Source organism: Rhizobium leucaenae USDA 9039 (genome assembly GCF_000426285.1).
Classification (GTDB): Bacteria; Pseudomonadota; Alphaproteobacteria; order Rhizobiales; family Rhizobiaceae; genus Rhizobium; species Rhizobium leucaenae.
In genome coordinates this window covers 54291-169633 of sequence record NZ_AUFB01000010.1, presented here as the reverse complement: position 1 = coordinate 169633, position 115343 = coordinate 54291, and the positions used below count along the sequence as shown (strand labels likewise).

At 59.4% G+C, this 115343-nt stretch carries 102 protein-coding genes and 2 pseudogenes (1 of these 104 only partly in view); 41 read left to right on the top strand and 63 right to left on the bottom strand.

Going from position 1 to position 115343, the window contains the following annotated elements; all coding sequences use genetic code 11:
- Window positions 1-125: 125 nt before the first annotated feature.
- Window positions 126-938, bottom strand: coding sequence for a DUF2189 domain-containing protein (locus K290_RS0117165; protein WP_028753075.1), 813 nt, complete (start codon window positions 936-938; stop codon window positions 126-128).
- A 176-nt stretch (window positions 939-1114) separates the two neighbouring features.
- On the opposite strand from K290_RS0117165, the gene K290_RS0117160 reads away from it, so the two are divergent.
- From K290_RS0117160 to K290_RS38370, 6 genes and pseudogenes are all read left to right on the top strand, one after another.
- Window positions 1115-1669 carry an RBBP9/YdeN family alpha/beta hydrolase gene (locus K290_RS0117160; protein WP_028753074.1) on the top strand — a complete coding sequence of 185 codons (555 nt, stop codon included), beginning with the start codon at window positions 1115-1117 and terminating at the stop codon, window positions 1667-1669.
- Between the two features lie 263 nt (window positions 1670-1932).
- Complete coding sequence (gene purC / locus K290_RS0117155) at window positions 1933-2697, top strand: phosphoribosylaminoimidazolesuccinocarboxamide synthase (RefSeq protein ID WP_015340039.1); 765 nt, start codon at window positions 1933-1935, stop codon at window positions 2695-2697.
- A gap of 17 nt (window positions 2698-2714) precedes the next feature.
- Window positions 2715-2957 (top strand): phosphoribosylformylglycinamidine synthase subunit PurS, encoded by a 243-nt coding sequence (purS, locus tag K290_RS0117150; protein ID WP_028753073.1) that lies wholly within the window; start codon window positions 2715-2717, stop codon window positions 2955-2957.
- A 103-nt stretch (window positions 2958-3060) separates the two neighbouring features.
- Window positions 3061-3732, top strand: a complete 672-nt coding sequence (purQ, locus tag K290_RS0117145) for a phosphoribosylformylglycinamidine synthase subunit PurQ (protein WP_028753072.1) — start codon at window positions 3061-3063, stop codon at window positions 3730-3732.
- 139 nt (window positions 3733-3871) lie between these two features.
- The gene (locus K290_RS0117140; protein WP_028753071.1) at window positions 3872-4276 is read left to right on the top strand and encodes a hypothetical protein; all 405 of its coding nucleotides are present in this window, start codon (window positions 3872-3874) and stop codon (window positions 4274-4276) included.
- 62 nt (window positions 4277-4338) lie between these two features.
- A pseudogene (locus K290_RS38370) lies at window positions 4339-4517 on the top strand (AAA family ATPase); the annotation flags it as partial.
- Window positions 4518-4535: 18 nt separating this feature from the next.
- Here K290_RS38370 and K290_RS0117135 read toward each other — a convergent pair.
- Window positions 4536-4802 carry a DUF1127 domain-containing protein gene (locus tag K290_RS0117135; RefSeq protein WP_245276568.1) on the bottom strand — a complete coding sequence of 89 codons (267 nt, stop codon included), beginning with the start codon at window positions 4800-4802 and terminating at the stop codon, window positions 4536-4538.
- Between the two features lie 79 nt (window positions 4803-4881).
- On the opposite strand from K290_RS0117135, the gene K290_RS0117130 reads away from it, so the two are divergent.
- From K290_RS0117130 to K290_RS0117115, 4 genes are all read left to right on the top strand, one after another.
- Window positions 4882-6300, top strand: coding sequence for an aminotransferase-like domain-containing protein (locus K290_RS0117130; RefSeq protein ID WP_028753069.1), 1419 nt, complete (start codon window positions 4882-4884; stop codon window positions 6298-6300).
- A gap of 197 nt (window positions 6301-6497) precedes the next feature.
- Window positions 6498-7070 (top strand): acyloxyacyl hydrolase, encoded by a 573-nt coding sequence (locus tag K290_RS0117125; RefSeq protein WP_028753068.1) that lies wholly within the window; start codon window positions 6498-6500, stop codon window positions 7068-7070.
- Between the two features lie 154 nt (window positions 7071-7224).
- Entirely contained in the window at window positions 7225-9456 is a 2232-nt protein-coding gene (gene purL / locus K290_RS0117120; RefSeq protein ID WP_028753067.1) for a phosphoribosylformylglycinamidine synthase subunit PurL, read from the top strand.
- A gap of 17 nt (window positions 9457-9473) precedes the next feature.
- Window positions 9474-9707, top strand: coding sequence for a BolA family protein (locus K290_RS0117115; protein WP_004108912.1), 234 nt, complete (start codon window positions 9474-9476; stop codon window positions 9705-9707).
- Here K290_RS0117115 and K290_RS0117110 read toward each other — a convergent pair.
- Window positions 9693-10898 carry a membrane protein gene (locus K290_RS0117110; protein ID WP_028753066.1) on the bottom strand — a complete coding sequence of 402 codons (1206 nt, stop codon included), beginning with the start codon at window positions 10896-10898 and terminating at the stop codon, window positions 9693-9695. The genes K290_RS0117115 and K290_RS0117110 overlap by 15 nt on opposite strands.
- 141 nt (window positions 10899-11039) lie before the next feature.
- The gene (locus tag K290_RS0117105; RefSeq protein ID WP_028753065.1) at window positions 11040-11339 is read right to left on the bottom strand and encodes a hypothetical protein; all 300 of its coding nucleotides are present in this window, start codon (window positions 11337-11339) and stop codon (window positions 11040-11042) included.
- Window positions 11340-11713: 374 nt separating this feature from the next.
- Between K290_RS0117105 and grxD the strand changes: the two genes are divergently transcribed.
- The 3 genes from grxD (at window position 11714) to K290_RS0117090 (ending at window position 14716) form a co-directional block, all read left to right on the top strand.
- On the top strand, window positions 11714-12049 hold the full coding sequence (grxD, locus tag K290_RS0117100) for a Grx4 family monothiol glutaredoxin (RefSeq protein ID WP_028753064.1): 336 nt from the start codon (window positions 11714-11716) through the stop codon (window positions 12047-12049).
- Window positions 12050-12190: 141 nt separating this feature from the next.
- Window positions 12191-13423, top strand: a complete 1233-nt coding sequence (locus K290_RS0117095; protein WP_028753063.1) for a multidrug effflux MFS transporter — start codon at window positions 12191-12193, stop codon at window positions 13421-13423.
- Between the two features lie 12 nt (window positions 13424-13435).
- Window positions 13436-14716: a multidrug effflux MFS transporter gene (locus tag K290_RS0117090; protein WP_028753062.1), complete on the top strand. Its 1281-nt coding sequence runs from the start codon at window positions 13436-13438 to the stop codon at window positions 14714-14716.
- Between the two features lie 22 nt (window positions 14717-14738).
- On the opposite strand, the gene K290_RS0117085 is transcribed toward K290_RS0117090, so the two are convergent.
- The 16 genes from K290_RS0117085 to K290_RS34440 form a co-directional block, all read right to left on the bottom strand.
- Window positions 14739-15659: an adenylate/guanylate cyclase domain-containing protein gene (locus tag K290_RS0117085; protein WP_028753061.1), complete on the bottom strand. Its 921-nt coding sequence runs from the start codon at window positions 15657-15659 to the stop codon at window positions 14739-14741.
- A gap of 99 nt (window positions 15660-15758) precedes the next feature.
- Window positions 15759-16583 carry an inositol monophosphatase family protein gene (locus K290_RS0117080; protein ID WP_028753060.1) on the bottom strand — a complete coding sequence of 275 codons (825 nt, stop codon included), beginning with the start codon at window positions 16581-16583 and terminating at the stop codon, window positions 15759-15761.
- A gap of 17 nt (window positions 16584-16600) precedes the next feature.
- Complete coding sequence (locus tag K290_RS0117075; protein WP_028753059.1) at window positions 16601-17425, bottom strand: inositol monophosphatase family protein; 825 nt, start codon at window positions 17423-17425, stop codon at window positions 16601-16603.
- Between the two features lie 66 nt (window positions 17426-17491).
- The gene (locus K290_RS0117070; RefSeq protein WP_028753058.1) at window positions 17492-18262 is read right to left on the bottom strand and encodes a Fic family protein; all 771 of its coding nucleotides are present in this window, start codon (window positions 18260-18262) and stop codon (window positions 17492-17494) included.
- Between the two features lie 75 nt (window positions 18263-18337).
- Window positions 18338-19213, bottom strand: a complete 876-nt coding sequence (gene ttcA / locus K290_RS0117065) for a tRNA 2-thiocytidine(32) synthetase TtcA (protein WP_028753057.1) — start codon at window positions 19211-19213, stop codon at window positions 18338-18340.
- 60 nt (window positions 19214-19273) lie between these two features.
- Window positions 19274-20203, bottom strand: a complete 930-nt coding sequence (locus K290_RS0117060) for a glutaminase (RefSeq protein ID WP_028753056.1) — start codon at window positions 20201-20203, stop codon at window positions 19274-19276.
- Between the two features lie 70 nt (window positions 20204-20273).
- Window positions 20274-20891, bottom strand: coding sequence for a 30S ribosomal protein S4 (gene rpsD, locus K290_RS0117055; RefSeq protein ID WP_028753055.1), 618 nt, complete (start codon window positions 20889-20891; stop codon window positions 20274-20276).
- Between the two features lie 225 nt (window positions 20892-21116).
- Window positions 21117-21410 (bottom strand): hypothetical protein, encoded by a 294-nt coding sequence (locus K290_RS38365; RefSeq protein WP_028753054.1) that lies wholly within the window; start codon window positions 21408-21410, stop codon window positions 21117-21119.
- A 16-nt stretch (window positions 21411-21426) separates the two neighbouring features.
- Window positions 21427-21597, bottom strand: coding sequence for a hypothetical protein (locus K290_RS38360; RefSeq protein ID WP_245276567.1), 171 nt, complete (start codon window positions 21595-21597; stop codon window positions 21427-21429).
- A gap of 3 nt (window positions 21598-21600) precedes the next feature.
- Window positions 21601-21936 carry a hypothetical protein gene (locus K290_RS0117040; RefSeq protein ID WP_028753053.1) on the bottom strand — a complete coding sequence of 112 codons (336 nt, stop codon included), beginning with the start codon at window positions 21934-21936 and terminating at the stop codon, window positions 21601-21603.
- 68 nt (window positions 21937-22004) lie between these two features.
- Window positions 22005-23522 (bottom strand): helicase HerA domain-containing protein, encoded by a 1518-nt coding sequence (locus K290_RS0117035; protein ID WP_028753052.1) that lies wholly within the window; start codon window positions 23520-23522, stop codon window positions 22005-22007.
- 127 nt (window positions 23523-23649) lie between these two features.
- Complete coding sequence (locus K290_RS0117030) at window positions 23650-24795, bottom strand: alpha-hydroxy acid oxidase (protein WP_028753051.1); 1146 nt, start codon at window positions 24793-24795, stop codon at window positions 23650-23652.
- A gap of 87 nt (window positions 24796-24882) precedes the next feature.
- Window positions 24883-25347 (bottom strand): GNAT family N-acetyltransferase, encoded by a 465-nt coding sequence (locus K290_RS0117025; protein ID WP_028753050.1) that lies wholly within the window; start codon window positions 25345-25347, stop codon window positions 24883-24885.
- A gap of 2 nt (window positions 25348-25349) precedes the next feature.
- A complete protein-coding gene (gene murI / locus K290_RS0117020; RefSeq protein ID WP_028753049.1) occupies window positions 25350-26150 on the bottom strand; it encodes a glutamate racemase in 801 nt (266 codons plus the stop codon).
- The gene (locus tag K290_RS0117015) at window positions 26131-26973 is read right to left on the bottom strand and encodes an RNA methyltransferase (RefSeq protein WP_028753048.1); all 843 of its coding nucleotides are present in this window, start codon (window positions 26971-26973) and stop codon (window positions 26131-26133) included. Before K290_RS0117015 ends, murI begins: the two co-directional genes overlap by 20 nt.
- A gap of 162 nt (window positions 26974-27135) precedes the next feature.
- Window positions 27136-27723, bottom strand: coding sequence for a hypothetical protein (locus K290_RS34440; protein WP_037135613.1), 588 nt, complete (start codon window positions 27721-27723; stop codon window positions 27136-27138).
- A 232-nt stretch (window positions 27724-27955) separates the two neighbouring features.
- Between K290_RS34440 and K290_RS0117005 the strand changes: the two genes are divergently transcribed.
- Together K290_RS0117005 and K290_RS0117000 are read left to right on the top strand one after the other, a co-directional pair.
- A complete protein-coding gene (locus tag K290_RS0117005) occupies window positions 27956-29170 on the top strand; it encodes an NADP-dependent isocitrate dehydrogenase (protein ID WP_004108975.1) in 1215 nt (404 codons plus the stop codon).
- Window positions 29171-29288: 118 nt separating this feature from the next.
- On the top strand, window positions 29289-29915 hold the full coding sequence (locus K290_RS0117000) for a glutathione S-transferase family protein (RefSeq protein ID WP_028753047.1): 627 nt from the start codon (window positions 29289-29291) through the stop codon (window positions 29913-29915).
- A gap of 46 nt (window positions 29916-29961) precedes the next feature.
- On the opposite strand, the gene K290_RS0116995 is transcribed toward K290_RS0117000, so the two are convergent.
- The 3 genes from K290_RS0116995 to recA form a co-directional block, all read right to left on the bottom strand.
- Window positions 29962-30813, bottom strand: coding sequence for an AraC family transcriptional regulator (locus tag K290_RS0116995; RefSeq protein WP_028753046.1), 852 nt, complete (start codon window positions 30811-30813; stop codon window positions 29962-29964).
- A gap of 138 nt (window positions 30814-30951) precedes the next feature.
- Window positions 30952-33612 carry an alanine--tRNA ligase gene (gene alaS / locus K290_RS0116990; protein WP_028753045.1) on the bottom strand — a complete coding sequence of 887 codons (2661 nt, stop codon included), beginning with the start codon at window positions 33610-33612 and terminating at the stop codon, window positions 30952-30954.
- Between the two features lie 253 nt (window positions 33613-33865).
- A complete protein-coding gene (recA, locus tag K290_RS0116985; protein ID WP_028753044.1) occupies window positions 33866-34951 on the bottom strand; it encodes a recombinase RecA in 1086 nt (361 codons plus the stop codon).
- Window positions 34952-35190: 239 nt separating this feature from the next.
- Between recA and K290_RS0116980 the strand changes: the two genes are divergently transcribed.
- Window positions 35191-36135 carry a carbohydrate kinase family protein gene (locus tag K290_RS0116980; protein WP_028753043.1) on the top strand — a complete coding sequence of 315 codons (945 nt, stop codon included), beginning with the start codon at window positions 35191-35193 and terminating at the stop codon, window positions 36133-36135.
- A gap of 46 nt (window positions 36136-36181) precedes the next feature.
- A complete protein-coding gene (locus K290_RS0116975) occupies window positions 36182-37108 on the top strand; it encodes a pseudouridine-5'-phosphate glycosidase (protein WP_028753042.1) in 927 nt (308 codons plus the stop codon).
- Window positions 37109-37180: 72 nt separating this feature from the next.
- On the opposite strand, the gene K290_RS0116970 is transcribed toward K290_RS0116975, so the two are convergent.
- On the bottom strand, window positions 37181-37708 hold the full coding sequence (locus K290_RS0116970) for a metal-dependent hydrolase (RefSeq protein WP_028753041.1): 528 nt from the start codon (window positions 37706-37708) through the stop codon (window positions 37181-37183).
- 95 nt (window positions 37709-37803) lie between these two features.
- A complete protein-coding gene (gene cckA, locus K290_RS0116965; protein ID WP_028753040.1) occupies window positions 37804-40422 on the bottom strand; it encodes a cell cycle histidine kinase CckA in 2619 nt (872 codons plus the stop codon).
- A 286-nt stretch (window positions 40423-40708) separates the two neighbouring features.
- On the opposite strand from cckA, the gene K290_RS0116960 reads away from it, so the two are divergent.
- The gene (locus K290_RS0116960; RefSeq protein WP_028753039.1) at window positions 40709-41650 is read left to right on the top strand and encodes a flagellar biosynthetic protein FliO; all 942 of its coding nucleotides are present in this window, start codon (window positions 40709-40711) and stop codon (window positions 41648-41650) included.
- Window positions 41651-41741: 91 nt separating this feature from the next.
- On the opposite strand, the gene dksA is transcribed toward K290_RS0116960, so the two are convergent.
- On the bottom strand, window positions 41742-42161 hold the full coding sequence (dksA, locus tag K290_RS0116955; protein WP_028753038.1) for an RNA polymerase-binding protein DksA: 420 nt from the start codon (window positions 42159-42161) through the stop codon (window positions 41742-41744).
- A gap of 278 nt (window positions 42162-42439) precedes the next feature.
- Here dksA and K290_RS0116950 point away from each other — a divergent pair, with 278 nt between their 5' ends.
- The 4 genes from K290_RS0116950 (at window position 42440) to K290_RS0116935 (ending at window position 46287) form a co-directional block, all read left to right on the top strand.
- The gene (locus K290_RS0116950) at window positions 42440-42931 is read left to right on the top strand and encodes a SixA phosphatase family protein (protein ID WP_028753037.1); all 492 of its coding nucleotides are present in this window, start codon (window positions 42440-42442) and stop codon (window positions 42929-42931) included.
- Between the two features lie 125 nt (window positions 42932-43056).
- Complete coding sequence (locus K290_RS0116945; RefSeq protein ID WP_028753036.1) at window positions 43057-44532, top strand: YcjX family GTP-binding protein; 1476 nt, start codon at window positions 43057-43059, stop codon at window positions 44530-44532.
- Window positions 44529-45620 carry a YcjF family protein gene (locus tag K290_RS0116940; RefSeq protein WP_028753035.1) on the top strand — a complete coding sequence of 364 codons (1092 nt, stop codon included), beginning with the start codon at window positions 44529-44531 and terminating at the stop codon, window positions 45618-45620. Before K290_RS0116945 ends, K290_RS0116940 begins: the two co-directional genes overlap by 4 nt.
- A 112-nt stretch (window positions 45621-45732) precedes the next feature.
- The gene (locus K290_RS0116935) at window positions 45733-46287 is read left to right on the top strand and encodes a hypothetical protein (RefSeq protein ID WP_028753034.1); all 555 of its coding nucleotides are present in this window, start codon (window positions 45733-45735) and stop codon (window positions 46285-46287) included.
- An 88-nt stretch (window positions 46288-46375) separates the two neighbouring features.
- On the opposite strand, the gene folK is transcribed toward K290_RS0116935, so the two are convergent.
- From folK to folP, 3 genes are read right to left on the bottom strand one after another with little or no spacing between them, the layout of a single operon-like run.
- Complete coding sequence (gene folK / locus K290_RS0116930) at window positions 46376-46894, bottom strand: 2-amino-4-hydroxy-6-hydroxymethyldihydropteridine diphosphokinase (RefSeq protein WP_028753033.1); 519 nt, start codon at window positions 46892-46894, stop codon at window positions 46376-46378.
- The gene (gene folB / locus K290_RS0116925) at window positions 46887-47249 is read right to left on the bottom strand and encodes a dihydroneopterin aldolase (protein ID WP_037135633.1); all 363 of its coding nucleotides are present in this window, start codon (window positions 47247-47249) and stop codon (window positions 46887-46889) included. The genes folK and folB overlap by 8 nt, the downstream gene beginning before the upstream one ends.
- 5 nt (window positions 47250-47254) lie before the next feature.
- Complete coding sequence (folP, locus tag K290_RS0116920) at window positions 47255-48118, bottom strand: dihydropteroate synthase (RefSeq protein ID WP_028753031.1); 864 nt, start codon at window positions 48116-48118, stop codon at window positions 47255-47257.
- A 103-nt stretch (window positions 48119-48221) separates the two neighbouring features.
- Here folP and K290_RS0116915 point away from each other — a divergent pair, with 103 nt between their 5' ends.
- Window positions 48222-48842 (top strand): DUF922 domain-containing Zn-dependent protease, encoded by a 621-nt coding sequence (locus K290_RS0116915; RefSeq protein WP_028753030.1) that lies wholly within the window; start codon window positions 48222-48224, stop codon window positions 48840-48842.
- Between the two features lie 429 nt (window positions 48843-49271).
- On the opposite strand, the gene K290_RS0116910 is transcribed toward K290_RS0116915, so the two are convergent.
- Together K290_RS0116910 and K290_RS0116905 are read right to left on the bottom strand one after the other, a co-directional pair.
- The gene (locus K290_RS0116910) at window positions 49272-49592 is read right to left on the bottom strand and encodes a 2Fe-2S iron-sulfur cluster-binding protein (RefSeq protein WP_028753029.1); all 321 of its coding nucleotides are present in this window, start codon (window positions 49590-49592) and stop codon (window positions 49272-49274) included.
- A gap of 149 nt (window positions 49593-49741) precedes the next feature.
- Entirely contained in the window at window positions 49742-50110 is a 369-nt protein-coding gene (locus tag K290_RS0116905) for an Hpt domain-containing protein (RefSeq protein ID WP_028753028.1), read from the bottom strand.
- A 491-nt stretch (window positions 50111-50601) separates the two neighbouring features.
- Here K290_RS0116905 and K290_RS0116900 point away from each other — a divergent pair, with 491 nt between their 5' ends.
- Window positions 50602-57837 (top strand): apolipoprotein A-IV repeat region-like domain-containing protein, encoded by a 7236-nt coding sequence (locus tag K290_RS0116900; RefSeq protein ID WP_028753027.1) that lies wholly within the window; start codon window positions 50602-50604, stop codon window positions 57835-57837.
- A 136-nt stretch (window positions 57838-57973) separates the two neighbouring features.
- Here the strand turns inward: K290_RS0116900 and K290_RS0116895 are convergent, their stop codons facing one another.
- The 10 genes from K290_RS0116895 to K290_RS0116850 all read right to left on the bottom strand — a co-directional run bounded on the left by K290_RS0116895 (window position 57974) and on the right by K290_RS0116850 (window position 70261).
- Entirely contained in the window at window positions 57974-58303 is a 330-nt protein-coding gene (locus K290_RS0116895) for an RcnB family protein (protein WP_028753026.1), read from the bottom strand.
- 228 nt (window positions 58304-58531) lie between these two features.
- A complete protein-coding gene (locus K290_RS0116890; protein ID WP_028753025.1) occupies window positions 58532-60142 on the bottom strand; it encodes a glycoside hydrolase family 43 protein in 1611 nt (536 codons plus the stop codon).
- Window positions 60143-60261: 119 nt separating this feature from the next.
- Entirely contained in the window at window positions 60262-61293 is a 1032-nt protein-coding gene (gene mgrA, locus K290_RS0116885; RefSeq protein WP_028753024.1) for an L-glyceraldehyde 3-phosphate reductase, read from the bottom strand.
- 69 nt (window positions 61294-61362) lie between these two features.
- Window positions 61363-62496 (bottom strand): Gfo/Idh/MocA family protein, encoded by a 1134-nt coding sequence (locus K290_RS0116880; RefSeq protein WP_028753023.1) that lies wholly within the window; start codon window positions 62494-62496, stop codon window positions 61363-61365.
- Window positions 62497-62506: 10 nt separating this feature from the next.
- Window positions 62507-63268 (bottom strand): sugar phosphate isomerase/epimerase family protein, encoded by a 762-nt coding sequence (locus K290_RS0116875; protein WP_028753022.1) that lies wholly within the window; start codon window positions 63266-63268, stop codon window positions 62507-62509.
- Between the two features lie 81 nt (window positions 63269-63349).
- Entirely contained in the window at window positions 63350-65827 is a 2478-nt protein-coding gene (locus K290_RS0116870; RefSeq protein WP_028753021.1) for a beta-mannosidase, read from the bottom strand.
- Between the two features lie 55 nt (window positions 65828-65882).
- On the bottom strand, window positions 65883-66974 hold the full coding sequence (locus tag K290_RS0116865) for an ABC transporter ATP-binding protein (RefSeq protein ID WP_028753020.1): 1092 nt from the start codon (window positions 66972-66974) through the stop codon (window positions 65883-65885).
- A gap of 3 nt (window positions 66975-66977) precedes the next feature.
- Window positions 66978-67913: a carbohydrate ABC transporter permease gene (locus K290_RS0116860; protein WP_028753019.1), complete on the bottom strand. Its 936-nt coding sequence runs from the start codon at window positions 67911-67913 to the stop codon at window positions 66978-66980.
- Window positions 67906-68811, bottom strand: coding sequence for a carbohydrate ABC transporter permease (locus K290_RS0116855; RefSeq protein WP_028753018.1), 906 nt, complete (start codon window positions 68809-68811; stop codon window positions 67906-67908). Before K290_RS0116855 ends, K290_RS0116860 begins: the two co-directional genes overlap by 8 nt.
- A 214-nt stretch (window positions 68812-69025) precedes the next feature.
- Window positions 69026-70261, bottom strand: coding sequence for an ABC transporter substrate-binding protein (locus K290_RS0116850; RefSeq protein WP_028753017.1), 1236 nt, complete (start codon window positions 70259-70261; stop codon window positions 69026-69028).
- Window positions 70262-70709: 448 nt separating this feature from the next.
- Here K290_RS0116850 and K290_RS0116845 point away from each other — a divergent pair, with 448 nt between their 5' ends.
- Window positions 70710-71744, top strand: coding sequence for a LacI family transcriptional regulator (locus K290_RS0116845; RefSeq protein ID WP_028753016.1), 1035 nt, complete (start codon window positions 70710-70712; stop codon window positions 71742-71744).
- Window positions 71745-71811: 67 nt separating this feature from the next.
- Here K290_RS0116845 and gndA read toward each other — a convergent pair whose 3' ends face one another.
- The gene (gene gndA / locus K290_RS0116840; protein ID WP_028753015.1) at window positions 71812-73239 is read right to left on the bottom strand and encodes an NADP-dependent phosphogluconate dehydrogenase; all 1428 of its coding nucleotides are present in this window, start codon (window positions 73237-73239) and stop codon (window positions 71812-71814) included.
- 288 nt (window positions 73240-73527) lie between these two features.
- Here gndA and K290_RS0116835 point away from each other — a divergent pair, with 288 nt between their 5' ends.
- Window positions 73528-73926 (top strand): SRPBCC family protein, encoded by a 399-nt coding sequence (locus tag K290_RS0116835; protein WP_028753014.1) that lies wholly within the window; start codon window positions 73528-73530, stop codon window positions 73924-73926.
- A 7-nt stretch (window positions 73927-73933) separates the two neighbouring features.
- Here the strand turns inward: K290_RS0116835 and K290_RS0116830 are convergent, their stop codons facing one another.
- From K290_RS0116830 to K290_RS0116800, 7 genes are all read right to left on the bottom strand, one after another.
- On the bottom strand, window positions 73934-74545 hold the full coding sequence (locus tag K290_RS0116830; protein WP_051264117.1) for an ABC-type transport auxiliary lipoprotein family protein: 612 nt from the start codon (window positions 74543-74545) through the stop codon (window positions 73934-73936).
- Window positions 74546-74583: 38 nt separating this feature from the next.
- Window positions 74584-75954 (bottom strand): MlaD family protein, encoded by a 1371-nt coding sequence (locus K290_RS0116825; protein ID WP_028753012.1) that lies wholly within the window; start codon window positions 75952-75954, stop codon window positions 74584-74586.
- A gap of 9 nt (window positions 75955-75963) precedes the next feature.
- Complete coding sequence (locus tag K290_RS0116820) at window positions 75964-76827, bottom strand: ABC transporter ATP-binding protein (protein WP_028753011.1); 864 nt, start codon at window positions 76825-76827, stop codon at window positions 75964-75966.
- A 12-nt stretch (window positions 76828-76839) separates the two neighbouring features.
- Window positions 76840-78000, bottom strand: coding sequence for an ABC transporter permease (locus K290_RS0116815; protein WP_028753010.1), 1161 nt, complete (start codon window positions 77998-78000; stop codon window positions 76840-76842).
- A gap of 152 nt (window positions 78001-78152) precedes the next feature.
- Window positions 78153-79373, bottom strand: coding sequence for an MFS transporter (locus K290_RS0116810; RefSeq protein ID WP_028753009.1), 1221 nt, complete (start codon window positions 79371-79373; stop codon window positions 78153-78155).
- Between the two features lie 167 nt (window positions 79374-79540).
- Window positions 79541-80347 carry a UDP-2,3-diacylglucosamine diphosphatase gene (locus K290_RS0116805; RefSeq protein ID WP_028753008.1) on the bottom strand — a complete coding sequence of 269 codons (807 nt, stop codon included), beginning with the start codon at window positions 80345-80347 and terminating at the stop codon, window positions 79541-79543.
- Between the two features lie 112 nt (window positions 80348-80459).
- A complete protein-coding gene (locus K290_RS0116800) occupies window positions 80460-81215 on the bottom strand; it encodes a glycerophosphodiester phosphodiesterase (protein ID WP_028753007.1) in 756 nt (251 codons plus the stop codon).
- A gap of 228 nt (window positions 81216-81443) precedes the next feature.
- On the opposite strand from K290_RS0116800, the gene K290_RS0116795 reads away from it, so the two are divergent.
- Window positions 81444-83756, top strand: coding sequence for an NADP-dependent malic enzyme (locus K290_RS0116795; protein WP_028753006.1), 2313 nt, complete (start codon window positions 81444-81446; stop codon window positions 83754-83756).
- Window positions 83757-84064: 308 nt separating this feature from the next.
- Complete coding sequence (locus K290_RS0116790) at window positions 84065-84760, top strand: hypothetical protein (protein WP_245276565.1); 696 nt, start codon at window positions 84065-84067, stop codon at window positions 84758-84760.
- Here K290_RS0116790 and K290_RS0116785 read toward each other — a convergent pair.
- From K290_RS0116785 to K290_RS0116775, 3 genes are all read right to left on the bottom strand, one after another.
- On the bottom strand, window positions 84720-86465 hold the full coding sequence (locus tag K290_RS0116785) for an ankyrin repeat domain-containing protein (protein WP_028753004.1): 1746 nt from the start codon (window positions 86463-86465) through the stop codon (window positions 84720-84722). The two genes, K290_RS0116790 and K290_RS0116785, sit on opposite strands and share 41 nt — an antisense overlap.
- 166 nt (window positions 86466-86631) lie before the next feature.
- Window positions 86632-87459, bottom strand: a complete 828-nt coding sequence (locus K290_RS0116780; RefSeq protein WP_028753003.1) for a TolB family protein — start codon at window positions 87457-87459, stop codon at window positions 86632-86634.
- A 30-nt stretch (window positions 87460-87489) separates the two neighbouring features.
- On the bottom strand, window positions 87490-89169 hold the full coding sequence (locus K290_RS0116775) for an NAD+ synthase (protein WP_028753002.1): 1680 nt from the start codon (window positions 89167-89169) through the stop codon (window positions 87490-87492).
- A gap of 189 nt (window positions 89170-89358) precedes the next feature.
- On the opposite strand from K290_RS0116775, the gene K290_RS0116770 reads away from it, so the two are divergent.
- The 3 genes and pseudogenes from K290_RS0116770 (at window position 89359) to K290_RS34435 (ending at window position 92246) form a co-directional block, all read left to right on the top strand.
- The gene (locus K290_RS0116770; RefSeq protein ID WP_028753001.1) at window positions 89359-91287 is read left to right on the top strand and encodes an LTA synthase family protein; all 1929 of its coding nucleotides are present in this window, start codon (window positions 89359-89361) and stop codon (window positions 91285-91287) included.
- 80 nt (window positions 91288-91367) lie between these two features.
- Entirely contained in the window at window positions 91368-91904 is a 537-nt protein-coding gene (locus tag K290_RS0116765; RefSeq protein WP_028753000.1) for a DUF1003 domain-containing protein, read from the top strand.
- A 78-nt stretch (window positions 91905-91982) separates the two neighbouring features.
- Window positions 91983-92246, top strand: a pseudogene (locus tag K290_RS34435) (CopG family ribbon-helix-helix protein).
- A 343-nt stretch (window positions 92247-92589) separates the two neighbouring features.
- On the opposite strand, the gene K290_RS0116750 reads toward K290_RS34435, so the two are convergent.
- The 5 genes from K290_RS0116750 to rpiA form a co-directional block, all read right to left on the bottom strand.
- The gene (locus K290_RS0116750; protein WP_028752999.1) at window positions 92590-93015 is read right to left on the bottom strand and encodes a GFA family protein; all 426 of its coding nucleotides are present in this window, start codon (window positions 93013-93015) and stop codon (window positions 92590-92592) included.
- A 150-nt stretch (window positions 93016-93165) separates the two neighbouring features.
- Window positions 93166-94539: a class II 3-deoxy-7-phosphoheptulonate synthase gene (locus K290_RS0116745; RefSeq protein ID WP_028752998.1), complete on the bottom strand. Its 1374-nt coding sequence runs from the start codon at window positions 94537-94539 to the stop codon at window positions 93166-93168.
- Window positions 94540-94687: 148 nt separating this feature from the next.
- Window positions 94688-96073 carry a glutathione-disulfide reductase gene (gene gor / locus K290_RS0116740; protein ID WP_028752997.1) on the bottom strand — a complete coding sequence of 462 codons (1386 nt, stop codon included), beginning with the start codon at window positions 96071-96073 and terminating at the stop codon, window positions 94688-94690.
- Window positions 96074-96243: 170 nt separating this feature from the next.
- On the bottom strand, window positions 96244-96837 hold the full coding sequence (locus tag K290_RS0116735; RefSeq protein ID WP_028752996.1) for a DUF2059 domain-containing protein: 594 nt from the start codon (window positions 96835-96837) through the stop codon (window positions 96244-96246).
- 13 nt (window positions 96838-96850) lie between these two features.
- Window positions 96851-97552 (bottom strand): ribose-5-phosphate isomerase RpiA, encoded by a 702-nt coding sequence (gene rpiA, locus K290_RS0116730; protein ID WP_028752995.1) that lies wholly within the window; start codon window positions 97550-97552, stop codon window positions 96851-96853.
- A gap of 195 nt (window positions 97553-97747) precedes the next feature.
- Here rpiA and K290_RS0116725 point away from each other — a divergent pair, with 195 nt between their 5' ends.
- The 3 genes from K290_RS0116725 (at window position 97748) to K290_RS37360 (ending at window position 99082) form a co-directional block, all read left to right on the top strand.
- Window positions 97748-98422, top strand: coding sequence for an HAD family hydrolase (locus K290_RS0116725; RefSeq protein ID WP_028752994.1), 675 nt, complete (start codon window positions 97748-97750; stop codon window positions 98420-98422).
- Window positions 98423-98509: 87 nt separating this feature from the next.
- Window positions 98510-98896, top strand: a complete 387-nt coding sequence (locus tag K290_RS0116720) for a retropepsin-like aspartic protease (RefSeq protein WP_161631246.1) — start codon at window positions 98510-98512, stop codon at window positions 98894-98896.
- 24 nt (window positions 98897-98920) lie between these two features.
- Window positions 98921-99082, top strand: a complete 162-nt coding sequence (locus K290_RS37360) for a pepsin/retropepsin-like aspartic protease family protein (protein ID WP_154668625.1) — start codon at window positions 98921-98923, stop codon at window positions 99080-99082.
- A 126-nt stretch (window positions 99083-99208) separates the two neighbouring features.
- Here K290_RS37360 and K290_RS0116710 read toward each other — a convergent pair whose 3' ends face one another.
- Window positions 99209-101110, bottom strand: coding sequence for a L,D-transpeptidase family protein (locus tag K290_RS0116710; RefSeq protein WP_028752992.1), 1902 nt, complete (start codon window positions 101108-101110; stop codon window positions 99209-99211).
- Window positions 101111-101526: 416 nt separating this feature from the next.
- Between K290_RS0116710 and fumC the strand changes: the two genes are divergently transcribed.
- The 3 genes from fumC to K290_RS0116695 all read left to right on the top strand — a co-directional run bounded on the left by fumC (window position 101527) and on the right by K290_RS0116695 (window position 106057).
- Window positions 101527-102918 (top strand): class II fumarate hydratase, encoded by a 1392-nt coding sequence (gene fumC, locus K290_RS0116705; protein ID WP_028752991.1) that lies wholly within the window; start codon window positions 101527-101529, stop codon window positions 102916-102918.
- A gap of 276 nt (window positions 102919-103194) precedes the next feature.
- A complete protein-coding gene (locus K290_RS0116700; RefSeq protein ID WP_028752990.1) occupies window positions 103195-104802 on the top strand; it encodes a fumarate hydratase in 1608 nt (535 codons plus the stop codon).
- A 187-nt stretch (window positions 104803-104989) separates the two neighbouring features.
- Window positions 104990-106057 carry a GGDEF domain-containing protein gene (locus tag K290_RS0116695; RefSeq protein ID WP_028752989.1) on the top strand — a complete coding sequence of 356 codons (1068 nt, stop codon included), beginning with the start codon at window positions 104990-104992 and terminating at the stop codon, window positions 106055-106057.
- Between the two features lie 65 nt (window positions 106058-106122).
- Here the strand turns inward: K290_RS0116695 and K290_RS0116690 are convergent, their stop codons facing one another.
- Both K290_RS0116690 and K290_RS0116685 read right to left on the bottom strand, forming a co-directional pair.
- Entirely contained in the window at window positions 106123-106731 is a 609-nt protein-coding gene (locus K290_RS0116690; protein WP_028752988.1) for a pyridoxamine 5'-phosphate oxidase family protein, read from the bottom strand.
- Between the two features lie 58 nt (window positions 106732-106789).
- Entirely contained in the window at window positions 106790-107764 is a 975-nt protein-coding gene (locus tag K290_RS0116685) for an alpha/beta hydrolase (RefSeq protein WP_028752987.1), read from the bottom strand.
- 45 nt (window positions 107765-107809) lie between these two features.
- Here K290_RS0116685 and K290_RS0116680 point away from each other — a divergent pair, with 45 nt between their 5' ends.
- A complete protein-coding gene (locus tag K290_RS0116680) occupies window positions 107810-108289 on the top strand; it encodes a MarR family winged helix-turn-helix transcriptional regulator (RefSeq protein ID WP_028752986.1) in 480 nt (159 codons plus the stop codon).
- Here K290_RS0116680 and K290_RS0116675 read toward each other — a convergent pair.
- Both K290_RS0116675 and K290_RS0116670 read right to left on the bottom strand, forming a co-directional pair.
- Complete coding sequence (locus K290_RS0116675; protein WP_028752985.1) at window positions 108283-109482, bottom strand: low temperature requirement protein A; 1200 nt, start codon at window positions 109480-109482, stop codon at window positions 108283-108285. The two genes, K290_RS0116680 and K290_RS0116675, sit on opposite strands and share 7 nt — an antisense overlap.
- Window positions 109483-109507: 25 nt before the next feature.
- Window positions 109508-109882: a gamma-butyrobetaine hydroxylase family protein gene (locus tag K290_RS0116670; RefSeq protein ID WP_028752984.1), complete on the bottom strand. Its 375-nt coding sequence runs from the start codon at window positions 109880-109882 to the stop codon at window positions 109508-109510.
- A gap of 135 nt (window positions 109883-110017) precedes the next feature.
- Between K290_RS0116670 and moaA the strand changes: the two genes are divergently transcribed.
- A complete protein-coding gene (gene moaA, locus K290_RS0116665; protein WP_028752983.1) occupies window positions 110018-111067 on the top strand; it encodes a GTP 3',8-cyclase MoaA in 1050 nt (349 codons plus the stop codon).
- Window positions 111068-111149: 82 nt separating this feature from the next.
- On the opposite strand, the gene K290_RS0116660 is transcribed toward moaA, so the two are convergent.
- Window positions 111150-113699, bottom strand: a complete 2550-nt coding sequence (locus K290_RS0116660; protein WP_028752982.1) for a methyl-accepting chemotaxis protein — start codon at window positions 113697-113699, stop codon at window positions 111150-111152.
- A gap of 332 nt (window positions 113700-114031) precedes the next feature.
- Between K290_RS0116660 and K290_RS0116650 the strand changes: the two genes are divergently transcribed.
- Both K290_RS0116650 and mobA read left to right on the top strand, forming a co-directional pair.
- A complete protein-coding gene (locus K290_RS0116650; protein WP_028752980.1) occupies window positions 114032-114943 on the top strand; it encodes a DMT family transporter in 912 nt (303 codons plus the stop codon).
- Between the two features lie 11 nt (window positions 114944-114954).
- A protein-coding gene (gene mobA / locus K290_RS0116645; RefSeq protein WP_037135612.1) for a molybdenum cofactor guanylyltransferase MobA crosses the window boundary here: on the top strand, window positions 114955-115343 show its 5' portion. The gene runs 262 nt beyond the window's last position; 389 of the gene's 651 nt are visible here — the first part of the coding sequence; the start codon lies at window positions 114955-114957; the stop codon falls past the right edge of the window.

Here is a 115343-nt window from a genome sequence, read left to right as displayed (position 1 = left end):
TCTAAGCCTGGTTCACACGCTTCTCCCGAATTCGTTAGATTCGGAAGAGGCGTGCGAGTTTGATGCGGATCAACGTTGCAAAGTCATTAGCGGTTCCATTCGATCCGGCTGGAACCAGGACACGGTTAAATTGCGCCCACGCCAACCGGCGTCACGAGTTTGCGATAGAGATGCCAGGTGGCATGTCCAAGGATAGGCATGACCACGGCAAGCCCTGCAAAGATCGGGATCGTACCGACGACAAGGAGCCCGGCCACGATCAGGCCCCAGATCGCCACCGGCACCGGATTGATGAGTGTCGCGCGAATGCTGGCGTCGATCGCCGCCACAGCACCGACGTCGCGGTCGAGCAGTAGCGGGAAGGTAACGACGGTTGTCGCCAGTACGACGAGCGCAAAGACGAAGCCGACGAGGTTGCCCCAGAACATCATGCTCATGCCTTGCGGCGTCGTCAGCACGTTCGATATGAAGGAAGACAGCGTTGCAGGCACACTATCGCCGAAATAAGCGGTATAGATCGTCTGCGCCACGACCAACCACACGATGAAGAAGCCAAACAGCATGAGGCCGACCGCAATGATGGACGGCAATGCCGGAGAGAAACGGACATCGAAAGCATGTCGCCAGGACGTATCCAGCCCCTTCTCCCGCCGTCGGCTGATCTCATAGAGGCCGATCGCTGCCAGCGGTCCAAGCAGCGCGAAGCCGGACATCAGCGGAAACAGCAACGGCAGCAGATTGTCGCCGGAACTCCAGATCGCCAGCGCTATGCCCGCGATCGGATACATGAGACATAGAAATACGTAATGCGATGGTTTTTCGCTGAAGTCGTCCAGCCCCAGTTTCAGGGCATCGATGAGATCGGCAATGCCGATCTTGCGGATGGCCGGACGCGTAAAGGTGTGGTTTGCGCCAGCCATGACATGAAATGCCGTCATAGTATTCCTCCTCCTCATCAGCCTATATGAGTTTAGCTGGCGGCACGAAAACGTCGGGCAATAAGAGGCGCCGACATCATCAATCGCTACCGGCAGGCGCGATCCTAGCAAATTTTGCCGCAATTGTCGCCTTTTCCCTTGACACCTCGATCTTCCTTTTCCACATCGGCGCCATCATGAAAGCCTCCGACGCAGATATCCTCATCATCCCCGGATACACCAATTCCGGTCCGGACCACTGGCAGACGCGCTGGGAGCAGAAGCTCTCGACGGCGCGGCGGGTGGAGCAGGCCGAATGGTCGAAGCCCGTGCGCGAGGATTGGGTCGCCCGCATCGCCGAAGAGGTAAATGCCTCGAGCCGGCCGGTCGTGCTGGTGGCGCATTCGCTTGGCGTGCCCTCGGTGATCCACGCGATCCCGCATTTCCGCAACAAGGTGGCCGGCGCCTTCTTCGTTGCACCGCCCGACGTCGCCAATCCGAATATCCGGCCGAAGCATCTGATGACCTTCGGTCCTTACCCGCGCGATCCCCTGCCTTTTCCGTCTATTACCATCGCCAGCCGCAACGATCCTTTCGGCAGCTACGAGCACGCCGACGAGATCGCGGATAGCTGGGGCTCGCTGTTGATCGACGCCGGCGAGGCCGGCCATATCAACGCCGATTCCGGCCATGGTCCCTGGCCGGAAGGCACGATGGTCTTTGCCAAATTTCTCAGTCAGCTCAAGCCGTGATTGCGGCCGAGCCGTGCTACAATGGCGCCGGCAGGCACACTAGCCTGTGAAGTAGAGGGCGGCTTCATTCCATCGTCAAATAAAAGCCTGTAGAACATGAGAGGACAGGATCGCTATTCTCGCATTGATATAGAACCAAAAGCTGGAATTCCGAGGAAGGAGGCGCTGGCGGATTGTGAATTCGCTTCTTATCCGATATGGGGACGCCCACAGATCGATCCACTTGCGCTATTTCAGAGCGCTAACGACAGAGAACAATACCGATGAACCGTCGCCGCCGTATTTACGAGGGCAAGGCCAAGATCCTTTACGAAGGGCCTGAGCCGGGCACGCTGATCCAGTTTTTCAAGGACGACGCCACCGCCTTCAACAAAAAGAAACACGAAGTCATCGATGGCAAAGGCGTTCTGAACAATCGTATTTGCGAATATATTTTCAGCCATCTGAACAAGATCGGTATTCCCACGCACTTTATCCGCCGTCTCAACATGCGCGAGCAGTTGATCAAGGAAGTGGAGATGATTCCGCTCGAGATCGTCGTGCGCAACGTCGCCGCCGGCTCGCTCGCCAAGCGCCTCGGTATCGAAGAAGGCGTCGTGCTGCCGCGCTCGATCATCGAGTTCTATTACAAGTCCGACGCACTTGAAGATCCGATGGTCTCGGAGGAGCATATCACCGCGTTCGGCTGGGCCAATCCGGCCGAACTCGACGATATCATGGCGCTTGCCATCCGCGTCAACGACTTCATGACCGGCCTCTTCCTCGGCGTCGGCATCCAACTCGTCGATTTCAAGATCGAGTGCGGCCGCCTGTTCGAAGGCGACATGATGCGCATCATCCTTGCCGACGAAATTTCGCCGGACTCCTGCCGTCTCTGGGATATCGAAACCCACGAGAAGATGGACAAGGATCGCTTCCGCCGCGACATGGGCGGTTTGCTGGAAGCCTATTCCGAAGTCGCCCGCCGGCTCGGCATCATCAATGAAAACGAACCCGTGCGCGGCACGGGCCCGGTTCTCGTCAAGTAAGCGCAGGAAGGACAATCGTGATCAAGGCTCGTGTAACCGTCACGCTGAAAAACGGCGTTCTCGATCCCCAAGGCAAGGCAATCGAAGGCGCTCTCGGCGCACTCGGCTTTGACGGCGTTCATCAGGTCCGCCAGGGCAAGGTTTTCGACCTGGAGCTCGATGGCGCCGACAAGGGCAAGGTCGAGGCCGAGCTGAAAGCCATGTGTGAAAAGCTCCTCGCCAACACGGTGATCGAGAACTTCAGCATTTCGATCGACTGATTGTCCTCTTTCGTGAGCCATCCTTTCTTTGCCTGAGGCAATGGAGTATGGCTCACGGAGCACATTCCAGCGATTACTCTTCGCCTATTGCGGGAACAGCATCATGAAATCAGCAGTCGTCCAACTCCCCGGCCTCAATCGCGATCGCGACATGATTGCGGCACTGACCAAGATTTCCGGTCATGCGCCGGTAACGGTCTGGCAGACCGAGACGGAAATCCCGGATGTCGACCTGATCGTCATACCCGGCGGCTTTTCCTATGGCGATTATCTGCGCTGCGGCGCGATCGCGGCGCGCATGCCGGTTATGCAGGCGATCAAGGAGAAGGCCGACAAGGGCGTCAAGGTTCTGGGCGTCTGCAACGGCTTCCAGATCCTTTTGGAAGCCGGCATGTTGCCCGGCGCGCTGATGCGCAATGCCTCGCTGAAATTTGTCTGCCGCGAGATCAAGCTCGAGGTCGTCAATGCGGAGACGGATTTCAGCCGCGCCTATGCCAAGGGTCAGGTGATCCGCTGCCCGGTTGCCCATCATGACGGCAATTATTTTGCCGACGCGGAAACGTTGGCGGCGATCGAAGGTAATGGTCAGGTGGTGTTCCGCTACGCAGACGACACCAATCCGAACGGCTCCATCAACGATATCGCCGGCATCATCAACACCAAGGGCAATGTGCTTGGCATGATGCCCCATCCGGAGAACCTGATCGAAGCGGCTCATGGCGGCGCCGACGGTCGCGGCCTCTTTGCTTCCGCCCTCGACGTGATCGCTGCCTAATTGGTGGCCGGTATCGAAACCATAAAATCGGCGTCTTTGCATAAAACAGCAGGGCGCCGGAATGCAATTTGGCAACCTTCGGCAGAGCAGCAGCCCTAGCTGCTCTATTGGCCCTAACTGCTTCATTGGAAAGAGATTGATGCGCCCTCGCCTCCTGACAGGACTTTATTCCGCCGCTGCCATCGCGACGCTTGGGCTGCTGGTGACCTCATGCGGCCCGCGCCCACCGAGCATCAGCGCAACCGATCACAGCGCTCTATCGACGATGGAACGCGTCATGCTCAACGCCAATGCCTGCTGGTTCAAATCGGCCGATCCGGCCTTTGCGGGTTACCAACTCGCCCCCGAACTCAATTCGTACACCGGACGCCCGCGCATTCTCGTGGTCGACAAGAAGCATCCGGCCGGCCGGCCATCTCTCGTCGTTCAGGCGGAAGGCAATCCGGCGCAGCTGCAGGCCTTCGGCCCGATGATGTCGGGCGCTTCCGGCGGCCGTATCACGGGCGACGTCAACCGCTGGGCCGCAGGCACAAAGGGCTGCTGAGGCGGAGCCTAGTCGCTATATCCTGATAAACGCGTCGGCCGGCAATTTCGGGGATCGCCGTCTTGGATCGATTTGTCGTCATTTCCGGCTGCTCGGGTGGAGGCAAGTCGACGCTGCTTGAGGAGTTTCGATGGCGCGGCCACCAAGTCATGGAAGAGCCGGACGCTGGATCGTCATCGAGGAATTGCAGCGCGGCGGTTCGGCTCTGCCTTGGGTGGGTGCGCCCGCGTCTGCCCGGCAGGGGCATGGAGATGCGCCCTCAACCCCAGAAAAACGATTTGCTCACCTCGGCCCTCGCTTCCCGGCGAGTCAGCCCGATGTCGTGCAACTCGTCATCCGTCAGATAGCGCAAAGTCCAGCGGCTTTCCCGCTTCTGCAGCCAAACTGCAAAAGCATCAAAAAGGCGACGCGGCAAACGCAATATCGGCATAAAGGCGCTCGGCGCCTTCAGACGAACAACTATGGCGGCCTTGTCGACGTGAATTGTCTCTATTGTATCCATTTCTTGCTCGCTTGATCGTGACAATCGGAATGTATCGAGCCAAACGACACAAATTGACTCATAATATTGACTCCGTTGGCGAGGCAATTTAAGAATTGTCATTATGACAAATTGGCTGCCTGACATATCCAGTGGGACCGGCCCGGTTTACATCCGCGTCGCCGACAGCATCGAGAATGCGATCACCCATGGCGTGTTGCCGCCGGGTACGAAGCTGCCGCCGCAACGCAATCTCGCCTATGATATCGGTGTGACGATCGGCACGGTCAGCCGCGCCTATGCGCTGGTTCATGAGCGCGGGCTGGTGGCAGGCGAGGTCGGGCGTGGCACCTATGTACTCGAGCGCGCCAACGGCAAGCAGATCGAGCCTGTGGACCCTATTACGCAGGCGCTCGCCGGCACCCGGGGTCTCGATATTCCGGGCGACAAAATTCGTTTCGATACGACGGCAGCGCCCGATATTGGTCAGGGAGAGATCATCGGCCAGCTCTTCGCCGATATCAGCCGCGACCATCGGACAGAGATTTCCTCCTATTCGCGGACTTTCCCGGCGAACTGGTTTCGCGCCGGCCAGGTCTGGCTTGCTCGTAACGGCTGGCAGCCGGCCATCGAGACGATCGTGCCGACACTCGGCGCTCACGCCGCCGCCATAGCCATCATCTCCGCGGTCACCTCACCGGGCGACAAGATCGTTTTCGAGAACCTGACCTACACGCAGGTTAGCCGCGCCACCCGCCTTCTCGGCCGCCGCTCCATCCTGGTGGACTCCGACGAGCATGGCATTATCCCTGACGATTTCGAACGGCTCTGCCAGCAGCAGCATCCGCGCCTCGCCTTCCTGATGCCGACGGCGCACAATCCGACATTGACGACCATGCCGGAGGCGCGTCGCCGGGCAATTGCCGCCATAGCGCGCCGCCACAGCGTCTGGCTGATCGAAGACGATCTCTATGGAGGCATGACCGAAGATCCGAATCCGCTGATGGCGGAAATTGCCCCGGAGCGCACGTTTCTCGTCAGCGGTCTTTCAAAATCGGTAACCGCAGGCGTACGCGGCGGCTGGGTTGCCTGTCCGCAGCATTTCGCCCAACGCATCAAGGTCACCCATAAGATGACGACCGGCGGCTTGCCGTTCATCCTGGCTGAAACCTGTGCCCGGCTGGTGCTTAGCGGCCATGCGCTGGCGCTGCGGCGCCGGGCCGTGGAGGAAATCCGCGCCCGTGAGCAATTGGCTCGGGAAGCGCTGTCGGGCTTCGAATTCACTTCGCATCCGCACGTGCCGTTCCTATGGCTGAAACTGCCTGAACCCTGGCTTTCGGGTACATTCAAGAATGCCGCCATTGCCGAGGGCGTCCTGGTCGACGATGAGGACGAGTTCAAGGCTGCCCGCACGGACAAGGCCTATCATCGCATTCGCGTTGCTTTTTCCTCGCCGCAGCGGCGTGATGATGTCGCGAGCGGGTTGATGACGCTGCGTCACCTTTTGGAAAATGGCTCGGCAGGTTACGACAGCCATATATGAGCCTGACGGCCATTTATGACGACACTGTTGCACTTTCGCTTCAGTTTTCGTGAAATGCACTGTCATATAATCAGCCCTACTTTACCTCCATCTTAAGGATGCTACCACTTGGTTAACGACTGCGAATCGCTTGCCATCTGGGGGTTGGGTGCATGGCTTTTGACGCTATTTCTGGTGGCCGTTTTTGGACGAGTACGATGACCGCTTTGGTAATGATTGGTTCGGTTATTGTCGCTGAATCCGCTGCTGCCGCGGACATTGCGGACACAAAGGCAGCCCCGGATACCAAAATATTCGATGAACTTCGCTTCGGCGCCAGCGGCTCCATCCAGACTGGGCATGATCACGAAGCCGGCGTCTTTCCGGAAGTCGAAGTGCTGTTCAATCCTTTTGGCTACAATCCGACCGACAATTGGAAAGATCAGCTTTTGCGTCCCCGCATTCATCTGGGCACCTCGATCGGCACCACTGATACGGCAGCGACCCAAGTCTTTACCGGCCTGTCCTGGACGCTCACCCACAGCAACGGCATCTTCACGGAAGCCGGTTTCGGTGGCACCGTGCATACCGGCAATCTCGACGATTGGACCAAGGACGGTCCAATGCTCGGCTGCCGCCTGCTTTTCCACGAATATGCAGGGGTGGGCTATAATTTCGACAATCATTGGAGCCTGATGGCGCAGGTGGCGCATTCATCGCATGCCAATCTCTGCGACGGACCGAATGCCGGCATGACGCGCGCCGGGCTGCTGGTGGGCTACAAGTTCTGATCGCCAAGCGGTAACTGAAAATAGCCAGGGCCGCCCTTCACCCATTGTGAATGGCGGTCATTTTCCTGTCGCACGACAGGTTCACATGCGCTAAAGAGACCTCGATCCCCTGACCGGCCTTCAACCCTTTACAGGCAAGGACCCTCGAGCGCCCATGACCATTTCCAATTCGATCCAGATCACCCCCGAACTGATTGCCGCCCACGGCCTGAAGCCGGATGAGTATCAGCGCATTCTGGATCTGATCGGCCGCGAGCCTTCCTTTACCGAACTCGGCATTTTCTCGGCGATGTGGAACGAGCATTGCTCGTATAAGTCCTCGAAGAAGTGGCTTCGCACCCTGCCGACCAAGGGGCCGCGCGTCATTCAAGGCCCTGGCGAAAATGCCGGCGTGGTCGACATCGATGACGGCGATTGCGTCGTCTTCAAGATGGAGAGCCACAACCACCCCTCCTACATCGAGCCCTACCAGGGTGCTGCGACCGGCGTCGGCGGCATCCTGCGCGACGTATTCACCATGGGTGCGCGCCCGATTGCGGCCATGAACGCCCTGCGCTTCGGCGAGCCGGATCATCCGAAGACCCGCCACCTGGTTTCAGGTGTCGTCGCGGGCGTTGGCGGCTATGGCAACTCCTTCGGCGTTCCGACCGTCGGCGGCGAAGTCGAATTCGATGCGCGCTACAATGGCAATATCCTGGTCAACGCCTTTGCTGCCGGGCTTGCGAAATCCAACGCCATCTTCCTGTCGGAAGCCAAGGGCGTCGGCCTGCCGGTCGTCTATCTCGGCGCCAAGACCGGCCGCGACGGCGTCGGCGGCGCAACCATGGCTTCGGCCGAATTCGACGAGTCGATCGAGGAAAAGCGCCCGACCGTTCAGGTTGGCGACCCCTTCACCGAAAAGTGCCTGCTGGAAGCCTGCCTGGAACTGATGCAGACAGGCGCTGTTATTGCCATTCAGGACATGGGTGCCGCCGGCCTCACTTGCTCGGCCGTCGAAATGGGCGCTAAGGGCGACCTTGGCATTGAGCTCGATCTCGACAAGGTGCCTGTGCGCGAAGAGCAGATGACGGCCTATGAAATGATGCTCTCGGAAAGCCAGGAGCGCATGCTCATGGTGCTGCAGCCGGAAAAGGAAGCCGTTGCCAAGGCGATCTTCGTCAAGTGGGGCCTGGATTTCGCCATCGTCGGCAAGACGACGGACGATCTGCGCTTCCGGGTCATCCATCAGGGCGAGGAAGTCGCCAATTTGCCGATCAAGGATCTCGGCGACCAGGCGCCGGAATATGATCGTCCGTGGCGCGAATCCGACAAGCGCGCCGAGCTGCCCGCCAATCTCGTCGCCGCCCCTGAGGACTACGGGCAGGCACTCTTGACGCTGGTCGGTTCGCCCAATCAGTCCAGCCGCCGCTGGGTTTACGAACAATACGACACGCTGATTCAGGGCAATTCCCTGCAGATTCCAGGTGGTGATGCCGGCGTCGTCCGTGTCGAAGGTCATCCCACCAAGGCGCTAGCGTTCTCCTCGGACGTGACGCCGCGTTACGTCGAAGCCGATCCGTTCGAAGGCGGCAAGCAAGCGGTCGCCGAATGCTGGCGCAACATCACGGCAACCGGCGCCGAGCCGCTGGCTGCGACCGACAACCTGAATTTCGGCAATCCGGAAAAGCCCGAGATCATGGGCCAGTTCGTCGGCGCGATCAAAGGCATCGGCGAAGCCTGCCAGGCGCTCGATTTTCCGATCGTCTCCGGCAATGTCTCGCTTTATAACGAGACCAACGGCGTCGCGATCCTGCCGACGCCGACGATCGCCGGTGTCGGGCTGCTGCCAGACTGGAAGGCGATGGCCCGCATTGGCTCGGCCTCAGAGGGCGATCGCATCATCATGTTCGGCGTCGACGGCAGCCATCTCGGCTCCTCGGTCTATCTGCGCGATATCCTCGGCTCGACGGAGGGCCCGGCCCCGGAGGTCGACCTCTTTGCAGAGCGTCGTAACGGCGATTTCGTCCGTTCGGCCATCCGCAACGGTCAAGTCACCGCCTGCCATGACATTTCCTCGGGTGGCCTTGCTGTGGCCCTGGCCGAAATGGCGATGGCGTCCGGCAAGGGACTGCGCATCGATCTTTCTGAATGCAAGACGCTGGCGCATGCAGCGCTCTTCGGCGAGGATCAGGCACGTTACGTCGTAGCCGTGCCGGCCGATGTCGCCGATTTCGTCTGCATCAATGCGGAAAGCGCCGGCGTTCCCTTCCGTCGCCTCGGCGCGGTCGGCGGCGATGCGCTTGCCATCGAGGGACTGCTGTCCGTTTCCGTTCGGCAGTTGCGCGAGGCGCATGAATCGTGGTTTCCTGCCTTCATGGATGGCAGTGCACTCGCCGCTGCCGAATGAAGTGAGGTAAATCACTAATGCCAATGAATCCCGGCGATATTGAAGACATGATCAAGGCCGGCATTCCCGGCGCCAAGGTGACAATTCGCGACCTGGCCGGGGATGGCGACCACTATGCGGCCGAAGTCGTGGCCGAAGCCTTCCGCGGCAAGAGCCGCGTACAGCAACACCAGATGGTCTATGACGCGCTTAAGGGAAATATGGGGGGCGTACTGCACGCCCTGGCGCTACAGACCTCAGCGCCCGACTGAGGAAAGCCGGGCGTTCTCGTCGTCATTGCCGGCCCCGAACGTCAGGTCCGGCATATTGGCCTGGTTGAATGTTGCAAAGCTGGAAGCCGACAGTGGGCTGGCCGTCAAAAGTGTGAAGTCGAAGGGAGCGCGGACATCCGGTCCGAGCACATATTGCCTGTGTACGCGCAGGAAATCCCGCCTGATCTTGGCATAATGCTGCGACGTCAGCATCTTCTTGAAGCGAACGAATATGATTGTGGGCTGCGCTCCCTCCGCATGGCCGCAGACGGCGGCGACCTTCGCCTTGTAGAAATGAATCGCATCGGTCAGGCAATGGACATCGAGCCAAAAGATGTCCTGGCAGCGGGCCAACAGGCCAACACGCGAACGCAGCATGGCGGCCGGCCGCATCAATGCGCATTGCAGGATGGCGCTGCCTAGCGTCGTGAACACCACGCGCCTGCCTTGAAACAGCGCAGGCTCCCGTTCGAGCAGCAGGCCGATCACATGGGCGGCGACGCTTGAGCCCATGCTGTGGGATGAAATCACATATTCGTCGGCCGGTTCGTCAAGCGCCTGGCGGGCGCTGATGGCGCAGGCTTCAATCCACTGCTCGGCGCCGATACCGTTCAATCCCGCCATCGCGACTGCCATTTCCCAGTCCGCAAAGAGGTGCAGCGTATGCAGCCTCTCGGCCTGCGGCAGGAAGACATAGATGAAGAAGGCCACCGCCAAGGCGATGCTGCCGATATGGCTCCAGGAGGGAAGCCCGAATGCAAAGGGTGAGAGAGCGATGGACAGGCTGAGCATCAGCCCGACCAGTATCAGCAGGAACGGAAAAATGAAGAACAGACCGAACCGCCAGGCATGCCGGAAATAGCCCATCAGACCGCCTGACAACGCGACCTTGGCAGCAGCGAGATAACCCTGCCCCAGCCGCACGGAAAAAGGTCTGCCATTCAGCTTGGCAACGAGATCGTCATGGTCGAGGACATGAATGCGGCTTTTGGTTTCCCAGTCCGCTCCCTTGGTATTGACGTCGAAATACGGCGCCCTGCCGAAATTTCGAAGCGTATCGACGGCCACCGAAAAGTTCCATACGGCGGCGCTTTGTTTGGCGGATCGCTCGTAACGCGCCCTATGCGCCGGAGCGTCCAAGGGTTCAAAGCCGGGGAAGTGAAGGACTACCCTCTTCTTTACGCTATTCATAATATTCTTAATCCCGGCAGGTTGGCGGCGTCACATGGACATAGGATGCTGTCAACATCATCACCTGTCGGCTTTTTCATGGCAGCCTATGGTGAAAGCTGATCGATAGGCTCCCACCATATGGTTAAGGAATTTCCGACATTAGCAATCGCTGCCGGCATAGGGCGAAAGCTCGGCACAGGAATCGCTCGACGGAGCAATCATGATCTTCTGAACGGTCGCAGATTGCACCTGCGGCGCTGGGATTGTGGAGGCGCGATAGCCGAACGCGATACTGAGAACTAAAACAATGATGCTGACTGTGATGGCGCTGTTCAGCATTGATGCTCTGGGGGTGCGAACATGTTCGTAATATTCCCTTTCGCCTTCACTCGTCTCGTCGGCGCTATAAAATTCGCGCTCTTCGCCGACTTGGCCGTCGGAATAGTGATGATGGCTCATGGTGTCCACTCCCTGAAAATGCATGTAAAAAAAGGGACTGACACCCGCCATGTGGCCTTCGCCGCCATGCCTCGACAATTTCCCGCTACCGGCAAAATAGGCCGGCGGCACGATACTAAGCGTCCCTTGTTTATCCTGTATGTGTGTTGTTCAGCTTCCACGTTGAAGAAGCGATTTCAAAACGCACTGTTCAAAAAAAGATGCTAATTCCAATGCGGCGCCATCATTCGGAACCATTGTTGCCCGAAAACCCATTCATGCGATGAAAAACATATCGGGTGCATGATTGCGGCTGGAAATCGAACCTTCACCTTGCTATTTAAGGATAAGATTTGAAGCTGCGGACCTTGAACCCGCATGTGAAAGGACGAAATATGAGCGGCATTAACGAATTCATCGACAACGAAGTGAAGACCAACGACGTTGTTCTCTTCATGAAGGGTACGCCGCAGTTCCCGCAGTGTGGTTTCTCGGGCCAGGTGGTTCAGATCCTCGACTATATCGGTGTCGACTATAAGGGCATCAATGTTCTGGCCGATTCGGAAATTCGCCAGGGCATCAAGGACTATTCCAATTGGCCCACCATTCCCCAGCTCTATGTGAAGGGCGAGTTTGTCGGCGGGTGTGACATCGTGCGCGAAATGTTCCAGGCGGGCGAGTTGCAGCAGCACTTCCAGGAACATGGTATCGCCGTCCGCGGCGCCGCCTGACCGGTCACCGGGCTCTTCCGTCCGGTTTCCATAGTCCAATTCAGTTGATGAGGCGCTGCCGCCGGGCGGCGCCTTGATATGTTTATGGGAAAAAAAACCGTGACGACTACATCCCAGGCTACGTCCCAGGGGCAATTGCCCATGGGCAAACGCGAGTTCATTGTGCTCGCCGCCTTCCTGATGGCGGTCAATTCGCTGGCCATCGACATCATGATCCCCGCCCTGCAGCAGATCGGCTCCAGCCTCGGCGTGGAAAACGAAAATCATCGGCAATATGTCGTAACCGCTTATCTGATCGGTTTCGGCTCGGCGCAGCTTTTCTACGGCCCGCTGTCTGACCGCTTCGGCCGCCGCGTGCCGCTGCTGATCGGCCTTTCCGTCTATATCGTCTCCGCCTTCGGCATTGCGCTGATCCCGTCCTTTGCCGGCCTGCTTGCCCTGCGCTTCATCCAGGGCCTGGGATCTGCGGCAACGCGCGTCATCACCATCTCGATCGTCCGCGACGTTTTCGGCGGCCGTCAAATGGCCGAGGTCATGTCGCTGATCATGATGGTTTTCATGATCGTTCCAGTCATCGCGCCGGGAAGCGGGCAGGTCATCATGCTGGTCAGCACCTGGCACATGATCTTCGTCTTCATCGGCACTATGGCAACGCTTGTCGGCATCTGGATGTATTTCCGGCTGCCGGAAACGCTCAGGTCGGAGAACGTCCGCCCCCTCACCGTAAAATCCGTCATTTCCGGCTTCGGCATGGTTCTGACGAACCGCGTCGCCCTGTGTTACACGATTGCCAACACCTTCCTGTTCGGAGCGCTGTTCGGCTTCATCAATTCGGCGCAGCAGGTCTATAACGACATATACGGGCTCGGCGTCTACACACCTCTTGCCTTTGGCGGCGTCGCGCTGTTCATGGCGCTCTCCTCCTTTATAAATTCGCAGCTCGTCGGGCGCTTCGGCATGCGTCGGCTGTCGCATGCGGCCCTGTTCGGCTTCGCAACCATCACCTTCCTGTGGCTGATGGTGCAGCTCTATGGTCCGGCACCAATGCCCTTCCCGCTGTTCATGATCCTCTTCGCGCTCGCCATGTTCCAGTTCGGATGGATCGGCTCGAACTTCAATTCGCTCGCCATGGAGCCATTGGGCCATGTCGCCGGCACGGCGTCTTCGGTGCTCGGCTTCATGAGCACGGTCGGCGGTGCCTCGATCGGCGCGGTGATCGGTCAGCTCTACGACGGGACGGCAACGCCGATGATCGTCGGCTACTTTACGGTCTCGCTGATCGGCATCGGCTTCGTGCTCATTGCCGAGAAAGGGCGGCTTTTCAGGCCACAGAATGCGCCGCCGCCCTCCGATCAGTCTCTGGCCCTTCACTGACAGGCATATGATATGAATCCGACCCAAACAAAACTCGCGGAGCAATCCGGCTCCGCCCGCATCGGCCTCGGCATCGCCGAATTCATCATCATCATCGCGCTGATGACGGCGAGCATCTCGATGGGCATAGACAGCATGTTGCCGGCCCTACCGAATATCGGGCAGTCGCTGGCGGTCGCCAATCCCAATGACACGCAATTGGTCATCGGTGTCTATTTCCTCGGCTTCGGTATCTGCCAGCTATTTTTCGGCAGCCTGTCCGACGCCTATGGCCGGCGGAACATCCTCCTCGGCGGCCTTATCTTCTACACGGTAACGCTTTTCGCAGCCGCTTGGAGCGGCAGCCTCACCACACTGCTGGTATTGCGCTTCATTCAGGGCGTCGGTGCCGCCGCTGTTCGTATCACGACCTTGGCGATCGTCCGCGATTGCTTCGGTGGCCGTGAAATGGCGCGGGTCATGTCCTATGTCACCATCGTTTTCATGATCATGCCGATGGTCGCACCTTTCGTCGGGCAAATGATCGTTGCCCATTCGAACTGGCAATGGATATTCATCGCACTGGGTATCGCAAGTGCCGTTCTCTTTCTCATCGCGTTCCTTCGCATGAAGGAGACGTTGCCTGACAATGAGCGCCTGCCGTTGTCCGTCAGTTCGGTCGTTTCCGGCTTCAAAACGGTGCTGACCAACCGTGTTACCTGCGGCTACATGATCGGCTTGACTCTTTTTACCGGCGTCATCTGCGCCTACGTGGTCTCGGTTCAGCAGGTTTTCGGTGAAGTCTATGGCCTCGGCGAATGGTTTCCCATCGCTTTTGCCGCGACGGCGGCGGGCACTGCGGTTGCGCAATTCGCCAACGGCTATTTCGTTCGCAGCTATGGCATGCGGCGCATCTCGCACGTCGCGATGATCATCTTCACCGTTCTCGGCGCTTTCGGCTATGTCGCCGGTACGACTGGTCTGCCGAGCTTCTTGTTCACCTATGTACTGATCTCGGTGATGCTGATGATGTTTGCGGTCATCACCACCAATTTCATGGCCATCAGCCTGGAGCCGATGGGGCATCTGGCGGGCACGGCTGCCGCAATTACCAGCTCCATCTCCACCACCGGCGGCGTATTGCTCGGAGGCATCGTCGGCCAGATGTTCGATGGAACCGTCCAGCCGCTGATCGCCGGCTTCACGATCTTCGGTGCCTTGACGATCATTGCGACACTATGGGCGGAAAAGGGCAGGCTCTTCACCCATCCGGGCGACGACCCGCAGCTTGAACCCGGCATGGGTCATGTCTGAATGGCAGTCCTTCGACGCGGCGTCAGACATCGCCGCGTTGGCGCCTGACCCAGCGAATGCCGGCAAGAACCGCTAGGCCCAATAGCGGCCAGATCGCCCAGGGTGTGCCGTGCCATGACAGAAGATTGATCCCGACGATGCCCGCGCCGACCACGGCGAAAGTGGCGAGGCGGCGATCAAACTGGGTGTTCGTTCGCGCCCAGCGAAGCCCGGCCACCATCGCGAGACCAAGCACAGGCCAGGCGGCCCAAAACTCGCCGTGCCATGCGAGAATATTCAGCACCACCAAACCTACAGCGATCACCGCAAGCACGCCGTAACTCCGCTCACCGCGTGTGGCAGTTTCTACAATCGTCTTAGGCGCACTGGGAACGTGCTCTCGGACGGTGCGGGGATTGGTGGGTGGCGAATCAGTTTGAGGCGCGCCGATCCGTACCGCATAGCTCGGCACGCCGCCGACTATATTCTTGACCTCCAATTGGCCGAGAAAATCGAAGCCGACGGCGACCTTGTTGCGGACCTGGTCGTAGACCGTATTCGAAATGACAATACCGCCGGCGACCGCACAGGCCTGAAGGCGCGCGGCGATGTTGACGCCGTCGCCATAGATATCGTTGCCTTCGGCGATGACGTCGCCAAGGTTGAGACCGATGCGGAAGAGCATCTGCGTATCGGAGTCGCTGCTGGCATTGTAACCGGCAAGTTCGTTTTGAACGTCGATTGCCGCGCGCAAGGCCTCGACAACGCTGGGGAACTCAGCAAATACGCCGTCACCCCAGGTGTTGATCACCCGGCCACCATGCGCTTCGATCAGTCGCGCCATGGCGTCTCGATAGCGCTTCAGCGTAGCGAGTGTGCCTTCCTCGTCGTTCCGCATCAGGCGCGTATAATCTTGAACGTCGGCGGAGAAGATGGTCGTCAGCTTGCGGCTCGTTTCGGTCATCTCGCTTGTCCCAGCCGGAGGTCCCGCCGAATGGCGGTTGCATAGCGTGAGTGAACATAATGTTCCGTCCACGACTTTCCAAGTGGGAACACCGCTATCTCAAACGGTGAAAACCTCTCGCCGCAACACTTCCCATGATGTCTTGTCCGGCGTAACCAACAGGCCGCCGTCAACATGATGCGGCAGATAGGGCGAGCCGTCGAGGCGCCTCGCATAGGCTCCCGCCTCCTCGGAAATCAGAGCGCCGGCTAAGTGATCCCACGGCATCAGCTTATTATACATGAGATAATGGACATGCCCGGCGGCGAAGGTGCGGTATTCATGGGCAGCGCACCGGTAGTTGGTGAGAAAGCGTACCTTGGCGAGATTGCCCATGATCTCAGCGCGTTTTTCCTTCGGCAGGTAGCCGGTGGAGGCCATGCCGACCATGTCTTCCAGCGCAACCGGCGTCGCCACGGAGAGGCGCTGTGCCTCACCATCCGGCCGTCGGAGCCAAGCTCCTCCACCCTTTTCCGCCAGCACCCAATCGTCGCCCATCGGATCAAAGATAATGCCGGCCACCGTCTCACCCTTGGAGATCACAGAGGCCATGACGCCGAATGCGGGGATGCCGGAGGCAAAATTGAAGGTGCCGTCGATGGGATCGACGATGATGGCCAGCTCCGCGCCGGATATCTTGCTAAGTAGCGCCGGTTCTGCGGCAACCGACTCTTCGCCGATGAAAAGCGCACCCGGCCAAAGCTGTTCGACCTCCGCCTTGATCATCCGTTCGGCCTGCTCATCCGCTTCGGTCACGAGATCGGTCGCCTCGCTCTTGGCGCGGACATCGTCACTGCCGAGTCTGCGAAAACGTGGCAGAATTTCCGCCTGCGCTGTACGGCGCAAAAGCTCGGCTAGTGTCGTAACGTCGACGGGCGATGTCATGAAACAATCCTTTCCAATCAACCAATGATCTCGCGGCGGATCATCCGCCAGCTTTCCTCATCAGGTGCCAAAATAATGCCGCCCGTCGTTTCGGCGGGGAGATAAGGCGTACTGTCGAATTTTGCGGCAAAGCCGCCGGCCTCCTGATGAATGAGCACGCCTGCGAGATGATCCCACGGCATCAGCCTCGCGTGGCCAATGAAGTGGATCCTGCCTGACGCAATCAACCAATATTCATAGGCCGAACAATTCAGCGAAAAAGGCATGCGGATCTTCGCCATATTGGTGCTGATGCGCGAGCGATCCGGCTCGTCCAAATAGAGCCAGGAGATCAAGCCGGCCATCTCGCTCAAGGGTACGGCCGGGGCAACTGCCAGCCGAGTCACCTGCCCTGCCCGTCGCCGCAAATAGGCGCCGGAATCGCGTATGGCGGTGACGGTATCCCCGAGCACCGAATCATGGATGATACCGGCAATCGTCTCGCCCTTGGCGACAACGGCAAGGATCGTTCCGAAGAGGGGTGAACCGGATGCGAAATTGAAGGTGCCGTCAACGGGATCGATGACAAAGGCGAGCTCCGCATCCGCCAACGCCGGCACGACCGACCTGTCGGCCTCGTAGGCTTCCTCTCCCACGGTGAGCGCGTCGGGAAAGCGCGCCTTCAGCGCCGCCGTGATATGCCTCTCCGCCAGCAGATCAGCTTCCGTCACCACGTCGATAGCCGACGTCTTTTCGGAAACGCCATCAACGCCAAGATTACGAAAGCGCGGCAGGATTTCACGCGCCGCAGCCTCAGCTACTATTGCCATCAAATATTCGAAGTCTGGATCGGAGAGCGTCATCGGTGACCTTTGCCTGAAGAGAGGCCCCTCTTATGCCCGATTCGATGACGCGGTTGTGGCAAAAGCTCAGCTTTTGGAAACAGGCTGAGCCCGCGCTTGCCGTGCTGCGTCTATATAAAGATCTAAGGTCTGATCCAGTCGCCGATACATCATTTTGTCAAAGGCTTCATGTCCACCGCCCCGTTGCTCCTCTTCCAGAGCGGCAATGTAGGCGGGGCGATCTTCCGGTCGGATGGCTATAGGTGGATACCCTGCTCTCAGCAGTACCAAATTCATCAGCAGCCGTGCCGTGCGGCCATTGCCATCGTTGAAGGGATGAATGCGGACCAATTGCCGATGGGCTCTGAACGCTGTTTCCGGCGAATTCTTCGCTTGTCCGAGCCAACGGCAGAAATCACCCATCAAAGCGACAACTTCAGCCGGTGATGGAAAATGATGCGCACCGGCGTCGGTGTTGACATAACGAGCACGATCCGCATAGCGGCCTGCGATCTCGGGCTTTGATTGTGCGACCACCAAATGGTGGAGGTTGCGTATGTCCGCTTCCGTGATCGGTCCGCTGCCATCAGCGGAAATCTCGACCACCCAATCCAATGCCCGCGCGTGGTCGATGGCCTCCAGATGATCCTTGAGCGGCTTGCCGCCGACGGTGATTCCTTTTTCAATGACCAGAGCCGTCTCGCCCGCAGTCAGTGTGTTTCCTTCGATCGCATTCGACGTGTAGGTGATGTCGATCCGCTGCGCATGTTCCAGACCATCCAGTCCGCCCGCGACCATGTTTCGCTTGAGCTGGTCAAGCTCATTCTTTTTGACGAAAAGTTGCTCGGGCGAGGTCATGCCGGACGGCTTTCAAAAATTCGACGATCCGATTGTAGGTTAGACGGAAAAAACGCCGAGAACCATCGCCCTTCTTTATTCCGGCTTTGCGGTAATCAGCGCCGCAAAATCAAACAGCTTCGGGTCGAGCAGGTGCGACGGGTTCACATGCGCCAGTGCCCGCAGCATCGTGTCCTTGCGGCCAGGCATGCGACGTTCGATATCGGCGAGCATGTCCTTCATCGCATTGCGTTGCAGACCATCCTGCGAACCGCAGAGATCGCACGGAATAATCGGGAATTGCATGGCAGCGGCAAACTTGGCGAGATCGTCCTCGGCAGAATAGGCGAGCGGACGCAGCACCATAAGGTCGCCCTCGTCGTTCAGGAGCTTCGCCGGCATCGAAGCCAGCCGGCCACCATGGAAGAAATTCATGAAGAAGGTTTCGAGGATATCCTCACGATGATGACCGAGCACCAGGGCGTCACAGCCCTCTTCACGGGCGATGCGGTAGAGGTTGCCGCGGCGCAGACGTGAGCAGAGGGAGCAATAGGTGGCGCCGTCCGGCACCTTTTCCTTCACGATCGAATAGGTGTCGCGATATTCGATCCGGTGTTCGACACCGATCTTCGTCAGATACTCCGGCAGTACATGCTTGGGGAAATTCGGCTGCCCCTGATCGAGATTGCAGGCGATCAACTCAACCGGCAGCAGGCCGCGCCATTTGAGATCAAGCAGGATCGAGAGCAACCCGTAGGAATCCTTGCCGCCGGAGAGACCGACAAGCCAACGCTTCTGGCCCTTCAGCATCTGGAAATCTTCGAGCGCCTGACGCACCTGACGCAGCAGGCGCTTGCGTAGCTTGTTGAAGGAGACCGACCGCGGCGCGTCGGCAAACAGCGGATGGACGGCACCATGACCATCCTCGGCATCGATATCGAACTCATCCGCTACCGTCGTTGCGATATTCATCTTGTCATACCTCGGGCTTCGCCACGCTGATACCAGAAAGCGCAGCGGGAAGACACCATATCAATCACCGAAGACCGACCATCCGGTCCGAGCGGCAAGCATTTCCAGCGCCACCGCGCCAAGCTGCGAATTGCCGACCTTGTTCAGCCCCGGCGACCAGACCGCAATTGAGCCGATACCCGGCGCCACCGCGAGAATGCCGCCACCGACGCCGCTCTTGCCAGGCAAGCCCACATGATAGGCGAAATCGCCGGAACCGTCATAATGGCCGCATGTCAGCATCAACGCATTGATTCGTCGCGCCCGCTTCGGCGAAACGACGGAATGGCCGGTGATCGGATTGGTACCCCGAGCCGCGAGATAAAGCCCAGCCTTGGCCAATTGCTCGCAAGTCATCGACAGCGCGCATTGATGGAAATAGACGCCGAGCACATGCTCGACGGGGTGATCGAGATTGCCATAGGCGCGCATGAAATTGGCGAGCGCGATATTGCGGAAACCGGTCTGCGTCTCCGAGCGCGCCACCTTGTCGTCAATGGTGATGGACTCATCGTCGGCGACGTAGCGCACGAAGCGCAACAACTCGCCGATCGCCTCTCGCGGCGCATGGCCGGAAAGCACGATGTCGCTGACGGCGATCGCCCCGGCATTGATGAACGGATTGCGCGGAATCCCCTCCTCGCGCTCGAGTTGGACGATGGAATTGAAGGCAGTGCCGGAAGGCTCGCGCCCGACGCGCTTCCACAGGCTTTCGCCCACCTTGCCAAGCGCCAAGGTCAGCATGAAGACCTTGGAAATGCTTTGAATGGAAAAGGGAATATCGGCGTCGCCGACGCTGCGGACATTGCCGTCCACCGTCGCGATCGCCATGCCGAACTGGTTCGGATCGACCTTGGCGAGCTCTGGAATATAGTCGGCGACCTTGCCTTCGCCGAGGCGCGGCAAAAGCTCGGTGTGGATGCTGTCGAGAATTGCCTGCAAATCACTCATCGAACGCTCCAAAGACAAAAAAGCCGCTCGAAAAGAGCGGCTTTTGCATTCGTAAGAAGATATCCGCCTATTAACGCGAATAGAATTCGACGACCAGATGCGGTTCCATGACGACCGGGTACGGTACGTCGCCGAGGGCCGGAACGCGGGCGAAGGTCGCAACCATCTTGTTATGGTCGGCTTCGACGTAATCCGGAACGTCGCGTTCAGCGAGGCTAACCGATTCCAGAACGGTGACGAGCTGCTTGGACTTTTCGCGAACTTCGATAACGTCGCCGGCCTTGCAGCGGTACGAACCGATGTTGACGCGAACGCCGTTAACGGTGACGTGGCCATGGTTGACGAACTGACGGGCAGCGAAAACGGTCGGAACGAACTTGGCGCGATAGACGATCGCGTCGAGGCGCGATTCGAGCAGGCCGATCAGGTTTTCCGAAGTGTCGCCCTTGCGGCGGTTGGCTTCGTCGAAGATGGCGCGGAACTGCTTTTCACGCAGGTCGCCGTAGTAGCCCTTCAGCTTCTGCTTTGCGCGGAGCTGCACGCCGAAGTCGGAGAGCTTGCCCTTGCGACGCTGGCCGTGCTGGCCCGGGCCGTATTCGCGGCGGTTGACCGGGGACTTCGGACGGCCCCAGATGTTTTCGCCCATACGGCGGTCAATTTTGTATTTGGACGATTCGCGCTTGCTCATCGCATTTCCTTTCAAAGTGTTATAGCGGCCCGTTGCCGAACCGCGAAGGAAACACGCCCTCCTCTGAACCCCTTTTTCGAGCTCTGACAGGCTTCTCACGTTAGCGAACGGAGGAAACCACGGGACATGTTAAATGAAACACCGGACATTTCTGCCCGGCGTTGGCGGGGTCTGTAAGGGGTCGTCATGAAAATGTCAACAGCAAGATCAACAAGGCAGGTGGTTTCACTCCACATGACCTATTCCACGCCATTCCTCCGGCACGTCCGGCAACGACGGCATCAACTCGCGCTCGGAAGTCGCCTTTCGAAATTGCACGCCGCTTTCGTTCAAACTCGATATCTGAGCGGGCCTGCCGTTGACATCGACCGCCAGCAGGCCAACTATATCCGCTGGTGCCGATCGAACGTAGTGATCCGCCTTGTCCAATGCTTCGACAAGCCTGTCTCGGATGACACTAGCCGTAAGATCGGCCGGAAGACCTTTCACGGAATTATAGTCTTCGGTCGAAACCGACAACCCTCTGCGCCGGATTTCATCGATGGTCCTGACTGGAGAATAATGCGGCGGTTTTCCCGCGGCTCCCATGATCACAGAGACGCGGCCAGTTCATGTTCAGACCAAGCCCGCCTGCAACATAGCTGGTTTCCGAGCGATTTTTCGCGATGGAAGCCATAACCTCTTTTTGCAATTTCGTCAGCGCCATCGATTATTGCCCGATCTCGTCAAGCATGCGACGCCCCATGGCGAAAGCACGTGCATCGCCGCGTTCCATCAAGGCGTTTGCTATCACCTTCGCCTTCTGAGCCAAATCCGGCAATCGATCCAAATCAATATTGTCAAGAAGGCGGAGGCCGTAATGGTGAAGCGCCAATTCGACATCTTCCCGAAGGCGTTCTTTTTTCTGCCGATATTCGGCACGCATCTCCGCCGCTTGCGACAAGATATCGTCGCGGCGTGCAGCCGGAACCAGAACTTCCACCCTTACCAGATCGGATGCTCCACCACTTTCCCTATATCGCTGTATCCTGTCACGCACGGTCATGAAACCATCTCCCATAGAGATGACTATAGGCGTATCCCGGATACGGATCAACAGTGCCGTATTCCCGGCTATTCCGCCGCCGCCTGCTCCCCCCCATGGGAATCAGGCGCATTGGCATCACCCGGCGCGGTTTGGCAACCGATGTCCGGGAATGCGACGATGCGCTTGCCGGAAAAATCCGTATGGACGACAACGCTGCCCTGTTCTTCGAAATAGCTGAGCAGACGCCTGGCACGGCGGGCGGAGTGGGTGCCGTAGGCACGGGCTATGCGGGCATCGGAAGGGCATGGCTCGCTACAGACGGCCGCCTTGGCGAGCAGCAGGAACACGCCTTGCAGATCGTCGGTGACACCGGAAGAGAGCGACAGAGCCGTCGCCCAGGCGTCCGTCGCCATGGTCGCCTCATCGGCGCCGGAGCGTATGATCGCGACGCGGCGACGAAACTCCGGAAGCGATATCGGCACACCCGGCATGCGACGCATGCGGAGCCGCACGAGGAACTCCTGATAAAGCACCGAATCTGTGCGAAAGGCCGAGGCTGGATCATCGAGGATTTCCGAGAGTACGGCACTCAACCTCGCCTCGCGGTCCTCAGCCGACAATTCCGGCTGGCTCGCCTTCGGCTCAGCCGGCGCGGCGTTGGCAGCAGGCGCGGAGCGGGAAAGCTCCGCCAGGATATCCGTCGTCGGACGCGGCGCAGGCGTTGCACGACGGACAACGGGCCGCGAGAATTCCTCCGGATCCGGTGTGAAGATCAAATCCTCCACATCCTGCGGAGCATCCGGCAGCGGCATCAGCTTGGGGCTGGAGGAGCGCGCCGAAGTCTCGACCGCGCCGATGGTGATCGGCAGCGGCCGGCGCGACAGAGCCGGACCGAGTGCTACGAAATTGCCCCGCTTCAGGTCGCGGAACATTTCCGCTTGCCTGCGGTCCATGCCGAGCAGGTCGGCGGCACGGGCCATATCGATGTCGAGAAAGGTGCGGCCCATCAGGAAGTTGGAGGCCTCGGCGGCGACGTTCTTCGCAAGCTTGGCAAGGCGTTGTGTGGCAATCACGCCGGCAAGGCCGCGCTTACGGCCGCGGCACATCAGGTTGGTCATGGCACCGAGCGACATCTTGCGCGCATCTTCCGAGACGTCGCCGCCGACCGAGGGGGCAAACATCTGCGCCTCGTCGACGACGACGAGCACCGGATACCAATATTCGCGATCGGCATCGAACATGCCGTTGAGAAAGGCGGCGGCGGCCCGCATCTGTTGCTCGATATCGAGTCCTTCCAGCGTCAGGACACAGGAGACACGATGCTGGCGGATGCGGTTGGCGATCCCGGCAAGTTCAGCCTCCGTGCGCTCGCCATCTACCACAACATGGCCGAATTTGTCGGCGAGCGTGACGAAATCCCCCTCGGGATCGATGATGACCTGCTGCACCCATTGCGCCGATTGTTCGAGCAGCCTCCGCAGCAAATGCGATTTTCCGGAACCGGAATTGCCCTGCACGAGGAGACGCGTTGCCAGCAGTTCCTCGATATCGAGTTGGGCGCTGGTCCCGCCGGACGCCGTTCCCATGTCGATGCCGACCTGCAATGCACTACCCCTTTGACGAGACTCAGATGTGAAGGCGCCCATCTTTCAGAAACGGGCCGCCCTCGTCTATCAAAGATTTCCCGGCTTCGCGCCCGTGGATTGAAAAAACCCACAGGCGATTGCCATATCAGCGGAACCGCAGATTAGCCCGCGACAGCTCGCTGACCGAGGTACATCCCATCAGCTTCATATCGCGCTCAACCTCGGTGCGCAGATGCCGCAGCGCGCGCTCCACGCCTGCCTGACCGGCAGCGGCCAGTGGATAGAGATAGAAGCGGCCGAGACCAACAGCCTTGGCGCCGAGCGACAGAGCCTTCAGGACATGCGTGCCGCGTTGAATACCGCCGTCCATCATTACATCGATACGGTCACCGACGGCATCGGCGATTTCAGCCAGTTGATCGAATGCGGAGCGCGAGCCGTCCAATTGCCGGCCGCCATGGTTCGAAAGCACGATGCCTGTGCATCCGATGTCGACCGCACGCTTGGCATCCTCGACCGACATGATGCCCTTCAGGCAAAACTGCCCGTTCCAGTGCTTCACCATTTCGGCGACATCGTTCCAGTTCATCGATGGATCAAGCATCTCGGTGAAATACTTGCCAATCGACATGGCGCCGCCACTCATGTCCACATGCTCATCGAGCTGCGGCAGGCGGAATTTCTCGTGCGTCAGATAGTTCAGCGCCCACGCGGGCTTGATGGCGAACTGGGTGACACCGGCCAGATTGAGCTTGAACGGAATGGAGAATCCGGTGCGAAGATCGCGTTCCCGATTGCCGCCTGTGATGCTGTCCACCGTTAGCATCATCACATTGACGCCGGCATCCTTTGCCCGCTGCATCATTGCCCGGTTAAGACCGCGATCCTTGTGAAAATAAAACTGGTAGACCTGCGGACCCGGATACTTCTTGCGGATTTCCTCGAGGCTCACGGTACCGAGCGAGGAGACGCCGAACATGGTGCCGAGCGAGGAAGCTGCGGCTGCAACCGCATTCTCGCCCTGATGATGGAAGAGCCGTTGCAACGCCGTCGGCGAGCAATAGAAGGGGGTGGCGAGCTTTTGTCCCATGACGGTGACAGACATGTCGATCTCGCTGACGCCGCGCAGGACATTGGGAACGAGATCGCAGCTTTCGAAGCTCGACGTGTTTCGCCGCAGCGTCACTTCGTCGTCGGCTGCGCCGTCGATATAGTTGAAGATCGGGCCGGGAAGACGCTTTTGCGCCAGAAGGCGAAAATCATGGAAATTGTGGCATTCACGCAGACGCATGGCTGGCCTCGACAACGACACCGCAATCATTCTCAAAAGACATCAAATATCGACCTCCAATATTCCGCCGCGCAGTCCGATCGTGAATCACATCCGGTGCAAGCGTGCTTCCCACTTGTAAAGCACATCCGGCTCCTTTTCCTCATTGCCTGCCCCATCAGACTCGTCAACCGCGAAGAAGCCGTGTTTCTCATAAAAGCGGCGTGCCGGCTCATTTCTCTGGAATGTCCAGAGCGAGAGCACCGGATAGGCCGACTTGGCGATATCGAGCAGCCGGCTGCCGATGCCGCGCCGTTGCGCCTCGGGCAGAACGTAGAGCTGATCGATCCAATCCTCGAGAAAGGCGATGACGCCGACCAGGCGGCTGCCCTCCTCCGCGCCCCAGATCTGGCAATCTTTGAAAACTACGGCGCTCCAGAAACCGACATCCTCTTCCGGCGTATGAAGTCCGGCAAGCGTCGGCAGCCGCTCGTTGAACGAAGCGCGATGCACGGCCGCAGCCGCCGGCATGTCCGCGAGATCGAGTTTACGCAACGAAACCTTGTCAGTCATCATCAAGCCTTGAGCCCAAAGCCCTGCATTAGCCGGCGGGTGGGAAAATCCGGCGTCCCGGAAGTGAAGACGGCGAAATCGAAATTGTCGGGATGCACGGCATCGGCCACCTGTTGCACCAGGTTGCGGGCGCGGCGCGCGATCGCTTCCGCGGGATCGAGCCAATCGACCGGCCATGGCGCCAGCCGGCGGAAGATGTTGGCCATGAAAGGATAATGCGTGCAGGCCAGCACGACGATATCAGTCCGGCGGCCATCCATCTCGACAAAGCACTGATCGATCTCCGCCATGACAGCCTCGTCGCCAATAACATCGCCGCGAATATAGGCCTCCGCCAGACGCGCCAGGTTCTGCGATCCGACAAGCCGCACATGACACTGGGTGGCGAAAGACTGGATCAGGTCACGCGTATAAGCGCGCTTGACCGTGCCCGGCGTTGCGAGCACCGAGACCAGGCCGGAGCGCGTCCGCTCCGCAGCCGGCTTAATCGCCGGCACGGTGCCGACGAACGTCATCTGTGGAAAGGCGGCGCGCAGGTCGGCGCCGGCAAGTGTGAAGGCCGTGTTGCAAGCGATGATGCAGACTTCCGGATCATATTGCGCGAGCAGCTTTGCGAAGAGATCGACTATGCGCTCCTTCAGCGCCGGCTCCTCCCAATTGCCATAGGGAAAGCCGGCATCATCGGCCACATAGATGAAACCGCGCTCCGGCATCAGCACACGTGCTTCTCGCAGCACGGTCAGCCCGCCGATGCCCGAGTCGAAGACCAGAATGGGTTTCAGCTCATTCGCCGTTGCTGTCATCGCTGGTGGTTTCCTTGCGGGCGGCAGGGGTTCGGGGATGCGAGCCGCTGCCGCGCGGTGACTTGCGTGAGAAGCGGTCGAGAGACGAGATCACTCCGCGCAGAACGCTGATTTCCTGTTCCGTAAACGCCCGGCGCGAGAGGACTGCGCGCAGATTGTCGACCATTTTCGGCTTTTTCCCGGCGGGATGGAAATAGTTGCGTGCATCCAATGCTTCTTCGAGCTGATCGAACAGGCCAAAGAGCTGCTCCTTGGTGGAAGGCCGCTGCTCGACCGCCTGGAAAGGCACGGCTCCCAGATCCTCCATGCCGGATTTCATCCACTCATAAGACATCAGCAGCACGGCCTGAGCTATGTTCAATGAGGCGAAAGCGGGGTTGACGGGAAAAGTCACGATCTCGTCGGCGAGCGCCACTTCTTCGTTGGTCAGCCCCCAGCGTTCGCGGCCGAAAAGAATGCCGGTGGCCTCGCCGGCTACGAACCTCGCCCGCAGCGTTTCGGCGGCGGCGACCGGAGAGCGCACAGGCTTATAACCGTCACGTTCACGCGCGGTCGTGGCATAGACGAAATTGAGATCGGCGATCGCCTGCTCCAGCGTGTCGTAGACCTTCGTTGCCTCGATGATGTGATCGGCCTTGGAGGCGGTCGCTTGCGCCCTCTCGTTCGGCCAGCCATCGCGCGGATTGACGAGGCGCAGCTCCGCTAGGCCGAAATTTGCCATGGCGCGGGCCACCATGCCGATATTCTCCCCCATCTGCGGCTCGACCAGGATAATGGCCGGCCCTTCGGCCAGAAGTTGACGCTCGCTATTGGTACCTGCCATGAACTCAAATCCCCAGGCGGTAAGCATACCGCGCAATAAGGGTCGGAATAGCGGCGCAGGCCTTAATCGGCAAGGGAGAAGTCTGTTATCGGCATCGATTGGGCTCTAGCGGCAGCCGACAATCCCAGGATCGTCCGACGAGCTAAACGGCCGCCGGCCTGATCACTGCGGCTGGTCCTGTTGCGGTGTCTGATCCGATGGCTGTTGTTGCTGCTGTTTGACGATGTCTTGCATAGCCGATTTCAACGAATTGGACTGGCCGCCATCATCGACCGTGATGATGTCATCGATCACGGGCTTTCCGGCCTCCTGGATAACCTCGAAGCGCACAGTGGTCGCTTTCTGATAGTCGGCGTCGGTGCCCATGCAAGTGGATTTCTTGAAAGTCGCGACGACCTCCGTCGTGTCGCCTTTCGGCGCCTGCGGAGCGATATTCAGCTCCTGCAACGGGCATGCATCCTGCCCGCCGACGATGACATCGTAGTCGAAGGGCGAAATGCCGTCTTCGTCGGCAGCCGGGAACTGCGCCGCCGCCTGGTATTTCGCAACGAAATCCTTGCTGTAGAGGTCCTTCAGCTTGCTGTCGTCGAAAATATCCTGCCAGTCGCTATCACCGCCCGCCCAATTGGAAACGGTCGCGTCCATCACCGTCTTGACCGGCGCCATTACGTCGGCTGCCGCGGCCGAATTGGCGCCGAGTGAGAGCGGAAGGAAAACGGTAAAAAGCGCGGCGGCGGCAATTTTCTGCATGATAAAATCCGTGATGATCGGCGAAGCGTTCGCGCGACATTAGTCGCATCCATTGCTTTGGCAATGGTCCCAGGTTGAAAAGCATGCGCCGCGATGAAATGGACCTCACGGCCAAAAACGCCGTTCGGCGCCTCTATCGGCTTTGCGTTCGAGACTTGCAGTGCTATAGCCCTCGGGACTTCATATCACTCACAGGGACATCCGGTCCCATCAGCTTAAACGAGGCAGAAGCATGAAGAAGATCAAGGTCGCTAACCCTGTTGCCGATCTCGATGGCGACGAAATGACTCGCATCATCTGGCAGCTTATCAAAGAAAAACTGATCTTCCCCTACCTCGATATCGATATCGATTATTACGACCTCTCGGTCGAAAACCGCGACGCCACCAACGACCAGGTAACCGTCGACGCCGCCAACGCCATCAAGAAGTACGGCGTCGGCATCAAGTGCGCGACGATCACGCCGGATGAAGCCCGCGTGAAGGAATTCAACCTCAAGGAAATGTGGAAGAGCCCGAACGGCACGATCCGCAACATCCTCGGCGGAGTCATCTTCCGCGAGCCGATCATCTGCAAGAACGTTCCGCGTCTGGTTCCTGGCTGGACGCAACCGATCGTCGTCGGCCGTCACGCTTTCGGCGACCAGTATCGCGCCACCGACTTCAAATTCCCCGGCAAGGGCAAGCTGACCATCAAGTTCGTCGGCGAAGATGGCACGGTCATCGAGAAGGAAGTCTTCAACGCTCCGGGCGCCGGCGTTGCCATGGCCATGTACAACCTCGACGAATCGATCCGCGAATTCGCCCGCGCCTCGATGATGTACGGCTTGATGCGCAAGTGGCCGGTCTACCTGTCGACCAAGAACACCATCCTCAAGGCCTATGACGGCCGCTTCAAGGACATCTTCGAAGAAGTCTATCAGAACGAGTTCAAGGCTCAGTTCGACGAAGCCGGCATCACCTACGAGCACCGCCTGATCGACGACATGGTCGCCTCCGCGCTGAAGTGGTCCGGCGGCTACGTCTGGGCTTGCAAGAACTACGATGGCGACGTGCAGTCCGACACGGTTGCCCAGGGCTTCGGCTCGCTTGGCCTGATGACCTCGGTTCTCCTGACGCCGGACGGCAAGACGGTCGAAGCCGAAGCCGCACACGGCACGGTGACCCGTCACTACCGCCAGCACCAGAAGGGCCAGGAAACCTCGACGAACTCGATCGCCTCGATCTTCGCCTGGACCCGCGGCCTCGCGCACCGCGCCAAGCTCGACGACAATGCCGAACTTGCCAAGTTCGCTTCCACGCTCGAAAAGGTCTGCGTCGATACCGTCGAAGCCGGCTACATGACCAAGGATCTGGCGCTACTGATCGGCCCCGATCAGCCGTGGCTCTCCACCACCGCCTTCCTCGACAAGATCGATGAAAACCTCAAGAAGGCCATGGCTGCCTAAGCCGCGCCGACATCGGAACCTACGAGAACCCGGCCTCAGCGCCGGGTTTTCTTTTGTCCGAAATCTTGCCGCCGTGGCCGCCTGGTGGCTAGAATGCGCCCAACAAAGGGAGAGACAGATGGCTGAAGAACTCGTTTTCTATACCAACCCGATGTCGCGCGGACGTATAGTCCGCTGGATGCTCGAGGAGATCGGCCAGCCCTACCGCACCGAATATCTCGACTTCGGCACCACGATGAAGGCGCCCGACTATCTCTCGGTCAATCCCATGGGGAAAGTGCCGACCGTAAAGCACGGTAACACCATTGTCACCGAATGCGCCGCAATCTGTGCTTATCTGGCCGAGGCCTTTCCTCAAGCCGGTCTTGCGCCGACAGCAGCCGAGCGCGGCCGCTATTTCCGCTGGATGTTCTTTGCCGCCGGCCCGATGGAAATGGCGGTGACCAACCGCGCGCTGGGCTTCGAAATCCCTCCGGAACGCCTGCGCATGGCCGGTTGTGGCAGTTTGGAGCATGTCTTCGATACTCTGGAACAGGCTGTCAGCGCCTCGCCGTTCATCGCCGGCGATCGTTTCACGGCCGCCGACGTCTATGTCGGTTCGCATGTCGGCTGGGGCCTGAATTTTGGCACCATCGAAAAGCGTCAGGCTTTTATCGATTATTGGGGCCGCGTCAGCGATCGCGACGCCTATCGCCGCGGCAACGAGCTGGATAACGCCGCGATGCCTAAGCAACCGAACTCCTGATAAGACAATCAGCTATAGCCAAAACATCAAGCGATGTATCATGCCGCTATTGCAGCGGCATGTGAATTTCCGTCAGCAATTCCGTCGGCGGCACATCGCGAGGATTGTTGAGATATTCCTCGAACATCACGGCATCGCGCAGTTGCCGGCCGGAAGCGGGCAACCATTCCGCATAGAGCCATTGATAGGCCTTGTACATATCGGAATATGGCCCCTTGTGTCGCAGCACAGCATATTCGCCGCCATCGATTGTCCGCCGCTCCAACGGTGCATCGGCGGCAATCTCGTTGCCCGCATTGACGCAGGCATAGGAGCGCAGCTTATCTACATCCACCACATCAGGGTCGTCCATATAGACGCCGATCATGCGCATATCCGGCTTGGCAAGGCCACGGGCATAGATTGCGCCGAAGAGTGTTTCGAAAGCCTTGCCGATCTGCATATAGGAGCCGCGATGGGCGACACCGATCAGTGACATCGGAGAAATGGTGCGAAGCGTAACGTCGAACATGACCGTGATCCTTCCTTGGGTGCTGGATTCGAAGATCGTGTGGCTTCCCTCATTCCGATATCGCGCCGGCGGCATGTCGTAGATGGATTTGAAGATGCGGTTGAACGACTGGAGATTGGGATAGCCCGACCGCTTTGCAACGTCGCTGACGGATAGACGGGTATTGACGAGATCGCCGGCGGCACGATGCAGCCGCAGCCGCTTGACTGTGGTCGCCGCCGTCTCGCCATAGATCGCCCGATAGATCCTGTGCCAGTGATAGCTGGACATACAGGCGATCTCGGCAAGTCTTTCCATGTCGAGCTCTTCATCCAGATGCTCGTGGATATAGGCAGAAACCCGCCGCAGACGGGTTTCATAAAGCGCCCATGCCGTTTCGCCGTTCATGTCAACTCCCTTGCAAATCGATCGGCCTCAAGGAACCGTATCTCGATTTGACAAATCCTGCTGACTTCCGTGCACAAACGAAAACGGCAGGAGCTATCAGTCCCCGCCGGTTCTAAATGTGTCTATGAAAACCGGCTGTTAGCCGGCGAGTGCCGCAGCAACTGCCTCAATCGCGTCATCGGCTTTGGCGCCATCCGGACCGCCGGCCTGGGCCATGTCGGGACGTCCGCCGCCACCCTTGCCGCCGAGAGCAGCCGAGGCGATGCGCACGAGATCGACGGCGCTGAAGCGACCAGTCAGGTCTTCGGTCACCGCAACGACAGCACTGGCCTTGCCGTCTTCGGAGACACCGATCAGCGTCACGACGCCGGAGCCGAGGCTGGTCTTGCCCTCATCGGCAAGCCCCTTGAGATCCTTCGGATCAACGCCGGAAATGGCCTTGCCAAGGAACTTGACGCCGCCGATTTCCCGCACGGCATCCGCCGCGCCGTTCTGACCGCCGCCCATGGCGAGCTTGCGCTTGGCGTCAGCCAGTTCGCGCTCCAGCTTTCGACGCTCATCCATCAGCGCCTCGACGCGCGACACGACATCGGCAGGCTGCACCTTCAATGTCGAGGCCAGCGTCTTCACGCGCTCATCCTGCTCGGCGAGATAGTCGCGCGCGGATTCACCCGTCACCGCTTCGATGCGGCGCACGCCGGCGCCGACGGCACTTTCGCCGAGGACGCGGATAAGACCGATCTGGCCGGTGGCCGAGACATGTGTGCCGCCGCACAGTTCGACGGAATAGGGTTTACCGACTTTGGCGCCGCGCACGCCCTGCCCCATACCGACGACGCGTACCTCATCGCCATATTTTTCGCCGAACAGCGCCATCGCGCCTTCGGCAATGGCGTCGTCGACGCTCATCAGGCGGGTGGTGACCGGCGAATTCTGCAGCACGATTTCATTCGCCATATCCTCGACGACCTTCAATTCTTCGGCCGACATCGGCTTCGGATGCGAAACGTCGAAACGCAGGCGCTCAGGCGCCACCAGCGAGCCCTTCTGCGCCACATGGGTGCCAAGCACCTCGCGCAGCGCTTCATGCAGCAGGTGAGTCGCCGAGTGATTGGCGCGCAGGCGCGAGCGCCTGTTGTGATCGACCGTCAGCACAACGGCGTCGCCGACCTTGATCTTGCCTTCGGACACTTCCGAGCTGTGAACGAAAAGGCCCTCGCCCTTCTTCTGGGTATCGCTGACGGTGAGCTCGCCGTGGTCGCTCGAAATCACGCCGGTGTCGCCCATTTGGCCGCCGGATTCACCGTAGAAAGGCGTCTGATTGACGACAATCTGCACCTTGTCGCCGGCCGAAGCGCTGTCGACGGCAACGCCATCCTTGACGATCGCCTGGATCACGCCTTCAGCCGCTTCGGTGTCGTAGCCGAGGAATTCGGTCGCGCCGAACTTTTCCTTGAGCTCGAACCAGATGGTTTCGGTCGCTTTGTCGCCGGAGCCTGCCCAATGCGAGCGTGCCTCGGCCTTCTGCCGCTCCATTGCATCGGTGAAGCTCGAAATATCGACGCCGATGCCGCGGGCGCGCAAGGCATCCTGGGTCAGATCGAGCGGGAACCCATAGGTGTCGTAGAGCTTGAAAGCGGTCTCGCCGTCGAGGCTGTCGCCCTTGTGCAGCGTGGAAGTCGCATCGGAAAGCAGCGACAGACCGCGCTCCAGCGTTTTACGGAAACGGGTCTCTTCCAGCTTCAGCGTCTCGGAGATCAGCGCTTCGGCGCGCACCAGTTCGGGATAGGCACGGCCCATCTGCTGAACCAGCGTCGGCAACAGCTTCCAGACCAATGGGTCCTTGGCGCCGAGCAACTGCGCATGGCGCATGGCGCGGCGCATGATGCGGCGAAGGACATAGCCGCGGCCTTCATTCGACGGCAGCACACCGTCGGCAATCAGGAAAGCAGACGAGCGCAGGTGATCGGCGATGACGCGATGGCTGGCGCGGCGCTCACCCTCGGCCTTGACGCCGGTTGCCTCCTCGGAAGCTTCGATCAGCGCCCGGAAGAGGTCGATATCGTAATTGTCATGCTTGCCCTGCAGCACGGCAGCCACGCGTTCGAGGCCCATGCCGGTGTCGATCGACGGACGCGGCAGGTCGACCCGCTGTTCCTTGGTGATCTGCTCGAACTGCATGAAGACGAGATTCCAGATCTCGATGAAACGGTCGCCATCCTCTTCCGGCGAGCCGGGAGGGCCGCCCCAGATATGCTCGCCGTGATCGTAGAAGATTTCGGAGCATGGGCCGCAGGGACCGGTATCGCCCATCGCCCAGAAATTGTCGCTGGTGGCGATGCGGATGATTTTGTCGTCCGAGAGACCGGCAATCTTCTTCCAAAGGTCGTAGGCAGCGTCATCGGTGTGATAGACCGTCACCAGCAGGCGCTTGGCGTCGAGGCCGAATTCCTTGGTGATCAGGTTCCAGGCAAGCTCGATGGCGCGCTCCTTGAAATAGTCGCCGAACGAGAAATTGCCGAGCATTTCGAAGAAGGTATGGTGACGGGCAGTATAACCGACATTGTCGAGGTCGTTATGCTTGCCGCCGGCGCGCACGCACTTTTGCGCCGTCGATGCGGTCTTGTAGGGACGCTGCTCCAGGCCGGTGAAGACGTTCTTGAACTGCACCATGCCGGCATTGGTGAACATCAGCGTCGGATCGTTGCGCGGAACAAGCGGGCTCGACGGCACGATTTCGTGGCCGTTCTTCTTAAAATAGTCGAGAAAGGTCGACCGGATTTCGTTCACACCGCTCATATTGGGCCCTTCAGTCCTTGCCTTGAGCGAGATTTCATCTCGCTCATGTTCCTTCACCTAGCATGGTTCTGTCCAAAAACCGCTTCGCACTTTTTCGGGATCAGGCGCTGGCAAAATTTAATAAATCCAGTGGCTTTTATCGTCCGCTCCCGGCCCTGTCCAGCCGCACAAGCAAAACCGGCCGCACATCCCTTGGACAATACGGCCGGTTTTGAATTTTAGTCTTGCTTAGTCCTGAAATCGGTCGCGTAAATTACGCGTCCGCGGCGTCGCCATCATCGGCCTCAGGCCCGCCATTCTGCAGGAAGCGATCGGCGATCAGACCGGCATTCTGGCGCAGCGACAGTTCGATCTCGCGGGCAAGATCCGGATTGTCGCGCAGGAAGAGCTTTGCGTTTTCGCGACCCTGACCGAGACGCTGGCTGTTGTACGAGAACCAGGCACCGGACTTCTCGACAATGCCGGCCTTGACGCCCAGGTCGATCAGCTCGCCGGTCTTGGAAACGCCCTCCCCATACATGATGTCGAATTCCACCTGCTTGAAGGGCGGCGCCATCTTGTTCTTGACAACCTTGACGCGGGTCTGGTTGCCGACCACTTCTTCACGCTCCTTGACGGAGCCGATACGGCGAATGTCGAGACGGACGGAGGCATAGAACTTCAGCGCATTACCGCCGGTCGTCGTTTCCGGCGAGCCAAACATGACGCCGATCTTCATGCGGATCTGGTTGATGAAGATCACCATTGTGTTGGACTTCGAGATCGAAGCGGTGAGCTTGCGTAGCGCCTGGCTCATCAGGCGCGCCTGCAGGCCCGGCAGGCTGTCGCCCATTTCGCCTTCGATTTCGGCGCGCGGCGTCAGCGCAGCAACGGAGTCAACGACGAGAACGTCGACGGCGCCGGAGCGTACCAGTGTATCGGTGATTTCAAGCGCCTGTTCACCGGTATCCGGCTGCGAAATCAGAAGGTTCTGCAGGTCGACGCCGAGCTTGCGGGCATAGACCGGATCGAGCGCATGTTCGGCGTCGACGAAGGCGCAGATGCCGCCCTTCTTCTGGGCTTCTGCAATGGTCTGCAACGCCAGCGTCGTCTTACCCGAGCTTTCCGGTCCGTAGATCTCGATGATGCGCCCCTTCGGCAAACCGCCGATGCCGAGCGCGATATCGAGGCTCAGAGAGCCGGTGGAAACTGTTTCGATTTCGACCACGTTCTCGTTCGAGCCAAGCTTCATGATCGAGCCCTTGCCGAACGACCGCTCAATTTGAGAGAGTGCCGCTTCAAGTGCCTTGCTTTTATCCACCGATTTGTCCTCTACAAGCCGCAAAGAATTCTGAGACATCCGATCCACCTTTAGGTTATTGAAGCCGCTCAAGCAATGTCGCCGCTGATGAGAATTGTGTACTCTATTTGTTCTCATGTCGCAAGAGCACAACAAGCAATTGAAAGAAAAAGGTAAAATGAATTCCGTTCTACATTTGTTTTCTTCTTTCATAGCAAGCACTTACGTGCCCTTATCCGGCATTCTGCGTGAAAAATTCGCCGGTTCGATTCGCCTCTGGAACCGCTGAGGAGATCGGGATGGCAAAGAAGATTCTTGTTCTGGGTGGTGCCCATATCGACCGGCGCGGCCGCATCTTCGGCGAGACGGCGCCCGGCGCCAGCAACCCGGGCGCCTGGTTCGAGGAGCCGGGCGGCGGCGGCTTCAATGCGGCGCGCAATCTGGCTCGCCTCGGCTTCGATGTGCGGCTGATTTCACCGCGCGGCGGCGATGCGGCTGGCGAGATGGTGGCGGAAGCGGCGCTCCATGCCGGCGTCGACGATAAGCCCTTCGTTTTTCTCGATCGCAAGACGCCAAGCTACACGGCGATCCTGGAGCGCGATGGCAATCTGGTGATCGCCCTTGCCGACATGGAACTCTATAAGCTCTTCGTGCCGCGCCGGCTGATGATCCGCGCCATCCGCGATGCCTTCGAAACCGCCGATCTGATCCTTTGCGATGCCAATCTGCCGGAAGAGACATTGGCTGCCATCGCCACGCGCGCAGCCGATTGCGGCAAACCATTGGCCGCGATCGCGATTTCGCCGGCCAAGGTGATACGCCTGAAACCCTGCCTTGCTCGCATCGATCACCTTTTTCTGAACGAGGCCGAAGCGGCGGCGCTGACGGAGAGCCGTCCGGACGATCCGCGCTATTGGGTTTCCGGGTTGCGCGCACTCGGCCTCAAAGGCGGTGTCATCACCCGGGGGCAGCGCGAGTTGATAGCATTCTCCGGTGACAATGCCATCAGCCTGCAGCCGCCCGTTGTCGATGAGGTCGCCGATGTCACCGGCGCCGGCGATTCGCTTGCCGCTGGCGTTCTCGCCGCCCTGCTTACCGGTCGCGATCTCAGCGAGGCCGTGCGCTACGGGGCAGCGGCAGCCGCGATCACCGTGCGATCGCCTTTCGCCACGGCGGATGAACTTTCGCCCGAGCTTCTGAACGCAATGCTGGCTCTTGTTCCCGAAGCCGCTATCTTGTCATGAAGCCCATGAATTTCGCATCTCCCATCTCAGCCAATCGGATACAACCATGAGCAAGCCTATTTCTCCCCTACTGCCGATCTCCTATTCGAAGGAGGTTGCTGCAGCAAAATTGCGTGGAGCGCCATTGGTGGCATTGGAATCGACCATCATCACCCACGGCATGCCCTATCCCGGCAATATCGATATGGCGCGCAGCGTCGAAGCCATTATCCGGCAGGAAGGCGCCGTGCCGGCAACGATCGCCGTCATTCACGGCGTGCTGCATATCGGCTTGGAGCCGGAAGAGCTGGAGGCGCTTGCCCAGACCAGCGGCGCGATGAAGGTGTCGCGTGCCGACCTCGCCTTCGCCATCGCCGAGCGCCGCACGGGCGCCACCACGGTTGCCGCGACGATGATCGCCGCGGCCCGCGCCGGCATCAAGGTTTTTGCGACCGGCGGCATTGGCGGCGTGCATCGCGGCGCCGAAGAAAGCTTCGATATCTCGGCCGACCTGGAAGAGCTCGCGCGCACCGATGTAATCGTGGTCTGCGCCGGCGCCAAGGCGATTCTCGATATACCGAAAACGCTGGAAGTACTCGAAACCCGCGGCGTGCCCGTCGTTACCTACGACAGCGACGAATTCCCCGCCTTCTGGTCGCGTTCCTCAGGCCTTGCAAGCCCGCTGACCTTAAACAGCCCCGCCGCGATCGCAAATTTCCAGATGACTCGCGAACAGCTCGGCATCAACGGCGGCATGCTGATCGCCAATCCAGTGCCGGAAGCCGATGAAATCCCGCGCGAAGAGATGGAAATCTATATCGAGCGCGCTCTGGACAGCGCCGAGCGCGACGAGATCGCGGGCAAGGCGGTCACCCCTTATCTGCTCAGCACCATCTTCGACATCACAGACGGCCGCAGCCTGAAGACCAATGTTGCCTTGGTCGAAAACAATGCTCGTCTGGCCGCTGAAATCGCGGTTGCTCTGGCGGATTGACGGAGTGGTGGGCGGCGACAGCCGCCACCCATATTCAGATAGGAGTACCCGGCTGCCCGACGTTTCGGCAGCTTACTCCACCGGCTGCGCCGAATGTTTCCACTGCAGCCTCTTCTGGAATCTGTCTCTTGTAAACAAGACTATTGCCAACAGGCAGATTGCCAGCTCGATCCACGACGTCCAGTGAAAGACGAAGTTGAGATACCAGGGCTGATAAACTGCTGGCACCTGAACGAGATTAACGCCGCGATCACTGAACGGATATAGCCAGCGGATATCGGCAGCGACCGTGTCCAGGGCAAGGTGCAGCAATATGCTAAGCAGGCCTATTCCGACAAAGATCAGCCTTGCAGTCTTGCGACAAGCGACGAGCCCCACAGTCAAAAGCCCAGCCATCACAAGCCAAAATATCGGTGTGTGCGTAACATAGTCGTGGTGAGCATGTCTTCGCAGGTCGACAAGATAAAAATAGGCAAGATCTACATCCGGCAAAACCGAGCACACCAATGCCACGCCTAAGAGCGATCTTTTATAAATGGCATCTCGCTGAATCACGAGCTTTGAGAGAATATAGCCTGCGGGAATATGGGCAATGAACATCCCATAGTTGTTGCCAGTCGATTGTGGCCGGCTTTTGTTCGCCTTCTGTCGGCGGAATGAATTCCGCAAATACATTTATGGTGGCAGAAATATACCTAACGATCCAACGTCTCTCTGACGACAACGGCAAGCTGCTTCAGCGAAAATGGCTTGGGCAGGAAACCGAACTTGGCGTCGGCCGGCAGGTTGCGGGCAAAGGCATCTTCAGCGTAGCCGGACACGAAGATGAACTTCATGTCGGGATATTTCTTGCGCAGTTCACGCAGCAGCGACGGCCCGTCCATCTCCGGCATGACGACGTCGGAGACGACGACATCCACCTGCCCGTCGAGTTCATCCATGATGTCGAGGGCTTCGACGCCGGACCCCGCCTCATAGACGGTATAGCCGCGTGTCTCGAGCATGCGTTTGCCACCCCGACGCACCGCTTCCTCGTCCTCGACGAGCAGAACGACGGCCGATTTGCCGGTGAGGTCGGCAGGCTCTTCCGGTGGCGGCACGACGGCGGCAACGCTCTGGTCCATCGCCGAGACGTCGCGGCTCTCGGAGGCATGGCCTTCAATTACCGTGGGGATTTCGACGATATGGCGCGGCAGGAAGATGCGGAAGGTCGTGCCCTTGCCGACTTCGGATTCCGGGTGAATGTAGCCGCCCGATTGCTTGATGATGCCGTAGACCATCGCAAGGCCAAGCCCGGTGCCCTTACCCACTTCCTTTGTCGTGAAGAAGGGCTCGAAAATCTTATCCATGATGTCGGGGGCAATGCCCGTGCCGGTGTCGCTGACCTCGACCAGCACCATCTCTTCGTGCGGCAGATAGGCGTAGTTGAAGGCGGTCACATCTGCGGCCGACAAATTGCGCGTGCGCAGCGTCAGCGTGCCGCCATCCGGCATGGCGTCGCGGGCGTTGACGCAGAGGTTGATCAACACCTGCTCGAACTGCGACAGATCGGTCTTCACCGGCCAGAGATCGCGGCCATAGTCGACATCCAGCTTGACATTGGTGCCGGACAGCAGCCGGTCTACCAGCATGCGCAGGTCGCCGATGACATCAGTCAGATTGAGGATCGTCGGCCGCATCGTCTGCTTGCGGGAGAAGGCCAGCAACTGCCGCACCAGCACGGCAGCACGGTTGGCATTACGTTTGATCTCCATCAGATCGGCGAAGCTCGCGTCTGATGGCCGTGCCTGCAGCAGCAGATGGTCCGATGACAGCAGGATCGCGGTCAGCACGTTGTTGAAATCGTGTGCGATGCCGCCGGCAAGCGTGCCGACTGCATTCAGCTTCTGCGTCTGCGCCATCTGCGTTTCCAGCGCCTTCTGCTCGGTCACTTCGACGGCGTAGACGATCGCCGCTTCTTCGGGCGCTTCGTCGGTCTGATCGATGACGGCATTGATATAGAAGCGGAAATGCCGAGTATCGTCCTTCGGATTGCGCGAATCGATCGGCGGGATATCGCCCTGCCGATCCTTGGCGGCGGCAAGCGCCTGTTCCAGCCGCGACCGGTCAGTTTCGTAGACGATGTTCTCAAGAGCGGCGCCACGCTCGATGTCGTCACGCGAAACGAGATCGGAGAAGAGCTTGAGGAAAGGGGCGTTGGTGCGCAGAATGCGACCTGCGCCATCGACCGAGGCGATCGCCATCGGCGTGTTGTTGAAAAAGCGGCTGAAGCGCATCGCCGCGACGGAGGCGGACTGATCGTTGTCGCCGCCGTTCTGCCGGGTCAGCACGATGGTGCGGCTTTCGCCCGGGGCGCCATCGCGCATCGACGTGACACTGTGGACGATCTGTACCGGCAGGCTCTGGCCGTTGGAGCGACGAAGGTCGAGATCGAGCGTTACCGTCTTCTTCAGGCCGGGTTCGGCTTGGACGGACTGTATCAATGTCAGGCCCTCGCCGGCGACGAGATCGCCGATGGTCATCGAGCCCGGCGTGAATTTGGTCAGATCGAAGCCCAGCCATTCGGCAAGCGTTGCGTTCAGATAGAAAATCTCGCCCTTGCGGCCGGCCGAAAAGAAGCCCGCCGGAGCATGATCAAGATAGTCGATGGCGTTCTGCAGTTCCTTAAAGAACCGTTCCTGATCGTCTCGTTCCGAAGTGATGTCGGTGATCTGCCAGATGTGCAACGCTTTGCCGCGCCCCTGCTCCGGCGGCAGCACACGCGCCTTCAGGCGATACCAATGCGCGCCGTTACCATTGCCCTCTCCTGGACCGAGCGGCTTCAGGAGCCGGAACTCCTCCGAACCCTCCTTGCCCTCGCGCAGCCCGTTGGCAAGGCGATAGAGCGCTTCGTTGGATTCGCGATTGCGTGACAGCAGCGTTTCAAGCGACTGCACCTCAGTCGCCTTGGTCGCGCCCGTCAACTGACCATAGGCGCCGTTGGCATAGATGATGCGGCCCTTTTCGTCCGTGATCAGCGTGCCGTCCGGATGGCTGTTCAGAAATGAGCGCGCCAGGCTGTCGGACTGCGTTTGCGGCATCACCTCGACGAAACCGATGATGGAGGAGACGAGAAAGAAGATGCCGACCATGGCAAGGATGCCGAGGCCACCAAGCACGGTTTCATTGTCGAGCTCGTCTTTGAAAACGACGAAGGCCGCAGCGGCGGCCACCAGCACTAGGGCAAGCAGAATGATGCGCAGCACGGTGCCCGAACGAACCCCGCGATCCACCAGCGGCACGCTATACTCGTCGGACTGACGTTGCTTCGTCATAAACCCCTCGTCTCCGCCCTCTTCCTCCTCACGTCATGCACTTGACGGATCGCCGGATTCGGACCTTTCGAATCTTCTTTAGCAATTTGCCGCACCAGCAAAAAGCTTTGCGGGGCTAGAAAGGCCTGTATTCACAAGGAAGAGCACTGGACAAAGAGCGATCCATCTTGTTTCCGGAGGGGACCTATCCATATGATCGCCTCATATCGAGACAAAGGTGAAGACGCGGGGCCGGTCGTTTTGCGGCAAGGCTGCGACATCGGGGACAATTACGGAGTATCTCGAAATGTGGGACGAAATCGCCGGGGCCTATGGCAGTCGCTTCTTCCTTGCAGCCGGTGGGGTCGGCATTGCCCTTCTCCTGTTGATCTGCATCCTCTGGATCTTCCGCAATCGAGCGCCCTCGCCTTTCGTGCGCGGTGGCAAGAACCGTCAGCCTCGCCTGCAGGTACTGGACGCCGCCGCCGTCGACGCACGCCGCCGTCTGGTGCTGGTGCGGCGCGATGGTATCGAACATCTTATCATGATCGGCGGCCCAACCGATATCGTCATCGAGTCCGGGATTTCCGATGCCGCCAAGGCGGGCCTGCCGGCGCCGACGCCCATCGGAACACCGCTGGCTCACCAACACCGGTTTGAGCCGACGCAGGAAGCGCCGCGCCTTGACCATCTTCCGCCAGCAGCTTCCGAGCCGCCCATCCCTCAGGAAGCTGCAGTCGAAGCCTATATGCCGCCTGAGCCAATCGCTGCCGTTGAACCGGTTCCTCTTCGCGTCGCGCTGGCAACCGAGCGCCCGCAACCCGCAGTCCCGCAGCAGCAGCGCACGCCACAGCCGGCGACGATGCTGGGCGAAGCGGAAGTAGCCGATATTCTCGATGCGGCTCGTCAACACGTATTGCCGCCGCAGCCGGCACGTGTCGCCGCTGCACAGCCCGTCCGCCAGCCCATGGCTCCCGCCGCCGTTTCGGCGGCGCCGGCGGTGACGCCACCGCCCGTCCACGAACCCGGCGCCGATTTCCAGCGCATATTGGAAGCGGAAATGTCAAACAATCTCACCGCAGAGCGGATCATCCCGAATGTGCCGCCGCAACCGCAGATTCAGCAGCCGGCAGTGTCCCCGGCACAACGCCGCGACCCGGAACTTCCGCCGATGACGGGAGCGGATACCGCGCTTCAGAAAGAGGTCGCTCGCATTTTCGGCGAAATGAGCGTCAACCGCGACAAATAAGGCGCGGCCAACCACTCACGCGGACATGAAAAAGGCACGACGGATACGCCGCCGTGCCTTAATTCTACGCTCCAATCGGAGTGTCCGAGACCTATTCGTCGCGATAAACCTTTTCGCGGCGCTCGTGGCGTTCCTGCGCTTCGATCGACAGGGTTGCGATCGGCCGGGCGTCCAGACGCTTGAGACCGATCGGTTCGCCGGTTTCCTCGCAATAACCGTAGGTACCGTCTTCGATGCGCTGCAGTGCGGCGTCGATTTTTGAGATAAGCTTGCGCTGACGGTCGCGAGCCCGAAGTTCGATGGCTCTGTCGGTTTCGGAAGAAGCCCGATCAGCGAGATCGGGATGGTTTGCGCTTTCTTCGGCGAGGTGGTCGAGCGTTTCGCGCGCTTCTCTTAAGATATCATTTTTCCAGGCGACTAACTTTGCTCGAAAATAGGCACGCTGGTTTCCATTCATGAACTCCTCGTCTTCCGAGGGCACATAATTGCTAAGATCGATCTTCTCACTCAACGCGATTCTCCTGAAGAACATCTCATATGGCGCGCTGTATAGCCCAACCGGTAGTATCGATTCAAGCCAAATAGACGTGGTAAATGGATTTTTAAATTTGTCATAAAAACTGGCTAAAGGTTTATTTTTTCATTATATATTGGCGATCCCGAAAATGTGATAGAACCGTAACCTTCGCGTGAATGACCGCAAACTGCCCGTATCGCCGATGGCTCCGCAGTTGACGGCCTATAGGATCAGGCGATACGCCAAGGACAAACGAGCACGGGAATTCCGCCATGACCAGCATCACGCCTCCACCGTCCCGGATTTACCTGTTCCGTCATGCCGCGGCTCAAAAAGCCTCCTCCGGTCAGAAGGATTTCGACCGGCCACTCAGCGACGACGGCTATGCTGCAGCCGAGATCGTCGCCGAAAAAGCCATCGAAAAGAATTACAGGCCGGATCTCGTCATCTCCTCGACGGCTTTGCGCTGCCGCCAGACCGCCGACGCCATCCGCCGTGCCGTGAGCCCCTCCACCGAGTTTCGTTATATCGATGAGTTGTACAACGCCACGACGGATACTTATCTCGAAATCATTTCGTCGCAGGTGACCGAGGACTCGGTCATGCTGGTCGGCCACAATCCCGTCATCGAACATGCGCTGGAAGCGCTGATCGGCCATAAAGCATTGGTCTTAGCGCTGCCCAACGGTTTTCCCACCGCCGGTCTCGCCGTCATCGACTCGACATCGTCGGGCTGGGTGCTTGCGGATTTCGTCACGCAATAGGGTCGCCAGCAGAATATCGAGGTGAGCGACGACTTTTGCGGCTTCGACCCGCAAGGTCCGGTCTCTTTTCCGGCCTCGCATTGCTTCCTATATTGACGATCACGCTGTCATTTTGGGATCCCGCCTTGCCGCCAAGCCTGACCTCTTTCAGAGACGACGCACTGATCGCCTTCGATAATCTCGTCGACCGCACGACAGGCCTCGTCAATCCAACGATCAGGCTCGGCGTGACCGGCCTTTCCCGTTCCGGCAAGACCGTTTTCATTTCCTCTTTGGTGCACAATCTGCTGAACGGCGGCCGCTTGCCGCTATTCGAGCCGGTGCAGTCCGGCCGAGTCTCTGCCGTTCGCCTCGAACCGCAGCCGGACGATGCGGTGCCGCGCTTTCAATACGAGGATCACATCCGCGCATTGGTGAACGAGCGCATCTGGCCAGATTCGACGCGGGCGATCTCCGAACTGCGCATCACGCTGGATTATCAGAGTGCCAGTGGCTGGAACCGCCTGTTTTCGCCCGGGCGCCTTTCCATCGACATTGTCGACTATCCCGGCGAATGGCTGCTCGACCTGCCATTGCTCGGCAAGGATTTTCGTGCCTTCAGCGAGGAGACGCTGACGCTCGCGAAAACGGGCATTCGAGCGGAGCTGTCGCGTGCATGGCTGGCGATGACGCAAGCGACCGATGCTTCGGCATCCGCTGACGAGACGATCGCCCGCGAACTCGCCACCGCTTTCTCCAGCTACCTCAAAGCCTGCAAATCCGACGAACGTTCGCTTTCGACCTTGCCGCCCGGCCGTTTCCTGTTGCCCGGCGATCTCGACGGTTCGCCGGCATTGACCTTCGCGCCGCTGGTGCCTCCGCCCGAAGGCAAAGCGCAGAAGGGCTCGCTATGGGCGATGATGGAACGCCGCTACGAGGCCTATAAGTCCGTCGTGGTGAAACCCTTCTTCCGCGAGCATTTCGCCCGCCTAGACCGGCAGATCGTCCTCATCGATGCGCTGCAGGCAATCAATCGCGGCCCGGAAGCAGTTCAGGATCTGGAACGCGCGCTGACGGATGTGCTTGCCTGCTTCCGTCCCGGCGCCAATTCCTTCTTCTCTTCACTGCTCGGCCGGCGCATCGACCGCGTTCTGGTCGCTGCGACCAAGGCCGATCATCTGCACCACGAAAGTCACGACCGGCTCGAAGCTTTGACCCGCCGCCTAGTGGAACGCGCCATCGAACGGATCGGCATGGCCGGGGCCGGTATCGAGGTCATGGCCATCGCTTCGGTCCGCGCCACGCGCGAAGCGACGGTAAAGCGCGAGGGTCATACGCTTCCCGTCATCGTCGGCACCCCGATGGATCGCGAAGCGATCGGTGGCGAGACGTTCGACGGCAACCGCAAAACCGCGGTCTTCCCTGGTGACCTGCCGGAAAATCCGCAACGACTGTTCGATGCGCTTGAATCCGGCGCGGCAAACGTCCATCTGCCCGAGGTGAGCGTCGTCCGCTTCCGTCCGCCGGAGCTGGACGAGACCGGTGCTGGTATCAAACTCTCCGTGCCGCATATCCGCCTCGACCGCGCCATGCAGTTTCTGTTCGGAGACCGGCTCGCATGACGAAACCGACCGCAGACGATCCCACGGGCCTTTCACGCCGTCCCGCCGCCTTTTCGATCGAGCCGGAAATGTCGAAAGACGATGCGGCTGCCGAAAAGGCTGCGGAAGCACCGCCGCGCCGCAAGCCACAGAGTTTCGATACCGAAATCGTGTTGACGCCGGATGAGGAAGATCCATTCCTCAACCCCGCTCTCGTCGCCCCCGATCCAGAAACTCTGGTAGCAGCGCCGCGCCGCCGCAGTTTTTCCTTCGGCAAGGTTGCCGCCGGCGCCTTCGGCATTCTCGTGTCTCTTGCCTTCGGTCTGTGGACCGACCAGTTGATTCGCGATCTCTTCAGTCGCGCCGACTGGCTTGGCTATGCCGCCCTTGCGGTGCTCGGCATCGGCATCCTCGCAGTTCTCGCCATCGTCATTCGCGAGACGGCGGGCATGCTGCGGCTTGCGGCCGTGCAGACAATCAAAGCGGAGGCAGAAGCCGCCATTGTGGAGCCGCGACCCGCGCGTGCAAAAGCGCTCGTCCAGCGCCTCTGCACCCTTTTGGAGGCTAATCCGGAAACGGCGAAGGGCCGCGCAACCTTGAAAGCGGCCGAAAGCGATATCATCGACGCGCCGCAATTGATCGACCTTGCCGAACGAGAACTGCTCGGTCCGCTCGATCGCCGCGCCCGGACGCTGATTCTCGGCGCGTCCAAACGAGTTTCGGTCGTCACGGCGGTTAGCCCGCGTGCGCTGGTGGACATTCTCTACGTGCTCTACGAATCGGCTAAGCTGGTGCGCGCCATGGCGGAGCTTTACGGCGGCAGACCCGGCACGCTCGGCATGATCAGGCTGATGCGCGACGTGCTCGCTCACCTTGCGGTGACGGGCTCCATTGCCGTCGGCGATAGCATCGTGCAGCAGTTGATCGGCCACGGTTTGGCCTCGAAACTCTCGGCTCGGCTCGGTGAAGGCGTCGTCAATGGCATGATGACGGCACGCATCGGCATCGCGGCGATGGATCTCTGCCGGCCACTGTCGTTTAAGGCGTTGAAGCGGCCGGGGATCGGCGATTTCGTCGGTGATCTGGCGCCGAACATCACCGGCCGCTGAGCGTGGCAAACGCCTGCGAATGCGGCTTTCGCCTTCATAAGAAACCAAGCATTAACCATTCTAAGGCAAAAGTGGACATCAGTTTCCAGTTCCTCTTCGTTAGGGAATGTCCATGTTTTCGCGCCAGTTTCTTCTTGTTTGCGGCCTTGCCGCCGCGGCCCTCTCCGCAGGTGCCTGGGTGCATTCAGCCGATGCGGCATCCCGTGACAAGGCTTTCTTCCAGTCCGTTGCCGGCTCATGGCGGGGCCCGGGCGAGATCGTTGCCGGCAAGTACAAAGGCACGAAATTCACCTGTAACCTGACGGGTCAGCCTCTCAACGGCAGCAATGCCGGCGTCAAACTCGACGGAACCTGCCGCGTCGGCGTCTTCCAGCAGCCGATGACCGCGGAAATCACCCAGAACGGCGGCAGCTATACCGGCAAATTCCTGGATGGCGCGGCCGGCAAGGGCCTGGATGTCACATCGGGCACCGTCAACGACGGCACCGTGGTCCTTGGCCTCAATCGGCAGAAGCTCAACGGCGCCATGATTGCCCGCGTCGCGGACAACAAGACGATGAATGTAACGATTTCCGTCAAGGTCAATGATCAGATGGTGCCCGTCATCGGTGTGACACTGCAGCGTGCCACTGATCTCGATCAGATGGCTGTCGGGTCAATCCAGTAACGTTTATGCACTGACAGTAAATGACGCCTCCGCCTGAAATTAAGGTCGGAGGCGTCTATTTTTGCGTGGTGACTGATGTGGACGGGCGTTACGTCGCTCTCCACCAATCGCGATTTTCGTCCGCCACCTCTATCCCCTGCACATCCGCTTCACCCAGCCAATCCGTCACCTTGCGTCCACTGACCAAAAGATCGGCCGCAAAATCGGCGAGGGGCATCAGCACGAAGCCACGTTCGGTCATGCGCGGATGCGGGATCGTCAACAGCGGTTCGACCCGCTCCATATCGCCATAAGTCAGGATGTCGATATCGATCGTGCGTGGCCCCCAGCGTTCGATGCGCACCCGCTTCATGTCACGCTCTATGCCCAGGCAAACATCGAGTAGCGCCTCCGGCGAGAGCGTCGTATCGACCGCCGCACAGGAATTGTAGAAGAAGGACTGGTCCGTCTTGCCCCAGGGCGGCGTGCGGTAAAGGCGGGAAACCACAGCGACGCGGCAGTCCGCGTGCGCGTCGAGCGCGCGCAAGGCAAGCGCCATGGCCCGAACGGGATTGTCGAGGTTGCCGCCAAGCCCAAGCGTGGCGCGCGTCAGTGCAATCTCAGGCAAAATGCTCAACGCTCACCTGCACATAATCGAGAACGCCCGGAACCGGCGCGTTGGGTTTGCGCACCGCGATCTTTGCCCGTCGCACGCTTGGAAAGCGCCGGCACAATTCCTTCGCGACATCGAGTGCCAGCGCCTCGATCAGGTAGCGACGGCGCCCGGTGACGATCTCTTCGATGACGCTGAAGGCGATGCCGTAGTTGACCGTGTGGTCGATCGAATCGTGCTCCAACGCATCGCCCGCATCGACATCGAGCTCGGCATCGACGAAGAAGCGCTGGCCGAGGAATTCTTCTTCGTCGTGGACGCCGTGGCGAGCGAAGAAAGCGCAGTTCTGAAGGGTGATGGTGTAAATCATATCGCTCATGGCGTCCTGCCGCCTAATTTCGCCCGTGTCTGGAGGATAGCATCGGCAATCGCCAGCGCATCCCTGTTGATTGCGACATTGTGTACCCGAAAAATCGCCGCACCCTGCAGACGCAATATAGCACTGGTTGCTGCGGTTCCCACATCCCGGTCGGGCGGTTCCCGACCGGTAACGGCACCGATGAACCGTTTGCGCGAAGTGCCGGCCAGCAAAGGCAATTCGAAGCGCAACAGCGCCGTGAAGCGTGCTATCAGCGCCAGATTCTCCTCAACATCCTTGGCGAAGCCGAAACCCGGGTCGAGAACGATATTCTGCCTGTCCACCCCGGCTGCTGCCGCGATATCAAGCGATCGGCTGAGAAACAGCACCTGGTCGTCGACGACATCGGGAAGTTTTGTCCGCTCGCGGCCGGTATGCATGATGCAAAGCCCCGCGCCCGTCTTTGCCGCCAATGCCGCGATTTCCGGCTCGCGCTGCAGCCCGAAGACATCGTTGACGATATGCGCGCCGGCGCTGATCGCCAGTCTCGCGGTATCGGCACGATAGGTATCGATGGAGATCAGCGCATCGGTCTTGCCGCGCAGCGCTTCGATGACGGGCAGAACGCGCCCTTGCTCCTCCGTGGCGCTGACTGCCTCGGCGTTGGGCTTGGTGGATTCCCCGCCGATATCGATGATGGAAGCCCCCTCCTCCACGCAGGTAAGAGCATGTGCCACCGCCGTATCGACGGCTTCGTAATGCCCGCCATCGGAGAAGGAATCCGGCGTCACGTTGACGATCGCCATGATGGCGCTGCGTTCGCCGACATTGAGGCTGCGCCCATGCGCGAGATGCCAGCTATGGCTGCGAAGCTCTGTCACGATCCGTCCATCCCATTGAAAACGAAAAAACCTCGCGTCGGATATTGCGCTTGCTCAGGCTATGCCGCAAGCTCCATCGAAGTTCAACCTGGTAGCAGCACGAATGCCGTTTGCACCCCGACAGATCCGTGTCTCGCTTATCCTGTTGCTTCTGTGCGGCCTTTCCAGCGGCGCCGATGCGGAGGTGATCGCCCGCAAATCCGTCTCCTATTTCGACATCAAAGGCAACAGCGCCGATGCGCTCGATGCGGCGCTGAATGCGCACGGACCGGTTACGATGGGTTCCAGCAGCCGCCATCCCGGCGCAACGAAGGTTCGCTTCGGCGGCAACGCAACGTACTCGGAGCGGAATGGCCGCTGCTACATCGCCGACGTCAAGATCACCGTGGATACCGAAATCATTTTGCCACGCTGGCGCGACCGCCGGCATGCGAGCCGACAACTGTCGATGATCTGGGATACGCTCTCGGCGGATATCCGTCGCCATGAGGATCGGCATGCGGAAATTGCGCGAGAACATGCGCGGCGTATGGAGAAATCAATCCTTGCGCTCCCCCCGGCGAAGGATTGCGACGCGCTTCAGGACAAGGCGAACGACGTTACAACGCAGGAAACGCAGTTGCATGATGAAGATCAGGCCCGATTCGACAAAATCGAGGCGATCAATTTTCAGAGCCGCATCCAGAGGCTGATGACCTATCGCAGCCAGCAAACCGGTGAATGATAGGTCTCTAACAGACCTTTTTCGCGAAAATTAGGTCCTGACGGCAGCAATCTGTGTGAAAACTGTCACTATACCTGTGAATCATTCACAACTTCTCATTTTTGAACTTTACGAGAATCTGAAATAGGTTTTTCCTACTTGGATATCGCGTCGATCCGTTCCGACGGATTGTCATCGGAAGCCGGAGGGGTTTTCGTAAAGACCGATCAGAGTTCCTGCGTTGACGGGATCGTTCGTCCCGCCGCGCCGTCGAGTTCAGCATGTAACGCGTGCGTCCAGTGTTCTCCTGGCGCGTCCTTAAGCCACAGGTGTTTCCTCCCTTGCCTGTTGGTGATGCGCCCGCCTTGCCTCGCTCGCTGCGACAAGCTGAGCGGGGCTTCTTTTTGTCGACCGGTCCCAAAAGGCGCTTGCATTCTCCCGAGGCAGATCTCAGGCTTGGCGCTCCGGAACATGCACGACGAGGCCGTCGAGTGCCTTCGTCACCTTGATCTGACAGGACAGACGCGAAGTCGGGCGGACATCGAAGGCGAAATCCAGCATGTCTTCTTCCATTGCTTCCGGGCCACCGACCTTTTCGGCCCAGTCCTCATCAACATAGACGTGACAGGTGGCGCAGGCACAGGCGCCGCCGCATTCCGCCTCGACGCCGGGCACGGAATTGCGTACGGCATTTTCCATCACGGTGGAGCCCTCGTCGGCGTCGAGATCAAAGCGGGTGCCGTCGAAAGCGACGATGGTCAGTTTGGTCATGTGAATGAATTCCGGTATTCGTGAGTGAAGGGAGGATCCGGAATTTTTCTTCCAACAATTCCTCTGGGCAGTCAACAATTGCGCCGCCGAAACGGCAGAATCCGTTTGGCGGCGCAATAGCAAATATAATGGTCTCGGGCGGCGACAGATCAACGCGACAACTTCAGAATGAAGTTCTCAGCCTCGATGACGCAGGCTGTGACCGCGGCCATGTGCGCGGCATCGCCGACATCGCTTTCAAGCGCGTTGGCGGCATCGGCCACCTTGAACGCGCCGACAGCACTTGCCGCCCCTTTCAACCGATGTGAAGCGGCCATGGCGCGTTTGCGATCGCCGCTGCCGATTTCCTGCAGGCAGGACCGCGCCTGCCGGGCAAACATCTGAAGCACTTCCACTTCGAGCGCCTTGTCGCCCATCGTCTGCTTCGCCAGGTGTACCAGGTCGATCGCCCGCTCCCGCGATGGCGCTGCGCCCCGCGAATTGTCCGGAGCTTCGAACGCGATATTCAATGCCGCCATGTGCCAACTCTCCCGTCTTATATCTATAACTGTCTCTGGGATTTGCCGCATGCTTGCGGCCTGCCGATGGCGATCGAGTTAAATTTTGGCACAGTTGGCGCCTAAATCTGCTGACATGGTTAACGCGCGTTAAACATGGCTAAATTATTAGGTTTTCAGCAAGTTGCGCAGGCAAAAAGTGTTAACAATGACTTAATCAGACACAAGCCCAACCGTGGAATTAATTGTCACGCATGGGGGAATGTGTCACTACGGTACTGGCAAATTGGGTTCATGGCGCATGCCTTTGCCCAAGGGGTGGATAGTGGTAATGTTTTCATACCATCCGTTTGAAAAAGCGGGTATCCACTATGAAATGTAATGGGAAATCCATCTCTGGCGTGAGCCGAGGCGGGTAACCTAGCGGGAGGCAGGTTCGTCTTTTCCGGACGTTGGCGGATTTCCGGAGAAGACACGGCAGGCCCGGTCGAGTTGTAACGAGGCGTAACCGTATGGCGAACAAAAAGTACATCGAGTCGATCGAGGACAAGGCCTTTCAGGCATTGGACGAAGCTTTGCAGATCGATTTCAGTGACGAGAGCTTGGAGCCTCGCAACGGTTCAACGCCTGACACCCCGGAGACAAGAGTGTCTGAGCCATCGAATCCGCCTGCAAGACAGACTCAGGATGATGCCGCACGCAAGGCAGCCGCAGCGCGCAGCGCGGCCGCAGCGGCCCGGCCGACCGAAGTGCCGAAGAGCCCGATCTTCGCTCCGGCCAACGACGCCAACCGCATCAGCCCGGCCAGCATCTTGAAGTCCCTCGATGGCGGCTCGCAGAGCCGCGCCGTACGCAATGCGACGATCTTTTCTCTGTTCTGGATCATCGGCGGCATTGGCCTCGCTTTCCTGCTTTACGGCCAGCAGCTCTTGAACATCCGCTCGGTCGCCGATCTCGCCGCCCTGCCCGGCGTCATCGCCTGCATCATCGGCATCATCGTTCCCGTCCTTCTCTTCTATGCTTTCGGCATGATGATTTCGCGCGCCCAGGATATGCGCAATGCAGCCCGCTCCATGGCGGAAGTGGCGCTGCGTCTCGCCGAGCCGGAAACTGTCGCTTCCGAGCGCATCATGACCGTGGGTCAGGCTGTGCGCCGCGAAGTCTCGGCCATGAACGAAGGCATCGAGCGCACGATCGCCCGCGCCACCGAGCTCGAGACGCTGGTTCACACTGAGGTCAATGCGCTGGAGCGCAGCTACGCCGACAACGAGCTGCGCGTGCGCGGCCTTGTGCATGAGCTCGGCTCCGAGCGCGACGCCATCGTCAACCATGCCGAACGCATCCGCTCGTCGATCGTTGGCGTGCACGACCAGATCAAGGAAGACCTGTCGCTCGCGACGGAAGAAATTGCCGTGCGCCTGTCGACCTCGGGCGAAGCTTTCGCCTCCATGATCGATACGCGCGCTGCGACGCTGATGGAGAAGTCCGATTCTGCCGTAGAGGCGCTCGGCACCCTGCTCGCCGCCAAGACCGACAGCCTGCTGCAGAACCTCAATGCGTCCGGCTTTGCGTTGAGCCAGGAATTCGACACGCGTCTGGAATCTCTGTCGTCGACGCTGGCGGAACGGGGTAAGGAGCTGCTGGGCCAGTTCGAAACTCGCGCCTCCACGCTCGATGCCAATACCGAAAAGCTCAATACCGCGCTCAACGAGCGTGCCCGTCAGTTGAACGAGACGCTGGTCGCCCGCACGCGTGAAATCAGCGAAAGCCTGACCGGCAGCGAACGCTCGATCACCGGCACGCTCGATACTGTGCTCTCCAAGCTCAACACCGCTCTCGATGAAAAGGGCGCAAGCTTCCGCCAGAGCCTGCAGTCGACCGCCGACGACACCATTATGGACATCGATCTGCGCACTGGCTTCTTCGAAGAACGCATGCAGTCGACCGTGGCGCAGATTTCGACGGCCTTCGACGAGCGCGTCTCGGAATTCACCTCCGCCTTCGACAAGCGCGCCGGCTCGCTGGACAGCAAATTGTCGGAAAGCCTGACACGGATCAACGAAACGCTGAGCGGCGGCTCGGATGCCATCGACGGCATCCTGAATTCCAGTATCGAGCGCCTCGGCTCTTCGCTGACCGACCAGTCCTTTGCCCTCGCGACGACGCTCGCCACCAGCCAGGAAGTGCTGGAAAGCGCGATCGGCTCCAAGGCAGACGAAATCGCCTCCGCTCTCGAAGGGGCAACGAGCGGGATTACTTCAGCCCTGACCGCTGGCACCAGCGAACTGAACTCCGCCCTCGCCTCGCATGCCGGCAGCTTCACGTCCGCCGTCCAGGGTGTCACGCGTGACGTCTCCGCCGCCCTGCAGAGCGGCACAGAGGAACTGACATCCGCTTTTGCCGGCCGCTCCAGCGAACTCACCGAGACGCTTGCTTCACATTCGGGCGAATTCACCAAGGCCCTGCAGACGGCCACATCGGACATTTCTTCAGCCCTGAACAAGGGCACGAGCGAGCTAACCAATACTTTCCTCGGCCGCGCCAGCGAGATCAACAATACGCTATCGGCCCGCACCGGCGAAATCACGCAGGCACTCGGCTCCGCGCACGAGCGCATCGACGCCGTTATGGCCGAGCGCAGCAGCGCCCTCTTCGGCGCGCTCTCCGACAACCAATCGCGCTTCGAACAGACGCTGGCCAACCGCTCCGAGGGCATCATCAACGCCGTAACCGGCAGCCATGAGCATCTGACTGCGGCGCTCGACGAGCGCACGTCGATGCTGGCCATTTCGCTTGCCGAAAACCAGCTTCGCCTTGAAAACACGCTCGCAAGCCGCGCCGATACCATTGCCAGCACCGTTGCCGAAACTCATAGCAAGCTGGCCGACACTCTGGACGACAAGGTCATGGCGCTTGCCATCGCGCTGTCGGACGGCCAGTCGCGCATCGAAGACACTTTGACCGGCCGGGCCGAAAGCCTGACCAGTGCGCTGGCGGAGACCCACAATAAGCTCACCGACACGCTCGACGACAAGACGATGGCGCTGGCCATTGCTCTCTCCGACAGCCAGGCGCGCCTGGAAGACACGCTGTCAGGTCGCGTCGAAGGCTTCACCGGTGCGATTGCCGATACGCACAACGCGCTGGCAAGCACCTTGGATGACAAGACGCGGGCACTGGCCGCCGCGCTCAGCAGCAGCCAATCTCGTATCGAGGAAACGCTTTCCGGCCGCGTCGAAGGCCTGACCAGCGCCATTGCCGATACCCATAGCAGACTTGCCGACACGCTCGATGACAAGACGATGGCGCTTGCCGTTGCGCTCTCCGAAAGCCAGTCCCGTATCGAAGAAACACTCTCCGGCCGTGTCGAAGGCCTGACCAGCGCCATTGCCGATACCCATAGCAGACTTGCCGATACGCTCGACGACAAGACGATGGCGCTTGCCGTTGCGCTCTCCGAGAGCCAGTCCCGTATTGAAGAAACGCTCTCCGGCCGCGTCGAAGGTCTCACCAGCGCCATTGCCGATACGCACAGCAAACTTGCCGACACGCTCGACGACAAGACGATGGCGCTTGCTGTTGCGCTCTCCGAGAGCCAGTCCCGCCTGGAGGATACCCTGTCCGGCCATGCTGAAGGTGTCGCCGATACTTTGGATGGCAAAACCAGGGTTCTCGCAGCAGCATTGACGAGCAGCCAGTCGCGCCTGGAGGAAACGCTTTCCAATCGCGCCGAAGCGATCGCCAACGCTTTCGCGGGCAGCCATAGCGCTCTTGCGGATACGCTGGACGAAAAGGCGATGGCCTTGGCCATTTCGCTATCCGATACGCAATCGCGCCTCGAAGACGCGCTTTCCAGCCGACTGGACGCTCTCTCCAATACGGTTGCCGGCACGCACGACAAGATCGTCAACAGCCTCGACGACAAGACGTTGGCGCTTGCGATCGCATTGTCGGACAATCAGGCTCGCATCGAGGAAACGCTGGCAAACAGCGCCGAGGCGATTGCCCATTCCGTTACCAGCGGCCATGCGGCACTGACCGATGCGCTTGATGACAAGAGCATGGCCTTCGCCATCACGCTTGCCGAAAATCAGAACCGTTTCGAGAGCGCTTTGGAATCTCGCGCCAACGCCCTTCTCGATAGCGTCGCTGGCGCGGAATCCCGCGTCGCCGGTGCTTTCGGCGACAAGGCCGATGCCATCCGCGCCGCTTATACCGAAAACCAGGATCGTCTCGACCGCTCGCTGAGCACCCATACCGAAGCGCTCTCCGGCCTTCTCGGCAGCAGCAGCGACCGCCTCGAAACCGTCGTCGGCGGCTCGGCCGAGCGCATCGAAAACGCGCTCAACACCACGACACGCCAGCTCGAAAACACGCTGGGCATCGGCCTGTCACAGATGGACGAAAACCTGGCCTCCGCCTATGAGCGGATGCGCAACACCCTCGAAGACCGCAGCAATGCCATCAGCTTGACGCTGCGTGATGCCCATGCGCAGCTCGACAACACGCTGAACGAACAGGCGACTGCGATCGGTACCTCGATCGCCACCAGCGCCAGCATGCTGGAAATGTCGCTGGAAGATCGCGAAGCCTCGCTGCGCCAGACCATCGACGCCAGTGCAAGAGCGCTCGAAGAGCGGCTGCATGGCGGCGCCGGCGATATTGCCGGCCGTATTCAGCAGGCAGCCGGCGACATCACGCGTTCGGCCGAGATATTCTCGAACAATCTCAACCAGTCGATCGACGGCATGACCAGCCGCTTCGCCGAGACCGGTTCACGCGTCGAAGCCAGCCTGTCCGCCCTGGAAAACCGAATCCATGATGGCGTCGGCGGCGTTGCCGCCCAGATCGATGCCGCCGGTAACCGGCTGTCCGACACGCTTTCGAGCGGCATCGCTCAGATCGACCGCGGCAGCGACGACGCAGCGGCCCGCATCGCAGCCGCGCTCGACAATCGTCTCGCGACCATGGCAGAAGCGATCGATAGCCGCACAGCCAATCTGAGCCAGGCGCTCGAAAGCGGCAGCGCCCGCATCGAAGAGCGCCTGTCGACCATGGACCGCGCTCTGAATGTCGGCCTCGAAGCGGTCAACCGCACCATCGAAGGCAAGGCCACAAATCTCGCCACGACGCTGCGCACCGCCGTCGCCGATGCCGCTCAGGGCATGGACAGCGAGGCGACCCGCACGGCAGACCTGCTCGCCCGCACCGGCCAGCAATTCGCCGACGATCTCGGCAATCGCAGCGATGCCTTTACCCGTTCCATGAACGAGCGTTCCGAAGAGATCGTCACGCGCGTCTCCGAAACGCATAACCGTCTGGCAAGTCAGGCGGCTGCGGTCGCTCAGACATTCTCGGAAGCCGGCAACGCCATCGTCAACAAGGTCGCGGAGGCCGAGGGCCTCGTCAGCAATCAGGTCAATGCCATCTCGCAGGCGCTGTCTTCCGCAGAGCAGTCATTGGAAGCCCGCGGCGCCGCCATCCGCAACACGCTCGCCGGCAGCAGCGAGCAGATCACCTCCACCATGGCACAGGTCGAGCGGGCGCTCGACGAACGCGGCAATGCGATCCGCACCAGCCTCGAAGATCGTGCACGCGAGATCAACTCGACGCTTGCCGATGTCGACAAGGCTCTGGAAGCCCGCGGCACCTCGATCCGCTCGTCGCTGGACGAGCGCACCCGTGAGCTGAACTCCATGCTTGCCGGCCGCTCCAGCGAACTGTCGCGTCTGATCGACGAAAAGGCCCGCCCGATCGTCGACCGCTATGCTGCGACCGGACAGGAAGCGGCGGCGCTGATCTCGGCCGCCGCTCAGGAAAGCAGCGATCGCCTGCGCGCGGAAAACGCCGCATTGATCAACGCGATCGCATCGCGCACCAATGATACCCTGGCGGCAATCTCGGCTCGTACCGAACATGCCGCCAACGCAGTCAGCGCGCTGGAGAACAACCTGCTCGCAAGCGTCAACGGCATCATCGAGCGGCTGGCGGAGAACAATTCCGCGATCGCCGGCATGCTGACAAGCGCCGCCGAGGAATTTACCACCATCGACGGCCGCCTCAACGCGACATCGGCCCGGTTCGCCGACTCCGCATCGAAGGCAGGCGAAATGGTTTCCGCCTCGACACGGCTTCTCGAAAGCAAGGTCGACAAGCTTTCGGATGTTTCCGGCAAGACGCTGTCGCAGGTCGGCGGCATCATCGGCCGCTTCGACGAACATTCCAAGGTTCTGTCCCAGGCCTCTCAGCTTCTGGGTGCCGCGCAATCGAACCTCGTTTCGACACTGGAAGAGCGCGAAACGGCGCTGCAAAACCTGTCCATTGGCCTCGTGCAGCGCTCGGAAGAGATCGAAAATACCATGCGCGCCCTCGGCAGCATGGTGGAAAGCGCCTTCGACCGCGCCGAACAGCGCTCCAACCAGGTGACCGGCAATCTGCGTCAGGGCGTTCAGTCCTCCTTCGCCGATATCGGCCGTGTGCTCTCCGAGGCGGAAACCCGCGCCGAACAGGCGGCGGAAAGCATGCGCAGTGCGCTTCAGAAGGCTGGCGAAGAAGCCAACCAGACGATCGACGGTACCTTCGCCAACGCCGAGCGTCGCTCGGGCGAACTGACGAACCGTCTCCGCGGTGGCCTCTCCGCTTCGATCGCCGACATCGAGCATATGCTGACGGAAGCCAGCAAGACGTCCGATGGCGCAGCCCAGCAATTGCGCGAGACGCTGCGCGTCGCCGTCGACGATGCCGTCGGGCGCTTTTCGGGCGCCACCGACGAAATCCGCCGCTCGGCAGGCGATATCCGCAGGGAACTCGATCTGACCCGCAGCGAACTGAAGCGCGGTGCCTTCGACCTGCCGGAAGAGGCCAAGGAAAGTGCGGCCGCCATGCGCCGCGCCGTTGCCGAGCAGATCAAGGCGCTGCAGGACATTTCGCAGATCGTCGGCCGCTCGACGCAGCAGTTGGAAATCTCCGAACCTGCAGCCCGTGCGTTGGCCGATGCACAGCCGGCTCCGCGTGCCCGTCCGGCAGCACCTGCCCCGGCAACGCCCGCCCCTGCTGCGGCTGCTCCCCGGCCCCAGCAGCCGGCACCGCAGCCATCCGTTCAGCCGGTAGCACAGCAACCCGTACCGCAACAGCCAGTGCCGCAACAACCGGCGCCGCAGCCGCAGCAGCCCCCGATCGAGACTTTGGGCCTTCGCGGCACCATCACCGAGCGCCCAGTCGCGCCACAGCCACGCCCGGCCGAAACACCGGCTCCCGTCCGCCAGGAAACGCCCGCGGGCGGCGGCTGGATCAGCGATCTCCTGCGCGGCGCATCGCGCGACGACCTTGCCGACCTGCCGCCGGCTCGCCAGACTGCGCCACGTCCGCAGACGGAAGCAGCGCCAGTCGCACGCAATCCGCGGCATGTGGTCGAATCGCTGAACTCGCTGTCAGTCGATATCGCCCGCGCCATCGACCACGATGCATCGGTCGATCTGTGGCGGCGTTATCAGCGGGGCGAGCGGGATGTCTTCACCCGTCGCCTCTACACGCTGAAGGGCCAGCAGACCTTCGACGAGATCAAGCGCAAATACGACCGCGAGCCGGAATTCCGCACCGCTGTCGATCGCTATATCGCCGATTTCGAAAAGCTGCTCGCGGACGTCGCCCGTACCGACCGTGACCGCAGCGTCACGCAGTCCTACCTGACTTCCGATACCGGCAAGGTCTACACCATGCTGGCCCATGCGGCGGGACGTTTGAGCTGATAGCTTCGACAATGCGCAATCAATAATCCCCGGTCTTGGTCCCGGGGATTATTGATTCAAGCCGAAATACGGGAAAATCCGCCACATAAAAGAGGGGCCTACCGGACCGCTTTTTCATTGGCAGCGCCGGCGGAACTCAGTGCGCGATCTGCACCTTGGAGATCAAGCCGCTGGTGATACCGACCAGCAGGAAGCTGTTGTGGATGCGAACCCAGTGGTAGCCGCGGGGCGGAGCCGACAGACGATGGCGGCGATAGTCGACGCTGGCCGCGCGGCTGCGATCGGAAGCGGATAGCCGACGACCCTTCACCCAGCCGCCCTTGCGAACGACGATTTTCTTCTTAACGACATTTTTCTCAACGATGACAGCCGGCTTGTTCGCCGGCGCTGCACTGGCTTCAGACGCCATCGCCAGCGGAGTTGCCAGAACCGAAGCGGCGAACAGGACGGAGAAGAGCTTTTTCATCGAATGTTTCCTCAATTTATTTTCTTATTATCTGCGGCCAGATTTATCCCGCAAGGGGTGAAGCGAATCTGAAGAGAATGTTACGAATTTGTAATAGAAATTATGTGTTTGCGAGCATTTGTTAATCGAACAAATGCGTAAGTTTAGTGACAACTGGCAGCCCAAAAACAATCTCGCCCGCCCTTGCGAACAAAGGCGGGCGGATGAGCGATCGATAAATCGAAACAATCAGAGTTCGTCGTAATTGAACCAGTCGAAATCAGCCGTCGTTGCCCGGCCCGACGTATCGAAGGCGAACATGCCAACGAAAGCGCCCGTGAAGGAACCATGTTCGCCGCGGCCGCCCTCGTCGGAGATGACGCCGGCGTCGAGGACCGGGCCGATAGCCAGCCATGCTCCCATGCCCTCGGCCTGCCAGAAGAACTGCAGGTCGTTGTCGTGGATCTCCATGGCAAGCTGGATACGCCCATTCGGAACGGAGACGCCGCCTGCGATCGGAAAACTCAGCCGACCATTCGGATAATCGCCGGCGCAGGTCATGATTGTCACGCAGCGTCCGAGCTTCTCATGCAAGGTAACGGCAATCGCGTGTAGTTTGAACCTGTTGTAGTAGTGCGTCAGCCCAGCGACCTGCTGATAGGTGTCGGGCTGAAACTCGATCACCGTTTCGGCACGAAAACTATGATGCTCCTGCCGTCGGGCGACGAGCGCCTGCTCGAACCAGGAGCCGATACTTTCTCGCGCAAATAGGCGCAGGTGACCGGGCCGTTCCGTCAGGCTGAAGATGCGTTCCGGCTGCGGCGTGCGCAGCCACTGGAAATCCATCGGCAGCTTGTCGCCATCGAAATTGTAGCCGCTGCGGCGCGGCTTCTCGATCGGCAGAGCGTGGCGTAGGCCCTGGACCTCGACATCCGGAACGACCGTGCCATTTTCGAGATAGAGCCAGCCGTCTTCCTTCCAGACGCATTTCTGCAGGCTGGTCTCGCGCCCCAGCGTGCAGCGGCGATGTGGTGGCAGCGGCCGGCCGGAGAGATGCGTGTGGTAAAACTGTCCATCCGGCGTTTCGATATATTGGCCATGCCCTGCCCGCTGCAGCACCGCTTCAGGATGATCTTTCGAAGTGATGAGATGTTTGTTCGGATGCAGCTCGTAAGGGCCATCGATATTGCGCGAGCGCGCCATGGTGACGGCGTGGTCATAGCCGGTGCCGCCTTCCGCCGTCGTCAGATAGTACCAGCCATTCCGCTTGAAGAGATGCGGTCCCTCGACCAGACCGAGCTCGGTGCCGGCAAAGATGTTCTTGATCGGTCCCTTCAGCGATTTCGTCGCCGCATCCCACTCCTGCAGCAGAATACCGTCGAAGGCCGGCGTCTTCGGCGAGCCGCCATAGCTCTCGGTGCGATGATTCCACTGCATGTTGACGAACCATTTGCGGCCGTCGTCATCGTGGAAGAGCGAGGGGTCGAAGCCCGATGAGTTGACGTGGGACGGCTCGGACCACTCGCCTTCGATCGTCGGCGAGGTCACGATGTAGTTATGCGCGTCCTTGAAATTGCCGTCGTAGCGTTTGACATCGGTATAGACCAGCCAGAACAGACCGTCGGCATAGGAGAGGCATGGCGCCCAGATGCCGCAGCTATCCGGCTCGCCGCGCATGTCGAGCTGCGAAGCCCGTTCCAGCGGCCGGCGCATCAGCGTCCAATTCACCAGATCGCGCGAATGATGGATCTGCACACCCGGATACCATTCGAAGGTCGAAGTGGCGATGTAGTAGTCCTCGCCGACGCCGCAGATGGATGGATCGGGGTTGAAGCCCGGCAAAATCGGGTTGCGGATCATGAGACCATCTCCTCCAGAGAATATGCCGATATGCGCCGTTCGCACGACGATGGATGCGATGCCGGCAATGCGACGACGAAAGCAAAACGCCCGAAACCAGTTCCGGGCGTTTTGAATGCTTATTCGCGCTCGGCCGATTTGGCCCAGAGATTGATGTCAGCCTCACGGGCGTAGACATCGATTTCTTTGAGCTCTTCTGCGGTAAATTCGAGATTGTCGAGTGCCTTGACGCAATCGACGATCTGCGACGAGCGGCTGGCGCCGATCAGCGCAGAGGTGACGCGGCCACCCCGCAGAACCCAGGCGATCGCCATTTGTGCCAGCGTCTGGCCGCGCTTCTCCGCGATCTCGTTGAGCTTGCGGATATTGTCTGTTATCGACGGTCGAATGAAGTCGCGTTTCAGGAAATGGTTCTGGGCAGCGCGGCTGTCCTCGGGAATGCCGCTCAGATATTTTGTCGTCAACATGCCCTGCGCGAGCGGCGAGAAGACGATCGAGCCGATGCCGAGGTCTTCCAGCGTATCGATGAGACCGTCATCCTCGACCCAGCGGTTGAGCATGGAATAGCTCGGCTGGTGGATCAGACAGGGCGTGCCGAGACCCTTCAAAATGGCTGCGGCTTCGCGGGTGCGCTGCGAATTGTAGGAGGAGATGCCGACATAAAGCGCCCTGCCCGAACGAACGATATGGTCGAGCGCAGCGCAGGTCTCTTCCAGCGGCGTATCTGGATCGAAGCGGTGCGAATAGAAGATGTCGACATAGTCGAGGCCCATGCGCTTCAGGCTCTGGTCACAGGAGGCGATCAGATATTTGCGGCTGCCCCATTCGCCATAGGGACCCGGCCACATGTCATAACCTGCCTTGGAGGAAATGATCAGCTCGTCGCGCAGGCCGGCGAAATCGGTGCGCAGGATTTCGCCGAAGGCGGTTTCCGCGCTGCCGGGCGGCGGACCGTAATTATTGGCGAGGTCGAAATGGGTGATGCCGAGATCGAAAGCGGTGCGGCACATGTCGACCTTGCGATCATGCGGGGTATCGCCGCCGAAATTGTGCCAGAGCCCCAGCGAAACCGCCGGCAGCTTCAGACCGGAGCGGCCGGTTCTGCTGTATTTCATGTTCGCATAGCGATCGGATGCCGGTTGCCAGGCCATAGTTTCAATTCCTCTGAGATGAAAAGCGCGCGGGCTACTTACCCGCGCGCAAACTAGCTTTTCCTGCGCTCACTTCAAGAGCGCCTGCGCCTCTTCGATGCCGAGCGCAGCCGGCTGCGTGCAGGTCGTGGTCAAATCGATGAAGCGGTTCTCAGCACCTGATTTCAGGATCGAGGTCATGACATCGACACCGTGCAGCGTGCGATCGAGCGAGCAGCGAGCATCTCGGCCCTCGATCAGTGCCGCCGCCATGTCGGCAAGACCTGCCGTGCGGTAATTGGCGCGCGCGCCGTTCGGGCTCTCCTGATTGATAATGCCGAAAGGATGTGCCCATTCGTCGAGCGGCTTAATGTCCTTGCCGCGGCCGCTGGCCTCGACCGTGCCGCCGAAGAAGTTAGGATCGGGCACGTAGAGCGAACCTTCGGTGCCGTAGAGTTCCATATTGGCATGGCGGTGCGACCAGACATCCCAGCTTGCCGTCAATGTCACCGTTGCCCCGCTGACAAATTCCAGCAGCGCCTGGATCGTCGTCGGTGTCTTCACCGGGATGACCTCGCCGCTGCGCGGTTCGCTGGTAATCGTGCGGGTTTCCGACGCCATCGACGTCATGGCGCCGACACGCTTGACCGGGCCGATCAGGTTGATGAGGTTCGCGACGTAATAGGGGCCGAGATCGAGGATGGGCCCGCCGCCCGGCAGGAAGAAGAAGTCCGGGTTCGGATGCCACATTTCCATGCCCGGGCTCATGACATAGCAAGCGCCCGATGTGATGCGGCCGATGCCTCCGTCGTCGACGAACTTGCGAGCGAGCTGATGGGCGCCGCCGAGGAAGGTGTCGGGAGCGCAGCCGACGGCAAGCCCCTTCTCCTTGGCGATGCGGCGCAATTCTTCGCCCTGCTCCAGCGTCAGCACCAGAGGCTTTTCGGAATAGACGTGCTTTCCGGCCTCAAGGATACGCTTGGAAACCGGGAAATGCGCATCCGGGATGGTCAGGTTGACAATGACGTCAAGCTCGTCATTGGCGAGCAGTTCGTCGATCGTCTGTGCCTTGACCTTATATTCCTCGGCCCGCAGGCGCGCCGCATCCATGTTGATATCAGCGCAGGCGAGCACTTTCAGGCCCTTGAAGAGCGGAGAAAGCTTGAAATAGGTGGTGGAGATATTGCCGCATCCGATGATGCCGACGCCAAGTTCCTTAGTCATGTGAGATGCCTCAGTAGGTCTTGAAAGATGCGATGGAACGGGTAATCAAGCGATCGATATCGCTCGGATTGTCGTGCTCGAGCACATAGTGCTTTGCCTTGGTGCCGGCGAGTGCCTTGATCAACTTCGGCCACGGAACCGTGCCGTGACCGAGATCGGCCCAGCCGTCTTCATCCTTGTTTTCGCCAGCCGGAGCGATGTCTTTCACGTGGACGGAGGAAATGCGCGAGCCGAGCTTTTCGATCCATGCGAAGGGATCGGCGCCGCCGCGAACGACCCAGGCAATATCGGCTTCCCAGGAGATATCCGGAGCGCCTTCGAAGATTTGTTCGATCGGCAGCGAGCCGTCAGCCTGCTTGACGAATTCGAAGTCGTGATTATGCCAACCGAACTCGAAACCGGCATCTTTGTAGGGCTTGCTCATTTCGTGCAGGCGTTTGCCGAAAGCGAGCCATCCGGCAGCATCCTTTGGGCGCTGGTCGGCGGCCAGGTGCGGCGCATAGATCGAATCCATGCCGAGAATCTTGGCGATCGTCAGCGACTTCTGCACCTGTCCATCGAGGAAATCCGGGCTGAAATGGCCGCTCGCCATGGTCAGGCCGTTCTTGTCGAGCTCGGCACGCAGGTTCTTCAAACCAGCTTCGTCCAGATCGGAATAGATGCCGCCAAAACCTTCGACTTCCGCATAACCGGCCCTGCCGAGCTTTACGAAGATATCCGAATAGGGCTGAAAATTGCGGGCGCTATAAAGCTGGAATCCAAGTTTCGTCATCGATATTTCCTCCAATGGCCTCGCGGCCGTCTATTTTGGGCCCACGGCCCGTAAATCGCCACCAAAAGGTGACCGGATATCTCAGTCCACCGATGGGCTGGCCAACGATTGACTGGAGTGCAAGTCGTAGAAGCGGAAATCGGGAACACTGCCGGCAAGCGGTTTGGCCGGCGTGAAGACGATGCGACGGCTTTCGCCGGCGGCAAGATCGAAGGCGTTGTCGGAATAACGCCCCTCAGTCTCGCTTTCGATCATCACGAACAGCGCCAATCCCTTTGCGGTGACGGTAAGCTCTACCGTGCCGTTCTCCTCGATCTCCTCGCGCAGCACCGTAAGACCTGCGGGCCGAAGCTCCAACGCCTTGTAGGTGCCGTGAACATAGTGCCCCTCACCGCCCATTCCGTTCGATGCGGTGAAATGCCACGCCAACAGGCAATCGGCCGGCACCTTCGAGGCATCGATCGACAGCGCGGTGACGGCCGCATCCGGCGTGCAGACCGCATGCGCAGTCGTCAGCGGCACACGCTCGCCATCGAGCTTCAGCAGCGACACGGCGATGTCGGCGGTGACATCTTCGTTGGTGTCGTTGACCAGCGAGAAGCGGATGGTCTGGTTGTCCTCGGAGGGAATGGCTGCCACCGAAACCGGCTGGAAGAAGCCGCGCACGAGATAATGCATCACCTTCCAACGCCCGCCGTAATCGAGGCTCGACCAGGAAGCCACCGGCCAGGTGTCATTGAGTTGCCAATAGACGGTGCCCATGCAATGCGGCTTGAGCGACCGCCAATATTCGACCGCCGTCTTGATGGCGAGGCCCTGCTGCACCTGGCTCAGATAGACGAAATTCGGAAAATCCTTCGGGAAACGGAAATAGCGGAACATCGTCCCGGCGATGCGCTCATTGCCGCCGGCATTCTTCTGGTGCAGTTCCATCACCGGCGACGCGATATTCATGTCCTTGGCGTCGGCATAGGTCTTGATGACAGGCAGCGACGCGTAGGACTGAAAGCCGAATTCCGAGCAGAAGCGCGGGCGCACGGAGCGATAGTTGTCGAAGGACTTGTTCTCGTGCCAGACCGACCAATAATGCATGTCGCCGGAGCCGTCGGCATGCCATGCATCGCCGAAATTAAGATAGCCGGACGCCGGGCTCGACGGCCACCAGATCGCATCCGGCGCGGCTTTCTTCATCGCCTGCTCGATCGTCCGGTTCAACCGGTCGTAGGAAACGAGATAGCGATCACGGTCTTTGCGGGATTCTTCGAACCAGGTAAGCGCCCCCACCAGCTCATTGTCGCCGCACCAGAGCACGATCGACGGGTGCGTCGCCAGGCGCTTGACCTGGTAGCCGACCTCCGCCTCGACCTTCCCAAGGAAGTCACCGGTCGAGGGATAGAGATTGCAGGCGAACATGAAGTCCTGCCAGATCATCAGACCCAGGCGGTCGCAAATATCGTAGAACCAGTCATGTTCGTAAAAACCGCCGCCCCAGATGCGGATGATGTTCATGTTCGCTGCGGCGGCCGATTGCAGCAGATCCTCGGTCAAAGCCGGGCTCGAACGTGAAAACAGTGCATCCGCCGGGATCCAGTTGGCGCCTCGGGCGAAGATTTCACGTCCATTGACCTTGAGCGCAAAACGGCTGCCCGCTTCATCCTCGTCGGTAACCAGCTCGACGGTACGCAGGCCGATCTGCCGCGTCACCGTCTCGGAATTGGTCTCGACAGAAAGTGCATAAAGCGCCTGCTCGCCACTGCCGGCCGGCCACCAGAGCTTCGGCCTGTCGATATGGAAGACATGGGTCACCGAACTCTCGCCCGCATTGACGCCGACATCGAGCCGCACACGCTCGTTGTCAAGCGAGAAATAAAGCTGAGCGACACCAATGCCCTTTGCAAACAGCGCAACACTCACCACGAGGTCGACCGAGCCGTCGGCGTTGTGCTCCTGGCGGGTGACCACATTCTCGATACGGGCGGTATCGAGTTTCTTCAGCGCGATCGTGCCGTAAAGGCCGAGCGGCGCCACCGCGATGTTCCAGTCCCAGCCGAAATGGCATTGCGGCTTGCGCAGCATATTGCCATTGGGGATCGGCGAATTGGCGGTGCTGTAGGGGATATAGAATGGCTGCTTTGCCTGGAGTTCGGCACCGGCCTTGATGCTCGAATGCAGCAGGATGCGGATGGTGTTCTCACCCGCCTTCAACGCCTTGGAAACATCAGGCCGGTAGCGCTGGAAGCAATTGTCGCCTTCGAGCACAAGCGTGTCGTTGAGATAGACGCTTGCGACCGTGTCCAGATAGTCGATGTCGAGATACCAGTCGCCTTCCGCATCATCGAGCGTAAAACTGCGCTCAATTTGCCAATCCTGCTTCGCGACCCACTGAACCACCTCTTCGTTTCGGCCGAAATAGGGATCCGGAATGAGGTCTGCGGCATGAAGCGCGGTATGGACATCGCCCGGCACGGGCATGGAAAGAGCATGATCGCTGTCCGGCGAGGTAAGCCGCCACTGACCAGCCAGATCGACAAAAGAAGTGCCATTGAAAGAAGACGACATCGGGCCTCCGGAACCGCTGCAGAGGAAGGCGGCAGAGCCGCCTCCATTCATATGATCATATTCTGAGTTCAGTCTGAGCGTCAAAGAGCGAAGCCAGCGACATATCGAAGCCGAGCTTCACACGCGCACCGGCGCTGAAGCGCCGCGCGCCGTTGATGCGCACCGACATGGTGTGGCCGGCGTGTTTGAGCCAGAGCAGGTTATCGGCACCCATCGGCTCTTCGATATCGACGGTCGCATTGTGCACCTCCGTATCGGGGCCGAGATCCTCGTTCACCTTGATATGCTCCGGCCGGACACCGAGGATGACCTTGCGGCCCGGTCCCAATGCCTCACCGGCATCATAGCCGTCCAGCGAGAAAATCACGTCGTTGGTGGCAAAGACTATCTTGCCCTCACGGCTCACCAATTCGCCATGCAGGAAATTCATCGATGGCGATCCGATGAAGCCGGCGACGAAGAGATTACGCGGTCGATTGTAGATCGTCGTCGGATCGTCGAGCTGCTGGATGATGCCGCTCTTCATGATGGCGATGCGGTCGGCAAGCGTCAGCGCCTCGATTTGATCATGGGTGACATAGATCATCGTGTTCTTCAGCGACTGGTGCAGACGCTTGATTTCGACGCGCAATTCCGAACGTAGCTTGGCGTCGAGGTTCGACAACGGCTCATCGAACAGGAAGACGTCGACGTCGCGCACCAGGGCACGGCCGATCGCCACACGCTGGCGCTGCCCGCCGGAAAGCTCTGCCGGCTTGCGTTTGAGCAACGGTTGGATTTGCAGGATCTCGGCGGCGCGCGCTATCCGCTTGTCGATCTCCGCCTGCGGCACCTTGGCGACGCGCAGCCCGAAGGAAAGGTTCTTTTCGACCGTCATCTGCGGATAGAGCGCGTAGGACTGGAACACCATGCCGATGCCGCGATCCTTAGGCTCCTCCCAGGTAACGTTCTTGCCCTTGATGAAGATCTTCCCTTCAGTGATGTCCAGCAGGCCGGCTATGCAGTTGAGCAATGTCGACTTGCCGCAGCCGGACGAGCCGAGCAGCACGAGGAATTCGCCGTCGTTGATCTCGAGGTTGAGGTTTTTCAGAACGGTGATCGCGCCGAAATCGAGCGATAGGTCTTTGATGGAAACGCTGCTGGTCATGGATCACCCCTTCACTGCGCCGGCTGCGATGCCGCGAACGAAAAGCCGTCCCGAGACGAAATAAACGATCAATGGAACAAGACCCGTGAGGATCGTTGCAGCCATGTTGACGTTGTATTCCTTCACACCCTGGACGGAATTGACGATATTGTTGAGCTGCACAGTCATCGGGTAATACTCCGGCCTGGTGAAGACGACGCCGAACAGGAAGTCGTTCCAGATGCCCGTAATCTGCAGGATCATGGCAACGACGAAGATCGGCAGCGACATGGGCAGCATGATGCGCAGGAAAATCTGCCAGAAACCCGCCCCGTCGATGCGTGCAGCCTTGAAAAGCTCCACGGGCAGCGATGCGAAATAATTGCGGAACAGCAGGGTCAGGATCGGCATGCCGAAGATGCAGTGCACGAGGATCAGTCCGCTGAGCGTGCCGTAGATCCCAATTTCGCGCAGCACGATGACGATCGGATAGATCATCACCTGGTAGGGGATGAACGCACCGACGATGAGGATCGCGAAGAAGAAATCCGCGCCCTTGAACCGCCAGTTGGCGAGCGCATAGCCATTGACCGAAGCGACTGCGATCGAAAAGATCGTGGACGGTACGGTGATGCGCACGGAATTCCAGAAGCCGCGGGAAAGACCGTCACAATTGAGACCGGTACAAGCCGTTGCCCAGGCTTTCACCCAGGGCTCGAATGTTATCTCCAGCGGCGGCGCGAAGATGTTGCCAAGCCGGATTTCCGGCATCCCTTTGAGTGAGGTGACGATCATTACATACAGCGGCAACAGATAGTAGGTCGCGGCAACGAACAGCGTGCCGTAGAGCATGATGTTGCGGCCGGAAATCACCCGGCGCGGCTTTGCACCTTGGGGTTCCGAGAGCGTCTTGCCAGTCGCAGCGGCGCTGCCGTTCGCATTATTGAGAGTATCAGACACGTTTGCGCGCTCCGCCGAATTCCAGATAGGCCCAGGGAATGATGACGATCGCGACAGTGACCAGCATCATGGTGGAGGCTGCAAATCCCTGACCGAGGTTCTGCGCCTGGAACATGTAGTCGTAGACGTATTTCGCCGGCACTTCGGAAGCAATGCCAGGTCCGCCGCTCGTTTGCGCGACGACCAGGTCATAGACCTTGACAATACCGCTGGCGATGATGACCAGCGTTGTGATGAAGACCGGGCGCATCATCGGAATGACGACGAACAGATAGGTTTTCCACATCGGGATCCCATCGACGCGTGCTGCTTTCCAGATATCCTCGTCGATGCCACGCAAGCCAGCGAGCATCAGGCACATCACAAGCCCCGTTCCCTGCCAGAGTGCGGCGATCAGCACGCCGTAAATGACGATGCTCGGCGTATAGAGCGGATCGAAAGTGAAGGTCGACCACCCGAGCGAGCGCACCACCGACTGGACGCCGAATTCCGGATTGAGCAGCCACTGCCAGACGAGGCCGGTAACGATGAAAGAAAGGGCGAAAGGATAAAGAAAAATCGTGCGAAAGGTGTTCTCGAACCGGATCTTCTGGTCCATCAGCGCAGCCAGCACAAAGCCGATGACGAGGCTGAAGATCAGGGAAAAGATGCCGTAAACCGCGAGATTTTCAATGGACACGACCCATCGCGGCGCCGCCCATAATCGGTAGTATTGGTCCAGTCCGACGAAGCTCAGACGTGGCAGCAGCTTCGAATTGGTGAAGGAATAAACGACCGTCCAGATCGTGCCGCCGAAAAAGATGACGACAGCTGTCAGGATCATCGGAATGGATGCAATCTTCGAATTCAGATTGCGCAGAAATTGACTTGGCCGGTCGGCTTTCGCGTGACCTGTCATTGTACCTCCTTCTGAAGCGCGATTGCTTCGGTCATCAGGAACCGGTCAATGACCGCAGCTCCTGCCGCTCCCTGCTCATCGGCGGTCGACCATCACATCCGTGCAGTTGGCCGCCTATTGAGAAGCGCCGTAGTTAGCCGGGCAACAAGCATGTCCTTGCCCGTGATACCGGATCCGCAGCGGGATCCGGTATCACTACAGCGAGAAGATCGGATCAATCGGCCGCGGAGATGATCTCGACGAAGCGCTTCTGCGCCGCTTCCGGCGTCATCGAAGGATTGGCGAAGAACTCGGAGAACAGGTCTTCCTTCTGCTTCTGCGTGTCGGCAGAGAGAAGCTGGTCCGTACCCTGGATCACGTTGCCCTTCTTCAGGATCTCCAGGCCCTTCTTCATGCAGTCGTTAGCCGATGCGAGGTCCACGTCGCCACGCACGGGCAGCGAGCCCTTCTTCAGATTGAAGGCAACCTGGGTCTTCGGATCGAGAAGCGTCTTGGCGAGAGCTTCCTGAGCCTTCGACTTCGCCTCGTCCTTCAGCAGCGGGAAGTAGAACGCGTCACCGCCCGTCGAGATGATTTCGTTAACGCCGAGACCCGGAAGGCAGGTGTAGTCCGTGCCGGCCTTTTGGCCTGCGAGGGCAAATTCGCCCTGCGCCCAGTCGCCCATGATCTGGCCGCCGGCCTTGCCGGTGATGACCATGTTCGTCGCCTGGTTCCAATCCTGAACGTTAGAGCCCTTGGACATCTTGCGGGCGTCGTCGGCAGCCTTGAAAACCTTCGCGATTTCCGGACCGGCCGCTACTTTGGCATCCCTGTCGCCGAATACTTTCTGGTAGGTGTCCTTGCCGGCGATAGCGACCATGAGCACGTCGAAGGCGCCGGTCGCCTGCCAGGGCTGACCACCCACTGCGAGCGGAACGATGCCTGCCTTCTCCAGCGCGGGAGCGGCGGCGACGAATTCATCCCAATTCTTCGGAACCGGAACGCCAGCCTTCTTGAAGGCGGCATTCGAAAGCCAAAGCCACTGCCAGGAATGAATATTGACCGGAGCGCAGTAGATCTTGCCGTTGATCGTGCAGGAGTCGAGCAGGCTCGACGGGCGAATAATATCCTTCCAATGCTCCTGCGTCGCGACATCGGTCAGATCGCGCATGAGACCGGCCTGCACTAGCTCCTCGGCCTGGCGGCCATGGTTGAACTGGGTAGCGCCCATCGGATCGCCGCCAGTGATGCGGCTGATCATGATCGGACGCGCAGTACCGCCCGAGCCGGCGATCGCACCATCGACCCAGTGATTGCCGGTCGCGTCGAACGCCTTTGCCAATTCGGCCACAGCGGCCGCTTCACCGCCGGACGTCCACCAATGGGTTACTTCAAGGTCAGTTGCCTTGGCCGCACCAAGCGGCAACGCGACGGAAGCAGCCAGTGCAACAGCCATCAAACGAATATTCATGAGTTCTCCTCCCTCACTGAAACGTTACCGGAAAAACCTAATCTAATCATTTTCAACGCGCAACCGCCCGCCGGCAAAATTTTTCAGCAAGCTCAAATATACTACTTAAGATTACATTCCTTCGCCCAAATAAGCCAAAGTGCCTGACTATTCATCGCATCATTTCCTCGCAACAAAGCAATTTAATATCTTGATTATATTTGATTATTCTTCTCGCTATTTATCGGCCTCTTTCAATTGCCTTTCGCACTTGCAAAATTTTTGGCAGGACCTGTGGATTCAACTACCGGCTATATCGGTTCTATCGACGTCAGAAAAAGCGCTCGACTTTTCTACTGTATCGTTACAGATTTTCGAGACGAGGGAGGAGTGACCACATCGCGCATATGCTTGCAGAGCTACCGCAGGCAATATAAGCGGATGGTCGCGGGAGGCAGCATTGCAGGACATGGACAGTAAGAAGATTTCGGGCGGTGGTGCGACCCAATCGGGGCACGAGCGACCGACCCTCAAGACGATCGCCTTCATGACCGGGCTCGGAATAACCACCGTCTCACGCGCCTTGAAAGATGCTCCTGACATCGGCGCAGAGACCAAGGAGCGCGTGCGCATGGTCGCGCGGCAATTGGGGTATCAGCCCAATCGCGCCGGCGTGCGCCTCAGGACCGGGAAGACCAACGTTATCGCCCTGGTACTCAGCATCGACGAAGAAATCATGGGCTTCACCAGCCAGATGGTCTTCGGCATTTCCGAGGTTCTGGCCGGAACGCAATATCATCTCGTCATCACGCCGCACTCGCACAGCAAGGATCCGCTGGTCCCCGTGCGCTATATTCTGGACACCGGCTCGGCCGATGGTGTCATCATCTCGCGCACGGAGCCGGACGATCCGCGTGTGGAACTCATGCATGAGCGCGGGATGCCTTTCGCGACGCATGGGCGCACGAATATGGGAATCTCCCATCCTTTCCATGACTTCGACAACGAAGCTTTTGCGCGCGAGGCTGTGCGCGCCCTGGTCGCCAAGGGGCGGCGGCGCATCGCGCTTTTGCAGCCGCCGGGCAAACTCACCTATTACCTGCACACCCAGATCGGCTTTCAAACGGGACTGCGCGAATGCAACGCCCAGGAAGTTCCGCTGAGGGCCAGCACGGACACGACGCTTGCCGAAATCAAGGATACGGTCGAGGAACTGATGCGTTCCCCCCATGCGCCTGACGGCTTCGTCTGTTCCAGCAGCGCCGGCGCTATCGCCGTCAATGCCGGCCTCGAAGCGGCCGGTTTTCGCCTCGGCCGCGATATCGATATGGTCGCCAAGCAATCGACCGACGTGCTAAGCTGGATACGGCCGGAGATCATTTCGATCCTCGAGGACTTTCGCCAGGCCGGTCGGGAACTCGGCAAGGTGGTCATTGCACGCATAGACGGCGTCGAGCCTGAATTGCTGCAAAGCATCAGCCCGCCCATCTGGCCAAAGAACTGACTTCCAGGAACAAAGGCCCATCGGGGTATCCGGCGGGCCTTCAGTCTCTTCAATCCGAAGCGTCGGATCAGCCGTTCGCACCACTGCCCCACGGGCCGTGATGGATGTCCTTGCCATCGACGCGGTCGAAGCCATGTGCGCCGAAGAAATCCCGCTGCGCCTGAATGAGGTTCGCAGTGCCGCGAGCTTGGCGGTAGGCGTCGAAATAGGTCAGCGCCGAAGCCAGAGCCGGAACCGGCAGGCCGGAAGCCGTGGCCGCCGAAACAATACGACGCAGCGACGGGATCGATTCCTTGACCATGGCGGCGAAGGCCGGCGTGACGATCAGATTGGCGGCATCCGGCGCCTTTGTGAAGGCGCTGGTGATTTCATCAAGGAACTGGGAACGGATGATGCAGCCTGCACGCCAGATCTTGGCAATGACCGGCATCGGCAGCGACCAGTTGAACTCCTTCGAGGCTTCCGCCATCACGGCAAAGCCTTGTGCATAGGCACCGATCTTCGCCGCAAAGAGCGCCAGTTCCAGATCCTTCAGCAAATCGGGACCAAAGCCTATTGGGAACTTGTAATCCGGCGTGCCGAAAATCTCCTGAGCTGCTTCGCGCTGCCCCTTGATGGCAGAGAGGCTGCGAGCCGCGACGGCGGCTTCGATAGCGGTTGCCGGGATGCCCATGTTCTGAGCCTCGATCGCCGACCACTTGCCGGTGCCTTTCTGGCCGGCCTTGTCGAGGATGATATCGGGCATGGCGCTGCCGGTCTCCGGGTCCTTGGCGGCCAGAACCTTTTCAGTGATCTCGATCAGGTAGGAGTTCAGCCGGCCCTTGTTCCATTCGCCGAAGATGCTGCTGATCTCGGCCGCGCTCTTGCCGAGGCCGTCGCGCAGGATGCCGTAGATCTCGGCAATCATCTGCATGTCGGCATATTCGATGCCGTTATGGATGGTCTTGACGAAATGGCCGGCGCCGTCATTGCCGAGCCAGGCGACGCACGGATCGTCCTTGTACTTGGCAGCGATCGACGTCAGCACTTTCTCGACGCGCTTGTAGGATTCTTCGGTGCCGCCGACCATGATCGACGGACCATGGCGCGCCCCTTCCTCACCACCCGAGACACCCATGCCGATGAAGGTCAGGCCGGTATCCTTGAGACGGTCGAAACGCGAAATTGTATCACGGAAATTGGCATTGCCGGCGTCGATCATGATGTCGCCCTTATCGAGATGCGGCTGCAAGGCCGCCATCTGCTGGTCGACAGGCTCGCCGGCCTTGATCATGATGATGATTGGCCGCGGCGGACGGATCGCCTCGACGAACTCCTCGATCGTCTTGCAGGGAATGATCTTGTCTTTCAGCGCACCGGCGTTCGCATAGAACTCATCCGTCACCTGCGGCGTGCGGTTGAACACCGCGATTTTATTGCCCTTTTCGGCAATGTTGAGCGCCAGGTTCGATCCCATGACAGCGAGACCGATCAGTCCGATTTCTGCCTTTTCCACGACAATCCTCCAGTGGGCTGCGTACTGCGCTGCACGGCCAAAGCACGGGCGAAGGACGCAGTAACACTTTGAAATGACACATAACCCGAAAACCGACTCCGATTTTCGGGCTCTGCGTTAGCCGATGTTGTTGCACTCCGGGCGTGAAACGGCAAGCCTTTGCCGACCTCGAATCGTCTCCATTGCAGGACCGTGCAAGAATGCTCCAGGATTCTTCACGAACCAGGCCTTTCCATTCAGCCGGTCCGTGCCAATTCGCAAAAGACAAATATACAGGAGGAGGCATGCATGTCGACCATGACCGCAAAGATCGTCCATATCTCCATCGATCGACCTTGGAAGGAAGTCTATGGCTTTGCCGGCCGGCCGGAAAACATGCCGCTTTGGGCCTCGGGCCTCGCATCTGGCTTGGAACAGGATGGCGAGGATTGGGTTGCCAAGGGCATTCTCGGCACCGTCCGCGTCAGCTTCGCGCCCCGCAACGAATTCGGCGTCATCGATCACACGGTGACGGTCGAATCCGGCTTGAAGGTTCACAACGCGCTGCGGGTCGTGCCGAATGGCGATGGCTGCGAGGTCATGTTCACGCTGCTGAGATTGCCAGGAATGACCGACGAGCAATTCGCCGCAGACGCGGCTCACATAAGGAAGGACCTCGGCACATTGAAGTCCCTGATGGAACGATAGGGAGCCGCTAAAGCGAGCGCAACGTCCAATCGACGATCTCCGCCGTCACGCCTGCAAAGGCAGTATCGAGCCCCTTGATAAAATCAGCATTGCCGCCGCCGCCGACCGGCACGACCTTACGAAAGACGCTCTGCGCCTTGATCGTGCCCGCGCGATCATTGAGGATTTTCACCGATATTTCGACGGTGGCGTATTTTGCCGCCGCATCGATCTCAAAAGCTCGGATGTCGGTGACGATCTGATAATCGATCGCAAGCCCCTGCCCCGGCACGCCGACGCCGCCAAGCTTGCCAGTATTTTCAAAGGCCTCGACCAATTTCGATTGCACTATCCGGCTCAGCTTGTCGCTCCACTGCGACTTGCTGAGATATTGAATCTCCCGGGGCGAAACGCGGATGACGATCTGGTTGCTGTCGAGCGGCTGCAGCGCCGTCGGCTGCGGTATCAGGATTTGCCGGCGCTTCATTGACGGGCCGCTCGCCTTGACCGAGGCGGTAAGATCATATGTGTCGTTGACGGCGGCTGAACCGCAGCCGCTAAGCAAGGCTGCAAACAGTGGCAGAACGATCGCTGCCTTTCGATACACCTGATAACGCCCACGCGAAACGCAGCCAACCATATTCCGCCTATCCCTTGCAGCCCCAAAATTGCTTCTCATCAACGCCGCGCCCGGCCATCATATTGCTTGACGGTATCACCGCCGAAAATCAGGCGCTGCGGATTGCGGTCAAAATTAGTAATAGTGTTGTTGAGATTATTAACTGTGCCTCTCATGTCATTGACGAGAGTCTGCACGTCGCGCAAGCCACCACTCGAGAACTTCTGCAGGTTGTCGGCGATCGGTCCGATCCGGGCGTTGAGATTGTCCGCCATCGTCTTGAAGGATTGGAGTGTGTCCTTGGCTTCCGCAAACAGGGACTTCGTGTCATCGGAGCCAAGCAGCGAGTCGAGCTTGGTGAGAATACCGTCAACCTTGTTGGAGGCGGAATTCAGCTTGTTGGAAATATCCTTGGCATTGGAGAGCGTCTGGTCGATATCCTGCTGATGGGCGGCAACCGAATTGGCGACATCGCGGATCGATATGACCGCCTTTCTGGCGTCCTTGGTCACCTCGGCGATATCGTCCATCGAGCCCTTCACCTTGTTGGGGTCGATTTGCGCTATGATCGTATCGACACGGTCCAGGGTCTTTTGCGCATTCTGGCCGAAGGTGGTGTAGGTATCGGCAGTCTGTTTGAAGGACGCAATCGTCGCCTTCAGATCGGTCGTCGCGTCAGCCACATTGGCAGTGATCTTGTCGGCATTGCTGACGACATCGTTGATCTTATTGGCATCGACGGCGCGCACCAGCTTCTCGATCGCATCCAGTGTCGATTCGACGCGGGGCGACACGCTCTTGATGGTATCGGAGAGCTGTCCGACGCTGGCGAGGAATTTGTCGATATTATCGGAATTGTCAGCCAGCGCCTTGGAGAACTTCTGGGCGTTGCGCACCGTATCCGTCAGCGGACCACGGGAATCGGAGATGAAGCCCTGGATGTCGCCGATCGTGTCGTTGGCGCGGTTCAGGATCTTGTCAGCGGTGGTGAGCAGGTTGGTCACGCTCGATTGATCGGCGAGCAATACCGCCCGCTTACCGGTTTCGATCGACCGCTTGAGGATGTTCTCGTCGCCGTTGCGGCCGCCGGAAAGCTCGATATAGGCCGCACCCGTCAGGCCCTGGATTTCCAGAATGGCCTTGGTGGACGTATAGACCGGTGCATCGGCACGCACCTCGGTAAAGGCCAGCGAATAGTTCGGATCGTCGGCATCGATCGAAAGCCCCTGTACGGAGCCGACCTGAATGCCGTTGAAGCGAACAGGCGAGCCGACGCTGAGGCCGTTTGCCGAACCGGGAATGCGGACGACCAGCTCGGCCATCGGACCGCCGCGGCCATATTCCGCCATCCAATAGACAAAGCCGAAGGCGGCCGCGATGACCAGCAGCGTGAAGAACCCGACGATCGTATAATTGGCTTTGGTTTCCATAGTTTCCAGTCACTTCTCGCGGCCGTGGGCGCCTGCGCCGTTGTCGTCTTTGCGATCTCCGCCCCTTCCCGTCGGCACGATCGAGCGTGCGCGCTTGCCCCGGAAATACGACTGCACCCAAGGATCGTCGCAAGCAAGCATGTCCTCAACCGTACCTTCCACCAATACCCGCTTCTGTCCGAGAACGGCAATACGGTCGCAAACGGAAAAAAGGCTATCGAGGTCGTGGGTGACCATATAGACGGTCAGGCCGAGCGTATCGCGCAGCTTGGCAATCAGTTCGTCGAATTCCGCCGCGCCGATCGGATCGAGGCCGGAAGTCGGTTCGTCCAGGAAAACAAGGTCTGGATCGAGCGCCAAAGCCCGGGCAAGGGCGGCGCGCTTGATCATGCCGCCGGAAAGCTCGGACGGATATTTGTCGGCGGCATCGGCGGCCAGACCAACCATACGGATCTTCAGATGCGCCAGCTCGTCCATCAGGGCCTGCGGCAGATCGAGATATTCCCGCATCGGCACCTGGATGTTCTCCTTCACCGTCAGCGAGGAAAACAGCGCGCCCTGCTGAAAGAGCACGCCGAGGCGCATGTCGAGCCTGTTGCGTTCCGGCTCGGAGAGCTTGTCGTAGTCTGCGCCGAGAATCTCGATGACTCCGGAACGGCGCGGCAGCAGCCGCAGTACCGTGCGCAGCAGCACCGACTTGCCCGCTCCGGAAGCGCCGACGAAGCCAAGGATTTCGCCGCGATAAATATTGAGGTTCAATTTGTCGAGCACCACTTTCGATCCGAAAGCGACGGTGACATCCCGAGCCGACAGCACGACGTCTCTGCCCCGCTCATCCTTATCCATCGAAATTTCCGAGTGAAGCGCGCTCATCCTTGCCGGTCCTCAGAAATCGATCGCTGCGTAGAACATGGCAAATAGCCCGTCCATCAGGATCACCACGAAAATCGACTTCACGACCGATGAGGTCACATGCTGGCCAAGCGATTCGGCGCTGCCGCCGACCTTCAGCCCTTCGACGGCCGCAACAATGCCAATGACCAATGCCATGAACGGCGCCTTGATCATGCCTGAGATGACGGTGGAGAGGCTGATTGCTTCGTGAAGGCGCGAAATGAAGGTCGCGAAGGTGATGCCGGAATAGGCCCAGGCGACCGTCGCTGCACCGAAGAGCGAGGCGAAGTTGGCAAGGATCGTCAGCAAGGGCAGCGCGACGGTCAGCGCGACCAGTCGCGGGAAGATCAGAACGCCGATCGGATTGAGACCCATGACCTTCAGCGCATCCACTTCTTCGCGCATCTTCATCGAACCGATTTCGGCGGTGATGGCGCTGCCCGAACGGCCGGCGATCATGATCGCGGTCAGAAGCACGCCGATTTCACGCAATTGCAGGATACCGACGAGGTCGACGACGAAGACTTCGGCGCCGAAATAGCGAAGCTGAAATGCGCCCTGCTGCGCGATGATCGCGCCGATCAGATAGGACATCAGCAAGATGATCGGCACGGCGCGCACGGCCATATGGTCGATCTGATTGACGATCGAAGCCGGCGAAACACCGCTGCCGCGCCCGAACTTGAGCTGCGCGCCGCGCACCGCCGAGCCGAGAATATACATGGCCGCGACGAGATTGCCCCAGATATCGTAGACGCTTTCGCCGATCGGCGCGAGAATCCGCTCCGCTAAGGATGCCTTTGACCTGGGCTCAACGACCTTGTTACCCGTGTCTTCGGTAAAGGCCGTCAGTAGCTCGTCGATATGGGGATTGGAACCGTCGATCCGGACGCTCGCGCCGTGCGCTTCCTGGCTCTCTTTGAGGCGACGGATCAACAGCGCTCCGGCTGTATCGACATCGGAGAGATCGGAAAGGTCGATCACCACCTGACCGCCGCCGCGCCGTTTCGTAAGCTGATCGATCTGCCGCAGCACGCCATGCACATTGGCGCTGCGCCAATTCCCTTCCAGCCGATAGCGATGCCCGCTGCCATCCGGCTCGTCATCGATCCTCGGTCCGTCGGGGTTTTGTTCGGCTGCTTTCAAGCTCATGCGTCTTTCAGGTCTTGCGTCACGATCGCCGACTCAGGAATCCCAGCTCGACGCAATGGTTAATATCCGAGTGCATAGGCGATTTCCATGCCAAGCCGATGTCAAAATATGCCATAGCATTTTGATATCCAAATGAATTCGTTCCGCGCCGCTCAAGAGGCCTTGCGCGCCGTCTCGCCGAACCCGGAACTGCGGGGTTGAAGATTGCGGGCAAGCATCACCGTAGCGAGGCCGAAAGCGGCGACGCCGGCCATGACATAATAGCTGGAAACGCCGAGCCATGCGTAGAGATAGCCGGACGCCAGGGTCATAAGCCCGAGAAACATACCATTATAGAAGAAATAGGACCCCTGGGCCGAAGCCTCCTGGGTTTCCTGTACAGAGGCGACGATGCGGCGCTGAATGCCGGTATGGACGCAGGCATAGGTGCAGGAATGAAAACATTGCAGTACGAAGTAGCCGGCGAAACCGAAGTTGATCGGAAACAATATCCAGCGCAGGATACACATGCTCGAGCCGAAGAAAATCAGCGTCCAGGCACTGAAGCGGCGGCTGAGTACCTTCGACAAGAAGAAGACCATGACCTCCGCCGCTACCCCTATGCTCCAGAGGACGGCGATCTGCGTGCCGGAAAAACCGAGGGTTCGCCAATAGATCGATGCGAATGTGTACATCACGGCATGGCTCGACTGCTGCACCGACACACCGATCATGGTGATCAACAATTGCGGTGAGCGCAGGCTGCTGCCGGTCGGCGCTTGCAAATTAGTCGGCTGATTGCGCCGCCGTGTCGGCCCGATGCGCGGACAGAAGAAGGCCATCATGGTTGTCAGGAAGAAGCCGCCGACCATGGTGGGCAGAACCATGCTGCCACCCCATTTCTGGATCATCTGGCCGCCGACGAGAGTGGAGAAGATGAAAGCGATCGATCCCCATACCCGCATCGAGCCGTAATCGAAACCCCAGCGCCGCACGCCGGAAATGGCGATCGATTCCACCACGGGCACGTAAGGTGCGTATGTCGCTCCCTGAATGCCGTAGACCAGCAGAACCGGCCAGAAATCGCTCGTCCAGTAAAGCGCGATCGCCGTCAGCAGCGACAGCGCGCCCGACCAGAACAACACATTGGCCCGTTCTTCGACGCGATCGGCAAGCATGCCGACAATGGGCACCACGAGAACGCGCACCACCATCGGCACCGCGAGAATAAGCCCGATCTCGCGGTCACCGAAATTCAGTCCCGCCAGCCAGACGGGAAAAAACGGAAGAGCGATGCCGTTGACGAACAACGGAGCACAATAGGACAAGGCGGTGCGCAAACGAAAATGCGAAGGCGCGCCCTCGCCCTGCAGAGATTTTGTCGCGGGAATCATGACAGACCTGAAGGGAAACCGATTGTTCCCTACCATTCCATCGTGGATACGACTATGGCGAGAAATAGCCCGTCCGTAACGTTTCGGAGAAAATACGAACCTGTCGTCAGGCTGAAATGATCAATAATTGTGACCGGCCGTTATCGGATCCGTGAAGCGGCGCCAAATTACGCCGCCTGCGCTCCGAGCGCTTTCGGCAAATCCTCCACTGCGGCGCCGACCGCCTGGACCTCGGTGATCGACTGCCACGTGATCAGCTCGAAAGTGCCGTCTTCATGCTCGGCAATTGCCGTGCAGCTTTCGACCCAGTCGCCTGTATTGATGTAGCGGATACCTTCGAAATCCTCGATGACGGCATGATGGATGTGGCCACAGATGACGCCATCGGCCTCGTTGCGCTTGGCCTCTTCGACCACTACGCGCTGGAACTCGCCAATGAAATTGACCGCGTGCTTGACCTGAAGCTTCGCCCAGGCCGAGAACGACCAGTAGGGCATGTTCAGGCGGCGGCGAACCGCGGCAAGGCCGACATTGATCAGGATCGCCATGTCGTAGGCCCAATCGCCGAGGTAGGCGAGCAGACGGGCGTTGCGGACGACGACGTCGAATTCGTCGCCGTGCAGGACGAGATACCTCTTGCCGTCAGCCGTCTCGTGGATCGCACGCTCGGCCACTTCGATGCCGCCGAAATGCATGCCGGGGAAATCGCGCAGGAATTCGTCGTGATTGCCGGGGATATAGACGATGCGAGTGCCTTTGCGCGCCTTGCGCAGCAGCTTCTGCACCACGTCATTGCAATCCTGCGGCCAGTACCACGTGCGCTTCAGCCGCCAGCCGTCGACGATGTCGCCGACAAGGAAAATTGTATCCGCTTCATGATGGCGCAAGAAATCGATCAGATAGTCCGCCTTGGCTGCTTTCGAGCCCAGGTGCACGTCAGAAATGAATAGCGTTCGAAACCGCCTGACATTCATGTTTTCATTCACGAACTCTATGTCCGTGCCCTATCCTACGTTAGCTATTCCAAAACCAGACTCGTGTTTCAGGATGATGACAAATCCTGTGCGATAGGCTTATCGCGGAAGATCAGCCGTGCTTTGCAGCTATGGCGAGATCCGGCCGATCGGTTGTGAAACTGGCGACTCCGAGGCGAAACATCGCCTTTGCCGCTTCGCTCGTATGGGCCGCCCAGCCATGCACCGTCACACCGTTTTTCGCAAAGAGATCCATTACCTCGGCATCGATGGACTCGGCTCGCAAGGCAATTTCGCGGACGCCAAACCGGCCAAGCACGGCAATGACGCCTCTCCAGCCGATTTGCGCGACCATCAGCGGCGAACAGAGAAAGATGAGGCCGAGAAGTTCGCCGGCATTCAGGCCACGTTCCTCCAGCGCGATGCTGAAGGCTTCGAGGCGCGGGAGCGCGAAACTGGTCACCATCGTCCGCTGCAGCATGTCGGCCGCCAGCAGCTCGTCCGCAATGGGGCCTTCCATGCCTTCATAAGGCTTGTCGTCCTGCCTCGTCTTGATCTCCAACCGAAGGTCGACCGCGGACGGCCCGAATATGTCGATGGTTTCGGCAAGTGTCGGAATGGTCTCGCCACCACTGCCGATGACGATGTACCGCATCAGTTCGTCGTAGCTGAAATCGGCGATCGCGCCTTTGCCATCCGTCATGCGGTCGATCAGCGCATCGTGGTGGATGACGAGCTTGTTGTCACGCGTCTGGTGCACGTCGAATTCGACGAGATCGACATCGAGCTTGGCGGTTTCGGAAAAGGCAAGCCGCGTATTTTCGGGCCACAGATGCGTACCGCCGCGATGGGAAGCGATGAGGGTCATGGGCGTTCCTCTGTTTTTGCCCTCATAGGCCAGCGCCCTGACCCCCGTGTGACGCATTCGCCCTTTGCTTACCATCGGGCCGAGATTCAGCCTTTCTAGATAGGAAAAACAATTATGAAAACGACGCGACAAAAAACCTTCTCTTTGCGTCAATTGCATACTGTGCACCCCGGATGATTGATGTATGCAGGGGACTCGAACGCAAGCGCGCAGGAATGGAGGAGCGTAATGGATACGCACGACACATCGAAGTCAGCCAAGAACATGGCGAGCGGCAATTTCGACGATCAGGCTCTCTTCTTTCATCGCTATCCCCGTCCCGGCAAGCTGGAAATCCAGGCAACGAAGCCGCTCGGCAATCAGCGCGATCTGGCGCTCGCCTATTCTCCCGGCGTTGCCGCGCCCTGCCTTGCCATCCGCGACAATCCGGAAACGGCCTTCGATTACACCTCGCGCGGCAATCTGGTCGCGGTCATATCCAACGGTACGGCCGTCCTCGGCCTCGGCAATATCGGTCCGCTTGCCTCCAAGCCCGTGATGGAAGGCAAAGCTGTACTCTTCAAAAAATTCGCCGGCATCGATGTCTTCGACGTCGAAATCGCCGCACCCACCGTCGATGAGATGGTGAGCACGATTTCCGCACTGGAGCCGACCTTCGGCGGCATCAATCTGGAAGACATCAAGGCGCCCGAGTGCTTCGACGTCGAACGTCGGCTGCGCGAAAAGATGCAGATTCCAGTCTTCCATGACGACCAGCACGGCACCGCCATTATCGTCGCCGCCGCTATTCTCAACGGACTGGAACTGGCGGGCAAGAAGATCGAGGACGTCAAGATCGTCGCCTCCGGCGCTGGCGCGGCGGCCCTTGCCTGCCTCAACCTGCTAGTCATCCTCGGCGCCAAGCGCGAAAACATCTGGGTCCACGATATCGAGGGCCTCGTTTATGAGGGCCGTACCGAGCTGATGGACGAATGGAAGTCCGTTTATGCGCAGAAGAGCGATAAGCGCGTGCTTGCCGAGTCGATCCCCGGCGCCGATGTTTTTCTCGGCCTCTCCGCTGCCGGCGTGCTGAAGCCGGAACTGCTGGAGCAGATGGCGGAAAAGCCGCTGATCATGGCGCTCGCCAATCCGACGCCTGAAATCATGCCGGATCTCGCCCGCGCCGCCCGGCCGGACGCGATGATCTGTACCGGCCGTTCGGACTTTCCGAACCAGGTCAACAACGTCCTCTGTTTCCCCTACATCTTCCGGGGCGCGCTCGATTGCGGCGCCAAGACGATCAATGAGGAAATGAAGATGGCGGCGGTGCGCGCCATCGCGTCGCTTGCCCGCGAGGAGCCGTCCGATGTCGCGGCACGCGCCTATACCGGCGAAACGCCGGTCTTCGGGCCGAATTATCTGATCCCCTCGCCCTTCGATCCGCGTCTGATCCTGCGCATTGCGCCTGCCGTTGCGAGAGCCGCGGCCGAAAGCGGGGTGGCCCTGCGCCCGATTGCCGATTTCGACGCCTATATGGACGAGCTCAACCGTTTCGTCTTCCGCTCCGGCTTCATCATGAAGCCGATTTTCGCCGCCGCGAAAACTGCAGAGCGCAAGCGCGTCGTCTTTTCCGAAGGCGAGGATGAGCGCGTGTTGCGCGCCGCCCAGGTTCTTCTTGAAGAAGGCACCGCCGCTCCGATCCTGATCGGACGTCCGTCGGTTATCGAGACCCGCCTGAAGCGTTATGGCCTGAAGATCCGGCCCAACACCGATTTCGCCGTCATCAATCCGGAAGACGATCCGCGCTTCCGCGAATATGTCGATCTCTATTTCTCGCTGGTCGGCCGCAGCGGCGTCATTCCGGAAGCGGCGCGAACGATCGTGCGCACCAACACCACCGTCATCGGCGCCCTAGCGCTGAAGCGCGGTGAAGCCGATGCGCTGATCTGCGGCCTCGAAGGCCGTTACGAGCGCCATCTGCGCGTCGTCCGCCAGATCATCGGCAAACGCCCCGATGTCCGCGACTTCTCGGCGCTCAGCCTGCTGATCTCGCAGCGAGGCGCGACCTTCTACACCGACACCTATGTCACATTTAATCCGAATGCCGAGGAGATCGCCGAGTCGGCGGTGCTGGCAGCCGAAGAAATCAAACGCTTCGGCATTTCGCCACGGGCCGCCCTGGTCTCGCACTCGAACTTCGGTTCGCGGGAGTCCGAAAGCGCGACCAAGATGCGCGATGCCCTGGCGCTTGTCCGCGAAATGGCACCGGAGCTGGAAGTCGACGGCGAAATGCATGGCGACAGCGCCATTTCCGAAAGCCTGCGCCGCCATGTCATGCCGGACAGCACGCTTACCGGCGAAGCAAACCTGCTGGTCTTCCCAAATCTCGACGCCGCCAACATTACCCTCGGCGTGGTCAAGACCATGACCGACGGCCTGCATGTCGGCCCGATCCTTCTCGGCACGGCGCTCCCCGCCCACATCCTGTCGCCCTCCGTCACGTCGCGCGGCGTCGTCAACATGGCGGCCCTTGCTGTGGTCGAGGCGTCTCAGCCAAATTGACGAACATCCTCGTCGCGGCCGTCTTCTAGGACGGCCGCCGACAGGCTCTTCACGGCCAGCTTTTGACCGTGTTGCTAACGACCTCCCTGGTGACATCACCGGACGGGGACAAAGGTGGTACCCGCTCCGTCTTCGAACACTTCGAAAGAGGATATTCCCACCGAAAACGTATTTCTGCTAGGTACGTTGTTAAGCTCCACGCTGTATCGTTTTTCAAAGTCGAACCGCTTTAGAAGAGCAAAATCGTGAACCGCGGCAGAAATTCCTTCTCCTGTCTTTTGTTGTCCCTGCTCGTCGCATCGCCCGCTTTGGCGCAGACGAATACACTCTGCGACGAACTGCACGGCCGGTATGCCAATATCACGCAAGTTGTCGGCGCCAGCGCCGAGACGCGGCAGCTTTCGCGGGCTATCGCCCAGCAGAATCTCATGATCCGGCAGCTAAAGAGCGATATGCGCAATCAGGGCTGCTCTTCAGACAGCGTGGTGATCTTCGGTTCCAGCTCCGGGGATAGTGGCGCCTGCGATGAGATGCAGAAATCGCTGGACCGAATGCAGCAGGATCTTAGTTCACTGATGGATGAACGCGAACTGAGCTTGACTCGCGTTGACGCCGAAGGGGCACAACGGCGCCAATTGCTAGCTACCATGCAACGCAATGGCTGCAACGCCCCGGCGTCGGCCGAGCCGGACACCGTGATCAACACCCGCCTGAAACCGGAGCCTTACGCGCCTGAAGAGCAGTCGTTCGCGCAACCAGAAAGCTCGATCACGTCAATCGAGACTCTGAAGCCCCAGACGGACGCGACGCAGCCGCAACGGCAGATGCCGGTAACTTCAGCTCCGGCGATCACCCAGATTCAACCCAAACAAATGCCAGCCGACCGGCCTTACGATCCCTCGGCAAACAAGGTGCGCCAGGTCGGACCGCAATTCCTCGCGACCGACCAAGGCGGCATCGATCTCAAACATCCGAAAGCGGCCGGTCCGCAGCCGGCGCAGTAGGCGCTTTGAGCAGCGAGACGACCGCCTCATTGCCCGTCTCCCAAGCCAGATCTCTATATGAGCGGCCGGATGCATCTCTCACAGAACGATCGGCGCCGCGCTCCAGCAGGAGGCGCGTCGCATCAGCCTGGCCATTGAGGATCGCAAAGCCAAGCGGCGTCAACCAGTCGCGATCTGCGCTCGCCTGTCCGTGAGGGCGGAAATCGCCGAAGCGGGCGTCGATCTGGTGAGGATGTTTATTTAGATGCGCGGCCAATTGCTCAACTTGGCCAAAGACGGCAGCGGCAAAGACATCGAGGGGCTGCGTCTTCAGGAATTCGACCATCTCCTCCTTGCCGTTGTATTCCGCCCAATCGATCGGCGGTGCATAGTAATAGGGATCGCGGATGGCGGTGTCGGCCCCATGTTCGATCAGCAGCTTCGCCATATCGATATGGCCATGCAGAGCGGCCTCATGCAGCGGCGTGCGGCTGGTCATGGCGTTGACGTCGAAGCCAAGAGCAAGCATCCGGCGGACGGGCTCGAAGGCATTGTCCCCCGCCGCTTCGTGCAGCATCGCGGGGTGGGCTCGCCGCATCGCTTCCGGAATGTCGAACTCAGCCCCCATCCTTCTTATCGGATCGACGCCCATGATCTCGATATAGAGCAAGTCTTCTGGCTTGAGCCGAACGGCAACAGCGCCCTTCTGTACAAGGTATAGCGCAAGATCCTTGTCGCCACGGATCCGTGCCCATTCGAACGGCGTTCGGCCATTGACCGGCTTGTTGACGTCAGCCCCATTCTCGACGAGCAGCCTGACGCGCGCGCCCATGCGCTTCTCGCAGGCCCAAGCCATTTGATAGTCGAACACCGTCTGCGAATTCGCCACCATCAGACCGTCTTCGCGCACCAGCCAATTGTTCTTGTCGACTGCGGAGAGCCCGTATTCCAGCAGCAATTCCAGGCAGGAATTGTCAGGCTCGAACATCCGGTTATAGAGCGCCTGGCTGTCATTCACTTCCGCGCCGGCGTGAAGTAATAGGCGCGCAAAAGCCTCGCAGTCGGGATGCGGCGGCTGCCTGACCTTGCCGGCTTCTCCCTCGCCGAAAACACCGGTCAGTGCCGTGAAGCGATATTGAGCGCTGTGGACGAAGAAGGCGTTGGGATCTGCTCCACGCTCGATCAGGACCCGCGCCGCCGGCAAGCTGGAGCGGCCGGGCAGGCGAGCATAGGCGGCATAGAGCAAGGGCGACCAATCGTAAGGCCCGCCTTTCAGATCAACGAGTTGTGGCCGACGATCGAGCCAGCGCGTCACGCCGGCAGCATCGCCGAGCGCCGCCGCAATGTGGATACTGTCACCAGCGATTTCCGGGTTAGCATCCAGCAATTGCATTGCCTCGTGGAAGCGTGCCGGATCGGCTGGAATATGAGAGAAATAGGAAACGGTCACCAGCGACAGGAATTGGTTAGTGAGCTGATCGCGAGGCGTTTGCTCACGATTGGCGCTTTCCAGATGCGCTTTGAGTTTTGTCCAGCTTGAGAAGCCATATTCGCGGGCAAGAACAAGCTGGATGTCCTGAAGCCCGACTTCGGCAGCATTGGCGAAATACGGCTGGACCCGACCGCGTGCCGATACATCGCCGGAATGAACGGCTTTCAGAAAAGCCTTAGCCTGCTTTTTCAGGGAATCGACAGTGGCATTGCCTGCCAGAGAGCGCGTGGTCACGAAAGACCTCCTTTCATTCACGTCCGGTATCCGCGCCCACAGACTGAAAAGAGGTGTGGCAGTCTTACGTTCTATGCATCAGGTGGGCCTTGCCCTTCCCGCGGATCGGATGCGCCCTGTGAACGATCCGGAATTTATAGCGAGCCGTCTGACCTGTCCAGAGAGATCACGCCGGCTCGTAGCGGACATAGGCGAACTCGTCACCATCCGGTGACCAGTTCGGCACGTTGATCGTCCCTTGTCCGCCGAAGAGTTCGAACAGCGTCGTCAGATTGCCGCCATCCATGTCCATCAGCCGCAGCCGGACATGGAGATCGCGCGGATGGTCGAAGACATCGGCGGCGTAGGAGATCAGCACGACCTTGTCATTCTTCGGCGAAGGATGGGCAAACCAGTTGCCGTAATTGTCGTTGGTCATCTGCTGCAGCCCGGTACCGTCGGGGTGGATACGCCAGATCTGCATCAGGCCGGTGCGGCTGGAGTTGAAATAGATCCATTGCCCGTCGGCGGAATAGTCTGGTCCGTCATTGCGGCCTTCGCCATGCGTCAGCCGCGTCTCTTCGCCGCCATCAATCGAGATCGTGTAGACATCGAAGACGTCGTCGCGAATGCCGCAATAGGAAAACCGTTGCCCATCAGGCGACCAACCATGCCAATAGGAGGGCAAATTGCGTGTCACTTGCCGCGGCGTACCGCCTTTGGCGGGCAGGACATAGATGCAGGACTTGCCGTGTTCCGTCTTATCGGAAATGGCGATCAGCGACCCGTCAGGCGATATGCCGTGGTCGTTGTTGCAGAGCGTCGCAAAACCGGTATCGACCTGAACGGCCTCCGCCTTGCTGTCGAGCGCGAGCCGATAAAGCCGGCCATCGCCATTCAGCAACAGATAGCGCCCATCCGGTGAAAAATTCGGCGCCTCGACCAGCCGCTCAGTCTGCCAGACGACCCGGCTTTCACCGGTACGGATGTTGTAGATCTCGACCGAACTGCGCATTGGCTCTCCATTCGCCGCGAGGCGTTGCGATCAGCGATCGCGGAACCGGTTGGTGATCGGATAGCGTCGATCGCGACCGAAATTCTTCTTGGTAATCTTCACGCCTGGCGCCGACTGGCGGCGCTTGTATTCGGCGAGATAAAGCAGATGCTCGACGCGATGGACGGTGGCGACATCATGCCCACGCGCAACGATCTCCTCGACCGCCATCTCCTTTTCGACCAGGCATTCCAGAATATCGTCGAGCACCGGATAGGGCGGCAGCGAATCCTGGTCGGTCTGGTTGGGCCGCAGCTCGGCCGACGGCGCCTTGTCGATGATGTTGAACGGGATCACCTCGCCGGACGGGCCAAGCGCACCCGGCGGCACATGCAGATTGCGCCAGCGCGACAGCGCATAGACCTGCATCTTGTAGAGGTCCTTGATCGGATTGAAGCCGCCATTCATGTCACCATAGAGCGTTGCATATCCAACAGACATTTCCGACTTGTTGCCCGTAGTCACCACCATCGAGCCGAACTTGTTGGAAATCGCCATGAGAATGGTGCCGCGGGCACGGCTCTGCAGGTTTTCCTCGGTGATGCCGCTGTCGGTGCCTTCGAACAGATCCGAAAGAGCCGAGCTAAAGCCGGTCACCGGCTCCTCGATCGGCACGATATCGTAGCGGCAGCCGAGTGCCTTGGCACAATCGGCTGCATCCTTCAGCGAATCCTGCGAGGTATAGCGGAAGGGAAGCATCACCGTGCGCACCCTCTCTTCGCCGAGCGCGTCGACGGCGAGTGCGGCGCAGATCGCCGAGTCGATACCGCCGGAAAGGCCGAGCACGACCGACTTGAAGCCGTTCTTGTTCACGTAGTCGCGGAAGCCCAGCAGACAGGCACGATAGTCGGCCTCCTCGCCTTCCGGAATATGCGCCATCGGGCCTTCGGCGCAGTGCCAGCCACTGCCATTCTTCTTCCAGGTCGTCACCGCCAATGCGGTTTCGAACTGGCTCATCTGGAAGGCCAAGGATTTGTCTGCGTTGAAGCCGAAGCTTGCGCCGTCGAAAACCAGTTCGTCTTGACCGCCAACCTGAGCGGCGAAGATGAGCGGAAGCCCTGACTCGATCACCTGCCGTAACGCAACCTGATGACGGACGTCGACCTTGCCGCGATAATAGGGCGAGCCATTCGGAACCAGGAGAATTTCCGCTCCGCTTTCGGCCAGCGTCTCGCAGATGCCGAGATCGTTCCAGATCTCCTCGCAAATGGGAATACCGATGCGAACGCCTCGAAAATTGACCGGCCCGGCAATAGTCCCTTCGTCGAAGACCCGCTTCTCATCGAACTCGCCATAGTTCGGCAGATCAACCTTGTCTCTGATGAAGATGATCTTGCCGCCATCGAGCACGGCGACCGAATTGTAGCGACCCGTCTCGTCCTGCCGCGGAAATCCGATAACGACGCCCGGGCCGCCATCGGCGGTATCGGCCGCAAGGCTCTCCACAGCTTTTCGGCAGGCGCGGATAAAGGCCGGTTTCAACACCAGATCCTCCGGTGGATAACCGGAGATGAACAGCTCCGTCAACAAGACGAGCTGCGCGCCCTCGCGCGCCGCCTCGGCCCGCACTTCCCGAGCCTTGGCAAGGTTGCCGGAGACATCTCCGACCGTCGGGTTGAGCTGGGCGACAGCGATACGGATGGTCTGAGTAATGGGGCTTTGTTCTGTCATGCCATATATTTAGCGAGCGCAACCGCGTTCGGCAACCGCCTTCGGCCTTCTTCGCGCCCCAAAGATCCGGCTGCTCGCAAAGGACGTATTTTACCACCGAAAAATACTAACTAAGCCTTGCGGTTCACCCGCCGTTCATGACAGAGAGGTGACAATTATATGAAGGTTTTGTAACAATTGGAGAGGCCGTTGGTCGCGCTGGTCCCCAGTTTTGTGTTGGCGGGCAGATTTGCCACTCTACAAAAGCTTCGTGCCGCGAGCCGACAACAGACGGCTTTACGAGAGCTTCTCAGTCTTATTCTGACCTTCTTGCTCGCACTTTTGACCGTTATCGCGGTCGAATGGGTCACACGCGGTGAGCTGACGGATCTCCCCAACTATTTCATGTCGCCGATCCATCCCGGCTTCACCACGGTCGGCATCGTCATGTTGCTGATGTTGGTACTTGACGCCATGTTCGGCCGTGCGCACCAATCGATCTTGTTGGTAGCGCCCCTGGTCCTCATCCCTGCCTTCATCTCCAATCAGAAACAGCATTATCTTTCCGACCCACTCTATCCTTCGGATTTCCTTTTTGCGCACCAGATCCTGGGACTGATGCCGGTGATCGTGCGCGAGCGGCCGTGGACTGCGGTTGCGGTCGCTGTCGGCATTGTCGCCTCCACCCTCGCGCTGGCCTTTCTCTGGCGCTATACTTGGCGACATGCAGCGGCGCTTTCGCGCAATGCAAGGATCACGCGGCTGTCCATCTGCCTGCCGCTCATGGTCGTCTTCGCATCGCAGATGGATCCGACGCAAAACTCGCTGATCAGGGAAAAGCTGCGCATCATCCCCATCGTCTGGGATCAGAAGGAAAATTACGGCTATAACGGCTTCATCATCGCCTTCTCGCTGAACCTGCCGATGGCCGACGTCAAAGCGCCCGTGGGATATGGGCAAAATGCGATCGACGCCATTCCCGCCCGCAACTATGGCTATCTTTCCGGTCCACGCGAAAAACCCGACATCATCATGCTGATGAGCGAATCTTTCTGGGACCCGAATAGGCTTTCCAATCTGACCTTCACGCCCGATCCGATGCCGAATATCCGCGAGGCGCAGTCGGGCTACGTCTTCTCCCCTGAATTCGGCGGAATGACCGCCAATGTCGAGTTCGAGGCACTGACGGGCTTCTCCAATGCCTTCCTGCCCTATGGCAGCATTCCCTATCAGCAATATGTCCGCCGGCCGATGCCGTCGCTTGCCACTTTCTTCCGCGGCGAAGGCTATGCCGCGCGTTCCATCCACCCGTTCAGCGGCTGGTTCTGGAACCGCAACGAAGTCTATAAGGCTTTCGGTTTCGAGGAATTCCGCACCGAGGAGACCATGCCGCCCATGGAGAAGCGCGGGCTTTTTGCCTCCGACGACTCGCTGATGAAGGAGATCATGCGCGAGGGCGACGCCATGGAGCGGCCGTTTTTCATCTTCGCCGTTACCCTGCAGGGCCACGGGCCCTATGAACCGCATCGTTACACGGAGAATACGGTCGACATTAAAGGCGATCTGAGCGACGCCGATCGCGACACGCTCGCGACCTATACGCAAGGGGTTCGGGAAGCCGATCAGAGCTTGAAAATGCTGATGGATTGGGCTTCGAAGCGCGACCGCGAGACGATCATCGTCCTCTGGGGCGATCACCTGCCGCCGCTTGGCACCGTCTATCCGGATACCAGCTATATGCCCGAACAGGTAGCGAGCCGAAAAGCGCCGCTCGATGTGATGAAGCTGGAGCATGAAACGCCGCTGGTCATTTGGTCGAGCCGGAAGGGCGTGCGCAGGGATGTCGGCACGATCAGCCCGTCGCAACTGCCCTATCACATCCTCAAGACCGCCGGCTACGAGCACCCTTTCTACACGGGCTTTCTCGGCCGCCTGCAGAAGAAATACACCATCATCGACCGTTACCAGTTGGCGACGCGCGACAATCAGGCTTTTCCGGATTGGGCTCGCAAGGAGCAAAACCTCGATCCGCTGATACGCGACTATCGCTATCTACAGCATGACGTGATGTTCGGACGCGAATACGGGCTCGACCGCTTCTTCCCGTCGCATGCCTGGCTGGTCAGCCAGGGCAGCTAGATGGCGACCTTTTTGCATTGCATTTGTATCGGGCAATCGAATACTTGCGGCCAAAGCGACCAAGTCTTCGGAGTGTTCCCATGTCTAATCTACCCAATTTCGTTCATCAGCATTTCGACAAGACGGCCGAGGAACTCGGCGAGATCGAAAAACGCATATTGAAAAAGGCGCATGAGCGGAAAATCGTTTCCACCGACATCAACGCCGCCTTTTCGGCCAGGGCATCCACCGGCGAACGCCTCGCCGACAGCATAGCCCGCGTCGGCGGCTCCTGGTCCTTCATTCTGGCTTTCCTGGCGTTCCTCGTCGTCTGGTGCGTCGTCAACACCATCGTATTAATGACCCGCGCCTTTGACCCCTACCCCTTCATCTTCCTCAACCTCGTCCTCTCCATGCTCGCCGCCATCCAGGCCCCGATCATCATGATGTCACAGAACCGGCAAGCCGAACGCGACCGTTTCGAGGCTGCGAAGGATTACGAAGTTAATCTCAAGGCGGAATTGGAAGTGCTGTCCCTGCATCAGAAGATCGACCTGCAGGTTCTGACGGAGCTATCGGCGGTACGAGGGGAAATAGAGAAACTGAACAGGCTCGTGGTACAGAAGAACGGGATTTGATGTGCCATACCCGCATGATCGGAAATTGACTCTTAGCGATCCTCGTCTATTTTTGTAATACAAACGGAGGTGAAATAGATCAAAAATCAAAAAGGGCTTTCCGATCCCATTACCTTGCGGGTTCCCGCTGACATCCTTGCAGAGATTGAGGAGATCGCCGAAGTTTGCGAGCGGACGCGCAGTTGGGTTTTTGTATGAGCGCTTAAATCATACCTCGCCTCAGAAGGCAGAGAAGTATTGGATATCGCAAAGGCCCGTCGGGACATGGCAAATGGCGATGCATACGATCTCGACGATGTCATCAGTGAAGTTGCGAAGGTCGTCAAAGGGGCAGCCGCTTGACGAAAGTTCGCCTTTCGGCTGACGCCAGAGCCTATATCCGGTCGGAGGCATAATATCTGAAGGATAGAAGCCCGGCTGCAGCTCTCCGTTTTCTGGACGACCTGAACCGGCTCAAAACCAACCTGCTTCTTCCCCCGCAAATGGGCTTTCGGAGCGACGAATTGCCGATCCCCCGGCATTCTGAGATTCACGATGGGAGATTATCTGGTCGACTACGAAGTCGCTGGTGATCTGATAGAGATCAGAGCTATCGCCATGGCCATCAAAGACCTCCAGGCCTCGCCATCGATGATGATTTCGATTTCGAGGATTCGGACTAAAAATTGACTGCCCCACTCTCTGGTCAGTCCGAAGGCCCTGCCGTCAGCAATCCCGGTCGCCCTTGCTTGTATTGCGGCAATCCATCGCCGATCTCGTAAAAATCGCCCTTGTCGGCGCAATAGATATGGTACGCCAGTTTCAGATCGCTTGGGCTGTCGAAGAGGCCGGCCATGATCGAGATTTCCCCGGCGTCGTCAGCGACCCAGAAAAGTGCCGAACCGCAGGTTCGGCAGAAGCCCCGACGGGCAAAGGAGCTGGCGCGATACCAGGTGATCGCGTCTTCGCCTTCGATCGTGATGTTGTCGAAGGGAACATTGGTCGCGGCGTAGTAGAGCCCCGTCTGCTTGCGGCACTGCGAGCAGTGACAGGCGACCACCTCCCGCAATGGGCCACGTGTTTTGAAACGTACGCTGCCGCAGAGGCAAGCGCCGGTGTGATCGTCATTCATGCTGATCCCCTCTCTTTTCGCGACAACTTCGACGACGATGTCCGTCGCGTCAAATGCAAAGAAGTGAAGGACGCTTCAGCAGGATTGATTTGCACAAAAAACGGGCCGATATGAGCCGGCCCGTTTGCAAATGATGATGACAGCTTTCGATCAGCCGTGCGCGCGCATACGCTTCTCGTCCCGGCCGCCCTTCATGCGTTCGGCGAGCAGGAAAGCAAGCTCCAGCGCCTGGTCGGCATTCAAGCGCGGATCGCAATGGGTATGGTAGCGATCCTGCAGATCCTCTGCACCGACGGCGCGGGCGCCACCCGTGCATTCGGTTACATCCTTGCCGGTCATCTCGATGTGGATGCCGCCCGGATGCGTGCCCTCGGCGCGGTGAATCTGGAAGAAGCTTTCGACTTCCGACAGGATGCGCTCGAACGGACGCGTCTTGTAGTTGTTGAGCGTGATCGTGTTGCCGTGCATCGGATCACAGGACCAGACGACCTTGCGGCCTTCGCGCTCGACGGCGCGAATGAGGCGCGGCAGATTGTCGGCGACCTTGTCATGACCGAAGCGGCAGATCAGCGTCAGGCGACCAGCTTCATTCTCCGGGTTCAGAATATCGATCAGGTTGATGAGATCGTCCGCCTGCAGCGAAGGACCGCACTTCAGACCGATCGGGTTCTTGATGCCGCGGAAATATTCGACATGGGCGTGATCGGCTTGGCGCGTGCGGTCGCCGATCCAGAGCATATGGCCGGAAGTGGCATACCAGTCGCCGGTGGTGGAATCGACGCGGGTGAAGGCTTCTTCATAGCCGAGCAGCAGCGCTTCGTGGCTGGTGAAGAAATCAGTCTCGCGTAGGCTCGCATTGCTTTCGGCGGTGATGCCGATCGCTCTCATGAAATCCATGGTCTCGCCGATACGATCGGCAAGCTTGCGGTAGCGCTCGCCCTGCGGGCTGTCCTTGACGAAGCCGAGCATCCACTTCTGCACGTTCTCCAGGTTGGCATAGCCACCCATGGCGAAGGCGCGCAGCAGGTTCAGCGTGGCGGCAGACTGGCGGTAAGCCATCATCTGACGATCCGGATTGGGAATGCGCGCTTCTTCGGTGAACTCGATGCCGTTGATGATGTCGCCGCGATAGCTCGGCAGCGACACGCCGTTCTGCGTTTCGATGTTCGAAGACCGCGGCTTGGCGAACTGACCGGCGATACGGCCGACCTTCACGACGGGCAGTTGCGCACCAAAGGTCAGCACGACAGCCATCTGCAGGAAGGCGCGGAAGAAGTCGCGGATCGTGTCCGCGCCATGCTCGGCGAAGCTTTCGGCGCAGTCGCCACCCTGAAGCAGAAAACCGTTGCCTTCGGCAACATTGGCAAGATGCGCCTTCAGACGACGGGCTTCACCGGCAAAAACGAGCGGAGGATAGCTTGCAAGCTGCGCTTCGGTCGCCGTCAGCGCTGCCTGATCCGGATATTCCGGCACCTGCTGGATCGGTTTTTGCCGCCAACTATTCGGTGTCCAATTCTGTGCCATCTCACTCACCTGTTTTCGCACTCGGTCTTTGCCAAGTGTCTCGCCGTCATAAATAACGCGCGCTTATAAACCTTTGCCGGCTGCTTGCAAAGGCGAACCATCTATTCAAGAGGTCTTTTATGCGCGCGTGGAATTGCTACTCTATTCTTTATACGCGCTCGCCATTGCGGATGCGATAGCTCGGCGTGTACATCGTCACCAGCTCTTCGGACGCGGTCGGGTGAACAGCCATGGTGCGGTCGAAATCTTCCTTGGTGCAGCCGGCTTTCACGGGAATGCCGAGCAATTGCGCCATCTCGCCGGCGTCATGGCCGAGAATATGCGCTCCGATCACCTTGCGGTCGGCGGCGTTGACGATCAGCTTCATGATCATCTTCTCGCTGCGGCCGGACAGCGTTGCCTTCATCGGCCGGAACTGGGCGCGGTAGATTTCAAGCTCCGGATAACGCTTGGCGGCTTCCTCTTCGGTCAGGCCCACCGTGCCGATCTCCGGCTGCGAGAACACGGCGGTCGGGATCAGTTCGTGATCCGGGCGGGTCGGATTGTTCTTGTAGACGGTTTCGATGAAGCACATGGCCTCATGGATCGCCACCGGCGTCAACTGTACCCGATCGGTGACATCGCCGAGCGCGTAGACGTTCGGTACCGATGTCCGCGAATATTCGTCGACGACGATGGCACCGAGCTCGTTGACCGCCACGCCGGCAGCTTCCAGCCCGATATTCTTGGTATTGGGCGTGCGGCCGAGCGCCAGCATCACCGTGTCTACCGTCAGCCGCTTGTCGTTCTTCGTCAGAACGCTCAGGCCTTCCTCCGTCTTCGTCACACGCTCGATGATGTCGTGGCAGAGGATGCGGATGCCCTTGGCCTCCATTGCTTCATGCAGGCCCTTGCGCAGGTCCTGATCGAAGCGGGACAAGATCTCCGCGCCGCGATAGATCAATGTCGTCTCGACCCCGAGCCCGTGGAAGATGTTGGCAAACTCCACCGCGATATAGCCACCGCCGGCAATCAGGATCGATTTCGGCAGTTCTTCCAGATGGAAAGCCTCGTTGGAAGAGATGCAGAGTTCGTGGCCGGGAAGCGCCAAATGTAGGTTCGGCGTACCGCCGGTGGCAACGACGATCGTTTCGGCAGTAACGGTTTTGCCGGTCTTCAGCAGGCGGATCGTATGGGCATCGACCAGCTCGGCGCGCGTATCGAAGATCTCGGCCTTGGCGTTGTCGAGCCCCTTGCGATAGAGCCCCTCCAGGCGGGCGATTTCCTTATCCTTCGCTTCGATCAGCTTCTTCCAGTCGAACGTGCTTTCACCCGCCGTCCAGCCGAAGCCGGCTGCATCCTCAAAATGCTCGCTATATTGCGAGGCGTAGACGAAGAGCTTCTTCGGAACGCAGCCGCGGATAACGCAGGTCCCGCCATAGCGGTATTCCTCGGCGATGCCGACCTTCTTCCCCAGGGACGCGGCGACACGCGCGCCGCGCACGCCACCGGAACCGCCGCCAATGACGAAAAGATCGAAATCGAAGGAAGACATTCGAATACTCCTGCAGAAATGAAACGGCACGCAACGCACCGACAAAGGGTCGGCACTGATATAGGATTTCGAAGGGCAAAAAGAAAAGCCCGGAACGATATCCGGGCTTTGAAATTCGAAGGTCTAGTCCACGATCCCGAAAAATGTGGAGATCGTGGAAAGGATTAAGCTTACTTCTGCTTCGCTGCCGGCTTCTGTGCGGGAGCCGTCGCCGGTGCCTGCTGAGCGTTGTCGGTGGCGTCCGTCGGCACGGGAGCGATCGGGGCCTTCACAACCTTCTGCAGAGCATCGCTGCTCTGGTTGGCGAGATCCCGCGAGATGCCCTGCCCCCAGATATCGGCAGCCTTGTAGAGAGCCCGCGTCGCGATCGGACCGTCCTTGAGAAGCTTCTTGCCGGCCGGCGAGTTGTAGAAATCGGCGATGGCCTTCAGTTCCTCGGTGGTGAAAGCCTTCGCGTAGGTCACAGCAGCTTCGCGCTCGAGATCGGCGCGGCGCGGCGCCAGAGCAAGCGCGGTCGCGTCGACGGACGAATTGATCGCATCACCGAAGTTCGGGTTCGCCTGAATCATCGTGCTCTTCAATTGCTCGGCGAGATTCGGCAGAATGTTGTCGAACTGGTTTGTGATGCCGAGCGCATTGATAGCGGCCCGTGCGGCTTTGATCTGATCTTCCGTGACTTCCTGAGCGCTGGCGGAACCGAGCGCGATGCCTGAAAGAACGATGGTCGCAGCGGCAAAACGGCCAAGACCCGCTATTTTGATCATGAGTTCAGTGCTCCTATGTATTGTTCGCCTGCAACGTGCGTGCGCCGGCGGGACCGGCAATGATCGCGAGTGTCGCCATGTTGATGAAGAGCCCGTGTTCGACAACACCGGGAATCGAATGCAGCTCAATCGACAGCGCCTCTGCATCAGGAATGCGGCCAAAAGATGCGTCGATAATGAAATGCCCACCGTCGGTCATGAAGTTGCCATCGCCCGACTGGCGCAGGTTCAGCGCTCCGGAGAGGCCAAGGCGGGATGCCGCCTTCTCGATCAGGATGCGCGTGGAAACGAGGCCAAAGGGATTGACCTCGATCGGCAGCGGAAACGCACCAAGCGTCTCGACGATCTTGCTCTCGTCGGCAATGACGATCATCCGGGCCGACGAAGCTGCGACGATTTTTTCGCGCAGCAAAGCGCCGCCGCCACCCTTGATCAGCCGCAGAGCGCCGTCCAGTTCATCGGCACCGTCGATGGTAAGGTCCAGCTCGGGAAGTTCATCGAGCGACTTCAGCGGCACGCCGAGTTCGACACAGAGCTTTGCCGTGCGCTCGGAGGTCGGAACGCCCTCGATCACGAGGCCAGCCGCAACCTTCTCGGCAAGCAACCGAACGAATTCTTCCGCCGTGCTGCCCGTGCCGATCCCGAGCCGCATGCCGCTTTCGACATAGGCCAGAGCCGCTCTTGCAGCCTCGATCTTCAATTGGCGGGCGTCCATGCGCCACCTGCTCCCGATTGTTGCGTTGGAGTGCTGTTTACACGGCTCTCCCCGCAAACGAAAGCCAAAATAACGGCGCCTCATAGAAATCCGCGACCATATTCGATAGGGCTTAAAGAGGCTTCAGTTGCAATTGCCAGCCTGATCTTTTAACTCGAAAAGACCTGCTTCTTTTTACCCAAAGGCCGAGTCCTCGTGAAATCTCCCCTTGTCGTATTCGATCTCGACGGCACATTGATCGACACCGCGCCCGATCTCATCGCGAGCCTCAACCATACGATCGCCAGCCTCGATCTCGCTCCAGTCAATTACGAAAATCTGACGCATCTCGTCGGGCACGGCGCGCAAGCCATGATCGAACGGGCCTGCCGCCTGCGTGGCCATCCGCTCGAATCCGGCGATCTGCCGCCGCTGCTGCAACGCTTCATCGCTTTTTACACCGACACCATGCCCGGCGACAGCAAGCCTTTCCCGGGCATCCTCAACGCTATGGATGCGCTGAAGGCCGCTGGTTTCGGTCTGGCGGTCTGCACGAACAAGCTGGAAAAGCTGGCGGTGACGCTGATCGAGCGGCTGAACCTCACTCACTATTTCGACGTCATCACCGGCGGCGATACCTTCACCGTCCGTAAGCCGGACGCACAGCATCTCATCGGCACCATCGAGCGCGCCGGCGGAACATTGTCCCGCACCGTCATGGTCGGCGACAGCGCCAACGACATACTGGTCGCCCACAATGCCGGCGTGCCTTCGATCGCCGTGCCCTTCGGCTATTCCGATGTCGGCGTCGAAACATTGGGACCGAGCCGAGTTATCGCGCATTATGATGAGCTGACGCCTGATCTCGTTCGAGGACTGCTGGCTGCGTAGAACCGCGGAACGTCAGATCGTAAGATCGCCGGCGCTGTCTTTTTCCTAGAGTTGTAGCGGCTCTTGCGCCTCGGCCTCACAGAGAACGTGGCAAACCTGAACAGCCTTACCTATGAGGGCATTTCCGACAGCTACCGTGCGCTGGGCGATTATTGCGCGGCGATCACTCCGCTGGAGAGCTGGATATCGATCAACCCTGATCGGAACGACACCCCCGTCGTGCGTGGCATCATCAAGAACTATGCCACGCAAGGAAAATGTACGTCCACCTATGCGACGGGCAGCGATCGTTTCCCAACGCAGGGCAAGAACGTCATCGTTGCCAAAGTGTCGATCAATGACGTCAGCGGCAATTTCATCGTCGACACCGGCGCCGGGTTCGTCAGCGTCACCAAGGCGTTCGCGTCCCGCGCCAACCTGCAAGTCGATTCAGCCAACGACATTTTGCTGCAGACGGCCAACGGCGTATCGTAAGGCACGCGAACGTCTGCGGCCTTGGTGAAAGTTGGACGCGTCGAAGCCAACGACGTCGCCACCGTCGTCTTTAACGACGATATGGCACTTGGCGGCGCCATCGATGGTCTGCTCGGTCGTTCGTTCCTCTCACGCTTTGACGTCACCTTCGGCGCTCATGAATGGCGGATCGAGACGAAGGAATAGCGCCAGCCAGCCTCGGACGAGACCTCTTCGTCTGCATCCACGCGAGGATTGCAGATCCAAGCGCTAAAATGACAAAAGGCGGCCCCAAATGGACCGCCTCTCGGTATTGCCAAGTCTGATCCGCAATCAGATCTGTGCGGTGCGCGCCTTCGTCGTCGCATCGAGCGCCTTCTGCGTTGCCGCATCGCGATCGTAGACGTCGTTGAAATACTGCACGACGCCATCCTTGTTCGGCCAAGCCGTGAAATAGGCGATGTAGATCGGGAACTTCTGCGGCACGGGTACTGCCTTGTTCTGGCCAGTGGCGATCTGCTTGGCGATATCGTCGACCGTCGTGTTCAGCACGGCAGCCGCCATGGCGCGCGGATCTGCAAGACGGACGCAGCCGTGGCTGAGCGCGCGCATATCTTTCTTGAAGAAGCTCTTCTGCGGTGTGTCATGCATATAGATCGCATGCGAATTCGGGAAAAGGATCTTCAGTTCGCCGAGCGCATTGTCGCTGCTCGGCGGTTGCCGGACCGAAACGCTCTTCGTCGAACCGTACCAATCGACGCTGGAGGACGCGACGGCGTGGCCGCCGACTTCGACCTGGTACCCCATGCGATCGAGATAGTTCGGATCGGCGCGCAGCTTCGGGAGCATTTCATTGATGATGATCGACTGCGGAACGCCCCAGAACGGGTTGAACTCGACCGTCTGGACCTGATCTTCGAAGAAGAAGGTCTGATGCTCCTTGCCGCCGACGACGACACGCATCGACAGTTGTTCGCGATTGTTGTTGTGGTAATAGACCATGAAGGCTGGCTGGTTGATGAAGACGTAGCGCGGGCCGAGTTCACTCGGCAGCCAGCGCAATTGCTCCATGGCGATGACCAGTTTCTGGATCTTCATATCATTGTTTTCGCCGACCATGGCGCGAACGGAAGACTGGCCGATGACGCCGTCTGCCGTCAGGCCCTTTTCCTTCTGGAAGTCCTCGACCAGCGCGACGAGCTCCGGCGTATAGTCCGGCGTGCCCTTGTAGGCAGCGAGCGTCACGGCATTCTTGACCTTCAGCGCATCCGAGCCGCGATGCTGGATAGCCTTGACGATGTTGGCCATTTCCGGCGAGCTGCCGCCTGGCTTCAGCGTGCCGGTGAGCGAGATGGAAATGTGCGTGCTGTCGCTGCCGCTTTCGGCGCGAAGCTTGGCAAGCTCACCCTTCAGCTCCGCGAACTCCTGGTTCGAAGGGCTGCGGCTGTTGAGATAGGCTGCAACATCCGGGCTAGCTCGCAGCAGGCCGAGAACTGGCGTCAGATTGACGTCCTTGCGCTTGAAATCGTGATAACCGGAGATCTTGTTCGGGTCGAGACGGCCGCGGATCGTATCCTGAACGAACATCAGCACCTTGCCGGAAAGTGCAAGCTCGAATTGCATCAATGCGCGGTCCCGCATTGTCGGATCGACGCTTGCCGGATCGAAGCTCGGCGCCTGGACGGCATAATCCGCAGGATCGAGGCCAACGGAACCGGCGTCAGCCAGAACAGCCATGGCAGCCTTCGCCTTGTCATTGATGACATTGTCGGCAACCCAGACGAGCGGCTTGCTCTGGTCGGCGTAGTAGGCCTCGAGCGCCTTGGCGACGTCATTCGTCGCCATCACCTGAGCCTCGGTCAGATAACGACGCTGCGAAGCGCTGGTATCGACCGCTACCGGCGTTGCGGATGCATCCGCGACCGCCCCGGTCACGACCGGATCGGCAAAACGGTTGGATGCCACAAGGCGCATAGGGTCGGGCTTGTAGGTATAATATTTGGGCGCACTGACGCTCGGTAGCGGCTCTTTTGTCTGTGCCGGCGCCTCGACGCCAAGACCAGCCTGCGCCGGGTTGGCCATGGCCGGGGCAGAGACTTGCGTGCTCTGCTGGCGCCCCTGCCCGCCGCGAATAAAGTCCATGAGAGTCATAGCGTTTGCGGATGTCGCGCCCGCGGCGGCGATGCAGCAGGAAAGAGCCAGAACGGATGCTGCGGCTTTGGTGACAAGTTTCATTCTCTAATCAGACCCCATATCATGCGGTAGCTCGAGACAGACGGTGCTGTTTTCCAATCAACTCGGCCGCGATGTTCGAAACACCGTTTAACCATTAGAATGAAAACGGCCAGACCCCGTCTTTCGTTCAATGCCTCAACTTTGTGTGAAAAAGCGAAAGCATGCTTCGCGGTTTAGTTCACACAAAATTATGAAATTATTAGTTAATTTTTTATTGAATTTTTGCGCGGTTTTTGAGTGGCAATTAGGACACCGCCAAGAATATCTATCGAGCGTGTTAAAAAGAACACGACTTTCCTTATCGTCCCCAAAATATGACCATAACAGTCATGTAATCACTGTCCGCTGTTTTCTTGGGCACTGTTCGGGCCTATATGACAGCTATCCTTTTCAACGGAAAAGCAGGATCAGGGATAATGACCTCCACGCGCACCGAAACCGACACTTTTGGCCCGATCGAAGTGGCGAGCGACCGCTATTGGGGGGCGCAGGCGCAGCGCTCGCTCGGCAACTTCAAGATCGGCTGGGAGAAGCAGCCGCTGTCGATCGTACGCGCTCTTGGTATCGTCAAGCAGGCCGCCGCGCGCGCCAATATGGAGCTCGGCCAGTTGGATCCCGCTCTCGGCAAAGCGATAGTCGAGGCGGCCCAGGAAGTGATCGACGGTAAGCTCAACGAGCATTTCCCGTTGGTTGTCTGGCAGACCGGCTCCGGCACGCAGTCGAACATGAACGCCAATGAGGTGATTTCGAACCGCGCGATCGAAATGCTCGGCGGCGTCATGGGCTCCAAGAAGCCGGTGCATCCGAACGATCACGTCAATATGAGCCAGTCCTCGAACGACACCTATCCGACGGCGATGCATATCGCCTGCGCCGAGCAGATCGTCCATCATTTGCTGCCGGGACTTAGGCATTTGCATGCGGCGCTGGAAAAGAAAGTCGCCGACTTCGCCCATATCATCAAGATCGGCCGCACCCATACGCAGGATGCAACACCGCTGACGCTTGGCCAGGAGTTCTCCGGCTACGCCGCTCAGGTCGCCTCGGCGCTCAAGCGCATCGAACTGACGCTGCCGGGCCTTTGCGAACTTGCCCAAGGCGGCACGGCCGTCGGAACCGGCCTCAATGCGCCGATCGGCTTTGCCGAAAAGGTCGCGGACGAGATCGCAGAAATCACCGGGCTGCCCTTCGTCACCGCGCCGAACAAGTTCGAGGCGTTGGCCGCCCATGATTCGATGGTCTTCAGCCACGGCGCCATCAATGCCGCAGCCGCCGCTCTCTTCAAGATCGCCAATGATATCCGCCTGCTCGGCTCCGGCCCTCGCTCCGGCCTCGGCGAGTTGGCGCTGCCGGAAAACGAGCCGGGCTCGTCGATCATGCCGGGTAAGGTCAATCCGACCCAATGCGAAGCCTTGACCCAGGTCTGCGCCCACGTCTTCGGCAACAATGCCGCGCTGACCTTCGCTGATAGCCAAGGTCATTTCGAGCTGAACGTCTATAACCCGATGATGGCCTATAACTTCCTCCAGTCGGTTCAACTGCTCGGCGACGCCGCGGTTTCCTTCACCGACAATTGCGTCGTCGGCATCGAGGCACGCGAGGACAATATCAAGGCTGGCCTCGAACGTTCGCTAATGCTGGTGACGGCATTGGCCCCGAAGATCGGCTACGACAACGCCGCCAAGATCGCCAAGACGGCGCATAAGAACGGTACGACGCTGAAGGAAGAAGCTTTGGCGAGCGGGCTGGTTTCGGCCGAAGATTATGATGCGATCGTTCGGCCGGAGACGATGATCGGGCCGAAGTAAGTTCTTCGTTCCGTGATTGTCAGGCACGTCCGCGGGTGACGCAATAGCCTGCCTGGCCCTTTACCCCACCCCTCTCCCGCATGCGCAGAGAGAACTCGGTAAGGGGCCGGGCACAAGGTTCAGCATCGGAAGACCCACCCGACCCGCGCATGTCCCATCAACACACTCCGATTTTGAAATTTCGACATAGCGGCCAAGCAATTGCTTTTAGCTGAAGCCGGATTTAGATCGTTTCCAAACATCTTCTTCCGCCATCCGGCTCGAAAGGTTTCCAACATGGCTGACGATCTATTTCCTCTCGGCGACGACGCGACTCCCTATCGCAAGATTTGCAGCGACTATGTTTCCGTCGACACGTTCAAGGGCCAGGACATCCTGACCGTCGATCCCGAGGGTATCCGCCTCCTCGCCGAAACCGCCTTTGCCGACATCAACCACCTGCTGCGCCCCGGTCACCTGCAACAGCTCGCTTCCATTCTGGAAGATCCGGAAGCCACCGACAACGACCGCTTCGTCGCCTATGACCTGCTGAAAAATGCCAACATCGCCGCCGGCGGCGTGCTGCCCATGTGCCAGGACACCGGCACGGCGATCATCATGGGCAAGAAAGGCCGCCGCGTCTGGACCGAAGGCGGCGATAGCGCAGCTCTGGCAAAGGGCGTGCTCGACGCCTATGAAAAGAAGAACCTGCGCTATTCGCAGCTCGCGCCCATCAAGATGTTCGAGGAAAAGAACACCAAGAACAACCTTCCGGCCCAGATCGACATCTATGAGGAAGGCACCGACGCCTATGAATTCCTCTTCGTCGCCAAGGGCGGCGGTTCGGCCAACAAAACCTTCCTCTATCAGGGCACGCCGTCGCTGCTCACCCATGATCGCATGCTGGATTTCCTGAAAGAAAAGATCCTGACGCTCGGCACGGCCGCCTGCCCTCCCTACCATCTCGCCATCGTCATCGGCGGCACCTCGGCCGAGATGAACCTCAAGACAGTCAAGCTAGCTTCGACGCGCTATCTCGACTGTCTTCCCACGGAAGGCTCCGAAAGCGGGCATGCCTTCCGGGATATCGAAATGGAAAAGGAAATTCATAAGCTGACGCAGAGCCTCGGGGTCGGCGCGCAGTTCGGCGGCAAATATTTCTGCCACGATGTCCGCGTCATCCGCCTGCCCCGCCACGGCGCCTCGCTGCCGATCGGCCTCGGCGTCTCCTGTTCCGCCGATCGTCAGGCCAAGGGAAAGATCACCCGTGATGGCATCTTCATCGAACAGCTCGAAACCGATCCGTCGAAATACATGCCGGAGATTGACGAGGCTAAGCTTTCCGAATCGATGGTCCGCATCGATCTCAACCGGCCGATGGCCGATATCCTGGCGGAGCTGTCGCGGCATCCGGTCAAGACCCGGCTGTCGCTGACCGGCACGATCATCGTCGCCCGCGACTTGGCGCACGCAAAAATCCGCGAGCGTCTGGAAAAGGGTCAGGGCATGCCGGACTACCTCAAGAACCACCCCGTCTACTATGCCGGCCCCGCCAAGACACCGGCCGGCTACGCCTCCGGTTCCTTCGGCCCGACGACTGCCGGGCGTATGGATAGCTATGTCGACCAGTTCCAGTCCTTCGGCGGTTCCATGATAATGCTCGCCAAGGGTAACCGCTCGCGCGCCGTGCGCGAGGCCTGCAAGGCGCATGGCGGTTTCTATCTCGGTTCGATCGGCGGTCCGGCCGCCCGCCTCGCTCAGGACTGCATCAAAAAAGTCGACGTATTGGAATATCCCGAACTCGGCATGGAAGCAGTCTGGAAAATCGAAGTCGAAGATTTCCCCGCCTTCATCGTTATCGATGACAAAGGCAATGATTTCTTCCAGGAACTCAACCTCGGCTGATCTTCGTTGTGTCAGACAATGGAAGGCACTGTTGGTGCCTTCCATTGTAAGTATTACAATTCATAACCAAATTAATTCTATGCCAGAACTCATATAAGTTTTTATATTTATTGCCTTAATCTTTTTCAAAGAATCTTAGGCTAAGTAAAAACAGTGCTTTCATGAAATCATTTAACGGAGTTCGCCGATGAGTACGGTGGTTGCGCCTAAAGCGCAAGTTCCCGACGTGGCAGGACAGATTACCTATGCCATGCGATCCATGGGGGTCGCGCCGATCCCGCGCAATTACGAACTTTTCTACGAAGCCTATATCGGTTCCAATCCTGCCTTGACCCGCGAGCTTGCCGCACTCGGCAGCAACGCCACGCAGGAGGAATTGGACGCACTTGGCGCTCAGCATTTCGCGCACCATGCGGGCCGCATCTTCGATGACGCCCACGCCCGCCTGATTACGGAACTCGATGGCGTGTTGCGCACGCTGCGGCAGGAACAGACTTCGCTTGAAAGCTACAATCGGCTGTTGGGCGAAACCTGCGAACGCATCACGTCCAAGAACAATAACAGCGTCGACCTGCTGCGCAGTGCCATCGACATGTTGGCGGCAGCAACCGGCGATACCATGGCGCACGGCGAAAAGACCGTCGAGAATGTCGCCCAGCGCAGCCACGAAATGGACCAGGTGCGCAAGGAACTGGACGAATACAAGCGCATCGCCAATACCGACTCTCTGACCCGCCTCTCCAATCGCCGCGCCTTCGATGATCGCCTCGCCACCATCTTCGACAATCAGATGGCCCGCCCGGTAACGGCGCTGGTGCTGGCCGATATCGATTATTTCAAGAAGATCAACGACACCTACGGCCATCCGGTCGGCGACAAGATTCTCGCGACCGTCGCCTCCCTCATCCGCACCAATGTCCGTCGCGACGCCTTCGTCGCCCGCACGGGCGGTGAGGAATTCGCGCTGATCCTGGAGGGCAATACGCCGGAAGAGGTCATGGCGGTCTGCGAACGTATCCGCCGTGCACTTGAGGCAACGCCGTTCAAGAACTCGCGCACCGGAGTGAATTACGGGCCGATCACTCTTTCGCTCGGCATCTGCATGGCCTCGGAAGCTGCAGACCCCGGAGAACTCTACAGCAAGACCGACATTGCGCTCTATACTGCCAAGAATGCTGGCCGCAACTGTAGCTATATCTATCAGGACGGCATGCAGAAAGACTTTACGAAGAGCTGGCTCATCTACAAAAGCTAATATCGGACCAGTGTTAAAAATTGTTCCGCCGGCGTCGCTTCCAAAAGCGCGCCGGCGAATTTTCGTTACCACATGCTTTTGGCAGCTCGCGCCGGCCATTCGCGGTCGTAAGTCTCCTGGTCGAAATCCCCCTTCGCCGCCTTCAACAGCATGCCGGGGGTCGGCAGGCTTGCAGGATCGACGAATGTCTCCTGCTTCCAGAGTTCGGCGCGCATCACGGCTCGCGCGCATTGGAAATAGACCTCGTCGATGGTGATCACCACGACGCTGCGCGGATGCTTGCCCTCCATCTCGAAGCTCGCGAGCAGGCTTTCCTCTATGGAGACTACCGCACGACCGTTGAGGCGCATCGTGGTGTTCGAGCCGGGAATCAGGAACATCAGCGCTATGCGGGGATCCCTGACGATATTAGCTAGCGAATCGACCCGATTGTTACCGCGCCAGTCGGGCAGCAGCAGCGTCTTATCGTCCTGCACGCGCACCACGCCGCCCAAATCGCCACGCGGCGAGCAATCCAACCCTTCCGGGCCGACCGTCGCCAGCGCCACGAAGGGTGATACCTCGATCATCCGGCGATAAAGCGGGGTCAGCGCACTCGTCACCTTGGCGATCGACGCCTCGCTCGTGCCCCCATAGAACTCGTTCAATTCTTCAACGGAAGTGATGATGCGCATGTTACCTCGCGTCTTTTTGATCCTGATACCGGCGGGTTAGACGCAAGGCGTGACGCTGCTATGACACGCGCCGCGCCGAGGTCCGATGAAACGATATAACCGTTTCATCGTCAGTTTCGAGTGCGTTTTCTTGCCCTGCGAACGCCGGCGCTTCCGCCAGGAATTCGCCGATCGCCGCCAGCACGGGAGCGGCGCTGACGATGCGGCGATGGCCGAAGCCGTTTGCCCAGAAAAGACGAACGTGATCACCGGCAGTGGCATAGGCGCGGGCATGATCGGCACTGACCTCCTTGTCGTCTTCGGCGTGGATCACCAGCACCGGCCTGCGGAGATCGTGAACGTTGCGTCCGGCATCATAATCCTTGAGCGGCCTGCCGGTGACGTGACCGACCTCCGCCTCAAGCGCTGCCTGCGTCGCAGCATCAAGCCCCATCATCCCGCCGAAATCCGTGAACAACCAACCCATCGCACTCGGTGCGCCGATCAGCACCAGGCGACCCGGCAGAATCGGTTCGATGCGCGGCAAAAAGCCGGACGCGGCAAGTGCAATGGAAGCGCCGCCGAAGGAATGGCCGATCGTGGCGTCAAAGGCACCAAAACGCTCCGCCGCCGCAGCGATGGCCGAAACCGCGAGGCGCACATTGAGGAAGCGCCCCGGCGAGCGGCCATGACCCGGCAGATCGAGCGAGATCACCTCGGCACCGGTATTCGCCAGAAAGACGGAAAGTTCCGACATATATTCGCTGCTCGAGCCCCAGCCATGGACAACAAGAAAGCGCTTGCGCCGACCTTTAGCGCCGCCGTTCAAGCGATAGGCCATCGCCCGTCCGCCTTGAAACGACAGCATGATCTGCTCGGCGGAATTCAGACGTGCCCTGCCCTCGGCATAAGCGGCCTCCGCCTTGGCGCCTTGCGGCCGGCGCGAGGGCGTCAGGCAAAAAAGCTTGAAAGCAGCCTTGCCGGCAAGTCGCGGCGAAATCCTGTTAAGGCTGGACATTCCCAGGCGGGTGACCTTAAGCGCAAAGGATGGCATAGTGGGAATCCAATAATGTTCAATCATGAACAATAAAGTACAACGATGAACAAAAATCAATCCCTGCCCTGGGACCATCCGCGTTTTCGTAGCTGGATCGCCGTTGCCCGCGCCTGCCAGCTCATGCAGCAGTCCCTCGGTCGGGCGCTTGCCCATCTCGATATCAAGCCGCCGCATCTCGACATTCTCGTCAATCTGTTCCGCTTCGAAGGCATTTCGCAACAGGAGTTGGCCCGCAAGCTGCTGGTCGGGCGCTCCAACATGAGCATGCTGTTGCCGCAAATGGAAAAACGCGGCCTGATCGAACGTCGGGGCGACAAACACGACAAGCGCATCTTGCGACTCTATCTGACCGGCGAAGGCCGGCGCTTGACGGAAGAGGCGATGGCCATCCAGACCGACCTCATCGACCGCACGCTCTCGGACGCACCGCTCGCCGAATGCGAAATCATGACGGCGCACATGGAACGTATCGTCAGCCTATTGCTGCAGGACGAGCGCGAGCCACTGGACGGTGATCAGTGATTGCTTGGTCGGCGGCCCAGTGGCACCGTGCGGTTCAGTGAGGCGAACTCCCATATCGCCACGACGATAAGGACAGCCGTGGCGAGGATCCCGAGCTGGTAGACATCGATCTGAGGGATCGCGAGAACCAATAGCGCCAATCCCGCAAGGCCGACGAAATGCGACAGCGGCGGCCGCCCGGTTGTCGCGCCTTTGAACCAAAGATTGCCGATAAGGAACACGGCCGGGCCGCCGAGGATAGCCGCTCCCGCATGCATGTCAGCCGGGTCCCGCGGATGGGAAAACAAGAATTCGTGGCCGACGACGCTCAGAATGATGCCGGCCAGAATCGGGATATGCGCGTAGGTGAAAGCCTGCCGCGCCAGGCTGCCGGGTGTCTCGTCCTGCTCGATGCGACGGGCAGCGCGTTGACGGCCGAACTGGAAATAGATCCACCACATGGCAACGGTGCTGACGAAGACGGTGACGAATACTGCAACGATCAGCGGCGAAAGCGGCTCTTCGGCAAATGTCTTGCCTGCCTGCAGGATCGCCTCGCCGAGGCAGATGATGATGAAGAGCGCGCAGCGTTCGGCAAGATGCGCGCCGGAAACGTCCCAATCTGCAGGGGTCGATTTGCCAAGGCCAGGCACGGCGAAACCGAAGGCAGGTGCAGCATATTCGATCGCGAGTGCTGCGAGCCACAATGCAACGCGCGTCTCGATCTCCGCTACGGCGCCGGCAATCCAGAAGACCCCTGACAATATCAGCCAGCAGGTGATGCGGACGAAATTGCGATGGTTCGCCGGACTGACATCTTTGAGGGCATAGACGGTAAACAGCGAGCGGCCGACCTGCATGGACACATAGGCGCCGGCGAAGAAAATAGCTTTTCCAGCGAAAGCATTCGGAATGGATGCCGAGAGAACCAGCCCGGCGAACATCAGCACGAACAACATGATGCGCACCGGCATGCGATCGGGATCAAGCCAGTTCGTCACCCAGGCGGTGAATATCCATACCCACCACACGGCAAAGATCAGCATGGTGGCTTCGAGAGCGCCGACGGGCGTGAAATGACCGCCAAGTGCGTGCGAAAGCTCCGAGATCGAGAAGACGAAGACCAGATCGAAGAACAGCTCGACGAAAGAGACCCTGCTTTCGTTTTTGCTGTCTTTGGCGCGCAGCCAGCTTCCTGGATCCCCACCTGCCATGCCGGCCCCCTTGCTATTGACAGTGCTAGTGAGGCTTGCCCGCCACGTCACGGCTCAAGCCCTTTTCCTTCAGTTCAGCCTCATAGGCGGCAAAAAGCTCGGAACCTCTCTCGCCGAGTTCGCGAAGATAGGCCCAGGTAAAAATGCCGCTATCATGCAAGTCATCAAAACCTATGCCGACGGCGTAGTTGCCGGTCGGCGTCATGGACATGATGCCGACGTTGCGTTTGCCAGGCACGGTAATCTTTTGCCCCGGCCCATGTCCCTGCACCTCGGCCGATGGCGACAGCACGCGCAACATTTCTGCCGACAGATCGAAGCTCGCCCCGTCATTGAAGCTCACCATCAGATGATGGCGGTCCTTCGACACTCTCAATTCGGTTGGCCAGACGTCGCTCATCGATTTTCCCATGCGTTTCAATGCGTATCCGGAGAAGTAGGCCGCCAGTCGTTCACGCGCAAGTGCATTCGAAAAGGCATTTCCCTTGACGCAACAATCGCCTATGCACACATTAACATGACAACGGAGGTTTTCGTGAACAGCATTGTCGGCACGATAGGCGACGGATCGCCGCTGGTGGTGGAGGCGTCGCCGATGATCGACCCTTTCGGGCGGGCGGTCACCTATCTGCGCGTCTCCGTCACCGATCGCTGTGATTTCCGCTGCACCTATTGCATGGCAGAAAACATGACTTTCCTGCCGAAGAAGGATCTGTTGACGCTGGAAGAGCTGAACCGGCTCTGTTCCGCCTTCATTGCCAAAGGGGTCCGCAAGATTCGGCTGACCGGCGGCGAGCCACTGGTGCGCAAGAACATCATGTTTCTGGTGCGCGAGCTCGGCAAACGCGTTCAAGCCGGCGAGCTCGAAGAGCTGACGTTGACCACCAACGGTTCGCAGCTCTCCCGCCATGCCGAAGAACTTTATGATTGCGGCGTGCGCCGCATCAACGTCTCGCTCGACACGCTCGACCCAGACAAATTCCACGCCATCACCCGCTGGGGCGATTTCGCCAAGGTGATGGAGGGTATCGATGCTGCGCAGAAGGCCGGTCTCAAGATCAAGCTTAATGCCGTGGCGCTTAAGGATTTCAATGAGGCGGAGATACCCGAGTTGCTGCGCTTTGCCCATGGCCGCGGCATGGACCTGACCGTCATCGAGACCATGCCGATGGGCGAGATCGAAGAGGACCGCACAGACCGGTACTTGCCACTCTCCAAATTGCGCGCCGATCTCGAACAGCAATTCACACTGACCGACATCCCCTACAAGACCGGCGGTCCGGCGCGTTATGTCGAAGTAGTCGAAACCGGCGGCCGCCTCGGCTTCATCACGCCGCTGACCCATAATTTCTGCGAGAGCTGCAATCGTGTCCGCCTGACCTGCACCGGGACACTTTATATGTGCCTTGGCCAGAACGATGCCGCCGACCTGCGTACGGCGCTGCGGGCTACCGAAGATGATGCGCTTGTCTACGCTGCCATCGACGAAGCGATTACCCGCAAGCCTAAGGGTCACGATTTCATCATCGACCGCACCCATAACAGACCGGCTGTCGCACGCCACATGAGCGTAACGGGTGGCTGATTTCCGCCGATATAAATAAGCGAAGCGCCGGACAAAACATCCGGCGCTTCGCTTATTTATCGTTACTGTCTCAGATATGACCTCAGGCGGCGCGATACCGGTCCATGCCGCTCTCATAGCCTTCATACATCCCGTCGCCATCGCCGGTGCGGAAACGGTCGATCTTGTCGGAGAGCATGTCGACGCGTTGGCGCAGACCATGAATTTCGGCGTTGTTTTCTTCCACCATCGCCGCATTTCTTTGGGTGATGAGCTCGACTTCGCCGACCGCCCGCGTCACTTCTTCGATGCCGGTCGACTGCTCGGCCGTTGCCGCGGAAATATCGGCCACAAGCTTCTGGACGCCGGTCACGTGCCCGATGATTTCGCTGAGCGCGGCACCGGTCTGCTCGACCAGATAGACGCCATCCTGTACCTGCGAGGAGCTTGCCGAAATCAGGCCCTTGATCTCCTTCGCCGCGTTCGCGCAGCGCTGCGCCAGCTCACGCACCTCCTGGGCAACGACGGCGAAACCTCGACCGGCCTCTCCGGCGCGAGCTGCTTCGACACCGGCATTCAGCGCCAAGAGATTGGTCTGGAAGGCGATCTCGTCGATGACGCCGATGATCGTGGCGATCTTCTCGGACGAGCGGTTGATTTCACTCATGGCACCGACAGCCTTGGCGACGACTTCGCCGGATTGGGTTGCATAGGCCTGGGTCTCGTTGACCGAGACCGCCGTCTGCTTCGCGCGGTCGGCGGTGGAGCGCACAACATCGCTCAGACGGTGGAGCGCCCGCGAGCTTTCCTCCAGGGCTGCCGCCTGCTGTTCCGTGCGGCGCGCAAGATCGTCGGCGGACGCGGCGAGATTGCCGGTACCGCCCTTGATCTCTTCGGCCGTGTAACGGACATCCGTCAGGGTCTCGCGCAGGGCTTCGACAGCATGATTATAGGTGAAAGCCATTTCGACAAAGTCGGCGGAAAGATCCTCGCGCATGCCCTCTTCCAGATTGCCGTCCGCAAGTTTGGCGAGAACGTCGGCCAGCGCGTTCAGCGCCTGCTTCTGTTCGGCCTCGATGCGGGCACGGTCCGCGGCGCGCCTTGCGTTCTCCTCGGCCGATAAAGCACGGGCGCTCTCGGCTTCCCGCTCCAGCCGGACATTTTCCAAGGCGGCATCACGGAAGACGGTGACGGAGCGTACCATGTCGCCGATCTCGTCGCCGCGATTGCGACCGTCGATCGCCACTTCCAGATCGCCGCTTGCCAGCCGGGTCATGATTTCGGTAACCCGCTTCAGCGGTCCACGCAGCGTCTCGACCAGCATCAGACCGCCGACGATGGCAAGCAGCGTGCCGAGGATCATGGCAATGACGGAGACATTTGCGGAGCGCTCGCTGTCCTCCTTACCGATCTCCTGCGCCTGCGCAACGAAGCTGCGCAGCGACGTCATCGCATCCGCCAGCAGGCCGTTGGAGTCGACGCGCGTCTTTTTCCAGTCAGCCGCTGTCTGCAGCAGATCCGCCGAACCCTTGCTCAGACTGTCGAGCAGAGGCTGAGTATGGGCGGCAAAATCGCGCATGGTCGCGTTGGTTTGGCCGAGTGCCGAGATCTTGACGCTGACGTCCTGCAGATCCTTCAAATCGGCTATAACGGCGTCACGCGAAGCGGCGTCACGGACATTCTCCATCCGCGCGGCATGGAGTGTCAGGCGATCGATCATTCCAAGCGCCTGGTCGACATGATCCAACAGCTCTTTTTGGCCGTCGATGATCTTATCGAGGCTGACGAAACGGTCGGCAGCCGTGTCGCTGTTCTTGGCCGATTGCAGGGTCATGTCCCCTTCGATCTTCACGAAGCTCTGAAGGATCGGCCCCATGGCCGCAACCTTCTGGTCGGCGGTGTCGCTGCTCTTCAGGACTGCGTCCAGCTTGTTGGCTGCGTCGGCCGCGTTGCCGACCAGCCCGGCGCCGCGCTTGGAAACCAGGGCTTTCGACGTCGCGACCTGTTTTAGGATCGCATCGGTGTAGGTGCGCGCATCGGATACTTCCTCATTGGGATCGGCGGCCATCTGCACTTGAATACGCAGGTTGCTCATCTTGTCCGACAACCCCTTGAAGGCAGCAGCATCGTAGAGCAGTTCCTTGGCAAAGGTTTCCTTGTCGCTGAAATCCTTGCGGATGATGTCGATCTGCTTTTCGGCAGCCTTGCCGCCGGCTTCGACGCTTAAAACCGCCTTTTGGATCGCGTCGACATCGCTGTCCTGCTTTTGTTTGATATTCCAGAGCGTGGTCGCCTGACCGCGCATCTTGCCGGCCAACTCGCTGACCGTGGAAATCTTGGCGCGTTGATCATTGCTGAGAAGGCCGCTCAGACGCTGCACGCCTGCGGCCTGCGCGTCGATCTTGTCCGCCAGCGCGTTGCGCGTCTCATCGGATGGTGACGTGGTGAACTCTTGCAGGGCGGCCTGCAAATTCTCGAAATCGCTGATGTTTTCAATCGTCGCCCTCGTTACGGTCATATGGCCGTTGAGGATATTGGCCGTGTGATAGCCGACGAGGCCGATACCGGCGATCAGCACCACCAGCGGCACGACGAAGATAAGAACCTTGGTCACGATTCGGCGGCTTTGCAGAAGACGATCAATGAAGAACATGCCACGCCCCAATGAAATTGGTTGGTATGCGGCGAAGGCGGGACCGTCATTCCCTGCTGCGCTGCGGTAGATGCTTCTGCCTCATGCAAAACTGAGCCCGAGCGTCCGGAAATTAGATTGAATAAGGATTAATCGCGAACGTAAAAGATTGTATCATTTCCGAAAAATCGGCAATTTTGTCCCATTTTGCGATTTCGGCATGATCTTCATGCGGTTCCCTCACATTTTCATTGCAAAGCACTATCGAATTTGATCGCCGCCACGCGGCCAGCGATTCCAATTTGCGGAAAAGCACAGTAGATCGAGCTGATATATCTCTAGGGAATCGCTTCATGCCGCGGACGAAGAATACGCAGGGCGCGCTCTACATGGCCGCAGCAATGGCTGGTTTTTCCTGCAGCGACGCACTGTCCAAATCAGTCATCGCGGTGATGAACGCCGGTGAGATCATGTTTCTCCGCGGGCTTTTTACCAGCGTCTTCGTCTATCTGCTTGCCTGGCAGATGGGCGCCTTGCGCTCCTGGAAAGTCATTCTGCAGCCGATGATCGCTCTGCGCGTCGTCTGCGAGGCGATCGCGGCCATAACCTACATCACCGCGCTCGGCATGATGCCGATTGCCAACGCCTCCGCCATCCTGCAGGCCCTGCCGCTCGCCGTCACCCTAGGCGCGGCCCTGTTCCTGAAGGAGCCGGTCGGCTGGCGGCGCTGGACGGCGATCACCGTGGGCTTTGTCGGCGTGCTCATCATCATTCGCCCCGGCCCCGATGGCTTCACGACGGCCGCCCTGCTTGTCGTCGCCAGCATGTTCGCGACTGCCGCCCGCGATCTGGCGACCCGCTGCGTCAGCAAGGATGTGCCGTCCCTGATGGTGACGGTCGTTACCGCGATCTCGATTTCCATCTTTGGCGCCCTGTCGATCGTCCCGCTCGGCGGCTGGCAGCCGATCAGCCTCGCCCCGTTCTTGCACATCCTGCTCGCATCGATCCTGGTGCTCGTCGGCTATCAATCGGTGATCCAGGCGATGCGCACGGGCGAAATCTCCTTTGTCGCACCGTTTCGTTATCTGAGCCTCATCTGGTCCGCGCTGCTCGGCTTGCTGTTCTTCGGAGAGACCCCGGATGCCTGGACCATGATCGGCTCCGCCATTGTCATCGCCTCCGGTCTCTATACATTCTACCGCGAGAGCAAACGGCAAGCGGCCGAGCGTGTCGCCCAGGAATCCGAGCCGCGTGTACCCGCCTGAGGTCGACAAGCATGCCCGGCTTCATCACCGATCCCGCCGAGATCCCGCCCTATCTGCTCGCCGGCGGCCGTTCCAGCCGTATGGGCGCGAACAAAGCATTTGCCCTCCTCGGCGGTGAAAGACTTCTGACGCGCATTGCGGCCCGCATCAGACGACAGCAGAAAATACCGGCCACACTGAATGCCGATGCCGACTGGCCGGATACGACAGGGCTGCCATTAGTTCCGGACACCGTCCCCGGCAAGCTCGGCCCGCTTGCCGGTGTGCTCGCCGCCATGCGTGATGCAGTGATAAGACACCCATATGCATCTCACATCGCTACCGTGCCGATTGATAGTCCTTTTTTCCCTGGCGATCTGATCGCGCGGTTGGCTCAAGCGATCGAAGGCCGCGACGAAAT

What these genes read in the sequence shown, in the direction of transcription:
- K290_RS0117080 (WP_028753060.1), bottom strand. Translation starts at nt 16,583, where the DNA reads ATGACATCGCCCGTCGACGTTACGACACTAGCCGAGCTTTTGCGCCGT.
- K290_RS0117110 (WP_028753066.1), bottom strand. Translation starts at nt 10,898, where the DNA reads ATGAATAGCGTAAAGAAGAGGGTAGTCCTTCACTTCCCCGGCTTTGAA.
- K290_RS0117075 (WP_028753059.1), bottom strand. Translation starts at nt 17,425, where the DNA reads ATGACGCTCTCCGATCCAGACTTCGAATATTTGATGGCAATAGTAGCT.
- K290_RS0116960 (WP_028753039.1), top strand. Translation starts at nt 40,709, where the DNA reads ATGTGGGACGAAATCGCCGGGGCCTATGGCAGTCGCTTCTTCCTTGCA.
- murI (WP_028753049.1), bottom strand. Translation starts at nt 26,150, where the DNA reads ATGACAGCAACGGCGAATGAGCTGAAACCCATTCTGGTCTTCGACTCG.
- K290_RS0117105 (WP_028753065.1), bottom strand. Translation starts at nt 11,339, where the DNA reads ATGAGCCATCATCACTATTCCGACGGCCAAGTCGGCGAAGAGCGCGAA.
- folB (WP_037135633.1), bottom strand. Translation starts at nt 47,249, where the DNA reads ATGATTTACACCATCACCCTTCAGAACTGCGCTTTCTTCGCTCGCCAC.
- K290_RS0117085 (WP_028753061.1), bottom strand. Translation starts at nt 15,659, where the DNA reads ATGACCGAAACGAGCCGCAAGCTGACGACCATCTTCTCCGCCGACGTT.
- rpiA (WP_028752995.1), bottom strand. Translation starts at nt 97,552, where the DNA reads ATGGACGCCCGCCAATTGAAGATCGAGGCTGCAAGAGCGGCTCTGGCC.
- ttcA (WP_028753057.1), bottom strand. Translation starts at nt 19,213, where the DNA reads ATGAATATCGCAACGACGGTAGCGGATGAGTTCGATATCGATGCCGAG.
- K290_RS0116670 (WP_028752984.1), bottom strand. Translation starts at nt 109,882, where the DNA reads ATGAGCGACGTCTGGCCAACCGAATTGAGAGTGTCGAAGGACCGCCAT.
- K290_RS0116935 (WP_028753034.1), top strand. Translation starts at nt 45,733, where the DNA reads ATGTTTTCGCGCCAGTTTCTTCTTGTTTGCGGCCTTGCCGCCGCGGCC.
- alaS (WP_028753045.1), bottom strand. Translation starts at nt 33,612, where the DNA reads ATGAGCGGTGTGAACGAAATCCGGTCGACCTTTCTCGACTATTTTAAG.
- K290_RS0116680 (WP_028752986.1), top strand. Translation starts at nt 107,810, where the DNA reads ATGAACAAAAATCAATCCCTGCCCTGGGACCATCCGCGTTTTCGTAGC.
- K290_RS0116980 (WP_028753043.1), top strand. Translation starts at nt 35,191, where the DNA reads ATGGCAAAGAAGATTCTTGTTCTGGGTGGTGCCCATATCGACCGGCGC.
- K290_RS0116750 (WP_028752999.1), bottom strand. Translation starts at nt 93,015, where the DNA reads ATGAATGACGATCACACCGGCGCTTGCCTCTGCGGCAGCGTACGTTTC.
- K290_RS0116870 (WP_028753021.1), bottom strand. Translation starts at nt 65,827, where the DNA reads ATGTCGTCTTCTTTCAATGGCACTTCTTTTGTCGATCTGGCTGGTCAG.
- K290_RS0117125 (WP_028753068.1), top strand. Translation starts at nt 6,498, where the DNA reads ATGACCGCTTTGGTAATGATTGGTTCGGTTATTGTCGCTGAATCCGCT.
- K290_RS0116775 (WP_028753002.1), bottom strand. Translation starts at nt 89,169, where the DNA reads ATGACAGAACAAAGCCCCATTACTCAGACCATCCGTATCGCTGTCGCC.
- K290_RS0116690 (WP_028752988.1), bottom strand. Translation starts at nt 106,731, where the DNA reads ATGCGCATCATCACTTCCGTTGAAGAATTGAACGAGTTCTATGGGGGC.
- K290_RS0116700 (WP_028752990.1), top strand. Translation starts at nt 103,195, where the DNA reads ATGGCTGACGATCTATTTCCTCTCGGCGACGACGCGACTCCCTATCGC.
- K290_RS0116745 (WP_028752998.1), bottom strand. Translation starts at nt 94,539, where the DNA reads ATGGCACAGAATTGGACACCGAATAGTTGGCGGCAAAAACCGATCCAG.
- K290_RS0116780 (WP_028753003.1), bottom strand. Translation starts at nt 87,459, where the DNA reads ATGCGCAGTTCGGTCGAGATCTACAACATCCGTACCGGTGAAAGCCGG.
- K290_RS0117040 (WP_028753053.1), bottom strand. Translation starts at nt 21,936, where the DNA reads ATGACCGTGCGTGACAGGATACAGCGATATAGGGAAAGTGGTGGAGCA.
- K290_RS0116855 (WP_028753018.1), bottom strand. Translation starts at nt 68,811, where the DNA reads ATGACAGGTCACGCGAAAGCCGACCGGCCAAGTCAATTTCTGCGCAAT.
- K290_RS0117005 (WP_004108975.1), top strand. Translation starts at nt 27,956, where the DNA reads ATGAAGAAGATCAAGGTCGCTAACCCTGTTGCCGATCTCGATGGCGAC.
- K290_RS0116890 (WP_028753025.1), bottom strand. Translation starts at nt 60,142, where the DNA reads ATGATCCGCAACCCGATTTTGCCGGGCTTCAACCCCGATCCATCCATC.
- grxD (WP_028753064.1), top strand. Translation starts at nt 11,714, where the DNA reads ATGAGCGGCATTAACGAATTCATCGACAACGAAGTGAAGACCAACGAC.
- K290_RS0116685 (WP_028752987.1), bottom strand. Translation starts at nt 107,764, where the DNA reads ATGCCATCCTTTGCGCTTAAGGTCACCCGCCTGGGAATGTCCAGCCTT.
- K290_RS0116800 (WP_028753007.1), bottom strand. Translation starts at nt 81,215, where the DNA reads ATGACCCTCATCGCTTCCCATCGCGGCGGTACGCATCTGTGGCCCGAA.
- K290_RS0117060 (WP_028753056.1), bottom strand. Translation starts at nt 20,203, where the DNA reads ATGAGTGATTTGCAGGCAATTCTCGACAGCATCCACACCGAGCTTTTG.
- K290_RS0116940 (WP_028753035.1), top strand. Translation starts at nt 44,529, where the DNA reads ATGACGAAACCGACCGCAGACGATCCCACGGGCCTTTCACGCCGTCCC.
- K290_RS38360 (WP_245276567.1), bottom strand. Translation starts at nt 21,597, where the DNA reads ATGGCGCTGACGAAATTGCAAAAAGAGGTTATGGCTTCCATCGCGAAA.
- K290_RS0116815 (WP_028753010.1), bottom strand. Translation starts at nt 78,000, where the DNA reads ATGAGCTTGAAAGCAGCCGAACAAAACCCCGACGGACCGAGGATCGAT.
- K290_RS0116865 (WP_028753020.1), bottom strand. Translation starts at nt 66,974, where the DNA reads ATGACCAGCAGCGTTTCCATCAAAGACCTATCGCTCGATTTCGGCGCG.
- K290_RS0116660 (WP_028752982.1), bottom strand. Translation starts at nt 113,699, where the DNA reads ATGTTCTTCATTGATCGTCTTCTGCAAAGCCGCCGAATCGTGACCAAG.
- purQ (WP_028753072.1), top strand. Translation starts at nt 3,061, where the DNA reads ATGAAATCAGCAGTCGTCCAACTCCCCGGCCTCAATCGCGATCGCGAC.
- K290_RS0116950 (WP_028753037.1), top strand. Translation starts at nt 42,440, where the DNA reads ATGACCAGCATCACGCCTCCACCGTCCCGGATTTACCTGTTCCGTCAT.
- K290_RS0116880 (WP_028753023.1), bottom strand. Translation starts at nt 62,496, where the DNA reads ATGACTAAGGAACTTGGCGTCGGCATCATCGGATGCGGCAATATCTCC.
- K290_RS0116910 (WP_028753029.1), bottom strand. Translation starts at nt 49,592, where the DNA reads ATGACCAAACTGACCATCGTCGCTTTCGACGGCACCCGCTTTGATCTC.
- K290_RS0116825 (WP_028753012.1), bottom strand. Translation starts at nt 75,954, where the DNA reads ATGGAAACCAAAGCCAATTATACGATCGTCGGGTTCTTCACGCTGCTG.
- K290_RS0116905 (WP_028753028.1), bottom strand. Translation starts at nt 50,110, where the DNA reads ATGGCGGCATTGAATATCGCGTTCGAAGCTCCGGACAATTCGCGGGGC.
- K290_RS0117130 (WP_028753069.1), top strand. Translation starts at nt 4,882, where the DNA reads ATGACAAATTGGCTGCCTGACATATCCAGTGGGACCGGCCCGGTTTAC.
- K290_RS0116900 (WP_028753027.1), top strand. Translation starts at nt 50,602, where the DNA reads ATGGCGAACAAAAAGTACATCGAGTCGATCGAGGACAAGGCCTTTCAG.
- K290_RS0116835 (WP_028753014.1), top strand. Translation starts at nt 73,528, where the DNA reads ATGTCGACCATGACCGCAAAGATCGTCCATATCTCCATCGATCGACCT.
- K290_RS0116895 (WP_028753026.1), bottom strand. Translation starts at nt 58,303, where the DNA reads ATGAAAAAGCTCTTCTCCGTCCTGTTCGCCGCTTCGGTTCTGGCAACT.
- K290_RS0116875 (WP_028753022.1), bottom strand. Translation starts at nt 63,268, where the DNA reads ATGACGAAACTTGGATTCCAGCTTTATAGCGCCCGCAATTTTCAGCCC.
- K290_RS0117000 (WP_028753047.1), top strand. Translation starts at nt 29,289, where the DNA reads ATGGCTGAAGAACTCGTTTTCTATACCAACCCGATGTCGCGCGGACGT.
- K290_RS0116915 (WP_028753030.1), top strand. Translation starts at nt 48,222, where the DNA reads ATGCCGTTTGCACCCCGACAGATCCGTGTCTCGCTTATCCTGTTGCTT.
- K290_RS0117115 (WP_004108912.1), top strand. Translation starts at nt 9,474, where the DNA reads ATGCCAATGAATCCCGGCGATATTGAAGACATGATCAAGGCCGGCATT.
- mgrA (WP_028753024.1), bottom strand. Translation starts at nt 61,293, where the DNA reads ATGGCCTGGCAACCGGCATCCGATCGCTATGCGAACATGAAATACAGC.
- K290_RS0116795 (WP_028753006.1), top strand. Translation starts at nt 81,444, where the DNA reads ATGGATACGCACGACACATCGAAGTCAGCCAAGAACATGGCGAGCGGC.
- recA (WP_028753044.1), bottom strand. Translation starts at nt 34,951, where the DNA reads ATGTCTCAGAATTCTTTGCGGCTTGTAGAGGACAAATCGGTGGATAAA.
- K290_RS0116765 (WP_028753000.1), top strand. Translation starts at nt 91,368, where the DNA reads ATGTCTAATCTACCCAATTTCGTTCATCAGCATTTCGACAAGACGGCC.
- K290_RS0117095 (WP_028753063.1), top strand. Translation starts at nt 12,191, where the DNA reads ATGGGCAAACGCGAGTTCATTGTGCTCGCCGCCTTCCTGATGGCGGTC.
- K290_RS0117025 (WP_028753050.1), bottom strand. Translation starts at nt 25,347, where the DNA reads ATGACTGACAAGGTTTCGTTGCGTAAACTCGATCTCGCGGACATGCCG.
- fumC (WP_028752991.1), top strand. Translation starts at nt 101,527, where the DNA reads ATGACCTCCACGCGCACCGAAACCGACACTTTTGGCCCGATCGAAGTG.
- K290_RS0116695 (WP_028752989.1), top strand. Translation starts at nt 104,990, where the DNA reads ATGAGTACGGTGGTTGCGCCTAAAGCGCAAGTTCCCGACGTGGCAGGA.
- K290_RS0116820 (WP_028753011.1), bottom strand. Translation starts at nt 76,827, where the DNA reads ATGAGCGCGCTTCACTCGGAAATTTCGATGGATAAGGATGAGCGGGGC.
- K290_RS0117160 (WP_028753074.1), top strand. Translation starts at nt 1,115, where the DNA reads ATGAAAGCCTCCGACGCAGATATCCTCATCATCCCCGGATACACCAAT.
- K290_RS0116710 (WP_028752992.1), bottom strand. Translation starts at nt 101,110, where the DNA reads ATGAAACTTGTCACCAAAGCCGCAGCATCCGTTCTGGCTCTTTCCTGC.
- K290_RS34440 (WP_037135613.1), bottom strand. Translation starts at nt 27,723, where the DNA reads ATGCAGAAAATTGCCGCCGCCGCGCTTTTTACCGTTTTCCTTCCGCTC.
- gor (WP_028752997.1), bottom strand. Translation starts at nt 96,073, where the DNA reads ATGTCTTCCTTCGATTTCGATCTTTTCGTCATTGGCGGCGGTTCCGGT.
- K290_RS0116830 (WP_051264117.1), bottom strand. Translation starts at nt 74,545, where the DNA reads ATGGTTGGCTGCGTTTCGCGTGGGCGTTATCAGGTGTATCGAAAGGCA.
- purL (WP_028753067.1), top strand. Translation starts at nt 7,225, where the DNA reads ATGACCATTTCCAATTCGATCCAGATCACCCCCGAACTGATTGCCGCC.
- purC (WP_015340039.1), top strand. Translation starts at nt 1,933, where the DNA reads ATGAACCGTCGCCGCCGTATTTACGAGGGCAAGGCCAAGATCCTTTAC.
- K290_RS0117070 (WP_028753058.1), bottom strand. Translation starts at nt 18,262, where the DNA reads ATGACCTCGCCCGAGCAACTTTTCGTCAAAAAGAATGAGCTTGACCAG.
- K290_RS0117165 (WP_028753075.1), bottom strand. Translation starts at nt 938, where the DNA reads ATGACGGCATTTCATGTCATGGCTGGCGCAAACCACACCTTTACGCGT.
- K290_RS0117015 (WP_028753048.1), bottom strand. Translation starts at nt 26,973, where the DNA reads ATGGCAGGTACCAATAGCGAGCGTCAACTTCTGGCCGAAGGGCCGGCC.
- K290_RS0117140 (WP_028753071.1), top strand. Translation starts at nt 3,872, where the DNA reads ATGCGCCCTCGCCTCCTGACAGGACTTTATTCCGCCGCTGCCATCGCG.
- K290_RS0117090 (WP_028753062.1), top strand. Translation starts at nt 13,436, where the DNA reads ATGAATCCGACCCAAACAAAACTCGCGGAGCAATCCGGCTCCGCCCGC.
- K290_RS0117030 (WP_028753051.1), bottom strand. Translation starts at nt 24,795, where the DNA reads ATGCGTCTGCGTGAATGCCACAATTTCCATGATTTTCGCCTTCTGGCG.
- K290_RS0116970 (WP_028753041.1), bottom strand. Translation starts at nt 37,708, where the DNA reads ATGTTCATTGCCCATATTCCCGCAGGCTATATTCTCTCAAAGCTCGTG.
- K290_RS0116810 (WP_028753009.1), bottom strand. Translation starts at nt 79,373, where the DNA reads ATGATTCCCGCGACAAAATCTCTGCAGGGCGAGGGCGCGCCTTCGCAT.
- rpsD (WP_028753055.1), bottom strand. Translation starts at nt 20,891, where the DNA reads ATGAGCAAGCGCGAATCGTCCAAATACAAAATTGACCGCCGTATGGGC.
- cckA (WP_028753040.1), bottom strand. Translation starts at nt 40,422, where the DNA reads ATGACGAAGCAACGTCAGTCCGACGAGTATAGCGTGCCGCTGGTGGAT.
- K290_RS0116850 (WP_028753017.1), bottom strand. Translation starts at nt 70,261, where the DNA reads ATGAATATTCGTTTGATGGCTGTTGCACTGGCTGCTTCCGTCGCGTTG.
- K290_RS0116735 (WP_028752996.1), bottom strand. Translation starts at nt 96,837, where the DNA reads ATGATCAAAATAGCGGGTCTTGGCCGTTTTGCCGCTGCGACCATCGTT.
- K290_RS0116650 (WP_028752980.1), top strand. Translation starts at nt 114,032, where the DNA reads ATGCCGCGGACGAAGAATACGCAGGGCGCGCTCTACATGGCCGCAGCA.
- K290_RS0116975 (WP_028753042.1), top strand. Translation starts at nt 36,182, where the DNA reads ATGAGCAAGCCTATTTCTCCCCTACTGCCGATCTCCTATTCGAAGGAG.
- K290_RS0116845 (WP_028753016.1), top strand. Translation starts at nt 70,710, where the DNA reads ATGGACAGTAAGAAGATTTCGGGCGGTGGTGCGACCCAATCGGGGCAC.
- K290_RS0116675 (WP_028752985.1), bottom strand. Translation starts at nt 109,482, where the DNA reads ATGGCAGGTGGGGATCCAGGAAGCTGGCTGCGCGCCAAAGACAGCAAA.
- K290_RS0116995 (WP_028753046.1), bottom strand. Translation starts at nt 30,813, where the DNA reads ATGAACGGCGAAACGGCATGGGCGCTTTATGAAACCCGTCTGCGGCGG.
- K290_RS0116805 (WP_028753008.1), bottom strand. Translation starts at nt 80,347, where the DNA reads ATGAATGTCAGGCGGTTTCGAACGCTATTCATTTCTGACGTGCACCTG.